The sequence below is a fragment of the Bhargavaea cecembensis DSE10 genome, assembly GCF_000348905.1.
Classification (GTDB): domain Bacteria; phylum Bacillota; class Bacilli; order Bacillales_A; family Planococcaceae; genus Bhargavaea; species Bhargavaea cecembensis.
Map to the genome: position 1 here is coordinate 115,343 of NZ_AOFT01000004.1, position 101,691 is coordinate 217,033.

Consider the following 101,691-nt stretch of genomic DNA (forward strand, 5'->3'; position numbering starts at 1 on the left):
AGCAGCAGGCCCATCGCCTGTGCCGGCGGCGTATTGGACGCGGCGAGGTACTGGGCATAGTCGACCCAGTTGATGGCACGGGCCTCCTCGCCGCGGAACAGCTTCCGCTCCGCGAACCTTTGGAACTTCTCCAATTCCGGTGTGACCTCGTAATGGTCCGCATCGCCATACAGCAAGAGCTCTTCCTTGCCGGGTACGTAGTACGGCTTGCCGTTCGCCTGCTTAGAGTAATAATCGAACTGCTCCGGCTCCAGCAGCTCTTCGTGGATAAACCGGTCACCCTTAACATGGACGAATCCGCGGTCCAGCCACTCCGCAGCGGACGGATCCTTCAGCACCGCGGCAAAATCCGAGTCCGCAAACGACGTCCCGTTGTGCTGATTAAACACTTCCCGCACCTTCGTGACCGGGGCGATTCCCCAAAGATGGGTCAGCGCAAGAATATAGTCGACTTTCTCTTGCACACCCTCATCCAATTCTGGCCGAGGCATTCCGAGAAGGATCTCTTCCCCCATCTCATACGGCGTATGGCCGCGATGCGTCCAGCTGCGGACATGGTTGTACATATGGGCAGAGTAACGCATCAGGTCTTCGAAGTCGTCCGGGTCCATCTGTTCGATATAATCTCCTGCCTGAAGAACGGCGATCAGGTTCTGGAATGCATCGCCCCCTGCCTTATTTGCGGCAGACCGGATCCTTCCCATCAGCTCCAAGACTTCCCCGTCATCAAATAAAAGCCGCTGTGTCACGAATTTCTCGAGCGCCTTTGCCTGAGCCGTCCTCTCTACATAGTGATCATCCCGGTACCGGAGCAGCTCCTCCGCCTCCGGCACATAAAACGCCTTTCCTTTCGTCACCTCGAGATACAGCTCTGCCTCGTTTTCCTGCATAATCGTATCGTGCACCAGGAATTCGGATTCTGCCCGCACTTTTTCTGACTCCCGTGCCAGCTTCCGCACTTCTTCCGCGCCTGCCTGTTCGCCTGTCTGCTCCGTGTAGATCTCCGCCACCTTTTCATAGGGGACCACCCCGTATAAACGTGCCGTCGCTGCGATATAGTCCAGCATTTGCTGCCTGTCCATCCGTCACACCCCTCTCGTTCATTCCATGTCCCCCATTATAACGTGAAGAAGCGGGACGACTTCAATCATTCCCTCTCCGCTGTTTCTATGAGAAAATGGAAAAAACGCCGGACGGAAGGTGAAGCCCCATGGACAAATTCAAGAAATCCAACGCTCGCGGGATATTCCTCGGTTCCCTGCTCGGTATGGTGATCGGCATCGCCATGGACAGCTTCGCCGTCGGTATCGGAGTCGCAATCATCCTTGCCATCGTATTCGGGAGCAATGGAGACGAGCAGGAAGAAGACAATTAACTCATGGCTCCCCCTGACTTCACACCGCCCCCACATTTCCCATCACCCAATCAGTTACAACACAAAGAAAGCCGGCCCTCGTGGCCGGCTTGCTCTATGTTTTCCATACCTCAATCCTCACAACGACCATGCCTCCAGCCCGACTTTCCTGAATGCCTCCTTGGGATGGAGGGTCTTCAGGTCAAATACCATCCGGCGGCCGTCCTTCAGCATCGAGCGGATTTCCGGAACAAAGTCCGTTCCGCGGAATTCGTCATGTCCGACAGCGATGACCACGGCATCCAGATTCCGCAAAGCATCCCTTTCCGCAAGCTCAAGCCCATACTCACTCCTGACTGCCGCCGGATCGGCATGCGGATCATGGATGATGACCTCAAATCCGTAATGCTCCAATTCCAGGACAAGGTCGGCGACTTTCGTGTTGCGGCTGTCCGGACTGTTTTCCTTGAACGTGAAACCGAGTACGCCGACCCGTGTGTCCGGGTCGATCCTGCCGTGGACACGGAGCAGTTCCCGGACAATCTGGTCCGCTACGAACTTCGCCATCCCCTCATTGACCGCCCGGCCGGCAGGAACGATCAGCGGCGCAAGGCCGAGCAGTTCAGCTTTGTAGATCAGGTAGTGCGGGTCGACACCAATGCAATGGCCGCCGACAAGCCCCGGACTGAAGTGGAGAAAATTCCACTTCGTCCCCGCTGCCTTCAGCACCTCGGCAGTGTCAATCCCCATCCGGTTAAAGATCATCGAAAGCTCGTTCATGAACGCGATGTTCACGTCACGCTGTGCGTTTTCAATCACCTTGGCGGCTTCGGCCACCCTGATGGACGGTGCTTCATAAACGCCCGCTTTGACCACCGAACGGTACACATCCCCTACTTTTTTCAGCGCTTCCCCGTCGGATGCGGAAACGATCTTTACAATAGTGGACAGCGTATGGACCTTGTCGCCCGGATTGATCCGCTCCGGGGAATAGCCGACTTTAAAGTCCGCTCCAAGGGCAAGCCCCGAGGTTTCCTCAAGGATCGGGACGCAGATTTCCTCCGTCGTCCCGGGATAGACCGTCGATTCCAGAACAACAATCGTGCCTTTGGTCAGGTATTTCCCGACCGTCCGGAAGGCGGATTTGACCGGTTCCAGGTTGGGGGTGCGGTCCGGGTGCAAGGGCGTCGGGACGGTTACGATAAAGAAATTGCACCCCTTCAGCTGATTTTCATCAGAAGTGAAACGCGCCCGGGTTTTCTTCAGCGCAGGTCCGCCTGCTTCCCCTGTTGCATCGATCCCGTCCCGGTATGCCCGGATTTTTTCCTGATTCAAGTCAAATCCTACAACCTCATGGTGTTTGGCCAACTCGAGCGCAAGCGGAAGGCCGACATAGCCCAGCCCGATGACCGCAATCTTATATTCTTCCATTTATTCCCCCTCCTTTCAAAACCGGTCCATCAGTGAATAAAAGAGATGACCGAACCATTCGCCGACCTTGTCTTTCACCTTGTCAAATCCGGAAGGAACATCCGAATACACTACGCTGTCACTGCTTGTAACATGAAGGTTCGTGAAGAAGGCATCCGTGATCGCGTTTTCCTCGTCCTCTATGGCGTTTCCATCAGACAATCCCGCCAATTGCAGCCGGTAACCTTCTGCGGGATCCAATTGCCCTGCATCAATCGTGAAGTCCTCTCCTTCATTGACCCGGACATGGAGCAGGTGATCACGGACTTCGAGCCGGATTCCTGTTTCGTTCTTTCTTGGAATCTGATGCTTGGAAACGACTTTTCCTGCCTTCCTTACGACAAGTTGCCCTTTTTCCACAGAAAGCAGGACTGCCTTGCCTGTTCCATCCGCGATACCCAGGGCAGCACTTTTACCCAATGTGGCCTGCACAATGGCATCCTCCGGGAGCGGCTCCTTCAGAAGGGCTGTGACTTCCGCTCCGGGTTCAGACGTCAGGATGGCCTGTTCCCCGCGAAATTCCGCAGCACCTCCCCGGATCGTCCACCGGTCCGCCTTCTCCTGATCTCCCGTTTCGAACGAAACCCGCATGCCGGTTTCCTCCCTGATCGTCATCAGCAGATGATTGACCGGCCAGTCCGGTCCGACGCGAAGCCGGGTGAGATCCGTGACACTGTCGTCCGGACCGTTAAACAATCCTCCGCTCCTATTGAAATGGAGCTTGTAGTAGGTCCGGATATTCCGGTCGTTCACCTCTTCGACCGCCGGGTGCATATCCTGGTACAGGACATTAGGGCGCGGAATGGCATACACATCAGGCAAGTCCCCAAGCTCCCGGGTATACAGCTCTTTCATGTCTGCGTATTCACCGCTGATCCGCTCCTTCATCCGATCGGCGTCTTCCTTCGGGATGCCGTTTTCATCCCGAAGGAAATCCATCAGAGGATGGTTGGACCGCACGATGTCCATGTCAGCCGACACTTCATCGGCATTTAGTTCGCCCATGTAGTGCCCTTCCCTGTTGAACGCATTGGTATAGGCGAGCTGGTACCCGTTTGTGGCCATCTCCCAGTAGCCGCTCCTCATCATCGTTTTCAAATGGTTCGCCTTGAGATAGCTCCTGTCATCTGAGACCAGATGGTCGGCATAGGTGAACAGGGTCGCCTTATAATTCAGTTTCTCAAGCGCCGGCTGGGCGTAGATGACGGTGTCCCTCTGCCCGTCCTCGAATGACAGGTACATTGCTTTTTCCGGCAAAGGCGATCCGGACCTGTAAAACTCCAGAACCTGCCTCTGTGAAACCGTCTCGAATCCGGAGCGTTTCAGGGCGGACAGATGGGCGGACAGCTCATCTTTCGAGAGGCTGTGCCCACTTTCATCCCGGGAGGCTCCCGGATAGCTGATCGCGATAAACCCGTCATCATTGGCCATCGGTACATCCGGTGTCTCATAAGTCTTCATGAGGAACACTTCCTGCACGAGGACATAGGAGAGCAGGGCGATGACGGCAGCCTGGATCACCGAACGGATTTTTTTCCTGCGGTTTTTCCGGTCGGGATCGAGCACGGCAAATCTGTGCTTTTTACTCATCTCCATCCCCTGCCTTTACATGCCGTGCCCATCGTTTCCCGCGTTTTTTCTCGGCAGCGACGTCCTGTGGCGTATTTCTCGTCCCCCATGTTGACTTATAGAACGTCACCCAGGCGACCGGCATTTGCCAGAGCAGGATGAACGTGTAGTAGAGGACGAAGACGAACCCGTAGGCCCAGAGCCTGCTTTTCCGGAAAAACAGATACGCAAAGCTCATCAGCATCGCCATCAGCGCAAGGCCCACGATGAAAGTGGACGGGAAAAACCCGTGAAAGATCGGGATGTAAACAAAGTTGTAGAGCACGACAATCGGAGCCGCAATCGGGACGATGAGCCCGACCAGGAAAAACAGGAACATCAGCGGCTCTTTTTTCCACATGAACGTCAGTGCCCGGAGTGACTCCCTGAGCCATGACCGTTTCCACCGCATCTGCTGGCGGAGGAACATCTTTCCGGTCGACGGCACAATGGTCGAGCAGACAGCGCTGTCCTGGTAACCGGTCCGGTGCGTCTTCAGAATATAGTTTGTCATGCTCCTGTCATCGCCGAATGTTGCCGGGTGTCCGAGGAAGCGCTGGTTGAGCCAGGCGTCGGCATACTGGAGGACCAGATCCTTCCGGTAGCACGACAATGGCCCCGACAGGCAAGTCACCGCGTCAAAGTAGGCTTCTGCCGCTTTCATGATCCGGAATGCGATGTAGTAGCGGACCGTCTGCAGCTTTGTCAGGAAATTGGTGAACGGATTGGCCACTTCGGTCCTTCCCGCCACCCCGCCCATGTCGGGATCCTGGAACGGCTGAACAAGATTTCGGATGGCGTTCGGCTTGAGGAAGCTGTCGGAGTCGACGAACACCACGAGGTCATGCTTTGCTCGCTTCACTCCGTGAATCAGCGCTTCACGCTTTCCGGAGTTCTTCTCCAGAGAGAAGAAGGAGACACGCTGCCTCGTTCCGAACCGCCCGCCATACCGGTGGATCTCACGGAGTGTCTTTTCGATTTCCGCTGCGGTCCCGTCTGTCGAGCAGTCATCGACGATGATGAGCTCCAATTTCCCCGCCGGATAAGACTGGTCAAGGCAGCTTGCAATCGTCCGCCCGATCCACTGTTCTTCATTAAATACCGGAATGATGATCGACACACCCGGCTCAAACCTGGGATTCAGCGGAACGTTCCGGTACAGGGTGCCGAACAGATACCGGCTCAAAAGGAATGTTGCCGCGATGAGGCTATACATGTACAGGAACTGGTGGAACCTGAAATAGACTAGGCTTTCGGTGCGCATCAGAACCACGAGTGACACGATCAGCATCATGATGAATCCGGCTGCCGGAACGGAGAACCTCCAGCGATGCCGATGCAAATGATCTTTCAATGACTGTTCAAATCGGACGGCAACATAAAGGTCCTCTCCGCCATCCGCCCTCTTTCTGAAAGTCCTGACAACCTTGACCCTTATGCTGATCTTGGAATCATAGCCTTCCGGCATCACCCCGCCGGGTACTGAAAACCTGAACTTCCCTTCCCTTAGTTTGTCGAGGTCCCCGTCATGATCACGGGGAATTTTCAGGAGCATCCCCGTGTCCGATATTTCCACACATCTTGCATACATGAAGCGGTCCTGATGATCATCTGTGCTGAACCTGGCCCGAACCGGAAAGTCCGCCTCATAGCGCTGCCCGCTGTCCTTCCATTCCTGAACGGCATTCGGATGGAGCTCCGCCGGCATTTCTTCTCCTGCAGGGAATCCCCGCCGGTCAACAGCCATCCGGTTCCCGGGCGTTTCCGGAACATTGGGCAGGTGCCTTCTATCTTCCTTCGGGCGGGCCAGTATTTCTTGGCCGGTAGCCATTTTTATCTCCCCACATTTCTTTTTGGTCCCTTATAGCCCGGTCTCGGAGAGCAGCTCTCCGATTGTCTTGAATTCATAACCCCTTTCCTTCAGCTCATCCAAGATTTTAGGAAGTACCGAAATGGTGTGCGACTCATCCTGGATATGCATCGTAATGATGCTGCCCGGCTTCACATTGTCCACGACCCTATGGTAGACCTCCTGTTCTTCGAGGTTCATATTCCAGTCAAACGACGAGACGTCATACAGGAGGATATAATCCACTCCGGCCGCGGTAATTTTCTTCGCCGCGTCCTGATCAAGCTTTCCTTGTGCCGGCCGCATATAGTTGGACGGCGTCTCCCGGATCGCTTCGGCAATGACTTCATCCGCCCGGATCAGGTCTTTCTGCAAATCTTGAAGCGTCATCTCCGTAACTAATTGGTGCGAATACGTGTGGCTCGCAATCTCATGCCCTTCCTCCAGGATCAGCCTGGCGAGCTGCGGATTCGTCTCGACGCCCCTGCCGATCAGGAAGAACGTCGATTTGATATCGTATTCCTCCAGGATTTCAAGGACCCTGGAGATGGTACGGTCACCCGCCCAGTCATCGAATGTCAGCGCCACGACTTTCTCCTTGACAGGGAAGTTCCGGACCACCCTTGGCTTTGCTTCTTCAAAGTTTTTGTTGACAGTCAGACCGTTCGATTTATAGTAGGCTCCTCCGTATGAGGTCTCGGCCAGTTCCCCCAAGGTTGTCAGGCCGTAGCCCTCCTCCCCGGCCATCCGGGCAATCATCGGAACGGCATCAACAACTGCAGGGTTGGTTGCCGCATTCAGCTGGATGATCGCTCCCCTTACCATGAACCTGTCAATATAGCCGGTGATGTCCTGCGCCGTTTTCATCTCACTGTCCTTCGGGCTGATCGTGTTCATCACCAATTCCAGTCCCGCCTCAGCGGCCGCCTGTTCAAATGCTTCCGAAGTGTCGCCGTTCCGCGTCCGCGCATACTTCGGTGTAACACCAAGCCGATCATTGAAAATCTGATTGGCCAGTTCCACTTCCCGGTAGGCCTCCTCATAGTCCAGCCCCTCCGGCAGGACATTGTTCAGGGTGCCGTTTTCAACCTCGTGGCCCCGTTCAAGGATTTCCTTTGCCAAATCGGGTTCCTCCGCCACCCTCATCGCCGGAATGAAAAATGTCGCCTTCACGCCTTCCAAGTCCAGCGCATCAAGCAGCCGCTCCGTTGTCTCCCGGTCCGCCAGTCCGTTGAAGGTTAGCGCCATCGACTTTTCCGTCGTCAGGATGAGGCGGAGCGGAGGCTTTGTCTGGGCATTCGGCTCGGGGACAACAACTGCCGGCGGCAACTTCTCTCCCTCCGGTTTCTCCACTTCTTCAGGCTGCGCCCGGCATCCGGCGAACAGCAGGACCGCCAGGAGGCCGATGACTGTGCCCACTCTCCATCTCACGATTGCCTCACCTCCCTTGCTTTGATCATTTGTTTGGCGGTTATCTTCCATTGATGCAACTCCTATAAACCCGTCTCCGAAATCAGTTCCCCGACCGTCCCGAACTCATATCCCTCGGCAATCAGCCAATCCAGGATTCCCGGCAAGACCCGGATGGTATGGGCATTGTCCAGAATATGCATGGTGATGATACTGCCCGGCTGAACGCCGTCCATCACCCGTCTGTACACTTCCTGATCCGTCAATGCCGGATTCCAGTCATCTGATGAGACGCCGACCTGAATGATATAATCCACTCCGGCTGCAGTAATTTTCTGTGCCGTTTCATGATCCAGCCTTCCTCTGGGCGGCCTCACATAATTGGCCGGTGCTTGCCCGATTGCATCTGTAATCACTCCATCAGACTTGATGATCTGCTCTTGCATCTCCAATAGAGGGAGACCGGGAAGCTCAGGATGGGAATACGTATGGTTGGCAATCTCATGACCGTCTTCGAGAATGGCCAGCGCCAGCTGCGGATTTCGTTCAACGCCTTCACCAATGAGAAAGAAAGTTGAATGGATCCCATATTCCCTCAGAATCGAAAGCACTTCGTTTACCGTCTGGTCGCTTGCCCAGTCATCAAAGGTAAGCGCGATCTTTTTGCCTTCTGTCGGGAACCGGTCAATAACCTTCGGCTTCGCTTCCTGATAGTCTTCGTTGAATGACAGCTGATTGAATTCAACAGCAATGGGTTCGTCAAGTACGTCCTCAGGTTCTCCCCGTCCGGGACTGACATGGCAGCCTGCAGCCAGCAAGGCCAGTGAGACGGCGGTGATCCAGATGGGTTTACGTATACCATCACAACCTTTCGCTATTTGGATTGCAGAAGCACCGCTGTCCCTATTTATATTCAGGACCATCTTCCCATGCATGGACCAACGCATAGACTGGGACTGGTTCCTTCGCGGAGAGAACCCTCTTTGGAGGACAAGCGCCCATAAAAATAAGGAAGACCAATGACTTTTTGGGACATGTTATTTACCTCCCTTTTAGACAACCGGCCACTCTTACTGCGATCCGGAACAAAAAAAACCGGCCTCCAGAAGCCGGTTTTCTGCATCTCATTTTTTAGTTGGCCAGTGCTGCCGGATCCCCGGTTTCTTCATGTGAAACTTCCCACCCCCTTTTTCCGTATAACTGGAAAAGGAGTGAACGGACATGAGAGAAAAAACGAGAGGCACCTTCAATAGCGCTGGCATTGCCATCGGGATCAGCTACGCCTTCGTCTTTGGCATGCTGTTCGAGAACATCGCCCTCGGCATCTCATTCGGACTCATCTTCTCCATCGTCTTCAGCAACGTCTTTAACGGGGCAAATAGAAAAAAGCGGGAGAGATGTGACTGATGCCGGGCGAAAAGCGGAGCTCCGACGTTAATTGGACTTGGCTGACGATGGGGATGTGTGCAGGCCTCCTCGTCGACATCCTGACCGACAGCATGCCGTTCGGGATCCTGGCCGGCTTTGCCTTTGCGTTAATCTTTGCACCGACTCCACAATAAAAAGAGGAAGCCGGGCATCAATGCCGGCTTCCTCTTTATTAATGGACCGCGTTCAAATAATCCACAGCGAACCCGCTCATGGCGATGATCCCCGTCGGAATCGCCTTTTCATCAAAAACGATGCCCGGGTTGTGCAGAGAGAGATGGGTGCGGCTGTCTTCGGCGTTCCTCGTGCCGAGCCGGAACAGCATGCCCGGAATCTGCTCGAGATAATAGGCGAAGTCTTCGCTGCCCGTCGACGGTTCTTTCAGATAGTCGATGTTTTCCTGACCGAGGTGCTTTTTGAGCGACTGTTCCAATTGGCCGACCAGGTGCGGATCATTGATGACCGGCGGACATCCCGCCCCCTTGAAATCAACCTCTGCCTCTGCATTCGATGCGGCAGCGACGTGGTGGGCGATTTCCTTCATGCGCTTTTTGATGTAATCGCGGGTCGTCTGGCTGAGCGTGCGAACAGTACCCGATACGTTCACATCGGTCGCGATGACATTATTAGCGGTGCCTCCATCGATCTGGCCCGCCGTAATGACAGCCGGGTCGAACGGTGACAGGTTCCGGGAGATGATACGCTGGAACAGGTCCACGACATCACCCGCCACCGGCACGGGATCGACCGCTTTTTCCGGATGGGCGCCGTGGCCGCCCGTACCCTTGACAGTCACATGGAACGTATCGTTCGCCGCGGTCATCGGGCCGGGCCGGATGCCGATTTTCCCTGCATCGGTCGACGGCCATGTATGGAGACACACCGCGTGGTCAGGCTTCGGATTCTCGAGCACGCCCGCCTCAATCAGTTCCGGGGCGCCCCCCGCCTTTTCTTCTGATGGCTGGAAGACGAACTTGATCGTGCCCTTCCAATCATCGCGCGTCCGATCAAGCACCTTTGCTGCACCGATCAGCACGGTCGTATGGATGTCATGGCCGCAGGCGTGCATGACATTCGGCTTCTCAGAAGCGAACTCCACACCGGACTCCTCCATCAGCGGCAGTGCATCCAGGTCCGCCCGCAGCATAAGGACAGGTCCGTCACCGGCCTTCCCGTGCATTAGCCCGACCGCGCCCGTCTCAAGGCCAAGCTCCTGCCACTCGATAGTCGTATCCTTCAGCTGTTCCTTCACGAACTTGGTGGTCTCGTATTCCTCATGGCTCAGCTCCGGATGCATGTGGATATGCCTCCGGATGCGGATCATTTCCTCTTTAATCTCTTCAACGATTGCTTGAATCTCCATCAAATCCTCCGTTCTGTTTGGGTTTGGATTCTATCTCCCGATACCTTTCCATTACCCGCAACTGCCCGGAGGTATGTATGGTTCCCTCCCTCACCTGCCCTTCATTTGATCCGACAACCTGCCTTCCGCCCATTCAAGCACCGCCTCACCCGTCCTCCGCTCCGATGCAGCGGCCCGCAGCACCTCAAACACTTTCCCTTCGCCATAACCGCCGATCAGCTCAATCAGGCAGCCGTAGGCAAACAGGTCGAGCGGAGCGATCCTCGCATCATAGAAAAACAGGATTTCGTTCACCGGGTCCATCCGGTCAAGCCCGCCCGTTCCTTCCCGTTCCATCCCATCCGCTCCTTCCGGTTTCTTTCCATTTAGATAGGCCCCCAGGAAGGGAAGTGGACATCCGAGCGCCAAAATAAGCCCCTGCTCTTCGCTGAGCAGGGGTGGGTTCAATTGTCTTCGAAGTTCCGCTGTCCCTCCCGTTTGACTAGATGGTAGCTTTTTTGGGGCTCCCGGACGAGGAGGATCCGGGTTTTTCGGCGTTCGACAAGCTGGTATTTAAACCGAAGGGCTTTCTGGAACTGATTGTGGAAGCTGAATCGGCTGACAGGCAGCGTGACGGTGTGGCCGTTCGTTAGCGTCACGCAGGTCTTCCCCTTCTCCACCGCCTCATAGCGCTCAATGTGGTGCAGGGCGAACCAGGTGCAGTCTTCGCGCGAAGGCGAAGTGGTCGGAAAGAGGATGATCGTCTCCTCCCCCTCTATGCGGACAGGCGTGTTATGCGTTCTCGACAGGATGTAATTGGCGCCGTCCCGCGCGCCGCGGAAGCTGGTTCCCTGCGTCCGCAGCGTTCGGTCAATCAGTTGTGTCGGGCTTTCCCCGACCGTGACATATTCATCCGGCAGCAGCACTTTTGCGTGCAGGTCCCCAAAAGCGTCATACTCCGGAACAATTCCCAGCGTCTCCTGTCCTATCAGGAACATGGCTGATTCCATTCCCCCATCCCCTTTATCTTTTCTGGCAACGCCCATGAAACGCTTAAGCTCAATCTTGTTCCTTATGTACCGCCATTCACCCGTTTCATCCCCCTCACCTCACACCCCTCGACTAAGAAAAAGGAACCGGACTGACAAGGAAGCAAATGACCCACTAAAATCCAAATCATTGGAATAAATGAGTGATGATTCCCTTTCTGACTTCATTATAGATATACCCGTTGATAAAAGTCTATCTATTTTGACAATTAAAGTTGATTATTGCTAAATATTGTCGCTGAACGTGAAAAAGCCGCCTGGAGAACAGGCGGTTCTGGATGCATTAAATGGATGGTGGCTCCTAGCTCAGCTTTCCCCTTTAAGACGCTCTGGCCTCTTCATCCACGGAACCTGTTCCAGCCTGCCCGGGCGCTCCCCGCCGGCCAGCAGGTTGTTGTACTGGCCGGTGTAGCCCAGCAAGTGGAGAAGTGCGAGCTCGAGGTACTGAATGCCAAGCTGGAGGATGGCTTCCTTGTCCCGGTCTCCGAGAGACTGGAGATTGCGCCGGTTGGCATGGATCGTTTCCTTGTAATAGGCGGCAATCAGCTGCGGGCCGTCCGCATAGCCGCCGGTCCGTATGGTGTGCCGGGGGATGGATACCGGGATGGCGCAAAACTGGAGAAGCCTGCGAATCTGCATATCCACAGGGAATCTTTCGAACTCCTGGGCGGATAGGACCTTTTCTTCCTCGACGAGCACTTTCCATGCCAGCTTCACCAATGCGGCGTGGACAGAGACCAGACGGTTCTCCGTGAAGCCCGACGATTTCGAACTGAGATACCAGTGCAGCAGTCGCGGAAGCGTCTGCTGCCAATGCGGAATCGTGAATTTCTCCATCACGCTTTCCACGAGGCGGCCGAGTTTATCCTCTGGATCATTTTCCACGCCGGGACACCAGTTGGCCTGGTTTCTCCAGCTGTCGATTGCCGGTACCCGGTACTGCTTGAACACGCCGCCTTTTGAATCACTGCCCTGGATGCTGCAGATGCCGACGGACCGGCCCGCATTAAAGGACAGCACCCAATTCAGGGCATCGATCAGTTCATTGATCGTCTGCGGATCGGCCGGCTGCCTGTCGGTCCGTTCGATCAGACCGGCATGCGTCACCCCGTAGCCCCCCAGTTCATCCAGGCTCCGATACGTCTCGTCGTAGTTATGGACCTGATCGAATGTGAGCCGGTATGCACCGTGGCGGACCCGCATTCTCCCCCTGTAGATCAGATTCAGGTGACGGATCGGCTCGCCTGCTGTCCCGTAGAAATTCACGACCGAGAAATGGACCCGATCAGCCGGACGCAACGGCTGGCTGAACGCCCCCCTGACGGAGCCTGCCAATTCGGCTCTTTCCATGTTAAACCGATTGATGAACGCCTCTCCCCGGAATCCGGCCGGTGTCATCATGTTATAGGTGCGGAAAACGGATTCCTGCAGAAGATTCTCGGCCTTCTCCGCCGGTATGCCGAGCCCGGTGATGGTACCCACCCATTCAATCTTCAATTCCGGGTACCATTTAAGCGTAACCTGGCCGTTCAGCCGGAAGATCTCCACACCGTCTTCCAATGTAAACTCGCCCGAATACAGATGCACTGCCTGATTGACAAAGTTCATTTTGAGCGGGGAGACCAATGCATCCTCCACACCCGCCGGATTTTGCCCCTCTTCCCCAAATAACCGCAACGCCTGTTTCCGACGAGCCGATTCCACATTCATTACCGGTTGACTCCTCTCCATTCCCATGATCATCATTTTACGACCGGTGACCTCGTCAGCAAAAACGTTTATGCCCTGTCGAATTGGCCCCATCTCCGATGGCAACTGCCTATCAGCGGTTCCAACTTGCGACCCCTTCCGACCTGTTCACACAATCCCTTGTCCATTTCCTCATCCCTATGAGGAAACTCCTAATGTTTTTCTATCATAGCATCCGGTTACCCCTGAAAATATAGAACCAAAGACCGAACATTTCGTATCATTTCTACACGAACAGCGCTGAATCGACAACATGCCTCCTGTCTCGCAAAAGCGGACCTGTTTCTATGAAAAACTGCACCATCAAACAGGGCTTCGGTTAGCCAATGCCTTGAAGACTTAAAGTTATATTGGACTGCATAAAACCCTCCAAAATGCTGAATGGCCTCCAATGGCGTAAGTTCCAGACCATGCAGGACCGGCAAATCGCTTCTCAGCCGTTTTATATGAATACTAATCAATAGAATTCAAACTGGAATCCGCTAATTTTTATCAGAAATACAATGTTTTAGGAAATCTATTGCCGTAGATTCCTTTTGTTTCCCCCTGTACGATGTGATTAGATTCGTTGCAGCGTTTTTTGTAAGCGCTTCAACCGGGAGGGGATGTTTAATTGAAAACGAAATGGCTTTCGATTGTTGGATGTTTGATGTTGCTGACGCTTTCGGCGTGCGGCCAGGATGAGATTGCAGATGGGGAGGCAAAAGCCTCGGGAGAATCTGCAGAACTCCGTTTTGGCCATGCAGCGCCGGCCACTGATCCTGGAGGCCTGTTTGCAGACAAGATCGCCGCGGATGCGAAAGAACAGACCGATGGTGCGCTGGCCATCAATGTATTCCCCGGCAGCCAGCTTGGAGGCGAAGTAGAAATGGTTGAACAGGTCCGTGCGGGTACAATCGACATTGCACTTGTCACCTCCGGCGCATTGTCCAACTTCGTCAGTGACCTGGCCGTACTGGACCTGCCCTTCCTGTTTGATGACCTCGAGCACGCTCAAACCGTCCTGAGCAGCGAAGTAGGTGATGAGTTCAAGGCGCAGGCAAGCGAACAGGGCCTCAAGATTCTCACATTCTTCGACTACGGCGTCGCGAATATCGCCAACAACAAAGTGGATGTCACCTCGGTCGCCGACATGGATGGCCTGAAGATGCGTACGCTCGAGAACGAGATTTTCATCGACACGTTCAAGGCCCTTGGTTCCGATGCAGTCCCGATCCCTTATCCTGAGCTTTACACGTCCATCCAGCAGGGAGTCGTCAATGGAACAGATGCGCTCAATGTCACAATGACGGGCGGCAAGCTCTATGAAGTCACGAAACACTTTTCCAAAGTCAATCTGAGCTACCGTGCGGGTGTCATTGTCATGAACCAGTCGAAATACGACAGTCTGCCTGAAGACATGAAAGAAAAGCTGGATCAGGCAGTAGCCGACGGGACTGCTCACTATCATGAAACGATTTACCCGGAATATGAAGCTTCTGCCGATCAGCTTATGGAAGACAACGGCGTCAAGATCATCGAGAAAGAAGATATCGATATCGACTCCTTCAAAAAAGCCGTGGAGCCTGTCTACGAAAAGCATGAATCCGAATTCGGCGATATCGTGGAACGGATCCGGAACGCTCAATAAAGCCTGAAAGGCGTTCGGTTAAGGAGGAGATCAAATGTTTTCCAAAGTCATCCGGGTCCTCAATAAAATCACGGAATATCTGACCATGGGGTTTCTATCCCTCATGGTCATCGTTATCTTTATGCAGATCATTTCAAGAGAACTGCTCGGAAATTCCTTCCCCTGGGTGGAGGAAGCCGCCAGATATCTGATGGTCTGGACCGCTTTCCTTGCGGCGGGCTTCACGTATCAGTATGCGGCCCATATGAGTATCGATGTCATTGCAAAGCGGCTGGCCGGTATGGCAGATCGGGTCATCAGGACAGTCGTATTCTTGCTCTGCCTCGCGTTTCTCTGGATCCTCTTCTCTAAAGGGATGGATCTGGTCAACAGCTCCGCGGGAATCAGATCGACTGCACTGGAGCTGCCGATGTCCTTCGTCTATGCGGCACTGCCGATCAGCGCCGTTCTGCAGGCCCTCAATCTGTTTGATCTTTACTTTTTCAAGAAGGAACCGGTTAAGGCTGCGGAGGTGATGGAATGACCGTCCTGCTGCTCATCGTCCTTTCCGTCCTGTTCTTCCTGAACGTTCCGATCGCCATCGCGCTTGGACTGTCCACGACATTGATTGTGCTGATGACGGGCACGCTCGACCTGAGCACACTGCCCCACCGGATGTTCACGACACTCGATTCCTTCCCGCTTTTGGCAGCACCGTTCTTCATTTTGGCGGGTAAGATTATGGAGCACGGCGGCATCTCGGAAAAGATCGTCAGCTTCGCCAACAGCCTGGTCGGCCATTTCCGGGGCGGTCTCGGACATGTTTCGGTCGTCGCCTGCATGTTTTTCGCAGCCCTATCCGGATCGGCGGTCGCAACAACTGCAGCTGTGGGAGGACTGCTTGTCCCCGCGATGGTGAAGGCCGGCTACGACAGGGGATTCTCTGCCTCGGTGCAGGCCGCGGGCGGAACGACAGGCGTCATGATCCCGCCGAGCGTCCCGATGGTCATGTTCGCGGTCAGTGCAGGCGTCTCCGTCGGCGACTTGTTTATTGCGGGAATCGTTCCCGGCATTCTTGTCGGACTTACCCTGATGATCTGGACATATATCTATTCGGTCCGTGCAAAAATTGAGATTAAGCAGCGTGCCAGTATAAAAGAAGTCTTTACAGCGTTCGCCCAGTCAGTACTGGCTATCCTTATGCCGATTATCATTCTGGGCGGCATCTACGGCGGTTACTTCACGCCTACAGAAGCATCAGTCATCGCCGTCGTCTACGGACTGCTCGTCGGCGCACTCGTCTACCGGCAGATCACATGGAACGTGCTGAAAAAAATCCTGCTGGAGACAGTCACTGTTGTTTCCGCACTGTCGTTCATCATCGCCACTGCATCGTTTTTCGGTTTTTATCTGACCATCGAGCAGATTCCGCAGCAGATTGGCGGTCTGATCACGAACGCCGACATCGCACCGATCATAGTGGTGCTGCTGATTGTGGCGCTCCTATTGGTCGTCGGCATGTTCATGGACGAAATATCGGCCATCATTATTCTGACCCCTATCCTGCTGCCCGTTGTCGTGGCAATCGGAATGGACCCAATCCACTTCGGGGTCATCATGGTCATCAACCTGGCCATCGGACTGCTCACCCCGCCTGTCGGCCTCAGCATGTTCGTCGCCGCGAAAGTGGCGAATATCGAGCATGACAAGCTGATCAAGCCGCTGCTGCCGTTTATCTTCATTTTGGTGGTCGACGTGCTGATTTTGTACCTGATTCCGGAGATCTCGCTTGGGCTGCTGGAGTTTCAGAAGAATTAAATGAAGGAGGACGCCCGAGTGGCGTCCTCCTTTACGTTTCAGTCAGTTTGGTTCGGAAGTTTTTCTGAAATTACATATTGGGGCTGTGAGATTACACATTGCCTGTCTGAGATTGCACAATGTCCTCGCGAGACTTCAGATTGTGGTCGCGATTCTACTTTTACAGATTGTACCATTGACTCATTATGTTAAATTCGACGGGACACTTTGCGGTTTTTCAAGAACTGCACCAGCCCCCGGTTCGTCCACTTCATCCAATCGGATATTCTTTGTCTCAGGGAACACCCAGGCCCATAGCGCCAATGCCATAAACAGCACCACACCGCCAAGGATGATCGGCTGGTACCCGTAGACCGGGAACACGGCAGCCGTGATCAGAGGCGGGATGGCTGAGAGGCCCCGCCCGATCTGGAGGGCCCAGGAAATGCCGGTCACCCGTACATCAGTCGGGAATATTTCACTGAACAGCGATCCGAAGACGGAAGCCCCGTTTGATCCGAAATACAGGAAGAAGATCGGAACGAGAATCCAAAGGGAGTGAATCAGGCTGGTCCAAGTGAAGTAAAGGGCAAGTCCTCCGAGGGCTGCAACGACTCCCAAGTAGGATAGGGTGATTCTTCTCCCCCATTTGTCGGTCGTGTAGCCGGCAACCACTGAACCGACCAGCCCGCCAAATGCTGTAAAGAACAGCCACCACCCCGTGGCGCCCATCTCGAACCCTTCATACTGAACCAGATAAGTCGGCAGGAAGTTCGTGATTCCGTAGTAAGCGAAGTATTGCAGGACCGCTGCGATGAGCGCGATGGTGAACGGCTTCCAGAACCGCTTCAGCCCGTATTTTTGGGTCCATTTTACTTTGACGATATCTGCGTTTTCCTTGACCTCTTTTTCCCACACCACGGATTCTTCAACGTCTTTCCGCAGATATAAAGCAAATAAGATCGGCAAAGCAGACAGGATGAATGTCCAGCGCCAGCCGATGATCGGCAGGATGAACCCGCCCACCGTGGCTCCAAGGAAAATACCGATATAAGCGCCGCTGTACAGCATACTGCTCCAAAAGCCCCGTTGTCTGGAAGGCACCGTCTCGCTGACCAATGCCTGTGCGGCCCCGTATTCTCCACCAAGGCCAAAACCTGCAATGGCGGTCCAAAGAATCAGCCATTCATAATTGAAGGTAAAGCCCCGCATCAGCGTTGCGAGTGTAAAGATCACCAGTGTGGCGATCAAGATCTTCTTCCTGCCGACTTTGTCGCCCAAGTAACCGAATACGACTCCGCCGACCGCAAGAAAGGCCAGCTGGACTGAAAACACGGAAGCGACCTGTACGGTGGTGAGGGATAAGGCAGCAGCCATCGGGATGACAAGGAAGCTAAGCAGGAAAATCTCGTAGTAGTCGAAGATCCATCCGATATAGGCCCCGAAAAACGCCTTATATTTCGGTTTATCCATTTTCTCCTCTTGCATCGGCAAACTGTTTGTCGTCATAAATCCACCTCGCTTTTGGGATGAGTTATCTTTGATTCACTCCTGTATAAACAGAGTCAGTCCGGTGGTGTCTGGGAGCATATCTCCCTGTCCACCATCGGACTGACTCCTATTCCTTTCGCCCGTCTCAGACGGGCTGATGGATCTTCATGTCTTTTGCGCCCGCCGGTTTGATCAGGCCCGGGTCGCTACGGTCCTGAACGGGAACCCGGAACCGGCCGGGCCGGATGGTAGCGATCAGTTTTTCTTCCTCTTCGCCATATAAAGTGTGCCAGTTCTCCTCCTGATGGAGAATGAGGCTGCCCTGATACCGGGTCAAACCGATGACTTCTGCGACAAGAGGCAAATCAAGGATTTCAGCCAGCCGGACGGGCAGCTCTTCTCCGAGTGCGGCATGGCCGGCAATGACAAGGTCAGGGTTTTCGCGCATCACCACCGGCAGTACCGCACCGATGAATCTGTCCGGATTTTCCGTCCCGTTATCCAGGGTGACGATTGGATCCACCCCATACAGCATCCAATCTTCCGCCGTACAATGCGCAAATTCACCAATCAGCATTCCGGACACTGCACCACCGCCTGCGATTTGCCCCGCCGCAGCTGTCGCCTCCAGGGTCTCACGCGTGATGGTACCGTCCCGGACCTCTCCGATGATCAATACGTTTCTGGCCATACAGCATCCCTCTTTACCGTTTGGTTCCGGGTCAGGTGATGGCAGCCTTTGCCCCCGCCCGTTGGTTTGCGTGTTCCGCCGCATTGGCTCCGGCAATCTTCCCGAACACCGAGCCCGCCATGAGTCCCGCTCCGCCCGGATAGTTCGAGTAAAACAGGCCGCCGGCCGCTTCTCCTGCGGCGTACAGTCCCGGAATGGATTCGTACATCGTATCCTGGACTTCCGCTTCCTCATTGATCTTCAGCCCGCCGAACGTGAACGTGATGCCGCACGTGACGGCATATGCTTCAAACGGCCCCTCCTCAATCGGAGTCGCCCAGTTCGTTTTCGGGACGTCCAGCCCGATTGTACGGCGGCCGTCTTTGACGTTCGGGTTAAACGGCACCGTGCGGTCGACCGATTCATTAAAGCGTTTGACTTCTGCCAGGAAGCGTTCCCTGTCGACATCCATCTTGTCTGCCAGTTCCTCGAGCGTATCCGCCTTCACCTTCGTGACTTTCCGGCCCTTGTATTCCTCACGGAGCTGGGCGGATGTCTGGGCATCGAACACCTGGTAGCCGTAGCCGTCCGGCTGCTTCAGCAGTTCACGGCCGTATTTGGCGTAGGTGTAGTTCCGGAAATCCGCACCCTCATCGAGGAAACGCTCGCCGTTGGCATTCACGAGGATCCCGAACGGATAGCTGAGCCTCTGGAAGCCCTCTTCGAAGTCCGGGAGATACCGGTCGCCCATGACGGCGTGCGACAATGTCCAGTTGCCTTCCGGCAGTGCCCCGATATCCAGCGCCATCCTGATGCCGTCACCGGTGTTGTACCGGGAACCCCGGACGTGGACGGCATCCCACTGGGTGCCGAGGTACTTGGACCGCATCTCGGTGTTGGCATGGAACCCGCCTGACGCGATGATCACGGAACTCGCTGCAATCCGCTTTGTCTTGCCGTTCTCACGTATCACGACGCCGTACACCCCGTCATCATTCCGGAGCAGGCTGACGGCCATCGTCTTGTAGAGGATCTGAACCCCTTGGGAAGAAGCCTCCTCGTGAAGGGCTTCAACCAGTCCATGGCCCCCGCCGACTGACTCCAGCACCATGCCGCCCCAGAACTTGAACACGCCGTCGACTTTGAAGGCCTGCCGCCCGTAAATCGGGATCCACTTCACGTTATGGCGGGTCATCCATTTCATCGTTTCAAAGCTTTCGTCTGTGAGGATGGAGGCCAGCACCGGGTCGGTCTTGTAGTCCGTCATCCTGCACATGTCGTCATAGAACTGCTCTTCCGTATAGGACCCGAAGTCGGTCATCGCCATCTCGGCGTCATCAAGGTCCGGCACCAGTTCACGGATCTCATCCGCCCCGTTGTAGGCAAAGCGGATCGATCCGTGCGTATAGGTCGTGTTGCCGCCCTTTTCCTTCTCCGGAGACTTCTCGAGCACGATCACGCCGGCCCCCTGCTCACGTGCGGAAATCGCCGCGCACATCGCGGCATTTCCCGCTCCGATGACGACAACGTCCGTCTCATAATCGAAATTCAGCTGTTGTTCCTGCACACTGCCACCCCTTCCGGTTACAGACGGTCCCTGAAGAATTCCTGGATGAGGAAGTTGAACTCGTCTTTCTTCTCGAGTTGCGTCCAGTGGCCGCATTGGCCGAAAATATGGAGCTGCGGATTGCCCAGGTGTTCGGCGAGGTAATAGCTGGACTCGACCGAGCACACTTTGTCGTTCAGGCCGTGGACGAGGAGCACCGGATGCTTGATGCGGTTCAGTGCGACTGTCGGAACCGGAACGGCTGCCGTGGCGAAGATCGAGTTGTTGGAGCGCTTGACTTCAGGGCGCATCGCGTTTTCAAAACGGTCATCCGTCACCGCTTCGATCACCGGCCACATCTTTTCGGCGTCATACACGAACCAGCTCATGATCTGCTGGAGCTTTTTCTTCGATGGGTTGTCGTAGAAGCTTTTCGCACGGGCCAGTTCAAAGCTCATTTTCGTATTCGGCGTTCCGCCGGGCCCCATGAGCACGACTTTGCCGATCCGGTCCGGATGCTCGATGAGAAGCTCGAGCGCAACGGAGCAGCCGAGCGAGTTCCCGACAAGGTTGACCTTGTCGAGCTTGTAATGGTCGATCAGCTCGATCGCCTGTCTGACCCACTCGTCCATCCAGGCCTGCCGGTTTTTCAGAGGCTCTTCCGGGTGGCTGCTGTTGCTGAAGCCGTACAGATCAGGTGCCAGGCAGTGGAAGCTCTTGCCCGCCTCTTCAAGCGCAGGCTTCCAGTTGGCGATGGCCGTAACCCCAGGGCCCGATCCGTGAAGGAACAGGATGGTTTCCTCATTTCCTTCGCCGGAGCGGTTCACGTACGTCTCGAAATTCTCCGTCTTCACCACACTGCTTGTCACTTGCGCTTTTGTTTCCTGAGTCGCTTTTACTGTCATGACTTTGCATCCCCTTTCAGTATTCAGCGTGCTTCGATCGTCGTTTTAACCAATTCTTTTGCGTTGATGCTGTCGCCCCAATAGGTGTTTCCAAAGGCGCGCTCGCTCTCATGCCATCTGACCGGCTCCCAGTCCGGCTCGAAGATCAGGTAGCCGCCGGTGAACAGTTCCACCCGGCAACCGCTGCCGGGGTCTGTGACGTAGATATACATTGCCTGGGAGATCGAGTGCTTTCCAGGCCCCACAAAGTCAAATCCGTGTTCCTTCAGGATGTCCGCCGCACGCAGGATATCCTGCGAGTCATCGGACCAGTAGGAGATGTGATGCACCCGTGCAGGCGTATCCGTCTCCGGCCGCACCACAAAGGCGACGTCATGAACGAGCTGTGTCACGCTCATCCAGCCCGCCAGGATATCCTGGTTGTCGTTCTCAAGCAGCTCCCGCATCTTGAATCCGAGCACATTCTGCAGGAATTCGAACGTTTCCGGCGCCTGTTGGGACGTATGCAGGTTGACATGGTCAAACCGGCGCGGCGAAATCCCTTTGGCCCATGCCTTATAGGTCTGGTTTTTCAGGACCGAGCGACGGTGCTCTTCCACTTCCGGCTTTTCGATGTCGTAGTAAAGCTCGAACGTGTGGCCGGACGGAAGGGAAAAGCGGACCGCTTCCCCGATGCCCGGCGTTTCCCACGCGGGGACCGTACGTACATCGACGCCCTGCTCTTCAAGCAGTGCCCTGAAGCCCTCGACATCTTCCCGCTTTTTCGTGCGCCAGCCGATATGCTTCACATAGCCGGATTCCCCCTGCTCGACCGACAGCGTATGGTGCTGGAAGTCCCCCCATGCGCGCAGGTAGTGGACGCCGTCAATTTCCGCTGTCTCCTCAAGCCCGATCACATCCCTGAAGAATGTCAGGGACTTCTGCAAATCCGAACTGACGAGGGCCACATAGCCCAATTTTGCGATTTCCGGTTTTTCCATTTCTCCCCCACCTTTTTATCTGGTTTCAGTAACGGATCGCATTCGACTCGAGCCCGACAAGGACACGGCCGTAGTTTTCCTTCGTAATGATCGGCGACAGCGAGCGGTGCGAATGGAGCACGAGGAAGTCGCGGATGATCCGCTGCATCGGATGGCCGTTATAGGCGAATCCGGAGCCGCTTCCTGCCATCAGGTCATCGAGTGCTTCCTTCAGCATCTTGTTCGCGTGTCCGATGTCGGCAAGCGCCTTGACCCGCGCTTCACGCTCCATGTACTGTCCGGATTCGGCCCAACGGTCGATGTCGTCCGCGACCTTGAAGAAGAAGTACTCTGCGGATTCGATCTTCATCGCCGCATCCGCGATCAGCGCGTGTGTGCTGGCCGCATCCTTGATGAACTCGACACCCATATGAGCCGCGCGGCGCATCGGCAGGCTCTGCTGGAAGAATTCCAGTGCGTATTTAAGTAGGCCGAGACCCGGAAGCCCGAGCGACAGGATCAGTCCAGGGAACAGCGCAGAATTATAGAGCGGGATATGGCGCAGGTGGGCCGAATTAAAGTCCCCGTCGAGCGCTTTCGAGAACGATACGCATCGGCGGTCCGGCACGAAGACATTGTGCATCTTGACGCTGTTGGAGCCGGTTCCCTTCAGGCCCATGACGTCCCAGTCATCCAGGATTTCCATTTCGCTGAACGGAAGCGTCATGAGGAGCTGGTCCGTGACATTGCCCTCGTCGTCCCGGATGATCGTCCCGAAGTACCCCCATGTCGCATGCTGGGAACCCGAGCAGAACATCCAATGGCCTTCCTCGATCAGGTAGCCGCCGTCCACTTTTTTCGCCGTGCAGGAACGAGGTTCGTAAACGCCCGCGAAGAGAACGCTTTCAGGATCTTCGCCGAAGATTTCATCGTGTGCTTCCTCCGTGAACGATTCCGCCACCATGAGCTCGCGGATCGCGCACAGTGCCACGATCCAGCCGGTGGATGCGCAGCCTTTCGAGATTTCGACGACGGCTTCGCTGTACGTGCGCATATTCGTTTCGAGTCCGCCGTACTGCTTCGGGCGAAGCATCTTGAACAGACCCGCTTCTTTCAATTCCTTCATCGTGCTTTCCGGGATCTTGCGGATTTCCTCCGTCTCTTTCGCGCGTTCACGAAGACGCGGAATCATCGCTTTCGCGGATTCGACGACGTCCTTATATTCAACCGTGGATGTCATAGGGAACACTCCTTTTTAATGTGTGGCGTTATATCAAATGTAAAGAAGATTCAGTCGGAAAATAAGACGAAAAAGCATCTGAATGTAAGCGCTTTTCCGTAATTTTTTATCAGATTCCTCAGTTTGGAACCGATGCGGTCAACTCTTTTTAGATGGTTTCTGCGGATAAGGGTGATTTCTCCCCACACACAAGAACTGTGGCGGGGCCCCGTACCCGCCAAAACAGATGATTACCTGAAATGAATATCATCTCCCGACTCCAACACACACATCAAAACAATAAAAAAAGCACGTGCTTGCACGCGCTTCAAGGTAATTGCCTTATTCAAATTTAATGTCTCCCAGTATCTTCAGCGAATCAAGCATGAGCAGGAGTTCGTAGGCGCTGATCGGGTTGCGGAGGTCTTTGTCCAGCAGTTCTTCCAGTCTGGAGATGCGGTACATGAGCCCGCTCATGGAAAGTGAGAGGTCCGCGGTCGATTGCTGGAGGTTGCCGCCGTTCACCAGGAAAATATAAAGCGTTTTCAAAAGTTCGTCCCGCTTTTGTTCTTTCAGCTCAAAGATCGGCTTCAGCTCTTTTTTGGCCAGCCGGCGGATGGCCGACATGTTTTTCGAGTTGATCAGGGAACCGACGATGCTTGTTTCCTCAAATGCCGCAATCGGCCCGTCCCCGATCCGGAGGGCGATCTGCGATTCTTCCACACTTTCCTCCATTGTGCTGACATCCGTGTTTTCACTGCTCAGGCCGAATCTGAAATCCACGAACTGATGGTGCAGCCGCAGATGCTTGAGGATGTGCTTCAGCTTGTCTTTCATCTCCTCAGTTTTAGGCAGCAACAGCAGGATGTCCCCTTCATGGACCGTCGTCAGGATGCGGTAGTTCTGCATCTCAAGGAACCTCGCGACCGCCTGTGTGACATTGTCGAGGAATTCGATGCCTTCCGTGTCCTGGCTGTCCGACGTACACTTTAGTGTGGCAATATGAAACGGCTCATTCAGATCCACGCCCATGTAATAGCCGCGGTAGATGACATCCGACGGCGAATCGTACTGCTTCAGCAACAATTGCTGGAAAAAGTAGCCCTTCATGTTCTCCAGCGCTTCGAACGAACTTTTCTCATTCAGGAAGCAGAGGGCGATCGCTCCGGCTGCCCGCTGGATAAACATCCGCTCCGTGCTGACGTCCGCCTCCTCGTCCGGGAAGATGAACGAGACATAGCCGATTACCTGGCCCTGGACGATGATTGGTGCGGCAAGCCGCCGGTGGTGCTTCCCCTTGACCGAGAAGGTCTTCGTAAAAGAGGCATACCGCTTTTTCCCGCTTTTTGTCTGCAGGACAGCCTTCCTGAAATCCTCCTGGTAAAGCTGATGCTCGTCCTTGCCTAACCCGACAACCTTCGTTCCGTAAAAGTTGAGGTCTTCGAGGGTGACCGGAACCTCCAGTGCCTCGTAGATTGTCTGCAGAATCACATCGAGCGTTGCCCCGTCGGCCACCTTAATCGTCAGGTTATCGTGGAAGCTGGAGACCCGCTCGATGTAGTTTTTCTGTTCAAGCAGCTGCTCGTACGTATAGTTCAGCTCGTCGATCATCCGGCTTTCCTTGTACATCGCGATCTCTTCGAGCATCTCGTGTTCTTTCCAGTCTTCCTCCATCTTCATTTCAAATGTGCATTCGGCATCCCCCATGCCGCGGCACGTGACTTCTTTCAGGTAAACCGGGCGGCCAAGTATTGTCGACACATAGCCGCTGCTGAATCCGACCAGCGTATGGCAGACAGGCTGCGGCGACCTGCCGTGATGCTTGAGGTGCTCGTCCACTTCGAAGGAGCCCTCCCATTTCCCGACGGCGTAGATTTCCTCGATGTTCCCCTCGGGATCCAATTTGACCGACCGCTCCGAAACCAACTTCCGGATCTGGCCCGACTGGAGATGCAGATCCCCCGCTTTCTCCAGCATCTCCTTGATCGGACCGGGATTCTTCAGTACTTCCCTCGCATTTTCCGCTCCAGTGTTCCAACCGTACCGGAGCAGAAAGGCCTTTGCGCGCTTCACGCCCAGGTTTTCGATCAGCTCTTTGCGGAGCATTCCAAACGTGGCAGATGTGGTGGACAACTTTTTCTCAGCATGCGGTTGTACTGTACCGGTTTCTATCATATCCGTACCCCCTATATCCCCCCGTGCGTTATTAACAGTATAATCATTTTCGGAAATTTGTATATATTAAATTTATTTGTCGATTCATGTCGGACAAAAATCTACCAAAATAAGGGGTGAATCAGCGAAAGAAGACCAATTCTTTCCTGCCACCCCTTGTCCATTATGAACGGACAGCGTCTTCCGCCGTCACTGAAATTCCGTAATCCATGTCCGCGTCTAGCTCGCTTTCATGGTTATAAAACGCCCGCAGTTTCTTTACTGCATCTTCAGGCGGCTTCGCATTGTAGAAGCCTTTCCGTGTCACGGTCACGCCGGAATGCTCTTTCAGGTCGACAAGTGACTCAGCCATCTTCAGGCCGGCCGCGAATGAGTCAACGACCGGCACATCGCCGATCCGGGATACGCCGTGCGTGGCAAGGAAGACATTCAGCGGGCCTTCTCCCGGAACGATGACGTCCGCCCCCTGCCCGATCGCTTTTTCCGCGGATGCGACAAAGCGGTCGATGACCGGCTGGGGATCCTTGAAGCCTTCAAGTACATCGTAGAATCCGATGTCCGCCTGGATGATCGGTCCGAGCTTGCCGCCGAGCCCGTAACGCTCCGCATTTGACCGGAGCTGGTCCTGGAGCGGCCCGAGGAAATTCACGATGCCGATGCGGTCCCCGAGCATCGAGGCGATGTGGAACGAAGCCTGTCCGTAGCCGATTACCGGAATATCCACAAGCGTACGCGCCTCAAGCAGTCCGACGTCGGGGATCGTTCCGATGAAGACGGCGTCATATCCCGCCTTTTCAGCGATGATCGCATTCCGGATAAACTGCTCGCGATGCAGATTCTGCAGATAGGAATAGGTGATGAAGTGCCCCGGATACTGCTCGGGATAGGTTTTATTGGACATGCCGTGCAGCACGACTTCCACACCCGGCCGCGCGACTTTCCGGATATGCGCGGTCACGGCATCGCGGTACGCCGGCACTTGCTCGATCGATGTCAGGCTCTGATGCCAGATTTTCATGATTTCTCCCCCCTCATGAGACGACGGCAGACTTGATTGCCGTCCTGACGGCAATCCGGCCGAATATGGCCGCCTTGCCGAGCGAGCTTCCCGTCATATAGCCCGCACCGTGGAATCCGCCGACCATCTCGCCTGCGGAAAACAGACCGTCGATCGGTTCGCCGAACGGATTCAGAACCTGCGCCTGCTCATTGACGGCGACGCCCGCATAAGTGGCGAGCATCGCCACTGTCGTGCGCATCGCGTAGAACGGTGCCCTGTCGAGGACAACCGGTTTACCAAAGTGGTGAGTCAGCGTCCTGCGGCCGAACACGTCGTTGTCATTCCGGACAGCGGCATTGTAATCGGCCACCGTCTTTTTCAGTTCACCCGCCGGCAAATTCATGCGCGCGGCGAGGGCGTCAAGTGACGGTGCGGACTCGATCAGCCCGAGATCCAGCAGCTTCCGGAAGTCATAGAGTGCATCCCCTTCGACGCCTGCGTCCATCACGTCCTGGTCCCAGATCTGATACGTCTCGCCGTTTTCCTGGCGCAGGGCTTCCGTGCCGATCAGCTTGTAAGAGATCGACTCATTGACGAACCGTCGGGCCTCTTTGTTGACGATGATGGCGCCCTTATAAAAGGCGAGGGCCTGGGATTTACGAGGCCCGTCCGCTGTCGGATGAAAGCCGTAGGTCCCTTTCAGGTAGGCGTAGTCCCGTGTCCAGGCCCCCTGTTCGACGGCCATCCGGATTCCGTCGCCGACATTGCCTTTTCCTCCGATCCGGATGGCGCCGTCCAGCTGGGGTGCGACGTCCGAAAGCAATTGTTTGCTCCGGGAAAAGCCTCCCGCCGTCAGCAAAATTCCATGCGTAGCTTCAGCTTCGAATTCTGTGCCGTCCTGTTCATAAACGACCGTGGTCACACGGCCGTCCGAATTCTTTTTCAGCCGCCTGACTGGTGCCTCCGTCAGAACCCTGACCTTACCCGATGCTTCCGCCGATAGCTTCAATGTCTCGATGGCCTGTGCGGGCGTGATCTGGTGTCCGCGGGGGATGCTGTGCCCGCTGACCGCCTGCACGGCATGGAACTGGACTCCTTTGGTCTTCAGCCAACTGTAAGTCTCCAGCTGATGCCTGCCGTAGGCTTCGACCAGGGCGGTTTCGTTTTTCCCCTCGCCGACCGCGAGCATGTCCGCGACCAGGCTTTCCGGGGTGTCATCGAAACCGGCTGCCTCCTGAAGATCGGTCCCGGCAAACGCCATGTACCGCCCGCTCAGCAAAGAACTGCCGCCGCATTCGGCTTCTTTTTCAAGCACGAGAACGGAAGCGCCGTGATCCGCCGCTTCCGCTGCCGCACTCAGTCCGGCCATGCCGGCGCCAACGATGATGAGATCCACCCGTTGGGCCATACCGGTCAGGCCTCCGTGACTTTAAGTTCTTCCAGGACGGCAAGGCCCGCTTCGCACACTTTCATGTCGTGCGTGTAGTGCCCGCCGCTCACGCCGATTCCGCCGATGCACTCGCCGTCCAGATGGATCGGGTATCCGCCGCCGAAGATGACGAGGCGCTCTGTGTGGACGATGCCGTGAAGAAGCGGCGGGTCATCCTTGAGTCGGTCGTACCACTCGTGTGTCGCGCGGTTGTAAGCCGCTGCCGAGAACGCCTTGTTCTGTGCAATGTCGATGCTCAGGATCGGTGCCCCGTCCTGTGCCGTGAAGGCCTTCAGGTTGCCCGCCTTGTCGACGATGGCAATGCTGAACGGCATGCCGAGTTCCTTCCCTTTCGCTTCTGCCGCTTCCAGCATCTTTTTCGCCAATGTGATGCTCACGCTCTTGGATTCAACTGCCGTTACAAATTCAGACATGTCTATTCCTCCTGTAATTGAATGTAGTTGTAGTGGAAATGGGTTCCGTCTTACAAACCGACCGGGCTTCCCGCACCGAATGCATGGACCGAGGATGCCGTGACCGCCCTGGACTTCGGAAGGCAAAGGTCCGTGATCACGTGGGCGATGTCGATCGGCTGGAGCCAGCCTTCCTTGTTCAGGTCAGGTCCCAGCTCGCTTGTCATCTTCGTGTCAACCGGACCCGGGCAAACCGCGTTCACACGGATGCCGTGGCCTTTGAGTTCCTCTCCGAGCGCCTTGGAAAATCCGATGACGGCGTGCTTGGACGAGATATAGGCACTGCGGTCCGGCCCGCCTTTTGTGCCCCAGATGGAGGATACGTTGATGATGACGCCATCTTTTCTGGAGATCATGTCGTCCACGAATGCTTTCGTCACATAAAACGGGGCATCCGTATTGACCGCGTGGACCCACCGCCATTCCTCCGAGGTCGTCTCCGACAGCGGCTTCTTGAGCATCACGCCGGCATTGTTGATGACGATGTCGATCTTGCCGAGCTCCTGTTTCGCCTTGGCCGCGGCCGCTTCCACATCCGTCTCATTGCTGACGTCGCACGGCACGGCAATGGCTTTCACTCCGTACAGGCGCGCCGCTTCTTCCGCCACTTCCTGGCATTCGGCCACATTGCGCGCGCTGACCGCGATGTCCGCTCCGTGAGATGCCAGCAGCAGGCAGGTTTCCCGGCCGATTCCCCGGCCGCCCCCGGTTACAAATGCCGCTTTTCCTTTCAGCATATCCCCACTCCTCATGTCAGCATTTTGGTCGCCTGCGCGACATATTCGACCGCGTTCTCACCGGCACGCTTACCGTATACGAGGCCTCGCAGGACCGAGGTGCCTCCCGGATACTTGCCGTAGTAGAGCCCGGTCATTTCACCTGCCGCATACAGGCCCGGGATCGGCTGGTTGTCATTCGAGACGACTCGGCCTTCCGTATCGGTCGCGATGCCGCCGTTCGTGAACACGTTGCAGCAGATGACCGGATAGGCGATAAACGGCCCCTGGTCGATTGTGATCGCCCAGTTCGACTTTGGCGGATTGATGCCGACCGCTTTCTTGCCGTCTTTTTTGTTGTGGATGAATTCGCCCGGCTGGACAGCCGCATTAAATTCCGCAACGGTCTTCGCCAGCGCTTCCGGCGGGATCGACAGCTTCTCTGCAAGCTCTTCGATCGATTCGCCCGTGATCGGCGGCTGTTCCGTCTGAAGGGCTTCCTCGTAATCCGGAATATCGTACAGCTTCTGGTCGGTGATCATATAGGCGATATGATTCGGGCACTCGTAAAAGATCTTGCGCGCGACCGCTTCATACTGCTCATCGATCGTCGTTTCCCCTTCATCGGTGAAGCGCTCGCCGTTCTGGTTGACGAGGATGGCATACGGATACGTCATCACGCCCGCTTCCTCGCGGTTGCTTCGCGGATCGACCGGCTCCGCATGGAAGGAATCCCACTGTCCGCCGCCCTTCGCGCCGACACGGAGCATCATGCTGATCGCCTCGCCCTTGTTGTACAGGCCGCCTTCCGCAACCGTCGGGATCTTATGGGCATCGCGCCCGATGTACTTGGCCATCATCTCGTGGCTGCCCTGGAAACCGCCGGATGCGCAGATGACAGAATTGACGTTGAGCCGGATCGATTCACCGCCCTCGATGCGGACACGGAGATGGTCGACCGCGCCGTCATCGTTCAGGCCGAGATCCCAGACCGTCGCTTCATAGATGATCTCTACGCCGAGTGCGCGTGCCCGGAGCGACAGCGTATCGATCAGTGCGCGGCCGCCGCCGACCGGAAGCAGCCGGGGCTTTGATGCGGTCAGGAACATCGTCGGCAGGTAGTCGAACTCCACGCCTTTCGACTCCACCCAGCGAAGTGTCGGGCCCGCATTTTCATGCAAGGTCTCGATATACGCACGGTCGGAATAGTTGTCCGAGAACGCCAGCATGTCCTCCACGAAGTTGGGCGCCGGCGTATCGATGTCCTCCATCCGCATATAGGATGCGGTCCAGCGGGAGTTGCCGCCCCGGTTGTCGAAATCGGCACGCTCCAGAATGACGATTTTCAGGTCCTCGTTTTCTTCTTTCGCTTTCTCGGCTGCTGCGAGCGCTGCTGCCGTCCCGGCAGAACCGCAGCCGACGATGGCGATGTCAAAATCCACTTCACGGCTCATGATTGACCAACCTCCTCGAACGTTTCTTCCTGCAGGTATTTGTCTTCCAATGCCTTGATTTCCTTCAGCTTCACCAGCTCCTGGCGTTCCTGCCACGTGCAGATCAGGGAGTTGATGTTTTCCTGCGACTCGTCACGCCGCAGCACTTCCAGGCTGTCGCGGACTCCCTTGATGGCGGACCGCAGCACCGTATTGGCGCACAGCATGATGTGGAAGCCCATCGCTTCCGCGTCCTTCAGGGAAACGAGCGGCGTTTTCCCGCCTTCCACCATGTTGATCAGATGCGGAACGCCCGGGACCGCCTTCGGAATTTCCTTCAGGGCGTCAAGGGATGTCGGTGCTTCGACGAAGATCACGTCCGCTCCCGCTTCCTTGTACGCATTCGCCCGGTCAAGCGCATCTTCCAGGCCATTCATCGCTGCCGCATCGGTCCTTGCAATGATTGCGAGATTTTCATCCGAACGTGTGTCGACGGCTGCTTTGATCTTGTTCACCATCTCTCCTTTGGAGATGACCGCCTTGCCGCTGAAGTGGCCGCATTTTTTCGGTGATACCTGGTCCTCGAACTGGATCGCCGATGCCCCTGCCCGCTCGAACTGGCGGACCGTCCGCATGAGATTCAGTGCGTTGCCGAATCCGGTATCCCCGTCGACGACGATCGGAATCGTTGTGACATCCGCCATCCGGCTGACGACGTCGGCGATTTCCGTCGACGTTGTCAGACCGACATCCGCCCAGCCCAGCTGGGCATTCGAGATGCCTGCGCCTGTCGCATATACCGCCGGGAAGCCGAACTCTTCCACAAGGCGTGCCGTCATCGCGTCATAGGCGCCTGGCAGCAGAAACGCATTCGGTTGCTGCAATAGTTTTCGGAACTGCTCATTCCGGGTCATTCCATCTCCTCCTATTTAAATGGCCGAATAGGCCGGTTCCTTCAGTTCATGGTGCCAGGTGATGATTGTCCTGGCGTCTTCCGGCAGGGTCATTCGGCGGAAGTCGATCTTCTCCCTGCAAAGCACGTTGATCATGCCGGTTTTCTCCTCGCCGCCGGATGTGACGGTCACCCGGTAAGCACCGGGCGCCGGAAGCGTGTAATACGGCAGCAAACCGTTCCTCGGGCACCATTCAACACGGTATGGTTCGCCGAGCAGCCGGTTTGCCATGCCGATGTCCCCTTCGGAAAGCGCCTCGCGGATTCGCGTCGAGCTGATCTTCTCCCCGTACAGGTCGACTTTCTCGACGACCGTCACGCTGTACGCCCCGTTACCGTCGGCTTCCAAAGTCGAAATGTTGCCGGCGCCCATCTTGCCGTACGTGTAATCAAATCCGCATACGACATGGACCGCATTGAGTCCGGCCAGGTAGTCGGCGGCGAACCGCTCCGGAGAAAGCACGGCAAAGTCGAGGCTGAACTCAACGATCAGGAAGTAGTCGACACCCAGTTCTTTCAGCTTCTCTTTCTTCGTTTCAATCGGCATCAGGTAGTCCACCTGCTTTTGGCCGCGGGACAGCACACTCTTCGGATGAGGGAAGAAGCTCATCACGGACAGCGGCAACCCTCTGCGGTCTGCTTCCCGCTTCGCTGTCCGGATCACTTCCTGATGGCCGGAATGCAGTCCGTCGAAGAAACCGAGTGCAATCACATGATCGGGAAGACTCAGCTGCCAGTGGCTCAGGTTGTCATGGTTGATCTCGATGGTTTTCATTCCGCATCACCTCTTCAGTGTGGTCAGTCTGTGGCTCAGGCCATGATCGTCACGTTGTTGTCTTCTTTGTCGGACACCGTGTCGCCCCAGTAGGTGTTGCCGAGGTCACGTTCCGCGAGCGTCCATTCGACCGGCTCCCAGTCCGGCTCGAAGATCAGGTAGCCGCCTGTGAACAGTTCCACCCTGCAGCCGCTCCCCGGGTCCATGACATATAGGTAAAGTGCCTGTGAAATTCCGTGCTTGCCCGGCCCGATGAACCGCAGGCCGTTTTCCTTCAGGATGTCCGCCGCCCGCAGGATGTCCTGCGAATCGTCCGACCAGTAGGAGATATGGTGAAGGCGGGCCGGTGACGGAAGCGACGGTTTCTGGATAAAGGCGAGGTCGTGAACAAGTGAGGTAACACTCATCCAGCCTGCCAGGACGTTTCCGTCGTCGTCCCGTACATACTCCCGCATCTTGAAGCCGAGCTGCTCGCGGAGGAAGTCGTACGTCAGTGCAGCGTCCGTATCGGTATGGATATTGACGTGGTCGAACCGGCGGGGAGAGACTCCCTTGGCCCAGGCCTTGTATGTCTGGTTTTTCAGCACCGAGCGGCGGTGCTCATCCGCTTTCGGTTTTTCCACATCGTAGTAAAGCTCGAACTGGTGGCCGCTCGGAAGCGGGAAGCGGATCGCTTCCCCGATCCCCGGCGTCGTGCCGGCCTTAACGGTTTCCACTTCGACCCCGTCCTGTTCCAGAAGCTCCCGGAACGCCTGCACATCTTCCGGACGCTTTGTCCGCCAGCCGATATGGCGGACCTGTCCGCCGTCCCCCGCTTCAAGCGAGAGCGTATGGTGCTGGAAATCCCCCCACGCCCTGAGGTAATGGACGCCGTCTCTTGCTTCCGTCTCCTCCAGGCCGATGACTTCCTTAAAGAACCAAAGCGACTTCTCCAGATCTGATGAGACCAGTGCAACATGGCCCAGCTTCGCAATTTCCGGACGTGCCATTTTCCATCCCCCCGACGCATTTTGTATGCGGTTTCATTTCTGTTGTGTTTATTGTATCTAAGGAAGTTTTACAGTTGTACAACAGAAAACAACGAGATTCCGATGCTTTTCCGGTAGTTTTTATTAGTTTTTTCGGAATATTGGTGAGATGGCGTTTTCAGCGGTCATTTTCCGTCCGGCATCCGTAATTTTTCGTCATTCGGTCCGGTAGTCTCGTCATTCGGCTTGGCAATCTCTCCATTTACCTTCTCCAACAAAAAAAGGACCGGCCGGATGCCGATCCTCTCCCCTTAATTCATCACTTCTTCTGTTGCAAATGATACCGAGACGTCGCCGAGATTGCCAAAGTCGGCCCTGAACTCGTCGCCCGGTTCGAACGGGACGGCTGCCGCCAGCGCGCCGGACAAGATGAATTGTCCCGCTTTCAGCTCAATGCCGTATTCGGCGACAGCATTTGCTAGCCAGGCCACCGCATTTGCCGGGTTGCCCATGACGGCCGCACCGGTTGCTTCATCGAGAAGCTCGCCATTCTTATACGCCTTCATCCCGATTCCGGCCAGGTCGATGCCATCCAGTCCTGTCCTTTTGTCACCGAGAACCGCTCCGGCGGACGATCCGTTGTCGGCAACGGTGTCTTCGAATTTGAACTTCCAGTCCCGGATCCGGCTGTCGATGATTTCGACCGCCGGGACAACATAATCCGTTGCGGCAAGGACATCCTCCGCCATCACGTCCGGTCCTTTCAGGTCCTGTTTCAGGAAGAACGCAATTTCGAACTCGACTTTCGGCTGGATAAACGCTCCTGCCTTAACGGGTTCGTCACTTCCGTAGACCATGTCATCCAGGATATGTCCATAGTCCGGCGTGTTGACGCCGAACATGTCCTGCATCGGCTTGCTCGTCAGGCCGATTTTCAGGCCCTTCACTTCCGCTCCCTGTGCAATCCGCTCACGGATATTCAGCAACTGGATCTGGTAGGCATCTTCGACTGTGATCTTCTCTTCGCCTGACGTGAACGGCGGAATCGGTTTTCCGGTCCGTTCCGCTTCCCTCAATCGCTGTGCGGCTTTCACTCTGTCCATCATTTCTCTCCCCCATCCTTTAAACATACAGGAGGCGGCCGTACTCCCTGAGGGGCCGCCGCCTTCTTCTATAGGTCCAATCTTCGCTTATACGACGCTGAGTTCCTGCTCTTCAAGGGCGCGGTACTTGCCTGAGTAGAAGATGAGCGGGTCTTTTTCTTCCAGCTTGATATCCGTCACTTCTCCGATAAAGAGCGTGTGGTCGCCTTCGACATGCTCGTTCACGACATTGCAGCTGATCTGAGCGACGGCGTCCGGGACGACCGGCAGGCCATCCAGATCTTCGAATTCGCACTTTTCCCCGTCTTTCAGCTGGCCGGCGAACATCATCGAAAAGTGCTGCTGATCATCGGCGAGAATGTTGACGGCAAAACGGCCGGATTCTCTGACACGCTCCAGGAACTTTGCCCGCTCCCCGATCGAAATGACCACCAGTTTCGGGGAAAGGGACACGGACATGAACGCGTTGGCAGTCATGCCGAACGGCTCGTCGCCCACCTTTGTCGTCAGGACGTTGACACCTGTTGCAAACTTGCCCATCGCATTGCGGAACAAACGGTCATCCATAGCGGATTCCTCCTTCTAATAGTCATCAGGCCTTGATGGTCGGGTTGTTTTCCGGCTTGTTGTCCATCTGGTCTCCCCAGTAGGTAAAGCCGATATCCATCTCATCGACTGTCCAGACAATCGGTTCCCAGTCCGGCTCGAAGATGAGGTAGCCGTTCGTAAAGATCTCGATGCGTACACCGCTGCCCGGGTCGATGGCGTAGATGTACATCGCCTGGGAGATGCCGTGCTTGCCCGGCCCCTTGAAGAAGATGCCGTTTTCCTTCAGGATGTCAGCCGCGCGGAGAAGATCCTGCGCGTTGTCCAGCCAGTACGAGATGTGGTGGACGCGGTTCGGTGTCTCGGCATTCGGGTCGAAGCTGAGCGCAATGTCATGCACGAGCGGCGTGACGCTCATCCACGAACCGGCCAGTTCCCCGTCCGGCATCTCGACGCATTCGCGCATCTTGAAGCCGAATTTATCCGCCATGAACTGGGACAGGTCCTTGACCGAGTAGTTCGTCAGCAGGTTCACGTGGTCGATCCGGCGCGGCGATACCCCGCGGGACCAGGAGCGGTGCGTTTGGTTTTTCAGGACGGAGCGGGTTTCAGGAGAAGCGAGCGTCTTTTCCATCTCGAAGTAGATTTCGAATGTGTGCTCACTCGGCGTCTTGAAGCGGAACGCCTTGCCCTGTCCGGCTTCCGTTCCCTCTTCCACCCACTCCACTTCGATGCCGTCATTCTCAAGCACTTCAGCGAATGCATCGACGTCTTCCGGTCGCTTTGTGCGCCAGGCAACATGGTCGAGGCGGGATTCTTCGCCCGCGCGGATCGAGAGCGTATGGTGCTCGAAGTCGCCCCATGCGCGGAGGTAGTGGACACCGTCTTTTTCTTCGGTTTCCTCAAGCCCGATGACTTCCTTGAAGAACCAGAGAGACTTTTCGAGGTCGGTCGACACGAGGCCGAAGTGGCCGAGCTTGGCAATTTCCGGCTGGACCTTGATGCGCTGCTGTTCCTGGACAGTTTCGAGTTTCGTCATGTTGAATGGCCCCCTTATATCATGTTTGATTGGTATCAGGCAAAGTACGTATTCGGTTCCAGACCGCAGATGGTGCGGCCGTACGTTTCGATCAGGCTGGACGGTGTGATGAATCCATGCAGGTGCATCGAGAGGAAGTCCCGGTACACCAGCTGGAACGTGTTGCGGTTATAGGCAAAGACGGAGCCTGCGCCTGCCACCATCAGGTCGATGGCTTCCTTGCACAGCTGGTTCGCGTAACCGAAATCAGCCTTGATCTTGATGCTTTCCGCCTGTGTGAGTTCCTTGCCGTTCCTTGAGTACTCATCGAGCATGTCGACGGCACGGTACATATGCATTTCGGCGGAGTCGATCTTCAATTGTGCGGTCGCGACTTGCTGGTGCGTGATCGGCGCTTCGCTCATCTTGTCATAGAACGTGTTTCCGATGCCCGCCTTCATGACGCGCTCCATATGGAGGTCCATCGCAGCTTTCGTGATGCCGAGAGCGGATGCGACGATTGACAGCGTCAGGGACGGAACAAACGGCGTCTGGTAAAGCGGGATGTCACGGAGCGGCTCGATCATGTAGTGGCCCTTGGTTGCCAGCCGGTCTAGCGACACCCGGTGTTCCGGCAGGAAGACATCTTTCACTTCCACGCTATTGGAGCCGGAGCCGCGGAGGCCGACAACATTCCAGTCGTCGAGGACCGTGACGTCTTTTCTTGGCAGGACCATGATCGCCATTTCCATGCCGCCGTTCCCGTCATCGACCGGGAAGCCGAAGTAGAACCAGTCCGCGTGCGGGCTTCCGGAGACAAACGGCCATTTCGCTTCATGGATCCGGTAGCCGCCCTCCACTTTGTCGATCTTGCAGGTGATCGGCTTGAAGTTGCCTGCGAGCACGACATCTTCGCCGGTTCCGAAGATATCGTCGAGGCACTGCTGGCCGAATGCGTAGGAAATCATATAATCCCGGATGTTCGACAGGGCGACGAACCATCCCGCCGACCCGTTGCCGCGCGCGATTCCGGTGACGACATCGAGGTAGGTCCTCATGTCGGTCTGGTAGCCGCCGAAGATTTCCGGGCGGAGCACTTTCAGAAGGCCTGCGTCCTGCAGCTTTTTGACGACCTCATCCGGCAGTGCGCTTTCCTGGTCGATTTTCAGGTTCAATCCCCGCAGTTCCGGGATGAAGCTTTCCGCCCGCTCTTTGAGTTCCGTGCGGATATCCGTTGCTACTTGTGTCATCTATAATCGCTCCTTATCGTGGTTTAGACAGGCTCGGCAACTTTACCGCGGCTGAAGAATTCCTTTGTGAGGCCGAGGAAACGGTCTTTCTGCTCAACCTGCGCCCAGTGGCCGCAGCGCTTGAACACATGCAGCTCCGCGTTTTCCAGGTAATCCATGACATACAGGCTGCTTTGGAGCGGAACGAACCGGTCCTGATGGCCGTGGATCAGCAGGAATTCCTGCTTCATGCGCTTCAGTGCGGACGGCGGCACCAGCATGTCGGACAGGTGGGAGTTCGTAAAGTTCTCCCTGTACGAACGGCGGACTTCCTCGCGGCTGAAAATCTCGAAGCGCTCGTCGACAATCGCCTGCAGCTTGTCTTCCATGCCCTCCAGGTCATACAGGAACCAGCTGAGCAGGTTGTACATCGATTTCTTGGACGGATCCTTATGGAAGTTGGCAAGCTTTGCGAGTTCCGGCGTCGGTTCGGTGAGGCCGCCGCCCGCGCCCATCAGAACGATCCGGTCAAAGCGGTCCGGCGCTTCCATCGCGAGGAACAGGGAAATCACGCCGCCGAGAGAGTTCCCGACAAGGTGCGCTTTATCGATGTTCAATGTATCCATCAGATCCAGCACCTGCTTGAGTCGCAGGTTCATCCACTGTGCCCCGTTTTCCGGGTACTCCGTCGGGTGGTCTGTGTCTCCGAAGCCGACAAGGTCAGGTGCCACGACATGGAACCGGTCTTCGTACTCAGGAAGGATCGCTTTCCAGTTGGCAGATGCACTCGCTCCCGGTCCGCTTCCGTGGAGAAGGATGACCGTTTCGGAATTGCCGACGCCGCCTTCGTGGATATACGTTTCGTAATCGCCTGTTTTGACTTTGCGCTGTTTGATTGCCATTTGTATCAAGTCCTTTCTTTGTTTGGATGGTTCTGCTTAACGGGATTCAGCGTACTTCGACAAGACTGCGGACAACATTCCGCTGCGTCCCGAGATCGATCGCCCCGTCGTCCGTCGCGATGGTCGCCTCGATGACGTCACCGTCGTTCAGGTAACGGTCCTGCCTGAGCTGTCCGTCGATCACCTGCTGTTTTTCTTCCGCCGAAGCGGTGAGGCTCGTCATCGTGGCCAATTCACCCGGCTTCAGGTTCATCGCCACACCGCCCGGGGTGCCGGTCATGAGAAGCGCGCCCGGCTTGAGGTCCATGACCTGCGCCAGTTCCTGCAGGGTCTCGAGCGGCTTGTAGAGCATCTGGCTGACAAGCGCCTGCTGCCGGACCCCGCCGTTCACCTTGAGGGTGAGCCGAAGGTCGTCAAGCCGCCCGAACTCTTCTCTGGTGAGGACCGTGAAGTACGGTCCGGCCGGGCAGAACGTACGGTAGCTCTTGCCCTTGTGCCACTGAAGCTGGGTCAGCTGCACATCCCTTGCCGACACGTCGTTTGTGACGACCAGGCCCGCGATGTATTCATGGAGATTCTCCTCCGTAATGACGGTTTCTGCGGTCACTTCTCTGGCAAGGACAAGCCCGAGCTCAATTTCGTAGTCGAGCAGCCGGACATGTCCCGGACGGAGGATGGCATCCTCCGGGCCGCAGATCGAGCTTTCCGCCTTCGTGAAGATCATGTTGAAGGCCGGCCGCTTCGGCGCCATCCCTGTCTCGGCACGGTGCTCACCGTAGTTCACCCCCTGGCAGATGATCTGCTGCGGTGCGACGACCGGGCTGAGCAGTTTCACTTCTTTTACCGCGACCTGCGCGCCATCTTCACGGAGCCCTTCCTCCAGCAACTGGACTGCGTTGGACGCTTCCGTCTTCAGCGGAGTGATCGCCTCTTCCCGAAGCACACCCCAACGGACTTTCTCCCCCTGTTCATAACGGACAATCTGGACTGACAATGACCTGGCCCCCTTATTTCAAAAACCCGACAAACTTTTTTGATAACGCTTACATGCTTCTTGATGAAATATTACGACAACGGACGAATAACAATCAATGACTATCGGAAACTCCGTGAGCGCTTCATAGTTTCCTCTGTATTTACTGATAAAAACTTACGGAAAACAAAACGAGATCAACCGAAAAGTGAGCTATGTACTTTAAAAGATCCACGCCCTCAAACGAGAGTGTGGATCTTTTGTGATTGCCTGTCAGGCTCAGTCAGTTCGGTTCTTTTACGACCAAGTCTTCAAGCGGCCCGGCAAACATGGTCGATTGGTCGCTGTTCGGCCGGTTGGCCTGATCACCCCAATAAGTGAAGGCAAAGTCCATCTCGTCCATCGTCCATTCAACCGGCTCCCAGTCCGGGTCAAAGATGAGGTAACTGTTTGAGAACAGCTCGACACGCACTCCGCTCCCCGGGTCGATCACATACAGATAAAGAGCCTGTGAGATGCCATGTTTCCCCGGACCCACGAATTTGATATCCACTTCACACAGGATATCGGCCGCGCGCAAGATATCTTGGGCGTTATCGGACCAGTAGGCAAGGTGGTGGAGTTCCTGGGTAGACGCCAATGTCGGATCACCCATGACGGCAATATCATGGACAAGCGGCGTGACACTCATCCATGCCGCTACTACCGCATCGTCTGGCGCTTTAATATATTCCCTGATCTTAAAGCCCAACTTCTCAGCCAGGAAGTTGATGATGGCTGAAGGATCACCATTCGTCCCGATATTGACATGATCAATCCGACGCGGCGATACACCCTTTGCCCACGATTTATAGACTTGGTTTTTCAGCTTCGCACGGCGTTTTTCACCGGCAAGCGGCTTTTCTATCTTGTAATAGATTTCAAACGGATGCCCCGAAGGCAGCTGGAATCTGATGGCTTCGCCTTGCCCGGCTTCTTCGCCCGCGGCAACTCTCGTAACTTCGACACCTGCGTCCTCCAGGAGGACCGCGAAGCTTTCCACATCTTCTTCCCGCTTTGTCCGCCATGCGATATGGTCAATCCGGGATTCCTCCCCGGCTGCAATGGACAGCGTATGATGCTCAAAGTCGCCCCATGCCCTTAGGTAATGGACGCCATCGACTACTTCTGTCTCTTCAAGGCCGATGACCTCTTTGAAGAACACCAATGATTTATCCAAGTCCTTAGACACCAGCGCCACATGTCCCAGCTTCGCAATTTCAGGCAGTTGTTCGAATTTCTTCATAGTGATTCCCCCTTAGCCTCTTGAGAGTGTGTCAAAGCCAAACAGATGCTTGCCGTAGTGCTCCAGTCCATCTTCATACAGGGATGTGATATGAGTAGCGATAGCGGTCAGGTCGCGCAGCATCACTTCAAGCGGATTCCCCTTCGCGAGCGACCCTGCTCCAAACGCCAGCGTTGCCCGGACCGCGATATCCATGCAGTTCTGGATGATCTGCACACGGATTCCGTTGTAGACTGCATGCGGATATTGCCCCTCATCACTGTTCAGCATGTCGATGTATTCCCTCATCATGCCGGATGCCGCCTGGTATTTCAGCGTCATTTCAGCGAGAACGCGCTGTGCAGTCGGTGATTCGCTCGCAGTCTGTCCGCCGATCCGGACTCTTTTCTTTGTCCGTTCCCGGTACTCGTCAATGACCCGCTCCGCCGCGCCCAGCGCCATTGCAGGGAATCCGACAAAGAATGCCGGGAAGAACGATACATTGTAGTAAAGATAGTCCTCGTCCACTTCGAGCGGGTGCGGTTTTCGTCTTTGAATGATCTCATTGAAGTTGAGGACCATATCGTCCGGGACGAATAGGTCTTCGATGATGATCGTATTGCTGCCGGACCCCCTCAGTCCGAGCGAATCCCATTCCTTGATCAGCTTGAAGTCATTCCTGTGGACACAAAATGCGATGTGTGCCGGTGGTTCCCCTTCGTTGGAGAAGTACAACGCACCGACGCCTACCCATTCCGAATAATTGATCCCGCTGACAAACTTCCAGTGGCCGGAGATTCTGAAGCCCCCCTCCACCTTCGTTGCCTTTCCGATCGGCGGGAAGATGTCGGCAATCAGGCCGCCCGTGCCGTAGACCTCGTCCATCCGGTGTTTCGGCAAATAGGCAACCCAGGAATTATGCAGAGAATAAAAGTAGGTGAGCCAGGCGGCGGATAAGTTGTAGTACCCGACTTTTCTGATCATGTCCGTGTATGTGTTAAACGAAATCTGAGGATGGCCGTACTCCTTCGGCTTGATCAGATGGTGAATGCCTTCCGATTTGATCAGGTCCACCACTGCCTGGGAAATCGTCGAATTCTCCTCCGCCGACTGGTTTTCCGCCTCGGCCAGCTTCCCGATCCGCTCCGCACTTTCCATGAGCTGCGTGTAGAGATCAACTTCCTGGATCGTCGTTTTCATAGAATCCCTCCTCCGATTCGTCAGACGTTCACTTTTTCACGGGCGCCGATAAACTGGTCGACGTACTCGACAAACCGATCTTCCTTTTCAATCTGGAACCAGTGTCCGCATTCCTTGATCATGACAAGCTCCGCTTTCGGGATATGCTCCATCAGGAAAAGCGATGCCTCTTTCGGAACGAACTGGTCCTCGTATCCATGCAGGATCAGCACATCCTGTTTGATCCGCCTCAGTGCACTGACCGGGATGGCGATCTCAAGAGGCGACTGCGGGAACAGCTTCGGATAAAGCTCCCGGACCTCAGGCTTCATGATGTTCTGATAGCGGAGCCGGACGATTTCTTCAAGGCTATCCCCGATGACTTTTTCGTCATAAAGGAACCAGGTCACGAGATTCCTGAATGCCTCGATTGTGGGATCCTTAAAGAAGTTCGTCATCCTCACGATTTCGATCGGCGGGGTCGTGCTGACCGGCCCTGCACCGCCGCTGCCCATCAGCGTGATCTTGTCGAACCGGTCACCGGAGTGCATGAGTGCACTGAGGGCGATGAATCCCCCCATTGAATTCCCTACAAGATGGGCCTTCCGGATTCCGTGATGATCCATCAGTTGGAGAATCTGCTTGACCCGCAATGTCGTCCATTGCCAGAATGTCAGATTGGTATCTTCAGGCAACCCTGTCTTGCCGAAGCCGACGAGGTCCGGTGCAATCACCTGATACTTTCCGGAGAAACGGGGGAGGATGTACTTCCAGTTTGATTCCCCGTTGGCTCCCGGTCCCGATCCGTGAAGGAAGATGATGGTCTCATCGTGCTCCTCACCGGCGTGGCAATAGGATGTTGTGAACCCTTCTGTTTTCAGTTCCTTGATTTTGTAGGACATTTCCCTCTCCCCTTTCAGTTACCTGCTGTGCAATTACAGATTACTTGTAAACGTTTTCACTATCTATCGGTGTTTTTATTTATATCTTCTGTATTTTCAATAAACAATATTGTATAGTGAGTTACAACTCTTATTGGTTAACCGAATCTATTACCACAGTACGGCATAGGGGGAAACAGGATGAGAAGGTCGTCCACTGTGCAGGCTTCCGATTTGGTGGTCACTTCGGAGGCTTTCGGTCTTCTGAGGAAAGCACTGATTGAAAACCTGGGAACTGAGAAGTCGGGAAAGCTCCTTCTTCAATTCGGGAAAAGGCTGGGGGAAAACAAAGCACTGGAATTGAAAAATCACCATTCGGACCTGGCTGCACTGATCAAAGAAGCCACAAATGCCCATATCGAGCTCGGTCATATTTCCGCAGTGCTTTACCCGGAGATCAAACCTGGAATTGATGGGCGGATTGAATTCACACAGGGAGTCGGCATATGGAAGGATTCGTTTGAGGTCACCCTTCATCTCAACCATTTTGGCCAATCGGAGGAGTGCTCCTGCTACACACTCAGCGGGTTTGCCAGCGGAATGATGAGCACCATTTTCAGCGAGGAAATCTTCGTAAAAGAAATGACATGCCGCAGCAAGGGGGACCCGGACTGTTCGTTTGATGCCCGCACCCGCGATGATTGGGAAAGTCTGGGCGAGGATCTGGAGATTTACGATTCCACCACGTTCATTGATGAACTAGAGGCAACATACGATGAACTTTTCGAACACCGGAAACTGCTCAATAAAGTCACCGCTTATCATCATCAGCTGACAACCGCACTGACAGACGGCAAGGGTATTCAGGAGATTGTAAATATCGCACAGGGAATTCTGCGGCAGACCGTCATCCTCTATCACCCTTCCGGCAGTGTGGCCCATCATTCCGAATCCGCTGATCAATCCGGCCCGGATTTGCCCGGACACCTGCTTTCCGCTGTCAAGAAGGCACAAATCATCCGGTACAATTCTTTCTATTACCTCGTCAGCCCCATCTACCTTCAGAACAAACTGCATGCCTTTATCGCTTTTCAGTACGAAACAAGGGATATCAATGAAGAGGATCACCTTTTCATCGAGCGGCTTGTCAGCGTACTGAGCCTTTGCATGCTGAACAGCCAAGTGGCATTTGAAGCTGCGGAACGGCTTAAAATCTCGTTGCTCGACCAGCTCATCCATGAACAATGGGAACAGGACGAGCATTTCATCTCCCGTCTCAAGTACAGCCAGCCCGGTATTGAAAGCCATTACACAACTGTAGCCATTCAATACAAAAGAAACCCGGATGAACAGATTGACCGGATTGAGCTTCTGATGCACTTCGCAATGCTGATTGATAAGTACCGATTAAAGGCACTGATCACCGCCAAACAGGATTACTTGATTGTTGTGGGCTATAGCATAGATGATCCTGACACCTTCAGAAAGTCAGTAGCTGCGGTCATGGATCAATATCAGAACAGCTATCCGGGATTCACTCTGACTGCAGGATTCAGTACCCCGTTTGATGACTTGACCCGCATCAAACCATCACTTGCCCAGGCAGTGCAGGCGATGAATTTTCCAAACGGCGAACGCTTCACCCATTTCAATGATCTTGGGTTTCTCGGGATCCTTCTGGAAGACAGCGACCCGGAAAAGCTTCTTCATCTCGCCCGCAAACAGTTCAACGACCTGCTTGATACACGGGATGACAAAAACAAAGAGCTGCTTCAGACCCTTTATGCTTACCTGAAACATGGCGGGAGATTCGAAAAAATCGCCAGGGAACTGTCCCTTTCCGTCGGCGGCGTCCAGTACCGGATGAGGAAAATCGAGGAGACATTGGATATCAACTTAAAGGATCCTTCTGTTACGTCCTATTGTCTGATCCTGCTGGAATCGCTGATCCTGATGAATCAATTATCGCTGTCTTGACAGAATAAGAGAGTTTCGGGTCGAACCCGGAACTCTCTTTTTATCTCCACACAACAAAACACCCCCCTGCCAAAAGCAGGAGGGTGAAAAGAAGATTCAGGTGACCATTACTCAACAGACACCTGAGGCGCACCGGTCTTGGCCCTCGGCATTTTCACCGCAACATACCAGACCAGCGCCAGTGCAAACAGGCCGACGGTGCTGATGAGGAGCGGGAAACGCCCGATGTCCTGGTTGAACAGCTGCATGATCGCTCCGAAGACGAATGGTCCAAGGATACCGCCAAGCCCCTGTGCCACAACGACGAGACCGACATAGGAAGTCCCGGAATTCGGCGGCGTCGCCTCGGTGACACGCGCGAACACACCCGGAAGCCCGATGCCCATCCCTGCCCCTCCGATGATGCTTCCGATAAAGATCATCGTCAGGCTATGGGAGAAGTAGCAGACCAGCATCCCCACACCCGTCATCAGGACGGCGACCGGCAGATAAGAGACCGGGAGCAGGTGCTTGACCTTCCCGAAGACAAAACCGGCGAGGAGTGTTCCGAACGTAAAGACGGAAATTGCCATGCCCGCCTGTGTCGCAGTGCCGAGCTGGTCGTTCTGGATGACAACCGAAATGTTGGTCACATAGCCGAAGATCAGAGCGGAGTAAACCATCTGTCCGAGTGTGACCGAATAAACCACTCTCGGTGTTTTGACTTTGACCTTTCCGGCTTCCGCCTGACCTTCCTTCTTTTTTGGTTCCGGCAGGTAAAGGAACGTCAGCGCCAGGATGAAGATCGGAAGCAGGTATGTGAGGAACCCGTACTGCCAGCCGAACGCATCCGCAAGCATGCCGCCAGCGAGCTGGTAGAAGATCGCCCCGATGCAGGCGACGGTGGACGTGCCGAAGCCGATCAGGAAGTCCTTCTCGCGCCCTTCGAAGAAATCGGTGATGATATCGATCGACAGCGGCATCGTGATCCCTACACCGAGACCGAGCATCCCGCGGAAGGCGATGATGAGCGGCAGGTTATCCGCAAGGAAGAACGGCATCGTTCCGCCGATGACAAACAGCGTCAGACCGGTGAACAGGAGATGCCGCTTGTTGAAACGTGCAGACAGCTTGCCGTAGAAAAGTGCGGGAAGAATCTGCAGCAGGCCCGGGAACGTCGCCACCATCATGACGATGGTCGGGTTGTAATCCGGGAACGCCTTGATGATGTCGGCCATGATCGACCCGGCGACGCCCGCCGCCACGTCCTGGAACGCGATGAGCACAATGAGGAACTTCAGGAAATTGCGGTTGATGTTTCGCTTCATAGGATCCCCCTTAATGAATTGAACCTCACAACAATCCGACAGGAGCCGTGTTTACCTTTTTTATAACGGACCAGCAGATCGTCCCCCTTTCTCTCCCTCCGGAGAAGCAATAATTGAATTGAGAAAGCGCAAGGCAGAAAATAAAGCGCTTACATCACTTCGCTCACTAATTGTATTTTAAATTTTCTGAGACTTAAATACATGGCGATGAAGTCCATAGCTGGTTGCCGAATTACCTAGGGATTGGTGGTAAATAGTTGCGGAAAGCGGGACGCATATGAAAAAAGTCCCGTCCGGCAAGACCGGACGGGATTTCACTGAGTGTAGGATTTACTTTGAGCCGTAAAGCGGCAGGCCCTCTTTTTTCACCTTGATGCGCCAGACTTCGTTCTTGGAGGATTCGGTGACATACAGGTACCCGTCCCTGAACGCAAGGTTGGTGGTAAAGGTTCCGGCACCTTCCGGCAAGCGGATCGTTCCGTATTTAAAGCCGCTTGCATCAACGACGGCAATCTCGCCGGCCTGGAAGTGGGCGAAGTACAGATTCCCTTCTTCGTCCACAGCCACTCCGTCCGGTCCGATGCCGCCTTCAAACTGGGCAAAGACGAACGGAGTTTCAGGGGAAGCCGCCGCAGCCTTGGACGGTGCGGAAACAATCCGGTTCTTGCCGAACTCAGAGATGTACACACGATTGCCGTCCGCAGAAATGGCGACACCATTCGGATAGGCAATGCCATCCGCAAACACTTCGACTTCTTCCGTCTCAGGATTCAGGTAATAAACTGTGCCCGTCGGATTCAGGGCATCGGACCCGATCGGATCGGTGAAGTAAAGCCCGCCCTTCTCATCGAATACCAGGTCGTTCAGCCCTTTGTATCCGCTGAGGACGGTTTCCGTTGTTCTCTTCTCTGGATCATAGGCAAACAGATTGCCCGTAATACTTGTGATGAACAGGCGTCCGTCCTTGTGGAACTTCGCTCCAACGGCACCCGGGATCTCGTCCACGGTTTTCACCTTGTTCCGCTCAACCTTCAGAAGCTCGTTGGACATCGGACTGACCATCCACATCGAACCGCTGCGGTCGAAGTTAATCCCTTCCATAAAGCGGCTCTCCGCCGCGCCGTCGACGACTTTTTCCCATTTCGCGCTCGGATGGATGATCTCGGAGATGCTGTGCCGCTCCCCCTTCGGCACCTTCTTGGTTTCATACAGCGACTTGGCCCCGACAAAGGTCACCGTGACCAGACAAAGCGCAATCAATACGGCAATCGTTACACCCAACTTCTTCTTCAAATGAACATGCCCCCTCACTCCGAATTGCGGCTTCCCCTAAAGCTCTTGACCAGCCCATGAAACCGCTATCATTAACTATAGAAGCAGAAAGAGAGGGCGGACAATATGAAGAATTATCGGAGATTGGGAGATTATTCGTAGGAATTTGTTGTATTGCGGGAAGCTTTTACTTCAGAGTTGATCAGAGATGGAGGTGTCTTCCCGCTCAAGCCCTCGATTAGGTTCTGAATCGCCAGCCTCGCCATTTCCAATCGGGTCTCCGACGTTGCGGAGCCGATATGGGGCAGTGCGACCGCATTCGGAAGGCTGAGCAGCGGATGACTGATGCCGATCGGCTCCTTTTCGAACACGTCCAGTCCCGCAGCGAGAATTCGGCCGGACGTCAGCGCTTCAACCAGGGCATTCTCGTCAACAAGTGCCCCTCTTGAACCATTAATGAAGATGGCGCTCTCTTTCATCAATCCGAACTCTCTTTCCCCGATCATTCTGATGGTTTCTGGTGTCTGCGGAGCCATCAGGCAGACAAAGTCCGACTGTCTCAATAAATCCTCCAGATCCCTATAGACGGCATCTAACTTCGCCTCTGCTTCAGGCTTTCTCGTCCGATTATGGTAAAGGATCTCCATCCGGAATCCGAACCGCGCCCGCTCGGCAACCGCCTGTCCGATTTTCCCCATTCCGATCATTCCCAGGGTTTTCCCGTGGACATCCACTCCGAACAGTGAATTGTCGATTTTTCCGGTCCAGCTGCCTTCCTTTACATAGCGGTCCAGTTCAGGAATCCTTCTAGCCGTTGAAATGAGCAGTCCGAAAATGGCATCAGCCGTCGTCTCGGTCAGGACATCGGGTGTGTTCGTTGCAAGGATTCCACGATTCGTCAGTTCATCGATGTCGAGATTGTCATACCCGGCTGAAATGTTGCTGACGATCCTCAATGAAGGGGCCCGGTCAAGCAGTGCAGAATCAACCACCAATCCAGAACCTATCAGCCCTAAAGAAGACGGAAGAGCCTGCTCAAATTCCGGGCTGCCCGGTGCGGCCGTGACAACTTCAAACTGCTTTTCCAGTTCCGCCACACACCCATCCGGCATTGCACTATAAATCATCACTTGTTTCTTCATCCGATCTCCTCCGCATTTGCACAATGAGCCAAAAAGAAAGCAAGGCGGAAAATCCGCCCTGCCTCATGATTCCGTCCTTAGCTCACTGTTCAGGATCTTGTCTCTCACATACTTCAGGTGATCATACATCTTCTGGAACGCCTCTACAGGATCCCGTTTTTTAAGCGCTTCCAAGATGGCTTCATGGTACTGAATGGTGAGGTCCGGCTCACGGAATGGGATGAGCGAATCGGTCTTTTCGTGGGCGATCAGAAGCGATTCAATCATGCCTTCAACAACCGGATTTTTCGCGCTGAATGCAATGATCCGGTGGAATTGCTTGTCGTATACACCGTAGTTATCACGGTTGCGACGGATGTTTTCAATCGTTTCCGCGAGTTCTTCCAGTTCCTCATCAGTGATTTTCTCGGCTGCAATGGTAACGAGTCCGAGCTCAAGGGTCATCCGGGCCTCGATGACAGCCGGCAAATTGTTGATGGAGATGGCGAGCATCGCCCGGAATGGGCTGCTCCCGACCTTATGGTTGACGAACGTGCCGCCGCGCGGCTTTCTCGTGATCACTTCAAGCGTTTCAAGCGAGCTGAGCGCTTCCCGGACGACCGGCCGGCTCACATCCAGCTGCTCCATCAGTTCCATCTCCGGCGGAAGCCGGTCGCCGGGCTTCAACTGTCCGCTCAGCAATAGGGTGACAATCTGTTCCATGACCTGCTGGGCCAGCGTATTCCGCTTTACGGTATCCACCTGATAGGGTTTCTGCATCGCTGTCCCTCCTCTCCTTTTGACTGACAAAACGACAATTTTCATTTCATTCATTATACAATTTCCTATGCGCCGAGGCAAAAAACGGAAGGCCGGCACTTACCGGTCTTCCGTTTCATGTATCCGTTCATCAACGGACCAGGCAAGGTTTTTTCGGGTCAAACGTCCACCCCGGGATCAGGTACTGCATCCCTACGGCGTCATCCCGGCGGCCGAGTTTCATGTCCACATAAAGCTTATGGGCCTTTTGAATTTCATCCATATCAATGTCTATACCGAGACCCGGGGCTTCCGGTACGGCCACTTCACCGCCTTTAATCTTCAACGGATTTCTCGTCAGGCGCTGGCCGTCCTGCCAGATCCAGTGTGTATCGATCGCCGTGATTTCCCCAGGCGCCGCCGCTGCCACATGCGTGAACATGGCAAGAGAAATGTCAAAGTGGTTATTGGAGTGCGACCCCCAGGTAAGGCCCCAGTCGTGGCACATCTGCGCGACCCGGACCGACCCCTGCATCGTCCAGAAGTGCGGATCCGCAAGCGGGATGTCGACTGAGTGCAGCTGGATGGCATGGCCCATCTGGCGCCAGTCCGTCGCAATCATATTGGTCGCGGTCGGCAGTCCTGTCGCCCGGCGGAATTCGGCCATCGTTTCCCTTCCCGAATATCCGTCTTCAGGACCACACGGATCTTCCGCGTACGCTAGTACGTCACCCATTCCCTTGCAAAGACGGATTGCATCCTCCAATAGCCAGCCGCCGTTCGGGTCAAGTGTGATGCGTGCCTCGGGGAAGCGCTTGGCCAGTGCGGTCACCGCCTCGATTTCCTCCTCACCCGGCAGGACACCGCCCTTCAGCTTAAAGTCCTCAAACCCATATTTGTCATAAGCCGCTTCGGCAAGGCGGACAACCGCTTCCGGCGTCAGGGCCTCCTCGTGACGGATCCGGTCCCAGCCGTCCTGCTCGCCCGACCCGTCACTGTATGGGAGGTCTGTCTTGTTCCGGTCCCCGACATAAAACAGGTAGCCGAGCATCTTGACCTTATCGCGCTGCTGTCCTTCACCAAGAAGTTCAGCTACCGGTACGCCGAGATGCTTGCCGAGCAGATCCAGGAAGGCCGCTTCCAGCGCGGTCACCGCGTGGATGGTGGTCCGAAGGTCAAACGTCTGATTGCCCCTGCCCCCGGCATCCTTATGGGCAAATGCCTTCCTGATCCGGTTCAGTACACTGTTGTACCGTCCGATCGGCTGCCCTTCAACAAGGGATGCCGCCTCTTCCAGAGTCTGCCTGATTGCCTCGCCGCCCGGCACTTCACCCGCTCCGATGTTCCCGCCGCTGTCTTCCAGCAAGACGATGTTCCGGGTAAAGAACGGTGCATGAGCGCCGCTCAGGTTCAGCAGCATGCTGTCCCTTCCCGCCACCGGGATAACCGTGACCTTCCGGACCACCGGTGTTTCTGTCTTTTTCGCTTCCTCAACTGCCGTTTTCATGTAATCGCCCCCTGATCCATTGGAATTTGTTTGATCTCTCCCACGAAAAACACATAACAGAGAATGGCCAATGCAGCGTGGATGCCCACATAAAGGAGGGCCAACTCGAACGAGCCCGTCCATTGTACGAGAATTCCGATGACCACCGGTGTGATGATGCCTGCTGTATTGCCGAACATATTAAAGAGACCGCCGTTCAGGCCTGCAATTTTCGGATTGGATGTTTCCGCGACGATCGCCCAGCCCATCCCGCCGAACCCCCTGCCGAAGAAGGCAAAGGACATGATGGCGACCAAAAGGACAGTCGACTCTGCCAGATTGGCGAAGATGATGGTCATCGAGCAAAGCATCCCGATGATGATCGGGATTTTCCTCGCCTTCGATACCGATATTCCCTTTTCCACCAGACTGTCCGAAAAGCGGCCACCGCCGAGCTGGCCGAAAAACGCGGCAAGTGCCGGGATGGTCGATACCAGGCCGACCTCCAGGACCGACAGTCCTTTTTCGCTGACCAGATAAACCGGAAACCAGGTCATGAAAAAGTAGGTGATCCCCGTAACACAGTACTGCCCGATGTAGATGCCGAGCGTCATCCGGGTCGTCAGCAGCCGGATGATCGGCCGATCCTTCCATCGCATCTTCGCCTGCCGCATTTCCGATTTAATCGCCTGATGATCAGATTCGTTTTTCCTCTCCGATCTTCCTTCCGGCTCACGGTACAGATTCACCCACAGTGCCGCACAAACCGCCCCGATGATCCCGAACACGAAAAATACAGTGGTCCAGCCGAGGTCCTGTGCAATCCAGCCGATGACCGGACCGAACAGGACGACGGCAAAATACTGGGCGGAACTGAAGATTGAGGAGGCTCTGCCCCGCTCTTCAGGAGGAAACCATTCCCCTACAATCCGTGCATTTGCCGGAAAAACAGGCGCCGTGATGAGCCCGCAAAGTACTCTCAGCACAAACAGGCTCATCAGTGCGGCGACCGGTGCCAGGAATCCGGCCAGCGCGTGGAGGCCGATGATTGCCGTCCACAGAAAGATCACCGTACCGTACACTTTTCCCGAGCCGAACCGGTCTAGTATCAGCCCCCCAGGCACCTGGCCGATCACATAGGCCCAGCTGAACGCCGAGAACAGGAAGCCCATCGTTACTTCATCGATCCGCAAGTCGGACGCGATGGGCGCCCCCGCGATGGAGAGGATCGATCGCTCGGAAAAGCTGACTGCGGAAAAGAAAAACAGCATCAGGAGGATTCCGTGCCTCGCCTGCATGTTCCGCTGCTTGCGTATCGCAGTAAATGCGCCCACGCCCTTCCCCCTTTCCGTTGAACATGCGGCGCGCGGCGAAAGAAAAGGCCGGGCAGGCGCCCGGCTCATTCTCTCCTTACTTCACGAATACGGTCTTGATCGACGTGAAGAATTCGATCGCTGCGCGCCCCTGCTCACGGGAGTGGGAGCTTGACTGCTTCATGCCGCCGAACGGCGCCTGGAGTTCGACGCCGGCGCTTTCCGCGTTGATCCGGACGAGGCCTGCATCCATGTCATTGATGAAGGCGAGCGCCTTGGAGATATTCGTCGTGAATACCGAAGCGCTCAGGCCATATTCGGAGTCATTGGCCAGTTCCAGCGCCTCTTCAAAGGAAGAGACTTTCATGAGGGCGAGGACGGGTCCGAAAATCTCCTCGCGGGCAATGGTCATTTCCGGGGTAACTTCATCGAACACCGCCGGCTCGACAAAGTAGCCTTTCGCGTTTGCGCCGTCCACCGAACGGCTGCCGCCGCACAGAAGCTTCGCGCCTTCTTCCTTGCCCTTTTCCACATAGGAAAGGACTGTGTTCAGCTGGCCTTCACTGACGGAAGGGCCCATCCAGCTATCGCTTTCAAGTCCGTCACCGACTTTGATCTCCTTCACTTTCTCCACGAGCTTGTCACGGAATGCTTCATAGACGGCCTCATGGACGATCACGCGGCTTGTCGCCGTACATTTCTGGCCGGTCGATTTAAGCCCGCCGCTGATCGTCGCCTCCACAGCAAGGTCCAGGTCCGCATCTTCCGCGACGATGACCGGGTTCTTACCGCCCATCTCCAGCTGGTACTTGATGCCTCTGGCAAGTGCAGCCTGGCCAAGCTGCTTGCCGACCGCGTTTGATCCGGTAAACGTGATGCCGTTTACTTTCGGATGTTCTGCCAGGCCCTGGCCGATAACCGAACCGGAGCCGGTCACGAGGTTGATGACGCCTGCCGGAATTCCTGCCTCATGGAGGCAGTCGACCACTTTTGCGGCAGTTACGGCCGCTTCGCTTGCGGGTTTAAGGATCACTGCGTTGCCGTAGATCAGAGCCGGAGCCGCCTTCCAGATCGGGATGGCGACAGGAAAGTTCCATGGCGTGATGACGCCGACCACACCGAGCGGGGTGCGCGTCGTGAACATGAGCGCATCCGCGTCGGACGACGGGATGACATCCCCGACCGGGCGCATGCCTTCACCCGCGTAGTAGCGGAGGATCGCGATGCCGCGGGCCGTCTCGCCTTTGGCTTCAGGGAAGGTCTTGCCCATCTCGCGCGTCATCGTGCGTGCGATGTCGTCGATGCGCTCTTCCATGATGGCCGCCGCCTTGTAGAGCAGGTCGCCGCGCGTGCTGCCGGCCAGCTTCTTCCAGCCTTTCTGTGCCTCCGCAGCCGCTTCGACGGCACGGTCCAGGTCTTTATTGGACGAAAGCTGGAAGCGGCCGACGATATCATCGCGATCAGCCGGGTTTCGGCTTTCCGCTGTCTTGCCCGTATCGGATTCCACCCACTGTCCGTTGATGTAGTTCAGGACGGTCTGGACCGCTGTTTCCGTATTTGTCGTCATTCAGGACACCTCCACTGTTTTTTCTGGTACCGGATAGTTCTCAAGCGCCTTTTCCAGAATTCCTTTGAGCTCCTCGTAGTGCTCCGGCTCAACCGGTGCAATCGGCGGGCGGACGGTCGTGCCGACCGGCAGGCCGACGATGTTCATCCCCGCCTTGATCAGAGACACCGCATAGCCTTCTTTCCGCTTTCGGATGGAGTGGATCGGCAGGATGACTTCCTCATGCAGCTCACGGACCGTCTTGCCGTCCCCCTGCTGGAGTGCTTCGAAGTACTTGGCCGAGATATGCGGGATGTAGTTCGAGATGGCCGAGGAATACGTGCGGTAGCCGAGATTGTAGTAGGCGGCCATCGTCACTTCTGCAAGCGGCATGCCGTTGATCCATTCAAGGCGGTCGCCGATCAGCTGAACGGCTTCTGTATTGAATTCCATGTTGCCGACCCCGTCCTTGAACCCGACCAGCTGCGGCAATTCGCAGAGTGCGAGCAGCGTTTCCTTCGTCAGGATGCACTTATCACGCTGATAGACGATTGCGCTCAGATCAGTACTCTCGATGATCGCCTTCAGATAGTTGTACAGCCCGTCCTGGGACGGGTCGATCAGATATGGAGGAAGGATCAGGTATCCGTCCGCTCCCGCTTCCTCGGAAATTTCCGCCTGTTCCAGTGCATGGCTGATGTTTCCGCCGACGCCGGTGTAGACCGGTACGCGACCGTCCACCTGCTTGACGACTGCCTCCACCATCACCTTGTATTCTTCCTGTGTGAGCGCATGCAGTTCCCCCGCTCCGCATGCAACAAAGACAGATTGAAGTCCGCTTTCGAGCAGGAAGTCGATGTTCGCTTCCAGGCCTTTCAGATCCAGTTCCCCATTTTCTTTGAGTGGCGCGACCGGGAAGCCGAGAATGCCGGTCGGGCTCTGACGTTTGATACCCATTTATCCTTCCACCCTTCGGTAATTTTGTTTTATTGTAAGACAATAAAATGATTCTGTCAAATCAGTTTTTAAGTAATCGGTGCCGGATTAAAGAGCACCATGTCATTGCGGATGCCCCATGTGTCAGCCCAGGTCTTTCTGTTTCCGCTGGCGACATCAATAATGGTCCGGAAAATCTCTTCCCCGACTTCTTCGATCGTCGCCTTGCCATCGGCAATCTTGCCGGCATCCACGTCGATCAGGTCATGCCACTGCTCGGCAAGGCCGGTCCGTGTCGAAACCTTGATGACCGGTGCCATCGACAGGTTGTATGGCGTGCCGCGGCCGGTCGTGAAAACCTCCAGGTGCATCCCGGAAGCAAGCTGGAGCGTGCCGCACACAAAGTCGCCTGCCGGAGTGGCTGCGAAGCTCAGTCCGGTTTTGCGGACTTTCTCCCCCGGGCCGAGCACGTCGACAATCGGAGCAGTGCCGGATTTGACGATGGAGCCGAGTGACTTTTCCACGATATTGGACAGGCCGCCGCGCTTGTTGCCGGGCGTCGTATTGGCACTGCGGTCAGCGTGGCCCCTTGCAAGGTAGTCGTCATACCACTTCATCTCCCGGATCAGCGCCTGGCCGACTTCTTCGGAAGCGGCGCGTGTCGCCAGAAGATGGACGCCGTCGCGGACTTCCGTCACTTCCGAGAACATGACCGACGCTCCGGCCCTGACAAGCAGATCCGCAGCATGACCGACCGCCGGATTGGCGGTTACGCCGGACAGCGCATCGCTGCCGCCGCACTGGAGACCTACCGTCAGCTTGGACAGCGGCGCCTCCACCCTCTTTCTCCGGTTGAGCCGCTCCAGGCGCTCACTGGCCATGTCCATGATCGAGCCGATCATTTCGGAAAAGCCCGCCCGGTCCTGGAGAAACAATACGTCCGACTCGCTCTCTCCCGCATCCAGCCGGTCCAGCGTCAGCTTTTCACATCCGAGGCCGACAATCAGCAGCTCCCCGCCGAAATTCGGATGGCTCGACAGGTTCCGGATTGTCCGGATGGGAATTTCCGAACCAAGCCCATCGATTGCGACACCGCATCCGTACGCATGATCGATGGCGACCACGTCGTCAACATTCGGATACTGCGGAAGCAGCTCTTTTCTAATCTTCTCGACCGCATAGCCGAGCACGCCGGTGACACACTGGACGCTTGTCGTGATGCCGAGCAGGTTTTTCGTGCCGAACGAACCTTCCGGGTTCGGAAACCCCATGAAAGTCAGGTCTTCGTCAAGAGGAGGGAGCGGCTTTTCATTCCCGCCGATCTGAAGCTCATCCAATGCCGGCGGTTCTGGCATGCGGACGAGCGCTTCCCGTACCCAGCTTCCCTTCGGAATCGTCTGATCGGCATAACCGATCACTTCTCCGTAGCGGATGATTTCATCCCCTGCTTCAAAATCCTTCAGCGCAACTTTGTGTCCCTGAGGAATTCTTTGCAGAAGTTTCAGGCCATCCTGGAGGATCGTCCCCTCCGCCAGGCTTCCGTCATTGGCAATGATGGCAACATTGTCCCGGTCATTCATCTTGATGGATAGCGGCGTCGTTCCCGATGCAATCTCTGTCATGATTCTCCTCCTTACCGGCCTTCAAATTCATTCAGCGCGTTTAGAAGAGCCTTGATATAGCCAACCGAATAAGCAAATCCGAGGCTTGAAGCTTTCCAGCCGATATTTGAGAATTTCCAGCTGTCGTGCAGATCCGCCACATCCCCGGCGAATGTCGGCACATGGTCCGGGTTCAGGCAGCCGTCATAGCCGACTTTCCTGAGTTCAAGAAGGATCTTGAACATGTTCATGTCCCCGTCGTCCAGAAGCGCTTCTTCAAATGCGCCTGCGGTCGGCAGGCTGCCGCGGACATTCCGGAAATGGACCAGGAAGATCCTTCCCTTCCGGCCGAAATGATTGATCTCATCCATGACGAGTGAGGAACCGCCCGCTTCGGCGCGCGTTCCGATGCAATAGACAAAGCCCACGTTTTTATTCGGAAAGTCATCGATGATCCGGTTCAATCCGATTCCACCGAACGGGGAATCCGGGTGCGGCGTGTCGGACGGATGCATCGCCACCTTGACATCGTAGTCCTGTGCAAGCGGGACGATTTCCCGGTATGCACGCTGGAAGGAACTCCACCAGTTCTGCAATTCTTCCTGGCCCGGCGTCTCAGCTTTCTCCTTCAGAAGACCGATGCTCTCCCCACGGGCAATCGCGCCACCGCGCTGGATGGCCTCATAGCTCAGGCCGCGGCCTTTAAAGACATCTCCCTCGAAGCGCTGGCGGACAATTTTAATCCCGGCCTCTCCAAACACTCTGACTGCATTTAAGGAGTTTTCGAGTTCCTGTTCGCTCCCTTCCTCTCCTTCCATAAACCGCCTGGAGATGTTCGGCAGCGTCACACGATTCATGTCCAGCCCGAATGAGCGGACCCGTTTCTTCAGTTTCAGAAGTTCATCAAGGTCAGGGAATCCCTGCTCTTTCACTCCCTTGAATGACTGGCCGTTGCCAAAGTCCACATAGTCAATGCCCAGCTGGGCCATCTGCCTGAGATCCAAATCAGACAGGTCGGCTGTGTTCACCGTGACCGAAACATGCATCATCGTATTTCCCCCCAGATTCATAAGATCAGGCCCGGGGGTCGGTCTGAGACCGGCCGTGCCCGGGCCTGGCGTTCTGTTCCCTTTGCCTCGGACAATTACTGTCCTTCAGTCAGCTCGTGGAGCTCCTGGTATTCCGCTTCAACTTCCGAGAGCTTCTTGCTCGCTTCCTCAGGATTCAGGTAAGTCGGGTTCAGCCAGGATTTCTTGATTTCCTCCTGGTATTCTTTACTCTCAACGGCTTTGCTCATTGCTTCTGTGAAAGTGGCGACAATTTCATCAGGTGTATCCGCCGGGAATGCCCAGAGGAAGACTTTGTCGACGACGAGATCAACGCCTTGTTCCTGGAAGGTCGGAATATCAGGGGCATCTTCCAAACGTTCTTCCGCCATGACACCGAGGGCGACAAAATCACCCGATTCCAGGTACCCCTGTACGAGGCCGAGCGACGTCGGGACAATATCCACACGTCCTCCCAGCAGTGCAGTGATCTTGTCAGATGCACCGCCGACATCCACAATATTAAATTCAACGCCTGTTTCTTCCTGGATCTGAAGGATCTGCATATAGGTCATCGATCCGACTTCCGTCGCGACAGTCACCTTTTTCGGGTTCTCCTTCGCATAATCAATCATCTCTTCGACATTCTTGAACTTCGAGTCTTTGGACACGACGAATGTGTTCGACTGGTCCAGCACACCGACACCGGCAACCTTCAGGTCGGAATAGGTGTAATCGGCCAGTCCATAGATTTTGTTCAGGAGCATCGAGTTATGGAATGCCAGTACCGTATATCCGTCAGGCTTGGCGTCCTTTACCTTTTGGGTCCCTGTTGTTCCTCCAGCTCCCGTCACATTCGTAACGACTAGCGGCTTGCCAAGTTCGTCTTCCATCGCCTTGGCCATGATCCTTGTGTTCAGGTCAGTGTCCCCGCCGGCCCCCGCAGGGACGATGACTTCAATCGGCTTTTCCGGATACCCGGATGACGAATTGGATTCCCCTTCCGCCTGGTCTGATTCCGCACAAGCCCCGAGACCTGCAGCGAGTGCAATCGCTGCTGCGCCGAACGTGATTTTCTTCCAGATTCCCTTCATGTGTAGTCCCCCTGTTTAATTGATATTGGATGGATCATTGTTCCCCTTCGAGGAGTTCAAACTGCTGTGTTCTTGCGTTTCGCTTCTTCTTCCAGTTGCTGTAGATTTTCAGTCCGATCGATCCCACAGTGAAGATCAGGAACGCAGCTGCAATCGGTGACGTAAGGAACGGCATGAAGTCCCCCTGAGAAAGCATGAGACCGCGCCGCAGGTTCGTCTCAAGCAGAGGTCCGAGGATAAAGCCGAGAACAAGCGGCGTCAGCGGGAAGCCGTACTTGACCATCAGGTAGCCCAAGAGACCGAAGAAGAAGAGCGCGCCCACATCAAACACTCGTCCGTTTTCCCCGTAGGCCCCGACTACACACAGTCCCAAAATGACCGGCATTAGGATATTCTGAGGAATGCTCAGCATCTTCACGAAACCGCGCATACCAAGGAACAGGAACAGAATCATAAAGACGTTTGCAACGAGCAGGGCTGCAAAGATGGCATAGACGATATCGCCATTGTTCTGGATCAGCAGCGGACCTGGTTGAAGTCCGTGCAGCACAAGCCCGCCGAGGAGAAGCGCTGTTACCGTATCTCCCGGGATCCCGAGTGAAATCAGCGGAACGAGTGCACCCCCGATCGCTGCATTGTTGGAGGATTCGGATGCTACAACACCATCCGGTACCCCTTTCCCGAACTTTTCAGGATTTTTCGATGAGTTTTTAGCAGCTACATACGCTAGGATATTGGAGGTTCCCCCGCCGATTCCGGGCAAGATTCCGATACCAAGTCCGATCAGACTGGATCGAAGCCAATTCCAGCCTTGTCCGAGATACTCTTTCAGGCTTACCTTGTAGCTAATTTTCTTCATATTGACTTTCAGATTGTCTTTCACTGTTTTCTCTGCATTGATGAGAATTTCTGAGATAGCGAACAGACCGATCAGCACAGGCAGAAGCGAAAACCCTGCGTCCATCGCTGAATTTCCGAACGTAAAACGCGGAAACGCATCGATCGGAGCAGCACCCACCATGGCAAACGAGATTCCAAGCAGTCCGGCCATCATACCCTTCGCAAGTGACTTGCCCGAAAGGCTTGAGATTAGCGAAAGCGCAAAAATGATGATGGCAAAGTACTCAAACGGGCCAAATCGCAAGGCCACCTTGCCAAGCGGCGGTGCAATCATGATCAGCACCAGGATGCTCAGCAGACCGCCAAGGAAGGAAGCAACAATTGCAAAGCTGAACGCTTTACCCGCCTCTCCGTTGCGAGCCATTGGATAACCGTCGAATGTCGTTGCGATTGACGATGGCGTCCCGGGAAGCTTAAGCAGGATAGCAGGGATTAATCCTCCGGAAACCCCTCCAATATACAGCCCCATCAGCAATGCCATCCCATCGATCGGATCCATTCCGAATGTAATCGGAAGGCAGATGGCAATCGCCATCGTTGCAGTCAAACCTGGGATCGACCCGAATATCAGACCGAGAATGACACCCCCCATGATGAGCAAAATCCCTTTTAATGTGAGAATGGAAGCGAATCCGCTTATCAGCATTTCAACCATTTTCCCACCCCCTTATAGAAGTCCTGACGGAAGCATGATGTAGAAGACATTCCGAAAAACATAATAGATGACACTGGATGCGACAACAGAGACGATGGCAAAAAGCATCCACCTACGGTCCGGCTTGGAAGATAGGATCATCATCTGCAGGAACATATACAGCATGGTGGTGATCAGAAAACCGACAACAGGCATCACGGCCACATAGATTGCCATCAGGACAAATGACAGGATCACCGGGCGGTACGAGACCTCTTTTGCAGTGTCCTGATCCTCTTCCCCCTCTTCTTCCGGGTCCCCCTCTGTCCCGTATTTCACCTTTCGGTATCCCTCGATGATGATCGCGATGCTCATCAGGCCGATGAGAACCGAAATAATCTGGGGCATAAATGCCGGTCCGACCTGTGAGGTTGTGAGTTGCTTAAAGCTCAACGTGGCGGCGAACATGACAACGCTTACAACAAGCAGAAAAATGCCCGACTGGATGTTCTTATTCTTTAAAACCACAGCGATAACTTCACCCCTTTTATAGATCCTTCGTGTGATTATTGGTTATTGTAAGACAATAAAATTGTAGTGTCAATATAAAATTTGAAGTAAATTTAGATAATTCTATTTTGCTTTTTTCATCCCGTTACGCTCCAAGTTCACTTTACTTCCTCTCCCCCTTCCTCTACACTGGAGGCATCGGGAGTACCCGAGACACACTAAACTGCATACCGTCATTGCACTGGGGGTGCCCGTTCCGGGCTGAGATGAGAGCGTTGCTCCGATCCCTTTGAACTCGATCAGGTTAGGACCTGCGTGAGGAAGTGCGGCGAGTTTCATGGCGCCCTTCTGTTAATGGGCATGTTCTGAAATTACGGCTGCATCTTCACGGGTGCAGCTTTTTTTGTGTTTATTTTCAGAAGGGGGTTATTAGAAATGGAAGAATTGCAGTGTGGAGTCAGTCCGATTGTGGGATTCCGGTTTACGCTGAGCCCGATGACCAATGAGTTCATCGACGTCATCAAAGGGGCACTTGAAGAGGTTGATACGTCCGCGGTGTGGATGCACACAGATGATGTATCAACGGTCATTCGCGGAAAGCAGGTGCATGTGTTCAATGTGGCGAAGGCGCTGGCGCTGCACGCGGCGAAGACCGGCGTGCATGTGGCGCTGAATGGGACGTTTTCCGCAGGCTGCCCGGGGGACACCGCGGGGGATGCCTACCTGGACAAGCCGGATGAGCCGCTGAACAACGACACGACCGAGCAGTATGTATCATCGCAGTTTGCACTGTATCCGATGAACAATCCGGATTATATGTCGGTCATCTACCGTGAAGTGGAGCGCGCGAAAGAACGTGGCGTCTTCAATGAGTCGATGCATTACGCGAGCGGGATTCACGGGGATATCCATGACGTGTTCGAATTTTATGAGGAGACGTTCACCAACGCCCGCTCCGAGGAGCACCGCCACCTCGTCATGACTGTTTCAATGAGCATCAACAGCCCGTCCCACGGAGGGAAATGACATGTTGAAGTCATGGAAGCTGAAAGAGATCGTGCTCATGTCCCTGTTTGGGGTTGTATTCGGTATCGTGTATCTCGTTGCCATCCACTTCGGCAACATCTGGGCCGGCCTGATCGGGCCGATCGCCTATGAGTGGATGTTCGGCATCTGGTTTATCGTCTCCATCCTGTCGATGGCAATCATCCGGAAGCCCGGTGCCGCAGTGTTGCCGGAGACGATTGCCGCCATCATTGAAGTCATGCTCGGCAATGCCGTCGGGCCCCGCCTGATTTTGTCCGGGGTCATCCAGGGGCTCGGCGCGGAAGCGGCATTTGCCGCCACCCGCTATCGCCACTTTAATCTGGCGGTCATGATGCTAGCAGGCGCCGGTGCTGCGGTGTTCAGCTTCGTTTACGGCTACTTTGTCTCGGGCTATGCCGCGCTCGACCCGTCGTTCGTGCTCCTCATGTTCACGCTGCGTTTGCTGAGCGGGGCAATCATTGCCGGAATCGGCGGCAAATATCTCGCTGATGGACTGTTGGCCACAGGTGCACTCCGCGGGTATGCCATCTCGCGGACGAAACAGGGTGGGGCCGGTGCATGAACCGGTAGTCTCACTTGCTGACGTTTCATTCCGCTTTCCGGATGACCAGGTAAACACGCTGAACGGTCTGACGTTCACTATCCGACGAGGCGAGCGGGTCGTCATCAGCGGGCCGAGCGGCTGCGGCAAAAGCACCTTGCTCTACCTGCTGAACCGGTTGTATCCGCTCAACTGTGACGGCATTGTCGAAGGGGACATCCGTCTGTTCGGGAAACGTGCGGATGACTACCGCCCCGGTGAAATCAACCGGCTGATCGCGACCGTTTTCCAGGATCCCGACTCCCAGTTCTGCATGACGACCGTCGAGGAGGAGCTTGCCTTCACGCTGGAAAACTTGCGGGTCTCCCGCGCTGACATGGAGCGGCGGATTGTGGATGTGCTCGCTCAGACCGGACTCACGGATTTCCGCAATTTGGTCATCCAGTCCCTGTCCGGCGGTCAGAAACAGCGTGTCGCCACCGCCTGCGCACTCGTTGCGGAGCCCGAAGTCCTCCTTCTGGACGAACCGCTCGCCCACCTCGACCCGTTGACCGCCCGGAATTTTGTCCGCTGGCTGGACGGGATTCAAAAGCAGACCGGCCTGACGGTAATCGCGGTGGAACACCGGCTTGATCTGTGGGAAGGATTTTTCGAACGAGAGATTGTCCTCGGGTCAGACGGACAGATGATTGGGGATCATACCGCCGATTCAAAAGCTCCGGTTGTTTTCCCAAAACGCGCCTCCGGCATGACCGGCAAACCTGCCCTCTCCGTTTCGGACCTGTCGGTTGAAATCAGCGGGAAACAGCTGCTCGAACTTCTTTCATTCGATATTGGTGAAGGAGAAATTGCCGTCATCGCAGGACCGAACGGGAGCGGGAAATCGACGCTCGCCAAGGCGCTCTGCGGCATCTACAAACATACCGGCACGGTCAAGTCGCCGGGCACCGGCTATGTCCCCCAATCACCGGAATTCCTGTTTCTGACGAATTCAGTACAGGACGAACTTTCCTTCTCGGGTTTGGCCACAACGAAAATGCTGGACGATCTCGCCGATCGGCTGAAGCTCAAGGCCATTTGGGATGCCCATCCGTTCGCGGTCAGCCACGGCCAGAAACGGCGCGTTGCAATCGGTGCCATGCTCGCCGACAACCGCCCGGTCATCATCATGGACGAGCCGACCTCCGGCCAGGACGTAGCGGGCCTGCAGGAATTGTTCTCACTCATTGATGAACGCTCGCGCGAAGGCATCACGTTCCTGATTATCACCCATGACATGGAGTTTGCGTCTGCCGTTGCCGACTCGGTGATTCTGATCAAAGATGGCAGGCTGACCGGGAAATTCATGGCCGAGGAAGTATGGGAGAATCCGGCGCTGCTGAATGCACACCATCTTCTCCCGCCGAAAGGAGCGGACCGCCGTGAGCCGGCTTTTGCATGACATGAACCCGTCGGTGAAGTTCATCATCGTGACCGTCTCGATGCTCACGATGGCCTTCTTCTTCAACCCATGGACACCGCTCCTATTCTGGATCGGGATCCTCATCCTCCAGATGACAATGAGCCGGATCAACTGGAAGCTATGGGCGCTCATGATGCTGCCCTTCACGCTCGGTGCCGTCGGATACCTATGGACGACACTCGTCTTCGGAGCGGACACCGGCGGTGAAGTCATCGGCTCATTTGCCGGCATCGAAGTCACCGACCAGCAGTGGGCCCATGCCTGGTCACTGACTTTCCGGGTCTTGGCCTTCTCGACCCTGTCGCTGCTGTTTGCCTTCACCACGAATCCGGTCACCTTCGTCATGAGCCTTATGCAGCAGTTGAAAGTCCCGCCGAAGATCGCCTACGGCACGATGGTCGGCTACCAGTTCCTGCCTGTCCTGAAAGACGAACTCACCCAGATCAGGCAGGCCCAGCGCCTCCGCGGCGTCGGCCAGGACCGGCATTGGTGGCACCGAATCACCGGCACCAGACGCCTCCTGATCCCGATGCTTGCCGGAGCCGTACGGAAAGCCGAACGTGCCGCCTTCGCGATGGAAGCGAGAGGTTTCACCGGGGAACGCAGAATGGAATTCTACCGGCCGATTAAAGTCAGTGGGCGGGATTATGTATTGGCAGGCGTGTTTCTGGTGGTGCTTGCACTGAGTTGTGCGGGCGGCATCGTTTTAGGGAAATAAATGAAACATCTGGCCTGTGGCGGTCAGATGTTTCATTTCAGTGTGATATCTCTCGATAGTGAGCGCTCATAGATTTCTATGAGCGCTTATTGCAGTTCTATGAGCGCTCGCGTTGATTCTATGAGCGCTTCTCGTATTCCTATGCGCGGTCACTGCTTTTTTTATCTACCACCGATAAACACCTTCACTTTCCCGCTCCGCTCCAGCGTCGCAAGCAGGACATTCTGCAACTGCACATAGTGCTCCTCTTTCAGGACGGACAACAACCAAGATTCATCCTTTCCCTTCTCCAGGAGCGCTTCCCGATCAATCTTCCCTTCCCGCACGACCACCGCCGGCAAATCGAACGGCTCGGGCGACATATTGAAATCACTCCGGGTCGGCCCCTGATATTGCGGACTTTCGAAAAAGGAGATCGTCCCGTCCGGTTCCCATAGCGCCAGCGACAGTTTCTGGAGGTCTTCAATCTTCGCCTTACGCGCTTCGGAAAGCAGATAATCGATGGTGATTCGGGCTTTTTTCAGGTTGGGATAAACGAGCTGTCCCTTATCCACGAGCGGAAGCGGTTTGGGCAGAACGAAGTTTCGGACGCGCCCTGATTTCAGAACGGCAAATACGCTCGCCGAGTAAAGGACAGCGAGAGCGATCATCGTAATCATGGATCCCTTCAGGCCAAGCCCTTCATCTGACAGGGGGTGCGCGATGATATTCCCGATTGTGATCGCGACTGCAAAATCCAGCAGACTCAACTGTGAGATCGATCGCTGCCCCATGGCCTTGACCACAATCAGCAGAAAGACATAGGAAACAACCGCCCTCAAAATCCACTGCATGGCGGTCAGCGTTTCCTGTGCATGAAAGAACTCCACTGGCTCCGCCCCTCTCGGCTGTTTTCAGCCAGTGTGCCCAACCGAGGCGGCGGTTTACACCTTCATACTGGGCGCGCATAGGTTCCTATGCGCGGTTTCAGCGATTCTATGCGCGCTTCTAGCCTTTCTATGCGCGCTCCCAACAAAAAAGAGAAGGCGCCAATCCGCCTTCTCCTCTTCCATCAATTATTAATATACTTCTCAAATACCGCTCCAAAGTCTTTTTCATGGTACTTGGCGCGCGCCTGCTGCATCCAGTCAAAGCCGAACTCGGTGAGTTGCTTGTACTGGTCAGCCAACTGAACGTCGGACGGGCGTGCGTTGTGCAGCACCTGGACGGCACGGTCGAGGCTTTGTGTGGCCATGTCCATCTGGATGCTGTTTTCGTGAGTCACTTCAGCGATGTAGCCGAGCGCCTTGTACAGGTCTTTCAGCTGGTCCAGCTGTTTTTTGTCAACGTCGATGCTGAAGGCCTGGTTGCCGAGCGTGAACTTGATCTCAACGTCAAGGTCGACTTTCCCGGCAGTCTCAAGCGCGACATCCGCGAACTTGTATTGCGAGTATGCATAGCGCTTCAGTGTCCGCTTGGAAGACACTGCGGTGTCCCCGTCCACATGGATGAACGCAAGATTCGTAAAGCAGTACTCGTCCGCCTTCGTCTTAATCAGGAAATAGATTTTCTCGTTGTCTTCGTGGCGGATGTAATCATCGGCATCCGTCTTGTCATAGTCCGCCGGCCCGATGATCTTCCCGATATCCGACAGTCCGAGCGCGTCGGAAGCAAGTTTTTTCAGCATGGTGCAGCCCCTCTTCCTCTATATCAATTCACTTTCAGTATATCATTTCATGTGTTGCATTCCGGACAAAAAATAGGAGCAGCCGTCTAAAACCCGCTCGCTCCCAAACTCATCACCCATTCACCGCCGCACCCCGCAACGGATGATAGGTACTCAAATCCATTTCCGCCGCCTCGCCAACTGCAAGGCAGGCAGCAAGGTAGCCGACGTAAGGTCCCATTGTCAGACCGGAAGGCCCCAACCCGGTTGCCACAGTGACCTGCCCGAGTTCCTCGAGCTTCCCCAGCAGCGGCAGGGAATATTCGCCCATCGGCCGGAAGCCGATCCGGACTTCCTTTAGTGTACCCTGTGAGAGTCCAGGAGCGATCCGCAAAGCCTCCCCCGCGACTTCATGCAACCCGCCGACGGTCTGCCGATAGTCGAATCCGGAACCGGTCTCCCTTGTCGCACCTGCCACCACGCGTGAATCGTCAAACGCCAGCATGTAGTGGCTGCTCTGCGGCAAAACGACAGGCCAGTCAGACGTGTCTTCACCCGGCATATTAATATGAAGAATCTGCCCCCGCTGCGGCTGCACGTTCACCTGCACACCGAGCGGTTCCAGAAGTTCCGGCACCCAGGCGCCCGCAGTGACGATCACTTGGTCAGCATCAATGATCTCATCACCCACCGCAACGCCTGTCACCTTGTCCCCATCTGATACAAGACTCGCTTCCCCATCCACAATGCGCGCCCCGTTTTTCCGGGCAGCCCGCACCATCGCCTCGCGCAGCAGCCGGCCGTCAATCCTGGCCGCGCCCGATACAAAGACGGATTCCAGTTCTTCATCTAATGGAGGAAACCTGCGCCGGGTCTCCTCGGCATCCAGCCGCAGGACCTCGCCGAGTTCAGGCGCATCCGCCTGCCTAGCCTTCACCGCCTCTTCAATACGGTCCAGTTCCTCCGGCCGGTCGCTCACGCAAAGCGCGCCGACTCTCTTGTAGCTGGTACGGTGCTCCCCCTCCTCTTCAAGACATCGGATCAGTTCCGGATAGAACTTTGCTCCCTCTTTGGCCAGTCGGTACCAATCCGGATTCTCGGCATGGGACACCCACGGACAGATGATCCCCGCTCCCGCCAGCGTCGCTTTCCCCTGCTGCTCCTTGTCGACCAGAATCACTTCTGTATCCGCCTGCCTGCTCAGATGATAGGCGGCGCTTGCGCCGACGATGCCCGCTCCGATCACCACAACGTTCACTCGCTCACTCTCCCTTTACATCCCTGATATATCCAGTATATAAATTACTGAATATTAGGTAAAGTGTTTCTTCGGGTGTCATTCGGATCTTCTCCATGTGCCTTCCCCTTTTGCTACTCCCCGCAGGGCACTCAGTAATGATTTAGGGGTACTCGGCGCAATTTTGGGGGCACTCGCCCTCTATTAAAAGGCACTCAGATCAAATTTCAGCGCACTCGCTTTGACGCTCACAACAAAAAACACCAGGTGAGAAAACAATATGTCTTCTCACCTGGTCTATTCATTAAGCCTTCAGATTCTCTACAATCGTCGCGATGCCCATGCCGCCTGCGATGCAAAGCGTGACGAGGCCGTAGCGGCCGCCGGTGCGCTCAAGTTCATGCAGCACCTTCGTCATGAGGATCGCGCCGGTCGCGCCGATCGGGTGGCCGAGTGCAATGGCGCCGCCGTTCGGGTTGACCTTGTCGATATCCAGGCCGAGTTCATTGATGCAGGCGACCGCCTGGGCGGCGAATGCTTCGTTCAGCTCGATGACATCGAGGTCTGCGACCGAGAGGCCTGCCTGGCGCAAGGCTTTCTGCGTCGCGCCGACCGGTCCCATGCCCATGAGGTCAGGCGAGCATCCGGAAGATGCCTGCGCGACGATTCGGGCTTTCGGTGTGAGCCCGTAACGCTCGGCGGCTTCCTCGCTCGTGACAAGCAGTGCTGCAGCGCCGTCGTTCCGGCCGCTTGCGTTGCCCGCGGTGACCGTGCCGCCTTCCTTGAAGACCGGCTTCAGTTTGGCGAGTTTCTCAATGCTCGTTTCCCTCGGATGCTCGTCTGTCTTGAAGTCGATCGTCTGCCTGCGTTCCTGGACAGCGTATGGGATGATCTGCTCCTCAAAGCGGCCTTCACGGATCGCAGCAGCGGTGCGTTCCTGGCTGAGCAGGGCGAATTCATCCTGCTGTTCGCGTGTGATGCCGTATTTCTCGGCCACGTTTTCAGCGGTCGTGCCCATATTCAGGTTCCCAAATTCCTCGAAAGGCTGGGAGCCCGGCTGGCTTTCCGTGTTCGGGTCTTTCAGGACCGTATTTCCGGCCTTCACGCCAAATCTCACGCCGCTCACATAATACGGCGCGGTGCTCATCGACTCTGCTCCGCCCGCGATGATGACGTCGCTCAGGCCCATGCCGATCTGCTGTGCGGCGGAGTTCACCGCCTGGACGCCCGATCCACACTGCCGGTGCACGGTGTAGCCCGGCACGCTTGCCGGGATTCCCGCGCGGAGCAGCGCCAGGCGCGCAAGGTTCGACTCGTCCGCGCTCTGCTTGGCCTGCCCGAGGATGACTTCTTCCACGATCTCTTTATCGATGCCTGTCCGCTCGATCAGCGCCTCCATGACGTGAGCCGCCAGGTAGTTCGCCGGCACGTTGCCGAGCGAGCCGCCGAGTTTGCCGATCGCCGTGCGGACGGAATCGATGATGACTGCGTTTTTCATGCAAGCACTCCTTTTTCACGAGAGTAATGTTCGACTTTTTCATGGTCAACTTCGACGCCGAATCCGGGACCGTCCGGAACGATCACGTTAAAGTCCCTGAACTCGACCCGGTTTGTCGTGATGGAGTCCTTGAACAAAAGCGGCCCGAACAGTTCGGTGCCGAACTTCATCGGCGGCATCGTCGAATACAGTTGGACTGTCATCGCCGTGCCGAGGTCCGACTCGATCATCGTGCCGCCATACAGGCCGAGGCCCGCCGCTTCCGCGATACCGGCTGCCTGCTTGACGGCTGTCAGTCCGCCTGTCTTGCCGATCTTGAGTGCGATCGAGTTGCCGGCGCGGTGCTTTGCGATATGGAAGATTTCCTGGATCGACGTCGCGCCTTCATCAGCCAGGATCGGAACCCGGTAACGGTCTGCCAGACGCGCCATCCCTTCGTGGTTCCAACCAGGGAGCGGCTGCTCGATCATTGAGATGCCGCCGTCCTGGAGAATCGGGATGCACTGGTTGGCCGTGTCTTCATCCCACGCCTGGTTCACATCGACCGTGAGCCTTGCCCGGTCGCCGACCGCCTTCTGGATCTCAAGCACATGCTCGACGTTTTTCATCGGGTCGCCCTTGCCGATCTTCAGCTTGAAGATGTTATGCCGTTTCTGATGCAGGTACTCCTTGGCTTCCTCGATGTCCTTGCCGGTGTCGCCGCTTGCCAGTGTCCAGGCGACCGGCAGGCCGTCGTGGATCTTGCCGCCGAACAGCTCGTACGCCGGGATGTTCCGCTGGCGCGCGGCCAGGTCGACGATTGCACTTTCGACCAGTGCTTTCGCGTGCAGGTTGCCGCGGACATGGATGGAAATGTCGTGCATGATCTTGCCGAAGCGGATCGGGTCCTGCCCGATCACATGCGGCGTGATGTACGTATCGATGTTCGCCTTGATCGCTTCCGGAGTGGACTCGCCGTACGAAGCGCCGCCGATGGTCGCGATCTCCGACCAGCCTTCACGGCCCTCCGTGTCCCTTACCCGCGCCACAACAACCGCCTGTTCGGTGATCGTATGCATCGCGAGCTGGTGGGGACGGATTGTCGGAAGGTCCAGAATCGCCACCTGAACCGATTGGATGATCATCTCAACTGCCCCCTTTTCACTCGATAAATGCCGCTTCCGTCTTTTCGCGTACTTCTTCGATTGTCGCACCCGGCATCAGTTCGACCAGGCGGAGCTGCTTGTCTTCCGTCACTTCGAATACCGCAAGTTCCGTGAAGATCATGTCCACACTGCGTGTCGAGGTGATCGGATATGTGCATTCCTTCAGCAGTTTCGGTGAGCCATCCTTGGACGTGTGGGTCATCGTGACGTAGACTTTCTTCGCCCCTACAAGCAGGTCCATCGCACCGCCGACGCCCATGATGTTCTTTCCTGGAACCGCCCAGTTTGCAATCACGCCGTGCTCGTCCACCTGCAGCGCGCCGAGGATCGCCGCGTCGACATGGCCGCCGCGGATCATCGCGAATGATTCGGAGCTGTTGAAGTAAGCAGCGCCTACCGCCTCGCCGACCGGGAGTTTCCCGGCATTCACTAGGTTCGGGTCGATGTCTTCCTCCTCTACATCCGTGACGCCGAGCAGGCCGTTTTCCGTGTGCAGGTAAATATCATCGTCTTCCATGTATTCCGCGACGAGCGTCGGGATGCCGATTCCGAGGTTGACACTCATCGGCCCTTTGAGTTCCTTGGCAACGCGCTGGGCGATCATATGCTGCATTTCCTGTTTCGTCATCGTTGTCATACGCTCACCACTCCTTCCTTCGTCAGCACTTGCTTCGCCTCGATGATGACATCGACGAACAGATGGGGTGTGACGACTTCTTCCGGATTCAGTTCACCCGGTTCGACGATTTCATCCACTTCCACGATGACCGTCTTTGCGGCCGTCGCCATGAGCGGGTTGAAGTTCCGTGCCGTCTTGTAATAAACGAGGTTGCCGAGCGTATCCGCCTTGTGCGCGCGGATCAGCGCGACATCGCCGCGGATCGCTTTTTCAAAGATATACGGCACGCCGTCAATTTCGCGCTCTTCCTTGCCCTTTGCCAAATCCGTTCCGACGCCGGTCGTCGTATAATAGCCGCCGAGGCCCGCACCGCCGGCACGGATCGATTCGGCAAGCGTTCCCTGCGGCAGCAGCTCCAGCTCGATCTCACCCGCCTGGTACTTGTCGCCGACATCCCGGTTACTCGTGAAATACGAGCCGATGCCTTTTTTGATTTTGCCCTGATTCAGCAAGATCCCAAGACCCTTGCCGGATTCGCCAAGGTTGTTGGAGACAATCGTCAGACCGGCGACATCCTTTTTCGTCAGTTCATCAATCAGTGTCAGCGGCGCGCCGATCAGGCCGAATCCGCCGACGAGGATGGTATCCCCGGACTTTACCAGTTCAAGCGCTTCTGCCGAGCTCTGTTTTCGTTTCGTCATCGTTTATCCCTCCGACTTCATTTCTGCGGCTGCCTTCAGCGAGTCACTCAGCTCAAACCATGCCGGGATTCCGGCGGTCAAAATGCAGATATAACCGACGTCCGCCAGCTCGGCCTCGGATGCGCCCGCCTGCCGAGCGCGCTCCATCCAAGGCACCGCTCCTTTACCGTCCAGTTCGACAATATAATTTCCAACCATATTAAGGAGCTTCAGCCGTGCCGGGACCAAACCGTCTTCAAGGATTTTCCGCTCAACCGCATCCTGATCACCCGACTCCACCAGGGCGAGTACGTCTTCCAAATAGGCCGTATCTTCCCCGTCCAGCCATCCGATGATTTCGCGGAGAAGACCGAGAGCATCCTTGCCCTCCGTTGCCGGTGCAGTTTTTCCGTTCAGCTCCAGCGCATAGCGGACCGCTTCCATCGCCGTCTGAAGCGCGGGAACGCCTTTATATAGGTATGCCGTCAGGAAATACTCCACGATTTCCGGGACCGTGCTGCCGAAATCGACAGCCCCCTTCGTGTGATACACCATGCTCCGGGCATACAGCCGCGCCGCGTTCATGCCTGCGATCAGGACGTCCTTCTCTTTGCGGGACAGCGCGCCGTCCTGCATGATTTCCCCGCGGATGCCGGTGTATGTATCGAGCACCTCCGGACTGTAGTCGTGCATCTTCTGCACCCAGCCCGGAACGATGTCATAAACTTTTCTGAAATACTCCAGTGCTTCGCTCATTTTTTAACCCTCCATTTTAAACCACAGAAAGAGATACGCTTATGCGCCTCCCAATTTTCCCAAAAACGTTTCGATCGCCTGATTCACTTCCGGACGGTCTTCGAACACAAGCGTGTAATGGTTCGCATCGGTCTCGGTCACGTCCAGATCCCGGATGGCTGCTTTGGTCTTGTCGTAATGCGCTTCCAGGAATAGCGGCGGCATCTGTCCGATGGCGCCGGATGCGTAGACGAGCAGCACCGGGCAGCTGATCGTCGAACCGATTTCCTCAGGATCGAAGGTATAGAAGCTGCCGAAATCAGCACGGATGCCGGCCTCGTCAGTCTTGTTTTCCCAGTGGCCGCCCTTCTCGCCAACCTCATAGGCAGCCGTCTTGGCAATCTCGTCGGACCAGGTAATCCCGAGATTCCCGTAGATTCTCTGGATTTCCGCCACGTATGCTTCCTGCGAATCATATGCCTTGCTGATTCGGCCAAGGGAAGGTTCAACGATGCCCCGCTGGTGCTCGGACATTTCAGCGGCACCGTCAAGCAGAATGACGCCTTTCACAGAGTCCAGGCGGCTCGCGACAATCGCCGAAATAAACGCTCCCATCGAATAGCCCATCAGAATCGGGTTCTCGATCTCCAGTTCTTTGATCAGCCCGATGATGTCGTCCGCATGCTTGAAGATCGATGGCTCCTGATCAAGAGCTGCGGAGTTACCGCGCCCCCTTAGGTCGACCGCGATAATCCGATAGTCACCTTTGAACCGTTCTATATAGTAATGAAGGTTCCGATGATTGCCCGTGAGGCCGTGGATTGCGATGATCGTCCCTTTTTCGCCCGGGTGGTCCGCCACCTGGATAGCATTCCCGTTCACATTCACCTGATAAAATTGCATTCCTTCACCCCTTCTCCATTGTACGTATATTGTACACTAAATCGCATAGCGTACCAATGAGGCTAAAAGAAAGAGGGCATCCGGCTGAATGTCCCCTTTCCTGTTCTGATTAGTTTTCGAAGCGGAGCACGAAGCCCAGTTCTGCTTCTTTGTAATCCCCTTTATCAACGAGCTTCGTCATGAGGGATTGGCGGACGCCTTTTGCAACGTCTGTTTCAAGCCACTCGTCGCCTTCGAAGAAGACTTGCGTGATGAGCGTTTCATAGCCTTCTTGCTCAAACTTCATGTGGATGTGAGCCGGGCGGAAGGAATGGTAGCCTGCTGCACGCGTGAACTCACCTGTCGGGCCGTCAGTCGGGATCGAATAAGGAATCGGCAGGATCGACTCAACTTCGAAGTCGCCGTTTTCGTCAGTGTAGAAATGGCTGCGGAGGTTGAAGTCCGGTGCGTCCGAGTCAAAGTTGGAATAGTAACCGCTTGCATCATCCTGCCACCACTCAACCTTCGTGTTGGCCAATTTCTTGCCGTTTACATCGGAGACATTGCCCTTGAAGCGCAGCTTTTCGCCCGGCTCATCATCCCGCATGTTGATTTTCGCCGGCTTGCCTTCGACGAGCGGCGAACCTTCTGTCCAGTAAGGCCCGAGGAGGGAAGGCTCCGTGCCCGGAAGATCTTTGTACTTCGCCTGAAGGACATAGGTCTCAACAAACACATCCAGGTAGAGCGGGATCTCGCCGGAGCGTCCGAGGCGGTCCGCCCAGTTGACGAAGTTCGTATACTCTTCGTGGTTCAGGTTGGCTTCCGCCAGAAACTCTTGCATGTGTTTAACAAATAGATCGTATACCTCGACGACACGGTTGTTGATTGCAGTTTCAGTTGTATTTGCCATTTCAATCTCTCCTTTGATGATTACTAGTAGGATGCTTAAGGACCACAGCAGACTTACACTAAATTACCGGATTTACATTAAAAGCGCTTGCAATAGCGAGCCGACGGATTGCCGGCAAGCGCTTGCAATAGCAAGCACTTCGTTGTACGATATACGTACAAGAAAACGTTTACCGTACAACTTTGTTCTAAGTATAGAAAGGAGTCACTAGGTTTGTCAACAAATAATTTGAATTTTAGAGAAAGCAAAGATTTTATCCAGTCCCTTGAGCGTGGGCTGATGGTCATACAAGCCTTTTCCGCAGAGACTCCTCAGCTTACGGTGAGCCAGGCTGCGGCCGCGACAAATCTGTCGCGCCCGGCCGTGAGGAGGATCCTTCTGACACTGGAGGCGCTCGGCTTCGCAGAGTCTGTGAATGGCATTTACTCGCTGACCGCACGTACACTCACTCTCGGATATGCCTATCTGTCCTCGAAAAACGTCTGGTCCCTCGCCCAGCCGTTCATGCGGGAATTCACGGACAAAACCGGCGAATCCTGTTCCATCTCCGTCCTGGACGGAAACGAAATTGTTTACGTAGCCCGTGTCCAGGCCAAGCGGATCATGCGGATCAACCTGGACGTCGGTTCCCGGCTTCCGGCCTATGCAACCTCTATGGGTCATATCCTCCTGGCCCATCAGCCGGAGGAAAAACTCGAGCCACTTCTGAATGACATTCCGCTCGAAGGCTTCACTTCAAACACTATTACCGACCGGGAATCCCTGAAGGCCGAACTGCAGGAAGTCAGGAAACGCGGATGGGCCGGAGTGGACCAGCAGCTGGAAGAAGGACTGCGCTCCATCGCCGTCCCGATCCGGGTGGACGGCAAAGTCATCGCCGCCATCAACTGTTCGGCGCATGCTGGACGCGTCGGCAGAGAAGAACTGAGAGGGTCCTATCTGGAATTGCTGAGGGAAACAGCCAAGGACATCAGCAAATCAATCGCCGCTTCCGGACAGTCGATATAAGAGTAAAAAAGAAAAGGGGCTGTCCGAAAACTCATATTCAGCACATGATATAGCAAACGGCACGGACGCCGGGAGACACCTGCGGGAAAAGCCGGGCTGTCGAGACCCGCTTTACGCGGGGCTCGGCGCCGGCCCGCGGTAAGCGACCAGAGTCCGTGCCGTTTGCTGTTTTTATCGCGTTAATGACTTATTGGACAGCCTCTTTTCCATATTTCCGATACTTATTTGCAAATACTTATCATGACCCATGTGATGGAAAATAGTTTAAAAAAGCACGGCATGCCTTGGCACACCGTGGATTCTCACGATAATGATTGGACATCTTCTGATGATGACACTTTTTTCTGCATCGCATTTTGATGAGTCACTTCTTCTTTCAGAACGGCATTTTCCGCCTGGATGGCGATCGTGTCTTTCTGCAGTTCCGGATGATTCCGGTATACCCACTTCAGCAACGGTTCCCGGAAGTGCCGGATCAGCACGCCAAGAATCTTGCCGATAAAATAAGCCGCAATGACCGTGCCGATACCGATGGCTCCAAGTGAGCCGATCGAAATGAGGCAAACCAGTCCGGCTGCCACGACGTTCAGCAGGTCACTGGTGATCTTGGCCTGTCCGACAGGCCATTTTATTTTCTCGGCAATCACGGCCGTCAGTTCATCATAGGGCATAAGCGGGAATTTCACGCTCGTGTACCCGAGCAGGCCGACAGCAACCACAAACAAACTGATAATCAGGAACAGAACGCGCATCGCCATGGTTTCCGGAGCGGGGAAAACTTGGAGGAGATAAAGGGTGAAGTCCATAAAGAAGCCGAATAAAAAGGCGATGATCAGCTGAACGATGGCTTCCCTGACAATCAATCGTTTGCTGAGCACAACCTGAAGAACAATAAACAGCATATTCGCTGCGATGGTCATCATGCCGACCGAAAAACCGGCCGAAAGTGAAAATGCGTAGGCGAGCGACGAGACCGGCGAAACACCCAGATTGGCCTGAATGGAAAAACTGACGCCGAGTGAAAGGAAAAACAGCCCGACTACGTACAAAAGCAGTCGTTTCATGGTTACATTAATGTGTTGCATGACATCCCTCTCTGTTTTAGAACTGTATTGACTATGCTACCAGAAGTATTGTCATATGAAAAATATATATTTATGATTAATATGATATGTAATAATATATGATGGAGTGATTGAAATGGATATCCGCCAACTGCAGTACTATAGGGAAATCGTCAGGCAAGGGAATATCACAAAAGCTGCAGAAGCCTTGAACATCGCCCAGCCCCCGCTGAGCCAACTGCTGAAACAGCTCGAGTCTGAGCTTGGGACCGTCCTGATTCACCGCTATCGCCAGAAATGGGAAGTGACGGAATCCGGCCGGCTGCTCTATGAGTACGCGGAACAGATGCTGAGTGAAATGGACGACGTGAAACGGCAAATCACCGAAATCGAAGCCGGCTCTGCTGGAACCGTGCGGATCGGTGTCTCCTCCGCCTGCTCCAATCTGCTGATCAGGTACATTGCACAATTCAGGGAAGCCTTCCCGAAAATCAGACTCGACATCGTCACCGGGGACTCCGAAGGATTGCTGATCCAGCTAATGCAGCGCAAAATCGATCTGGCTCTGCTCCTCATGCCTGCCGATACTGAAAACTTTGAAACGAAAGCTTTGAAAACCGAGCCGGCCATCCTTATTACACCGAACCAATGGGCAGGGGCACTTTCGGAAAAACCGACTTTCCACGAAATCGCCCGGCTACCGTTCATCATGCTCGGCCCGATGGAAGGCTACTCCTTCCACAGCAAGGTTATCAACACATTCGACGTCCTCGGCCTGGAGCCGAATATCATCGCGGAATGCAAAGACATCCCGCTGATCGTCTCCCTCGTCAACCGCGGAATCGGCATCTCAATCATTCCGAGGATGCACTACTCCTCCCCATTCTTTGATAACCTGAACATTTATGAACTCCCTCAAATCGAATTCCAGGTAAAACCGGTCCTGATGAAATTAAAAGCCGCCCCGACATCCAGGGCGGCGGAGCAGTTTTGGGAGATGGTGGAATAGGTTAAATTAAACAGGAGGAGAAAACGGCCAGCGTTTTCTCCTCCTGTTTTCGTTTGGATGCTCTTACTCCACGTCCTCCTCATAATCCTTCGGCTCCAGATCATCGGGATTCGGATCGTACGGATCGGGCGGCTGGGTGTCATGCGGATCTTCGACATAGGTGCTTGGTCCGCCTGTCGGATTGGTTTCTTCGTCCGGTGTGATGCAGTCGGCACAGCGGTCGGGTTCAGAAGACTGGCCGGGGTCAAATTCTTTTCCGCATTCAACGCAGACCGGTTGCGGAGTGGTCATAGGCTGCTCGCCTCCAATTTGTCATTTTGGCTTTATTATGCGGATTCGGTAAGAATTTTAACCGGCAATATAGAAGCATTCAAAAAGCGGCACTCCGAGGAGCGCCGCCTGATCAGTTTACTAATTTATACGAAATGGTCTGCTTTCCTCCGGTGTTTGTCCGCATACATACAGCAATCCGCCAATCCGAGGAGTTCTTCATAGGTCCGCCCGTCTTCCGGAAACTTTGCGGAGCCGATCGAAACGCCAATACGAAGGTCGCCGATTTTCAGTTTATCCTCTTGTTCGAATCCAAGAAGGATACGTTCATGAACCGTTTCGATATCCTGTCCAGTGTCGGCGATCAATGCGAACTCGTCGCCTCCGAGCCGGTACACTTGGGCATCCAGCCCGGCCGCTATTTCAAGGACTGAAGCAACCTCCCTGAGCAGCCGGTCACCGGCAAGATGGCCAAATTGGTCATTTACTTGCTTGAACCGGTCCAAATCAAGATAGAGAAGTCCAAATGCTTTACCCGTGTCGAGCCGCTTCTGCATCTCTTCCTTGAATGCCCGGTAGTTCAGCAAGCCCGTCAGTGCATCCATGTAAACGAGTTCCCGGAGTCTCTGAAGCTCTTTTTCCAGCATGATCAACTTTTGTCCGCAAGGTCCTTGTAGTGCCTGATACGCCATGTCCATACCCGCCGTCCCCTTTTTCGATTTTCTCTTTGTCTGAACACATTCGGGCAGAAAAAAAGACCGTCTTAAAACGATCATTGCAATGCGCTGATGGCGTGCTCAAGTAATTCAATGTCCTCGACGATCTTCAGTTGCAGTTCAGCATCCTGGCACTGTTCCAAATCTATATATAATCGCAAAAGTTCATAGGAAAACATCTGGTATTCGGCGGAATGTTCCAATCTCGGCGTTACCTCCATGGTGGTACTTTCTAACCATTCTATTCCCATATAACAAGGGAGCAAAACCATTTTTTTCATCATCAGACAAGCCCCCCTGGAACTCATGGTCATTCAGTAAAGCAGAACGTCCGCCGAAAAGTTGGCTTGCCTGAATCCGCCATGACCGCCTCGGCCTTCACTGGCTTTTTGCATCGCCTTCTCTCCGCTAGGATACGGGCAAATTCATGGGCGCTCTCGCTTTCCAGCAGCGCCCTTGTTTCTCCGCCCAGGATCACAATGAAAAGTCCATCGTCCCGCCAACCTGTTTCGATGATACTGAACCGCCCCGTCATCCTGTCATACCCCCTGTGCAAAGAAGAACACCCGACTACACATATTCAATATAATGTAAATTTAATAAGTATATTCTACTCCTGCTTGCAAAACCTTACAATGGTTTCTTTTAGACAAATAACGACAAAACTCCCATGAACGAAGCGATAATGCATACCATTCCCTCAAAACAGGACTTCCCCCGCCCTTTATCGAAAGTGTTCGGTAACCGGCAAGGCGGACCAACAGCATGACCACCTCTGCAACCGGGCCGCTCCTACCGGTCATTTTTTATCAAACAGGAGGCGCACGCACATGACAGCATATCCGATTGATGAGATACGAAAGCAGTTTCCGGCCCTCGGGCGGACGTATAATGGCAAGCCCGTCGTGTTCCTGGACGGCCCCGGAGGTTCCCAGGTCGTAAAGGGCGCGATGGATGCGATGATCGCGTATATGACAAACGGCAATGCCAATCTGCACGGCCAGTTCCCGACGAGCCGGGAGACGGAGGCGATGATCCGGGAAAGCCGGGAAGCCGTGGCGGACCTGGTGAATGCACAGCCGGACGAAGTCGCGTTCGGGCAAAATGCCACCTCGCTTGCCTTTTCGATCGCCCGGGCATTAAGCAGGGATTGGAAGCCGGGCGATGAGATTGTCCTGACCGAGATAGATCATCCGGCGAACATCGACCCATGGCTGTCAGCGGCTGAGGACAAAGGCGTGAAGGTGAACTGGATTCCTGTGGACAGCGAAACGCTCACGCTGGATCTGTCCGATCTGGACAAGCTCATCAGCAGCCGCACACGGCTCTTGGCCGTGACGCTTGCATCCAATGCCGTCGGAACGATTCCGGATATCCGGCCGATCATCAAGAAGGCAAGAGAAGCCGGCGCGCTCATTGCGGTCGATGCCGTCCACGCGGTGCCCCACTTCGCCATCGACCGAGAGGAACTCGACGCGGACTTCCTGCTATTCTCCGCCTACAAGTTCTTCGGGCCGCATATCGGGATGGCCGTCATCCGCTCATCCGTCTTCAAGGAACTGAAGCCCTATAAGGTCGCGCCGTCCGATGCCCATTATCCGGATAACCTTCAGACCGGCACCCAGAACTTTGCCGGCATCTCTGGGGTCCAAGCATCTATCGGGTTTATTGAAAGTCTGGGGACAGGCAACACCCGGCGCGAACGGATCCTCGACGGCTACCGCAGAATCGAGGAACACGAAAATGCCCTTGCCGATAAAATTCGGAAAGAGCTCGCTGCCATTGATGGCATCTGCCTCTACCAGGCACCCGACACGGTCGCCAAAACGCCCACTTTCGCGTTTACCGCAGACGGTCTGTCCCCTGCCGAGTTCAGCCGGCGGATGGCTGATGAGTATTCCATCTTCGTGGCGGACGGGCACTTTTATGCCACCCGCCTTGCCGAGCGGGCCGGCGTGCACGATTCGGGTTGCTGGATCCGTGCGGGACTCGCGCCATATAATACCGAGTTTGAAATCGACCGGTTCCTCGAGGCGACCCGGGCAATCGTCCGCACCCCTGCCCTGCAGGCAGGAGGCCGAGCGTAATGGTCACACGGGACACGATCGATCATGCCGCAGACCGGATCCGTCAGAAAGTGATCGGCTGGCGCAGGCACCTGCACCAGTACCCCGAGCTGTCATTCGAAGAGCACGAGACTGCCCGCTTTGTCGAGGAGACGCTCAAGACGTTTTCCGGCCTGGAGGTAACCCGCCCCACTCCGACAAGCGTGCTGGCCCGGCTGATCGGCAGCAAACCCGGAAAGACGCTTGCCATCCGTGCCGACATGGACGCCCTGCCGATCCAGGAGGAAAACGAGGTCAAATACAAATCGATCCATCCCGGCAACATGCACGCCTGCGGACACGACGGGCACACCGCCATGCTGCTCGGCACGGCCAACATCTTGGCCGGCATGAAGGACGATTTGAATGGAGAAATCCGGTTCATCTTCCAGCACGGTGAGGAACAGCTGCCGGGCGGAGCCGATGAACTGGTCCAAGTCGGCGTCATGGAGAACGTGGACGCCGTCATCGGTGCCCACCTGTGGGCACCGATTGAGACAGGAAAGGTGTTCACGAAAAGCGGTCCGCTTATGGCGGCCGCCGATATTTTCCGCATCCGGATCAACGGGCGCGGCGGCCATTCCGCTGTTCCCCATGAGACGGTCGATGCGCTTGCCATCGGCACCCAGGTAGTCGGCAACCTGCAGCACATTCTGTCGCGGCAGACTGACCCGTTTGAAACACTCGTCGTCTCCGTCACCAAATTCACAGCCGGCACGTCCCACAGCATCATTCCTGACACCGCCGAAATCACCGGCTCCGTCCGCTCCTTTAATGAAGACGTGCGGAAGCAGGTTCCCAAGCAGATGGAACGGATCATCAAGGGCGTCACGGACGCGCATGGCGCGATGTATGAACTCGATTATGAATACGGCTACCGCCCTGTCATGAACGAGGAGAACATCACCGGGCTGATGGAAACGACCATCACGGACACACTTGGGGCAGATGCCCTTCTTCGGCTGAACCCGATGATGATCAGCGAAGACTTCTCCCGCTACCAGCAGGAAGCTCCCGGCTGCTTTATCCTGATCGGGGCAGGCAATGCGGAAAAAGGCATCACCTACCCCCATCACCATCCGAAGTTTGAGATGGATGAGGAAGCGCTGGATATCGGCGTGAGGCTGTTTGTCGGAGCGGCACTGGCGTTTTTGGAAGGAATACAAACATGAGGCGAAAAGAGGCATTGGCGGAGTGAGATAAAGGGCACTCGCAGATTGGAAAGGGGCACTGGTCTGGCGAAAAGAGGCACTCGCGCCGCGAATAGAAGCACTCGGCACTCGGCCCCCGCTGCCATACCCACCGTCCCCCCTAGAAGCCGGGACAGCCTTTCATTCATGCGACCAAGAAAAAGGGATTGGAGCCGGCGCTCCAATCCCTTTTTCACTGTAAACACAACCTACAAGTGCTTCCTAGACAATTAAATGATATAATAATCATAACAACTCAACGGGGTGTTCAATGTGCTGCCATTTCATATATTATGGGAAGCAATTGTAACCTCTTATAAAACTAACCAAACCACTATTAACTTTGCAAAAAAGCATAAGGTTATAGAAGATGATTTGGTCTCTTCAATCATTCAAGCAAAGGATGACGTCATCTTCGAGTTCCTAGACTTATTTACTTCTCTTGAGGAAGAATTTAATAGTATTTATACAGACACAGACTTCTTATTCCGGTTCAAACAGGACGACTCCCTGACCACTAAATTGAAAGCCCAGTCCGAAACACGTCAGCTCTATAAAATATGTAATGATGTGATTGGATTTCGTTTCATTATCAAAACTAAATCAGATGATTTGCTTTCGATTGCCGAAGAATTTATAAAGAATTGTCCTAATGACCTTTCATGCAGAATACATGATCAAAGTGGCGGAAAAGCACAAAATGATGGATATAAAGGGTTTCACGTCTATGTAAGAAATCATCAGAACAATGCCTTCCCAATCGAAATTCAATTTTGGACACGAACGGATGCATTGTTGAATGATTATCTACATGGAAATGTGTATAAAGCCGAAGAACGCGACAAACTAATTGCATATGCTGTAGAGTTGCGTGACTGGCTGAAGAAACTTCCAGTTCCGCCCGAAGACAGTGAAATTAAGTCTTATGAAGACTATCTATACGAAAAAGCTTATTCAATGACTTTCGGTTATGAACGGGAGGAGTGAATCTTAATATGGGTAAAATCTTTATTTGTTCAAATAAGGCAGATACTAAATCATCGGTGGTTGTTCTCGAATTGCCCACCAGCCAAGCCGCAAAGGATGCATTTAGAGAAATCCGGGGACGCAACCCCAAATTAAGCTTGGGTGTTTATGGTTCCAGGGACTTAGAAACATTTAAACGGACCCAACGTACACTTGGTGTACCAAAGGTTGTTAGGACAGTTAATGACTTTGTGGCTTCAATGGAATAACTTTAAGTATGTACCGAAACAAGCTATATAGTGATTTGAATCCATTAAGCAGGCGGAGGACATCCCGCCTGCTCGATTTCTGATCGGTGCGTGTCTTCCCCATTCGGAGCGGCGCTGGTGATCACGGAAGAAAAAGAGCATGAGAAGAGGCACCCGCGGAGAAAAAAAGCACTGGCCCGGCGAAAAGAGGCACTCGCGCCGGGATTAGTAGCACTCGGCCCCCGCCGCCATTCCCACCATGCCTCTTCATTTTAAGAGGAAAGCAGCCGGCCCGGCTGCTTTTTTCTTTGTGTGGGAGGTCTTTTTAACGCCGCGGGAGAGCACTCGCGGAGGAAAAGAGGCACCAGCGGAGGAATCAGGAGCACTCGCCAAGTAGAAAGGGGCACTGGCCCGGCGAAAAGGGGCACTCGCGCCGGAAATAAGAGCACTCGGCCCCACCAGCCCTCTCGACGCCGGGACAACCTTCCATTCATGAAACCAAAAAGAAGGGATTGGAGCCGGCGCTCCATTCCCTTTCTATTAGGTAGTTATTCAGCCGGCATTGGTGATGATTCAGGACCCTGTTGGTGGGAATTCGCTATCCGGTTGGTAGCGATTCCGGACAGCATGGTAGGGATTCACTACCAATAGCGGAAGTTGAAGATCTCCGATCCTTCAGCGCCCCGTCCGCTGAAGCTCCGCAATATCATGAAGCGACCCTTTAAGGTTCTGGTACAGGTTCAGGTACTGCCGGTAGTACTCGTTGTAGACCGTATGGTTGGCTGAATCCGGCTCGATGACCGGCCCGAATTCAAGCCAATCACTGACGGCGTTGGCACCGGTGAGAGTCCGGGTGGCGATTCCGGCGAGCAGGGCGTCCGCCAGGGGAGCTTCCACATCATCCTTGATCACCCTGACCGGACGTCCTGTCACATCCGCAATAATCTGCGGCCAGACGAGGGATTTGGACACACCGCCAACAATCGTGAGCTCCCTGTCCAGAAGGACTCCTGTGCCGTGCACTTCCTCCATATTATGGCGGAGGGCGTAGGCGACGCTTTCCATAAAGGCCTTGTAGAGATCCGCTTTCGTATGCAGCAACGTCAGGCCGATGACCGCTCCCCTTGCGTCGCTGTCCCAGATGGGGCTCCGCTCTCCCATGAAATAAGGGAGGACGAGCAGACCGTTTGATCCCGCCGGAACGTTTATCGCTTCTGTGTCCAATAATGTATACGGATTGATGCCGGTCAGTTCGGCAGCCATCATTTCGCTCTGTCCCAATGTGTTTTTAAACCAGCTGGCAATCGCGCCTGCCGTGGAGGCGCCGCCGAACGTGTAGATTTTTTCTTCCGGATTCAGTACATGGGGCATGCTCACCAGATCGGGTGACAAATTGGCCCGGTCGGTGACAAAGCCCCAGCACATCGACGTTCCGAGCATCGCGACATGGTTGCCTTCTTCCAATGCTCCGGCACCGAGCGTGGCAACCGGGGCGTCGACTCCCCCGATGACCACAGGCGTCCCGGCAGCAAGCCCTGTGCGTTTTGCCGCCTCTTCCGTTACATGCCCGGCAACTTCAGTGGACGCCACCAGCAGCTCCGGCATGAAGGATGGCGGGATGCCCATCTTCTCCATCAGATCCACAGACCAATTCTTTTTCCGGATATCAAAGACGCCTCCGATATTACCCGCCGACGAATAATCCACCGCGAGTGTATTCGTCAGTTTATGGACGACATAGGAACATGGTGGAACAAAGTGGCTGATTTTGTTCCAGATGTCGGGCCGGTTGTTTTTGTACCAGAGGATTTTGGTGAATCCGAAATACGAGTTGACGGAATTGCCGGTGACCGCAAACAGTTCGTCCTGATCAATATTTTCCCGGACCCATTCCGTCTCGGCCTCAGCCCGGCGGTCCATCCAGATGATGCAGGGCCCGACAGGTTCCATCCGGTCATTGACCGGTATGCCTGAGCCGCCATACAGACTGCTGACGGCGATTCCTTTTATATTCTTCGGATCGGTGCCGGACTCTGCCACGACCCGGGAAATTGTCTCATAGGCTGCTTGTTCCCACACATCCGGCCATTGTTCGGCCCAGGAGTGGTGCGGGGTTTCCACTTCGTAACCTTTGTAGCTGTGTGCGAGTACCGTTCCTTTTTCATCGACCAGCACGGCCTTAGTGCCCTGCGTCCCGATATCGACGCCAATCAGATAGCTCATCCGCCTTCATTCCTTTCCTTTGTTTTTCACTGCCCGACTCACCGGACTGCTGCAGAGTTCAAAGGATAGAGTTGTCCAAAAACTCAAGATCTGCCCATCATATGACAAACGGCACGGACGCCGGGAGACACCTGCAGGAAAAGCCGGGCTGCCGAGATCCGCTTTATGCGGAGCTCGGCGCCGGCCGCAGGCAAGACCAGAGTCCGTGCCGTTTGCTATTTTCACTTTAATACTCGGACAGCCCTATGCCCCTTCAATGATACCTTGGATCCGGTACAACTCTTATAAGACAACAGGATCCAATGCATGGATGCTTCTCATGTAACGGACTTCGCAGTCAACACCCGTTACAACCATCGAATTCACGGCATATTTTCCATTCATCTTCTCAATGCCGTTCACCAGCAGGTTGTCGGTGATCCCGGTTGCGATAAACAGGCATTCATCGGTGGAGACCAGTTCATCGTGCTGCAGGACCCGGTCCGTGTCGACGCCCATGGTGCTGCATCGCTTTTTCTCGTCCTCGTTTCGGGGCATGAGCTTTGCCTGCATCTCTCCGCCAAGCGAACGGATGGCGGTCGCGGCGAGTACGCCTTCGGGAGCCCCTCCGATGCCATAGAACATGTCTACATTCAGATAACTGATGCAGGTGGCGACAGCCGAAATCACATCGCCGTCCTGGAACAGGTTCACACGGGCGCCGGTGCTGCGGATCTGTTCAATCGCTTCCCGGTGCCTCGGCCGGTCCTGAATCATGACCGTCAGCTCGTTGACCCGCTTGCCGCGGGCTTTGGCCACGGCTTCAAGCGTTTCTTCAAGCGGGGCATCCAGGTCGATCTTCCCTTTCGCTTCAGGACCCACTGCAATTTTCTTCATATACATATCTGGTGCATGCAGGAGGGTTCCCTTCGGCGCCGCGGCGATTACCGCAAGGGAGTTGTTCTGCCCGTTCACGGCAGGCGTTGTCCCTTCGATCGGATCGACGGCGATGTCGATTTCCGGGGAACTTGCCTTCCCCAGCGTTTCTCCGATATAAAGCATCGGGGCTTCGTCAATCTCCCCTTCGCCGATGACGATGGTCCCTTTCATCTCCAGCCGGTTCAGCTGTTTGCGCATTTCATTCGTAGCAGCCGCATCTGCGGCGATTTTGTCGCCGCTTCCCACCCATGGCAGCGCTTCGATGGCCGCTTTTTCTGTTACCCGAAGAAAGTCCAGCACGAGTGCCTGCATGGAATCCGCCCTTTTCTCCGCTATCATTCAGTTGGCTCCGCAGCTGCCGCTGCTGACGGCTTCTTTGTAGTTGTCATTCAGGAATTCCTGTTCTTTTTCGATGATTTTGTCCACTTTGCGCTTCGAGCCTTCCGCCCAGCTGACACTCAGGTAGGCATTCACCACTTTTTTCGCAGCTTCCGGCCCGATAATCTGCGAGCCCAGCGTGATGATCTGGGCATTGTTGCTGAGCTGTGCCCGTTCTGCGGAGTAGACGTCATGCGCAAGCGCCGCGCGGATGCCCGGATATTTATTTGCCGCGATGCACACCCCGATGCCGGTGCCGCAAAGCAGAATGCCGCGCTCAACCTCACCCCGGCTGATCGACTGGGACAACTCAAACGCCACATCCGGATAGTCGACCGCAGAAGTGGAATGGCAACCAAAGTCGACGACTTCATGCTCAGTGTCTGCGAGGAATTCCTTGATGATCTCTTTTAGTTGAAATGCATTGTGGTCTGAACCGATGCCGATTTTCATGTTGTATGTCCTCCAGTTTAATTACCTTTTGTTTGTTTTCGTTTTAGATTTCTTTTTTCTTTCGTTTTCTGCGCTTATGGTTAAAAGAAAAAGGAGCCTGATGATCCGGCTCCATTATTTTCATTTTGCCTGAGCGAGTTCGCCCTGGAGATACTCCTGGAATTTCGAGACGATCAGGTAAGCGGAAGTCGCACCCGGGTCCTGCGCGCCGATGGAACGGTCACCCAGCCGGCTCGAGCGCCCGCGCTTTGAGAGAAGGTCCTTGGTCGATTCCATGCCCGCTTTTGCCGCGTCCACCGCCCGGCTGAACGATTCGCTGAAGTCACGGGAAGATGCATATTCCTCTTCAAGGGTACGGAAAAACGGTTCGAGCGTGTCGACCATCGTCTTGTCGCCGACTTCCGCCTGCCCTCTTTCTTTAATGCCCTTGCCGAATGCGACCCAATAGTTCACGAGGTCCTCTTCGTTCACTTCGGTCTGGCCTTTGATCTCTTTTGCTCCGCGCATAAAACCGGTTGCGTAAAGCGGGCCCACGGAAGAGCCGACCGCGCTCAGGAATGTCTTGCCTGCGACGATGCTGACCTTCGAGCAGTCTTCCTCCTGGCTCAGTTCATTGTCGAGCTTTTCGTTGACCGCCTGCCAGCCGATCGACATCGTGACGCCGTGGTCGCCGTCGCCGAGTTTCCGGTCCAGTTCACACAGGTAATCTTTCTCTTCCTCGATCATTTCAACGATCTGCTTAAAATAGTTTCTGAAGTCTTGAGCTGTCAAAACCATGGTGTATTCCTCCTATTTCTGAACAAACATCGGGCAGTCAACAGGGTGGTCGATCGTTTTCGCCAATTCGTCATCCAGCTTCATGAGCGTGACCGACAAGCCGCCCATTTCCAGGGACGTGATATAGTTGCCCACGTAGGAGCGGTAGATTTCGATGCCTTTTTCACTCAGGATCTGTTCCACACGCCGGAAAACGATGTACTGTTCCATGAGCGGTGTGGAGCCGAGACCGTTCACCAGCACGGCAACACGGTCGCCGCGGGAAATCGTGATGTCTTCCAGGATGTCATTCACGAGTCGGTCGGCCACCCGGTCCGCCGTTTCCAGCGGGCCTTTTTCGATGCCGGGCTCCCCGTGGTGGCCCAGCCCGATTTCCATCTCGCCTTCACCGATTTCAAAGCTCGGCTCGCCCGTCTGCGGCAATGCGCATGGGCTCAGGCCAACCCCCATGGAGCGGGTGTTGTCATTCGCTTTTTTGGCCACACGGACGACTTCATCCAGGTCGTACCCGAAGTCTGCCGCCGCACCGGCCGCTTTGTAGATGAAGAACTCACCGGCGATTCCGCGGCGCTTTTCTTTTTCATCTTTAGGAGCGGAGGCGACGTCATCGCTTGCAATCGCCGTCTCTACACGGATATCCTCTTCCAGGTCGGCCATTTCTGCAGCCATGCCGAAGTTCATGATATCTCCCGCGTAGTTTCCGTAAAGATACACGACACCGGCGCCTTTGTCGATCGCTTTTGTCACTTCCAAGATCGGGTCCGGGGAAGGCGAGGCGAAGATATTGCCGACCGCAACCCCGTCGGCCATCCCCTGCCCGACGTAGCCCAGGAAACCGGGTTCATGGCCGGAACCGCCGCCGATCAGGACGCCGACCTTGCCTTCCCGCGTTTCCTTCGCCGTAACAAGCGCGCGGTCATTTTCCGGCAGCTGCCGGATGTAATCCGGATGGGCTTTTACATATCCCTCGATCATTTCTTCCACTACATATCTAGGATCGTTCATCAGCTTCTTCATCTGCTTTACACTCCATTCAAAACGCTGCTTTAAATCTTGGTTGCTGCACTCTCGGCCAGCTCGGCTTTTTGCTTGTTCGCCACCTCATCCGGCAGCTTCAGAAGCATGGTGAGCACGAACGCGATAAAGTAAAGTCCCGCAAGAATCCACATGAGGCCGGCCGTGCCGACAATGTTGTAGAACAAGGCGACAATTCCCGGTCCGACGAATACGCACAGTCCGGCGCCCAAGTTCAGGATCGACATCGCCGCTCCCTTGTCTCCGTCTCCTACAAGGGACGGGGTCAGTGCGGAAAGCGGAACAAAACCGGCGATGCAGGCTCCCCAGAGCATGCCCACGATTGCGACGAGGACCACATTGCCCTCGAAGAACTGCGGTGTGTAGAACAGCATCAGCGTGAAGATCCCGCAGCCGAACGCACCGAACCAGGCGACGGTGTTTCTCCAGCCGAATTTGTCCCCGAGGAATCCGAAAATCAGGTTAAAGACGATATTGGAGATGAAAATCGTTCCCCAGATGTTCAGCCAAAGCGTGGTGCTGATCCCCTTGTCTCCGAGATAAAGCGGGAGGAACAGCGGGAACGCATATTGCGAGGACTGGTTGATGACCCGGACGATTCCGGCAATTCCGACCTTCGGCTCCCGCTTGAGGATCGTCAGGCCATTGATCAGCTCCTTGAATTTCGAGCCGTTTTCTTCTGTTTTCTCCACGCCGTCAAACTGGTCGCGGTTGACGACAATGGCCAGGAATGCACCGATCAGCACCCAGATAATGGCGCTCCAAAGCGTCGGGACATGGCCGAACGCCTGAATCGACCAGCTTGAGTAAAAGGCGCCGAGCACGCTCAGCCCGCCGGTAAAGACAAACCAGAACCAGCCGACCGCCTTGCCCAGCTGGTTGGCCGGTGTCCGGTAAGTGATCCATACAAGGAACGCATACGCAAACAGCGGATAGCCGAAGCCCCGGACCGCGTAAGTCGGGATCATCAGTGAGTAGTTGAGCGCGGGAAGCGCAAGTCCCACGAACAGCACGTGTCCGATGACATACGAAGCGACACCCAGCATCATCGTCTTTCTCGGTCCGATTGCTTCAACCAGGACACCGGAAAACCATGCTGCAATGGCGATGGCAATGCCGTAAGCGGTCGTGAGGAAGGCCGCCTGCTGGACCGTCAGCCCCTGGTCCACCAGGTATGGGCTGATCCAGGCCAGCTCCATCCCGTCACCCATCATGAAAATCAGCACCCCGACATAGCCCCATATCAGGTGTGAAGGAATTCCAATCCGGTCAAGAAACGATTGATTTCCGATTAAATTTCCCATCCCGTTCTCCCCTTTTATCCCATCAAGGTTTTAGAATGACTTTCAGCGACTTTTCGCCTTTTTTCATCAGATCGAATCCTTCTTCGAACTTTTCGAGATCCAGCTGATGGGTGACGACGCCTTCTGTCGGGAAGTCCCCGTTTGCAATCCCTTCAATGACGAGCGGGTAGCAATACGGCCCGAGGTGAGAACCGAGAACGTCGAGCTCTTTGCGGTCACTGATGATGCTCCAGTCGACTGCAACCGGCTCCGAGAAGACGCTGAATTCCACGAATGTGCCGAGCTTCCGAATGGCATGCAGACCCTGCTCGACAGAAGCCGGGTGACCGGTCGCTTCTATGTAGACGTCACAGCCGTATCCTTCGGTCATGTCCTTGATTTCCTGTACCACATCGGTCTTGGCTGGGTTCAGGACGATGTCCGCTCCGAATTCCTTCGCCAGCTCCAGCCGGTCTTCTTTCATATCAAGGACGACCAGCTTGCCTGCACCGGATTTCTTGATGGCGCCGATCATGCCGAGGCCCAGTGTTCCCGCGCCCGACAGGACGACGACATCCCCGAGCTGGATATTGGCCCGTTGCACGGCATGCAGGCTGCAGGCGTACGGTTCGATGAGAATCGCTTTTTCAATCGGAAGATCAGCCGGCACTTTGTAGTTGATGCCTTCCTTGGTGAATTTCATATACTCTGCCATGGCTCCGTTGACATTGTTCTGGAAGCCGTAGAGATCATGCTTTTCGCACATCCAGTATTGGCCGCGTTTGCAGAAGCGGCACGTTTCGCATGGGACGATCTGTTCGGAGATGACACGGTCACCGATTTCAAAATCAGTCACTGCGTCGCCTTTCTGGACGACATGGCCGATGAATTCGTGGCCCGGAATCATCGGTGCTTTAATATAGGCGGGCTGTTTCTCATCCCCCCAGAAGCTTGGCGCTCCATCGTAGGCTTTGATGTCGCCGGCGCAGATTCCGCACGCCTCGACTTTGATGATGATTTCGTGTTCATTCGCAAGCTTTGGCGTTTCGACTTCTTCATATCGGTAATCTCCCGGTGCGTAGGCCACAACGGCCTTCATTGTTGCGGGAATTTCGAGGTTTTCGGATTGCTGCTGATTCAGGGTATTGACCATGTTCATCCTCCTCCAAATCTGAAATCGTTTTCAAATATTTTGTTTTAATTCTACTATTTCAGCGTTTCCTGTCAAGTTAATTTTTGAATTCTATTGATAAGTTTTTGTTTTCGTTGAAAACAGCAGTTTTCGAAAATATATAAAACCATCATTGATTCAATTTAAAAATTGGAATAAGATTAAGACAATATGGAATTAAAGGTGAGTATCATGAAAATGTTCGTGAGTGAAAGAAGAGACAGGATCATGGAAGTCCTGCACGAAAAAAAGAGAGTCACTGTAAAAGAGCTTGCTTCCGAAATGGGCGTGTCGGAGGCCACTTTACGCACGGACTTCAACACGATGGAAAAAATGGGCCTGCTCAAGAGAACCCACGGCGGGGCCATTCTCGATGACGAGAAGCCGGGCCTGGAACCGGAAAACAGTTTCGATGTCCGGCAAAAGAAAAATATCGAGGAAAAAGTAAAAATTTCTTTGAAAGCGCTTGAACTGATCCAGCCCAAGCAGTGCCTCATGCTTGATGCCAGCTCGACCGCCCTGGAACTTGCCAAACAGCTCAAGCAGCTGTCGATGCGGCTCACTGTCGTGACAACAGGCCTCCACACCGCCCTGGAACTGAAAGAAAATCCGAATTTAATTGTCATCATGGTAGGCGGTGTCGTGACGAGCCGTTCTTCATCGATCGAGGGGACGCTCGGCATCGAGCTGCTCGATTCCATCAACATCGACATGATGTTTACGTCCGCCAACGGATTTACGGTTGAAAACGGACTGGAGGACTTTAACCTTTATGAAGTCGCCCTAAAAAAAGAAATCGCGAAGAGGGCTGCCAATATCATCGCTCTCGTCGACTCTTCCAAGCTCGGCAAGTCGTCCAGTGCATCCTTCGCAAAACTGGAAGATGTGGACAAACTGATCACCGATGCCCCGCTTGACCATGAGATCATCCAGAAAGCACTGTCGGCAAATGTCGACGTGCGATCCACCGAAGAATCTGCGTCCGCCGCGGTCAGGGGCTGAACGGTACCGCAGATTACAACCCGGCTGGCTGCCCAGCCCGAAAGAGAGGCTCCCATGGAATTTCAAGGCTTTGACAAAAACTTTAACCTTACAGACAAAGTAGCCGTCATCACCGGCGGCGCCAGCGGAATCGGCGAAGCCACCGCACAGCTTTTTCTCGAAAAAGGAGCGAAAGTCGCCCTTCTCGATTTGAATGAGAATGTCATGGAACACGCAAAGCAGATGCACCCCGAAAACGCCATCGGACTGATTTGCAACGTCACGGACGACCAGAGCATCAACGACGCCGTCCGGGCAGCCAAGGCGCACTTCGGCAAAATTGATCTCCTCGTCAACTCGGCCGGCATTGCACTGCTTGACGATGCAGAAAACCTGTCGGATGACTACTGGCAGAAAACCATCGATATTAATCTGACCGGCTCCTTCAAGATGTGCCAGGCTGTCGGAAACGTCATGATCGAGCAAGGCACCGGAGGCAAAATCGTCAACATCGCTTCCCAGGCCGCCCTCATCGCCCTCGATAACCATGTCGCCTACGGGGCAAGCAAGGCCGGCGTGCTCGGCATGACCAAGGTGCTCGCCTACGAATGGGCCCAGTACAAGATCAATGTCAATGCCATTTCTCCGACGGTCATTTTGACCAAGCTCGGCCGGGAAGCATGGGCCGGAGAAAAAGGTGAACAAGCGATGAAAGACATCCCGCTCGGCCGTTTCGGCTATCCTGAAGAAGTCGCGGCTGTGGCCCTGTTCCTGTCATGTGATGCCACGAATCTGATTACCGGTGAGAACATCGTGATTGACGGCGGGAATACGATTAAATAACCCGAACACAACATAAAGCAGGCAGGGAAAACGTTTCGTATCCCCTGCCTGCTTTTTAATTGCTTAATACAGCAAGTATGTTTCCCTGACTTCCTTGAACGCTTCAAGTTCCTCTTCCCACTGCGCTTTCATCTCTTCGACGGTCATGCCGTTTTCGATGCCTTCGCGGATCCAGCCGTTCCCGATCAGGTTGTCGAAGAAGCTGGTGAGCGTGACGTCTTCCGGATAAAGGTCGTGGATCGTCTTGACGATGTGAAGTCCGGTTTCGACCGGCTTGTAGTCGTCACGGTCTGTGATGTGGACCTGGATGCCGTGGGACAGTTTGCCGGAGTGCTTGGAGAACATCGGCGTGAAGGACGCTGCGCGGAAGCTGACGCCCGGGAGTTCCAGTGCGTTCAGTTCGGCCGCGAGTTCGGTGCTGTTGATGAACGGTGCGCCGATCAGTTCGAACGGCTTGGTCGTGCCCCTTCCCTCGGAGACGTTTGTCCCTTCAATCAGTGCCGTGCCCGGATAGGCGATGGCCGTTTCCAGTGTCGGCATGTTCGGTGACGGCAGGACGAACGGTAGTCCCGTTTCGTCAAAGTAGGATTTGCGCTTCCACTTCTTCATCTCCACGACGGTCAGGTCCGCGCCGATGCCGAATTCTGCATTAAACAGTTTGGCAAGCTCCCCGACGGTCATGCCGTGGCGGAGCGGGATGGCGTACTGTCCGACAAAGGAGGCGTATTCCGGATCAAGCACAGGCCCTTCGACCTTCTCCCCGCCAAGCGGGTTCGGGCGGTCAAGAACGATGAACGGAATGCCCTTTTCTTCCGCTGCTTCCATCGCGAGTGCCATCGTGTAGATGTACGTGTAGAAGCGGGTTCCGACGTCCTGGATGTCAAACACGAGCACGTCCACATTCTCGAGCATTTCCGGTGTCGGCTTGCGTGTCTTGCCGTACAGGCTGTAGACCGGGAGGCCGGTCACTTCGTCGATGTAGTAATCTACATACTGGCCCGCCTGCGCGTCACCGCGCACGCCATGTTCAGGCCCATACAGCGCCGTCAGCTCGACTTCCGGATCATTGTGGAGCAGGTCGACAATGCTGTTCAGGTCCTTGTCGACACCGGTCGGGTTCGTGATGAGCCCGACGCGCTTTCCTTCAATCAGCTGCTTTTGTTCGTCCAGCAGCACATCCACCCCAAGGGCGATTTCATGCCCTTTGCGATGCTTGTTGTGGTCCTGTGACTTGCCGTTGCCCTTGTCATGGTCGGCGAATGCGACCGTCAGTGTGGACAAAACGAGCAGTGCCGTCAGCAGGACGATCAGTCGTTTTTTCATTGAACTCTCCCCCTCAGTAAGTCAGTCCGTGGCCGAATCCGTACAGGACACCGCCGTCAGCCCCCGGGATTGTGATCGGCAGCGTACCGCTTGGTGCCACTTCTCCGAACAGGATTGCTGCGGTCGCGTTAAAGCTCGCATTCCGGAAGCTGTATTGCGCAAGGTAGGCATCCGCATTCGGATAAGCCATGATGTCGTACGGATTCCGGATGCCGACACCGATTACCGGTGTGTCGGTTTCCGTGATCAGCTGGTTGACCATCCGCATCTGCGCGCTGGTCGCGGAGCGCTGGGAAACGGTCGATGTGACCGTTCCCGCGATCAATGCCTTTGCTCCCCTCACCTGTGCAAGTTGCTCTTCCGTCAGTGGCGCGCTTGCCTTGATCAGAATGGTGTTGTCATGCTTCGCCTTTACCGCGTTGTACAGATCATCGATATACGTGTTGCCGACGACGACAATCCGGTCATCCGCATTTGGTGTGAGCGGCAGGACATTTTCGTTTTTCACGAGCGTCACCGACCGCTCCGCCACTTCACGTTCCACAGCCTTGTGCTCATCAGATCCGACCACTTGGAGAGCGTTCGCGATCTTATCTTCAACCGGCTGCGGATTTTCTTCCTTGATGATGCCGCGCTTCAGCTTCAGCGTCAGGATCCGTTCGACGGACGCTTCGATGCGCTCCTCGGAAATGTCTCCGGAACGGACCGCGCCGTACACGCCGTTCGCTACGGTTTCCAGGCCGACCGGCATGAGCACGATGTCGGTGCCCGCCTGGATCGCTTTGATCACCGCGTCGACCGGGCCGAAGTGGTCGGCAATCGCCTGCATGTTCAGGGCGTCCGTGATGATGAGCCCGTCATAGCCCATTTCTTCTCTCATAAGTCCCGTCAGCACTTTATGAGAAAGCGTGGCCGGAAGATGGATCTCAGTGCCGTCTTTCCGGGAAATGACTTTCGTGTCATCAATTTTCGGGAAAGTGACGTGAGCCGTCATGATGGCATCGATCCCGTGGTTCATTGCCTGCTGGAACGGATACAGTTCGACTTCCATCAGGCGCTCCTTGTCATGCGGCACTTCAGGAAGGCCGAGATGGGAGTCGACCGCCGTGTCCCCGTGTCCCGGGAAGTGCTTGGCCGTCGCCGCCGTGCCCGTGTCCTGGAGTCCCTTTACATACGCCGTTCCGAGGCCCGCGACCAGCTCCGGGTCTTCCCCGAACGAGCGGACGCCGATCACCGGGTTGTCCGGGTTGTTGTTGATGTCGAGAACCGGTGCCAGGTCGAAGTTGATGCCGAGGGAAGCCAGTTCCTCGCCGATCACCCGCCCGGTGTCATAGGCCAGTTCCTCGGAACGGGTTGCACCGAGTGCCATGTTGCCCGGCATGTCAGTCCCCGACTGCAGGCGCGTCACGATGCCGCCTTCCTGGTCAATCGTCAGGAACATCCCGTACTTTTCGGAGGCTGCCTGGTAGGCGTCCGCCAGGCGGGTCGTCTGCTCGGTCGTCACGACGTTCTCACGGAAGAGGATCACGCCGCCAAGGTGGTAGTCCTTCACGAGACGCTCGATCTCCGGAAGCATTTCCGTCACGTTTTCCCCGTTCCAGTTGCGGAAGTCCGGCATGAGCATCTGCCCGACTTTTTCCTCCATCGTCATCAGGCGGATCGCGTTGTCCACGATGTGGTAGCGCTCACCGCTTTCTTTCACAACCGTCACCTTTACAGGCGGCTTGCCCTTGCCGGCTCTTGCTTCCGGGTCCGGCTTGGCCTGGATCGCAATCCGGTCGGAATACGTTCCGTCCGTCACGCTGATCCATGTTTTCCCCGGCTTTCCGGTGACCGTCACCTTTCCCGTCGCATCCACGGACGCGACCGTTTGATTGGAAGAAGACCAAACTTGGCCGTCCGTTTTCTTGAAATGTCCGTCCTGGTACACATGGAGTGCCGTCAGCTGCAGCTCCCCGTTTTCCGTTTCATGGCCGATCTCCGGCACATTCTGGAGAATCACCAGGTCTTTGACGTCCGATGCTTCCGCAGCACTTGCAGCACCCGCGCCTGTCATGACCGGCGTTGCAATCAAAACCGCGATCAAAAGCGGCAGCAGCCACACTTTCCGCATTCTCGGCATGTTCATTCCTCCCTATTAATAGTCTCTCAATGCCCAGCCCTCTGTATCCCCGGAAGGCTCAACCGTTTTCCCATCCGCCAGCACGTTTCCGACATACCAGCCGCGTCCGTTCACAGATGCGTCGGTGTCATAGCGGAAACGGACCAACTCGGTGCCTTCAGGCAGTTCTGCCGTCACCCGCTCCATATCGCCGCCGTTTCCGGTCAGGGCCGCGAGCTCCGTCCAGTCCACCCCGTCGGCAGAGACTTCCACACGGCCAAAGTCCGATCCGTCCTCCAGGCGGTGCCAGGAATCAAACGAAAGCTCGGTTGCCTCACCACTCAGCCGGAACTCAAGCGTCCGGTCCAGCCGGTCCCCGTAACCCGAGAACCACATCTCGTCATGCTTCGGGAGCGGCGCCGGAATGGCATCCGCCACATGGCGCGCAACCGTCCGCCGGATCGTGTTCAGGGAAATCGTATTGCGCGACGGATGCACCCGGTTCGTGAGCAGGATGGCAATCGTCTGGTTTTTCTTGCTGACGGCGATGCTCGTCCCGGTGTAGCCTGTATGGCCTGCCGTACCCGAATCAGCCAGCGCATCCATATACCAGCCCTGGTTCAGCTCCCATCCGAGCCCGTGGTCATTGCCCGGGAACCCCGGGATCTGGTTTTCCTCGAGAAGCCGGACCGTTTCCGGCTTCAGGATCCGCTTGCCGCCGTAACGGCCGTCATTCAGGAACATATGCGCGAACTTGGCGAGATCCGACGCCGTTGAGAATACACCGGCGTGTCCCGCCACGCCGTCCAGCGACCAGGCGTTTTCGTCATGGACACTGCCCCAGACAATTCCGCGGCCAAGTGCCGGCTGATATTCGGTCGCGGCGATCCGGTGTTTCAGCTCTGCCGGCGGATTGTACATCGTATCCTTCATTCCGAGCGGCCCTGTGATTTCATCTTTGATGAACTCGTCCAGTCGCTTCCCGGAAAGCCGCTCCACCAGGGAACCGAGCGTGATCATGTTCAGGTCGCTGTACGTATACTTCGTTCCCGGAGGATTGGCGAGCGGATAGCGGTGGGCGATGTCGAGACGGTCTTCCCGGCTTTCCCCCTGGCTGTACAGCGGGACCCACGCCGTAAATCCGGAAGTATGCGTCATCAGCTGGCGGATCGTCACGTCCTCCTTGCCGTTGTCGGCAAACTCCGGGATGTACGCGGCGACCGGATCATCCAGCGAGAAAAGCCCCTGTTCGTACAGCTTCATCGCAGCGGTCGTCGTGAAGATCTTGCTGATGGAAGCCAGGTCGAAAATCGTCTCTTCCGTCATGGCGACGGGCTCGTCCATCTCCGTGAACCGGTCATCCGTGTAAAGCGCCGAATGCCCATAAGCCTCATGCTTCACAACATGGCCGTTCCTCGCCACGAAAACAACCGCTCCCGGGAAGGTCCTGTCCGCGATGCTCTGCTCGATCGCCCCATCAATCGAGTCCAGCGGCGCCTGGACCATTCCGGCCCCCTTTACGGAACCCGGGTGCAGAACCGGCGACATTGGCCCCGGCCGGTCCCACTGCTTGTTCACCGCTCCCCCTCCTGCCGTCACCGGCATTGCAAAAACGGTACCGATTGCCATTGTGCCCGCCAGCACGGCAGCAACCCTGGCTTTCTTCGTTACTTTCAGCATGCTTTCCCCTTCTCCCCTTCTAAATTGACAGTACTTTCAAACAAGTTTATCGGAGTTGCCAAAACGTGCCTATCATACGGAAGTACTTGAATGGGAAAGCGCTTTCCTTAAATCGGGGCAATGGCACCATTTCTTTTTATTCATTTTGGTAAATGATGAATATGCCGTGGTAACCACTCGTCTGCATGAGGTAATCACTCGGACAAAAAAAGATGGACAGCCGTTTGGCTATCCATCCTAGACTGCAGACAAAATGGGGCTGTCCCAAAGTTAGTCTAAGAATAAAAACAGCAAACGGCACGGACTCTGGTCGCTTACCGCAGGCCGGCGCCGAGCCCCGCATGAAGCGGGTCTCGACAGCCCGGCTTTTCCTGCAGGTGTCTCCCGACGTCCGTGCCGTTTGCCATATAATGTGTAGAAGTTGAGTTCTCTTGCAGCCCCGTTTTGTCCGTTTAGCGGATATAATGAGTGTTTTGCCCCTTAAAATTCCTTTAGAGGATGGGTCGCCGAGCAGGGTCGGTGACTCCCAAGTAAACATCGCATCGTAAACGGACAGCCACTTCCTGAATATGGATTCTACACAAGATAATTAGTGAATGAAAAGTTCTAACGCAAGTTTAATAACTGAAACGTTATCCGTAACGATTTCATCAAATGAAACAACATTATTGGTTCATTCACCCGTTTTGTAGTCTGTTAACTTACTCATATAAACAGATACCGTTTGCCTCAATAAGCGATATGGCGGATTGAAGCGGAGGGCCCGAGACACCTGCGGGAAAAGCGTTAGCCGAAGACCCCGCAGAGCGCAGCTCGAGGAGGCTAAGGCAACGCCCGCGGTAAGCGAGGGCCCGCAGCGGAAATCCGAAGGATTTTCAGGAATAGAAAAAACTGCAGACAAAGGAGTAATCCACTCACTTTGTCTGCAGTCTGGGACAGCCGTTTGGCTGCCCATCACTATTTCAAGAACCAATTCAAAATACCAACGCAATCATTTCAATCTTTTCGTCATACGGGTTTTCGATTCCGTGTCCCTGCCCCTGCCGGATTACACAGAAATCACCGGCTTGGACATTCACCCGTTCTCCGTTGTCGTTAAAGATTCCTTTTCCCTCCAATAGATAGTACACTTCGGAATCGTCTTCATGGATATGGTAGCCGATCGCCGAATGCGGGTGGACGGTGACCCTGGCGAACAGGTCGATCCCTTCTATCTTGTCTTCCTTGGTGACAATCCGGGAGATTTCCATGCTTCCGTCACCGCGGCGGGGCTTTTCGATGAACTCTTTCTCACTCACCTGTTTGATCATGCGGATCCCTCCTTATTCCCCGAACAGACCCGGCAGCACCGTCGATATCTGCGGCACGAAGATGATCAGCAGGACCATCACCGCCACAATCGCAATGACATGCAGGATATACGGGAAGGTGTGCTCGATCCCCATTTTCCGGTCCGTGACGTTAACGCCCGCAATCGTGGACAGCCCGACCGGCGGCGTGATGTTCGCCAGCGCGAAGTTCATGATCAGGACCATGCCGAAGTGAATCGGGTCGATGCCGTACTGCATCGCGATTGGCATGAAGATCGGGCCGAGCAGGATGATCAGTGACGTCACTTCCGTCAGCATGCCGAGAATCAGCAGGATCACCGAGACGACCAGCAGGAACTGGAGCGGTGTCGAAGCGAATCCGAGGAAGAAGTCCGAGATCACTTCAGGCAGCCGGTTCACCGTCAGCACATAAGTGAACACACTTGCGAACGAAATGATGATCAGAATAATCGCCGACGTCACAGCGGAGTTTGCCATGATGTCCTTGAACTTTTTGAAGTTCAGTTCCCCGTAGAACATCGACAGAATGAATCCGTAGACGACCGCAATGATCGCCGCTTCCGTCGCCGTGACCAGCCCGCTGAAAATCCCGCCGAGGATAAAGACCGGGGACAACAGCGGAAGCAGGGCAGACTTGAGGATCGACCCAAATTCCTTCCCGCTCACATGCGCGTTTTCCACGACGCCAAAGCCTTGTTTCTTGGACATCCAGGACACATAGATGCAGAGCATAATGGTCAGGAGGATCCCCGGGATAAAGCCGGCAATAAACAGCTTGCCGATCGAGATATTCGTGGTCACGCCGAGAATAACCATTGTGATACTCGGCGGAATAATCAATCCAAGCACCCCGGCCGGCCCGATGATGCTTGCGATAAATGAATGGCTGTATTTCTGTTCTTTCATCCGCGGGACAATGACCGATCCCACGGCGTATGTAGTGGCGACAGTCGATCCGGACACGGTGCCGAAGAAGGCACTCGTGACGACCGCGGTCATTCCGAGGCCGCCGGAAAACCTGCCGACAATCGCGTCAGCCAACGCCATCAGCCGCTTGGTCAGGCCGCCCTCGCCCATGATGTTCCCGGCAAGGATGAACAGCGGAATCGCCAAATAAGAGAAGTTGTTCACCCCTGCGAACAGCCGCTGGACGACGACTTCCAGGGGTGTGCCGCTGACCAGCAAAACCCCGATCGACACGAAGCCGATCGTGAATGCAATCGGCATTCCGAGAAACAGAAGCGCGAAGAAGGCAAGCAGGATCGAGACAATCATAAGCTCGCCTCCCTTTGTTCAGCGTGGTTCGGTTTTACGATATGCATGATGGTGAAGTAAAGCGAGAACAGGGAACTGACCGGAATGGCCAAGTAGAAGATCCCCATCGGCATCCTCATCGTTGCCGATGCGCTCGTCATCGCCGTCATCGACAAACTGAAGCCGTAGAAGACCAGAATGGCCAGCAGAACGGCAACCAGCACATAAATGAATGTATCGATGATTCGCTGGTACCGCTCACTTGCCAGGCTGACAAAGTACCTGACGCCCAGATGCATTTTTTCATGAATGGCCAGGGCAGTCCCCAAAAATGTGAGCCACACGATCAGCAGCCTCGCCAATTCTTCCGTGGCAGGAAGTGAGACATCAAAGAATCTTGAAATGACCTGAATCAATACAATGGCCGACAGCGAGGCCAATGCGATGATGCATAAATAAGATAAGAGTTTCGCCAAAATCGTAGCAAGCTTTTCCAAAGAGTGCTCCTCCTAATGCTCTGGATGCATAAAGACATCGATGTTTTCAAAAACAGCGCTTCACCATCCGGAAGCGGCACGGTAAACGTCCATGAGTTCGCTTCCGAAATGTTCTTCTTCCCACTTGTCGTATACTGGCAGCATCGCTTCACGGAACGCTTCTTTATCGACATTGTCGTTAATCTCCATGCCCCGTTCCTCGAGCGTATCGAGGTATTCCTGTTCCATCCCGTCATTCCGCTCGCGGATTTCCATCGAAATCCGGTCCGCTTCGTTCATAATGACCTCCTGATCTTCCGGGGAGATGGATGCCCACGTCTCGTCGTTCATGAACAGCATCACTGTGTTATAAAAATGGCCGGTCAGGGACAGGTAATCCTGGACCTCGTCGAATTTCGGGGCGACGATGTTTGCCAGCGGGTTTTCCTGCGCATCGAGAACTCCCTGCTGAAGCGCCCCATACACTTCGCTGAATGCCATTGCCGTCGGCAGTGCGCCGACCTGCTCGAAAGCATCGATCCGGAGGCTCGACTGCGCCACCCGGATCTTCATCCCCTTCAGGTCTTCCGGGTTCACGACAGGCCCGTCATTGTTCGTGAGATGGCGCTCCCCCCACTCCAGGTAGCCGATCTTCTTAAGGTTATACCCCGAGACAATCTCACCAAGATAGTCCCCGAACTCCCCGTCGTAGGCAGCACGGGCATGGTCGACATCTTTCCACATATAAGGAAGGTCCTCGATGGCCATCCGGATGTCCATCGACTGCATCGTGCCGACCATGATGGCCGCTGCATCCATGGAACCGATCTGCACCTGCTCGATCATCTCGGTTTCCGAGCCGAGCTGGCTGTTCGGATACAGATCAAATGCCACGCGTCCCTCGGTCTGTTCCTCGACATTCGCCGCCATTTCCTCAATCAGTTCCGCGGCGGGCGTATCCAGTGAAATGGCATGTCCGAACTGGAGCCGCACCTGTTCGCTATCAGCTTCCGCGTGATCCGACTGCCCGCACCCTGCCGCCAGCATCGTCAATGAAAGGACGGCTGTGATCCAAGCAAATCTGAACTGTTTTGTTTTCATCCTGACTCCCTCATTACTTTTATGGATTTATTGACTTACCCTTTATTCTTGAGTGAATGTATATTAGTATTTATGTATAGTTATAAAGGTTACTTCACTCCAAATTGTTTGTCAATTCGTTTTTAATAAAAATTCACGGTTAGCCGAAGGATGGGACAGCTATGAACAAACTGCAAGGAATCAACAAGAAAGCACTGGAGATCAGCACACCCGGCGTACGGGTATTCGCAAACAGGGTCGCCCGCATTCCGGACGGCATCAACCTGACGATCGGAGAACCCGACTTCCCGACCCCGGAACGGGTCAAGGGGGCTGCCATCAGGGCGATTAACGAAAACCGGACCGGCTACTCACACAATGCAGGACTTCAAGAACTCCGGGAAAGCGTCTCGGCATCCTTCAATGAGAAATACGGATTCCACTATGATCCCGAGAACGAAATCGTGATCACCAACGGGGCCAGCGAAGGCATCGATTCCACTCTCCGCACCTTATTAAAAGAGGGCAATGAAGTGATCCTTCCCGCCCCCATCTACTCGGGCTATGAGCCGGTGATCCACCTGGCCGGGGCAACCCCAGTTTACCTGGATACATCCGAGAACGGCTTTCTGCCGGATGCCGGTGCACTGGAAGCGCTGATCACTCCCCGCACAAAAGCGGTGATCTTCAACTACCCGTCCAACCCGACGGGCGTC

The 101,691-nt window shown here is 55.1% G+C and carries 94 protein-coding genes, 1 pseudogene and 1 riboswitch (1 of these 96 running past the window's edge); of the genes and pseudogenes, 19 read left to right on the forward strand and 76 right to left on the reverse strand.

Features of this window, described 5'->3' with window-relative positions; all coding sequences use genetic code 11:
* Nucleotides 1-1,082: the 5' portion of an SEC-C metal-binding domain-containing protein gene (locus C772_RS05340; protein ID WP_008298030.1), read on the reverse strand. It extends 268 nt beyond the left edge of the window; 1,082 of the gene's 1,350 nt are visible here — the first part of the coding sequence; its start codon is at nucleotides 1,080-1,082; its stop codon lies beyond the left edge, outside the window.
* A gap of 128 nt (nucleotides 1,083-1,210) precedes the next feature.
* Between C772_RS05340 and C772_RS16645 the strand changes: the two genes are divergently transcribed.
* Nucleotides 1,211-1,375, forward strand: coding sequence for a hypothetical protein (locus C772_RS16645; protein WP_008298031.1), 165 nt, complete (start codon nucleotides 1,211-1,213; stop codon nucleotides 1,373-1,375).
* 117 nt (nucleotides 1,376-1,492) lie between these two features.
* On the opposite strand, the gene C772_RS05345 is transcribed toward C772_RS16645, so the two are convergent.
* The 5 genes from C772_RS05345 to C772_RS05365 form a co-directional block, all read right to left on the reverse strand.
* Complete coding sequence (locus C772_RS05345; RefSeq protein ID WP_008298033.1) at nucleotides 1,493-2,785, reverse strand: nucleotide sugar dehydrogenase; 1,293 nt, start codon at nucleotides 2,783-2,785, stop codon at nucleotides 1,493-1,495.
* A gap of 15 nt (nucleotides 2,786-2,800) precedes the next feature.
* Nucleotides 2,801-4,414, reverse strand: a complete 1,614-nt coding sequence (locus tag C772_RS05350) for a polysaccharide deacetylase family protein (protein ID WP_160162837.1) — start codon at nucleotides 4,412-4,414, stop codon at nucleotides 2,801-2,803.
* Nucleotides 4,407-6,263, reverse strand: coding sequence for a glycosyltransferase family 2 protein (locus tag C772_RS05355; RefSeq protein WP_008298037.1), 1,857 nt, complete (start codon nucleotides 6,261-6,263; stop codon nucleotides 4,407-4,409). Before C772_RS05355 ends, C772_RS05350 begins: the two co-directional genes overlap by 8 nt.
* Before the next feature lie 30 nt (nucleotides 6,264-6,293).
* Nucleotides 6,294-7,712: a polysaccharide deacetylase family protein gene (locus C772_RS05360; protein ID WP_160162838.1), complete on the reverse strand. Its 1,419-nt coding sequence runs from the start codon at nucleotides 7,710-7,712 to the stop codon at nucleotides 6,294-6,296.
* 62 nt (nucleotides 7,713-7,774) lie between these two features.
* Nucleotides 7,775-8,614 (reverse strand): polysaccharide deacetylase family protein, encoded by an 840-nt coding sequence (locus C772_RS05365; protein WP_160162839.1) that lies wholly within the window; start codon nucleotides 8,612-8,614, stop codon nucleotides 7,775-7,777.
* 298 nt (nucleotides 8,615-8,912) lie between these two features.
* Here C772_RS05365 and C772_RS05370 point away from each other — a divergent pair, with 298 nt between their 5' ends.
* Nucleotides 8,913-9,098: a hypothetical protein gene (locus C772_RS05370; protein ID WP_008298042.1), complete on the forward strand. Its 186-nt coding sequence runs from the start codon at nucleotides 8,913-8,915 to the stop codon at nucleotides 9,096-9,098.
* Nucleotides 9,099-9,291: 193 nt separating this feature from the next.
* On the opposite strand, the gene C772_RS05375 is transcribed toward C772_RS05370, so the two are convergent.
* The 4 genes from C772_RS05375 to C772_RS05390 all read right to left on the reverse strand — a co-directional run bounded on the left by C772_RS05375 (nucleotide 9,292) and on the right by C772_RS05390 (nucleotide 13,220).
* Entirely contained in the window at nucleotides 9,292-10,482 is a 1,191-nt protein-coding gene (locus C772_RS05375; RefSeq protein WP_008298046.1) for a M20 metallopeptidase family protein, read from the reverse strand.
* A 90-nt stretch (nucleotides 10,483-10,572) separates the two neighbouring features.
* Nucleotides 10,573-10,818: a hypothetical protein gene (locus tag C772_RS05380; RefSeq protein WP_008298047.1), complete on the reverse strand. Its 246-nt coding sequence runs from the start codon at nucleotides 10,816-10,818 to the stop codon at nucleotides 10,573-10,575.
* A gap of 107 nt (nucleotides 10,819-10,925) precedes the next feature.
* Complete coding sequence (locus C772_RS05385; RefSeq protein WP_035001542.1) at nucleotides 10,926-11,471, reverse strand: competence protein ComK; 546 nt, start codon at nucleotides 11,469-11,471, stop codon at nucleotides 10,926-10,928.
* A 345-nt stretch (nucleotides 11,472-11,816) separates the two neighbouring features.
* Nucleotides 11,817-13,220 carry a hypothetical protein gene (locus C772_RS05390; RefSeq protein ID WP_008298049.1) on the reverse strand — a complete coding sequence of 468 codons (1,404 nt, stop codon included), beginning with the start codon at nucleotides 13,218-13,220 and terminating at the stop codon, nucleotides 11,817-11,819.
* A gap of 652 nt (nucleotides 13,221-13,872) precedes the next feature.
* On the opposite strand from C772_RS05390, the gene C772_RS05395 reads away from it, so the two are divergent.
* From C772_RS05395 to C772_RS05405, 3 genes are read left to right on the forward strand one after another with little or no spacing between them, the layout of a single operon-like run.
* Entirely contained in the window at nucleotides 13,873-14,889 is a 1,017-nt protein-coding gene (locus tag C772_RS05395) for a TRAP transporter substrate-binding protein (RefSeq protein ID WP_008298050.1), read from the forward strand.
* 34 nt (nucleotides 14,890-14,923) lie between these two features.
* Complete coding sequence (locus C772_RS05400) at nucleotides 14,924-15,412, forward strand: TRAP transporter small permease (protein ID WP_008298051.1); 489 nt, start codon at nucleotides 14,924-14,926, stop codon at nucleotides 15,410-15,412.
* Complete coding sequence (locus tag C772_RS05405; protein ID WP_008298052.1) at nucleotides 15,409-16,686, forward strand: TRAP transporter large permease; 1,278 nt, start codon at nucleotides 15,409-15,411, stop codon at nucleotides 16,684-16,686. The genes C772_RS05400 and C772_RS05405 overlap by 4 nt, the downstream gene beginning before the upstream one ends.
* Nucleotides 16,687-16,869: 183 nt before the next feature.
* On the opposite strand, the gene C772_RS05410 is transcribed toward C772_RS05405, so the two are convergent.
* The 24 genes from C772_RS05410 to C772_RS05525 all read right to left on the reverse strand — a co-directional run bounded on the left by C772_RS05410 (nucleotide 16,870) and on the right by C772_RS05525 (nucleotide 42,492).
* On the reverse strand, nucleotides 16,870-18,138 hold the full coding sequence (locus C772_RS05410) for an MFS transporter (protein WP_035001544.1): 1,269 nt from the start codon (nucleotides 18,136-18,138) through the stop codon (nucleotides 16,870-16,872).
* A gap of 163 nt (nucleotides 18,139-18,301) precedes the next feature.
* Nucleotides 18,302-18,847 (reverse strand): adenine nucleotide alpha hydrolase family protein, encoded by a 546-nt coding sequence (locus tag C772_RS05415; RefSeq protein ID WP_008298054.1) that lies wholly within the window; start codon nucleotides 18,845-18,847, stop codon nucleotides 18,302-18,304.
* 31 nt (nucleotides 18,848-18,878) lie between these two features.
* Nucleotides 18,879-20,393, reverse strand: coding sequence for an FAD-dependent tricarballylate dehydrogenase TcuA (tcuA, locus tag C772_RS05420; protein ID WP_008298055.1), 1,515 nt, complete (start codon nucleotides 20,391-20,393; stop codon nucleotides 18,879-18,881).
* Between the two features lie 17 nt (nucleotides 20,394-20,410).
* Complete coding sequence (locus tag C772_RS05425) at nucleotides 20,411-21,277, reverse strand: alpha/beta fold hydrolase (protein WP_008298056.1); 867 nt, start codon at nucleotides 21,275-21,277, stop codon at nucleotides 20,411-20,413.
* Nucleotides 21,278-21,300: 23 nt separating this feature from the next.
* Nucleotides 21,301-22,257: a VOC family protein gene (locus tag C772_RS05430; protein ID WP_008298058.1), complete on the reverse strand. Its 957-nt coding sequence runs from the start codon at nucleotides 22,255-22,257 to the stop codon at nucleotides 21,301-21,303.
* A gap of 25 nt (nucleotides 22,258-22,282) precedes the next feature.
* Nucleotides 22,283-23,476 carry an acyl-CoA dehydrogenase family protein gene (locus C772_RS05435; protein ID WP_008298059.1) on the reverse strand — a complete coding sequence of 398 codons (1,194 nt, stop codon included), beginning with the start codon at nucleotides 23,474-23,476 and terminating at the stop codon, nucleotides 22,283-22,285.
* A gap of 321 nt (nucleotides 23,477-23,797) precedes the next feature.
* Nucleotides 23,798-25,630 carry a V4R domain-containing protein gene (locus C772_RS05440; RefSeq protein ID WP_008298061.1) on the reverse strand — a complete coding sequence of 611 codons (1,833 nt, stop codon included), beginning with the start codon at nucleotides 25,628-25,630 and terminating at the stop codon, nucleotides 23,798-23,800.
* A gap of 163 nt (nucleotides 25,631-25,793) precedes the next feature.
* Nucleotides 25,794-26,648 carry an aspartate/glutamate racemase family protein gene (locus tag C772_RS05445; protein ID WP_008298063.1) on the reverse strand — a complete coding sequence of 285 codons (855 nt, stop codon included), beginning with the start codon at nucleotides 26,646-26,648 and terminating at the stop codon, nucleotides 25,794-25,796.
* A 13-nt stretch (nucleotides 26,649-26,661) separates the two neighbouring features.
* Nucleotides 26,662-28,038 carry an FAD-dependent oxidoreductase gene (locus C772_RS05450; protein ID WP_008298064.1) on the reverse strand — a complete coding sequence of 459 codons (1,377 nt, stop codon included), beginning with the start codon at nucleotides 28,036-28,038 and terminating at the stop codon, nucleotides 26,662-26,664.
* 5 nt (nucleotides 28,039-28,043) lie between these two features.
* Nucleotides 28,044-28,493, reverse strand: coding sequence for a GlcG/HbpS family heme-binding protein (locus C772_RS05455; RefSeq protein ID WP_008298065.1), 450 nt, complete (start codon nucleotides 28,491-28,493; stop codon nucleotides 28,044-28,046).
* 50 nt (nucleotides 28,494-28,543) lie between these two features.
* The gene (locus C772_RS05460; protein ID WP_008298066.1) at nucleotides 28,544-29,269 is read right to left on the reverse strand and encodes an SDR family NAD(P)-dependent oxidoreductase; all 726 of its coding nucleotides are present in this window, start codon (nucleotides 29,267-29,269) and stop codon (nucleotides 28,544-28,546) included.
* 11 nt (nucleotides 29,270-29,280) lie between these two features.
* Nucleotides 29,281-30,702 (reverse strand): FAD-binding protein, encoded by a 1,422-nt coding sequence (locus C772_RS05465; protein WP_008298067.1) that lies wholly within the window; start codon nucleotides 30,700-30,702, stop codon nucleotides 29,281-29,283.
* A complete protein-coding gene (locus tag C772_RS05470; RefSeq protein WP_008298068.1) occupies nucleotides 30,699-31,595 on the reverse strand; it encodes an isocitrate lyase/PEP mutase family protein in 897 nt (298 codons plus the stop codon). The genes C772_RS05465 and C772_RS05470 overlap by 4 nt, the downstream gene beginning before the upstream one ends.
* A gap of 15 nt (nucleotides 31,596-31,610) precedes the next feature.
* Nucleotides 31,611-32,408 (reverse strand): FAD synthetase family protein, encoded by a 798-nt coding sequence (locus tag C772_RS05475; protein WP_008298069.1) that lies wholly within the window; start codon nucleotides 32,406-32,408, stop codon nucleotides 31,611-31,613.
* Between the two features lie 35 nt (nucleotides 32,409-32,443).
* A complete protein-coding gene (locus C772_RS05480) occupies nucleotides 32,444-33,397 on the reverse strand; it encodes a VOC family protein (RefSeq protein ID WP_008298070.1) in 954 nt (317 codons plus the stop codon).
* A 290-nt stretch (nucleotides 33,398-33,687) separates the two neighbouring features.
* Entirely contained in the window at nucleotides 33,688-34,479 is a 792-nt protein-coding gene (locus C772_RS05485) for a 2-keto-4-pentenoate hydratase (RefSeq protein ID WP_008298071.1), read from the reverse strand.
* Between the two features lie 87 nt (nucleotides 34,480-34,566).
* Complete coding sequence (locus C772_RS05490) at nucleotides 34,567-35,046, reverse strand: flavin reductase family protein (protein ID WP_008298072.1); 480 nt, start codon at nucleotides 35,044-35,046, stop codon at nucleotides 34,567-34,569.
* 25 nt (nucleotides 35,047-35,071) lie between these two features.
* A complete protein-coding gene (locus tag C772_RS05495; protein ID WP_008298074.1) occupies nucleotides 35,072-36,064 on the reverse strand; it encodes a VOC family protein in 993 nt (330 codons plus the stop codon).
* 35 nt (nucleotides 36,065-36,099) lie between these two features.
* Nucleotides 36,100-37,293: an acyl-CoA dehydrogenase family protein gene (locus C772_RS05500; protein ID WP_008298076.1), complete on the reverse strand. Its 1,194-nt coding sequence runs from the start codon at nucleotides 37,291-37,293 to the stop codon at nucleotides 36,100-36,102.
* A gap of 23 nt (nucleotides 37,294-37,316) precedes the next feature.
* Nucleotides 37,317-38,174, reverse strand: coding sequence for an alpha/beta fold hydrolase (locus tag C772_RS05505; RefSeq protein ID WP_008298077.1), 858 nt, complete (start codon nucleotides 38,172-38,174; stop codon nucleotides 37,317-37,319).
* A gap of 46 nt (nucleotides 38,175-38,220) precedes the next feature.
* Complete coding sequence (locus C772_RS05510; protein ID WP_008298078.1) at nucleotides 38,221-39,168, reverse strand: fumarylacetoacetate hydrolase family protein; 948 nt, start codon at nucleotides 39,166-39,168, stop codon at nucleotides 38,221-38,223.
* A 262-nt stretch (nucleotides 39,169-39,430) separates the two neighbouring features.
* Nucleotides 39,431-40,432 (reverse strand): VOC family protein, encoded by a 1,002-nt coding sequence (locus C772_RS05515; protein WP_008298079.1) that lies wholly within the window; start codon nucleotides 40,430-40,432, stop codon nucleotides 39,431-39,433.
* Nucleotides 40,433-40,444: 12 nt separating this feature from the next.
* Nucleotides 40,445-41,611, reverse strand: coding sequence for an acyl-CoA dehydrogenase family protein (locus C772_RS05520; protein WP_008298080.1), 1,167 nt, complete (start codon nucleotides 41,609-41,611; stop codon nucleotides 40,445-40,447).
* Nucleotides 41,612-41,631: 20 nt separating this feature from the next.
* Nucleotides 41,632-42,492: an alpha/beta fold hydrolase gene (locus C772_RS05525; protein WP_008298081.1), complete on the reverse strand. Its 861-nt coding sequence runs from the start codon at nucleotides 42,490-42,492 to the stop codon at nucleotides 41,632-41,634.
* Nucleotides 42,493-42,672: 180 nt separating this feature from the next.
* Here C772_RS05525 and C772_RS05530 point away from each other — a divergent pair, with 180 nt between their 5' ends.
* The gene (locus tag C772_RS05530) at nucleotides 42,673-44,448 is read left to right on the forward strand and encodes a helix-turn-helix domain-containing protein (RefSeq protein WP_008298082.1); all 1,776 of its coding nucleotides are present in this window, start codon (nucleotides 42,673-42,675) and stop codon (nucleotides 44,446-44,448) included.
* Nucleotides 44,449-44,555: 107 nt separating this feature from the next.
* Here C772_RS05530 and C772_RS05535 read toward each other — a convergent pair whose 3' ends face one another.
* The 13 genes from C772_RS05535 to C772_RS05595 form a co-directional block, all read right to left on the reverse strand.
* Nucleotides 44,556-45,755, reverse strand: a complete 1,200-nt coding sequence (locus tag C772_RS05535; RefSeq protein ID WP_008298083.1) for an MFS transporter — start codon at nucleotides 45,753-45,755, stop codon at nucleotides 44,556-44,558.
* A gap of 330 nt (nucleotides 45,756-46,085) precedes the next feature.
* Entirely contained in the window at nucleotides 46,086-47,048 is a 963-nt protein-coding gene (locus tag C772_RS05540; RefSeq protein WP_008298084.1) for an SMP-30/gluconolactonase/LRE family protein, read from the reverse strand.
* 131 nt (nucleotides 47,049-47,179) lie between these two features.
* Complete coding sequence (locus C772_RS05545; RefSeq protein ID WP_008298085.1) at nucleotides 47,180-48,169, reverse strand: 2-hydroxyacid dehydrogenase; 990 nt, start codon at nucleotides 48,167-48,169, stop codon at nucleotides 47,180-47,182.
* 63 nt (nucleotides 48,170-48,232) lie between these two features.
* Nucleotides 48,233-48,928: a FadR/GntR family transcriptional regulator gene (locus C772_RS05550; protein ID WP_008298086.1), complete on the reverse strand. Its 696-nt coding sequence runs from the start codon at nucleotides 48,926-48,928 to the stop codon at nucleotides 48,233-48,235.
* Nucleotides 48,929-49,058: 130 nt separating this feature from the next.
* Nucleotides 49,059-50,414 (reverse strand): glucarate dehydratase, encoded by a 1,356-nt coding sequence (gene gudD / locus C772_RS05555; protein ID WP_008298088.1) that lies wholly within the window; start codon nucleotides 50,412-50,414, stop codon nucleotides 49,059-49,061.
* Nucleotides 50,411-51,727 (reverse strand): MFS transporter, encoded by a 1,317-nt coding sequence (locus C772_RS05560; protein WP_008298090.1) that lies wholly within the window; start codon nucleotides 51,725-51,727, stop codon nucleotides 50,411-50,413. Before C772_RS05560 ends, gudD begins: the two co-directional genes overlap by 4 nt.
* A 76-nt stretch (nucleotides 51,728-51,803) precedes the next feature.
* The gene (gucD, locus tag C772_RS05565; protein ID WP_008298091.1) at nucleotides 51,804-53,273 is read right to left on the reverse strand and encodes an alpha-ketoglutaric semialdehyde dehydrogenase GucD; all 1,470 of its coding nucleotides are present in this window, start codon (nucleotides 53,271-53,273) and stop codon (nucleotides 51,804-51,806) included.
* On the reverse strand, nucleotides 53,274-54,209 hold the full coding sequence (kdgD, locus tag C772_RS05570) for a 5-dehydro-4-deoxyglucarate dehydratase (protein WP_008298092.1): 936 nt from the start codon (nucleotides 54,207-54,209) through the stop codon (nucleotides 53,274-53,276). It abuts the gene before it with no gap.
* 68 nt (nucleotides 54,210-54,277) lie between these two features.
* Nucleotides 54,278-55,813 carry a galactarate dehydratase gene (gene garD / locus C772_RS05575; protein WP_407637186.1) on the reverse strand — a complete coding sequence of 512 codons (1,536 nt, stop codon included), beginning with the start codon at nucleotides 55,811-55,813 and terminating at the stop codon, nucleotides 54,278-54,280.
* Between the two features lie 8 nt (nucleotides 55,814-55,821).
* Entirely contained in the window at nucleotides 55,822-56,838 is a 1,017-nt protein-coding gene (locus C772_RS05580; RefSeq protein WP_008298094.1) for a mannonate dehydratase, read from the reverse strand.
* 95 nt (nucleotides 56,839-56,933) lie between these two features.
* Nucleotides 56,934-57,929 carry a tripartite tricarboxylate transporter substrate binding protein gene (locus C772_RS05585; protein ID WP_008298095.1) on the reverse strand — a complete coding sequence of 332 codons (996 nt, stop codon included), beginning with the start codon at nucleotides 57,927-57,929 and terminating at the stop codon, nucleotides 56,934-56,936.
* A gap of 34 nt (nucleotides 57,930-57,963) precedes the next feature.
* Nucleotides 57,964-59,484 (reverse strand): tripartite tricarboxylate transporter permease, encoded by a 1,521-nt coding sequence (locus C772_RS05590; RefSeq protein ID WP_008298096.1) that lies wholly within the window; start codon nucleotides 59,482-59,484, stop codon nucleotides 57,964-57,966.
* A gap of 12 nt (nucleotides 59,485-59,496) precedes the next feature.
* Nucleotides 59,497-59,991 (reverse strand): tripartite tricarboxylate transporter TctB family protein, encoded by a 495-nt coding sequence (locus tag C772_RS05595; protein WP_008298097.1) that lies wholly within the window; start codon nucleotides 59,989-59,991, stop codon nucleotides 59,497-59,499.
* A 215-nt stretch (nucleotides 59,992-60,206) separates the two neighbouring features.
* Nucleotides 60,207-60,312: riboswitch (TPP riboswitch) on the forward strand.
* A 96-nt stretch (nucleotides 60,313-60,408) separates the two neighbouring features.
* Here C772_RS05595 and C772_RS05600 point away from each other — a divergent pair.
* From C772_RS05600 to C772_RS05615, 4 genes are read left to right on the forward strand one after another with little or no spacing between them, the layout of a single operon-like run.
* The gene (locus C772_RS05600) at nucleotides 60,409-60,999 is read left to right on the forward strand and encodes a YkoF family thiamine/hydroxymethylpyrimidine-binding protein (protein WP_008298099.1); all 591 of its coding nucleotides are present in this window, start codon (nucleotides 60,409-60,411) and stop codon (nucleotides 60,997-60,999) included.
* 1 nt (nucleotide 61,000) lies between these two features.
* Entirely contained in the window at nucleotides 61,001-61,582 is a 582-nt protein-coding gene (locus tag C772_RS05605) for an ECF transporter S component (protein ID WP_008298100.1), read from the forward strand.
* Nucleotides 61,575-63,002 (forward strand): ABC transporter ATP-binding protein, encoded by a 1,428-nt coding sequence (locus tag C772_RS05610; RefSeq protein ID WP_008298101.1) that lies wholly within the window; start codon nucleotides 61,575-61,577, stop codon nucleotides 63,000-63,002. The genes C772_RS05605 and C772_RS05610 overlap by 8 nt, the downstream gene beginning before the upstream one ends.
* Complete coding sequence (locus C772_RS05615) at nucleotides 62,983-63,741, forward strand: energy-coupling factor transporter transmembrane component T family protein (protein ID WP_008298102.1); 759 nt, start codon at nucleotides 62,983-62,985, stop codon at nucleotides 63,739-63,741. Before C772_RS05610 ends, C772_RS05615 begins: the two co-directional genes overlap by 20 nt.
* A gap of 161 nt (nucleotides 63,742-63,902) precedes the next feature.
* On the opposite strand, the gene C772_RS05620 is transcribed toward C772_RS05615, so the two are convergent.
* The 10 genes from C772_RS05620 to C772_RS05665 form a co-directional block, all read right to left on the reverse strand.
* On the reverse strand, nucleotides 63,903-64,610 hold the full coding sequence (locus C772_RS05620; protein ID WP_008298104.1) for a DUF421 domain-containing protein: 708 nt from the start codon (nucleotides 64,608-64,610) through the stop codon (nucleotides 63,903-63,905).
* Nucleotides 64,611-64,792: 182 nt separating this feature from the next.
* Nucleotides 64,793-65,407, reverse strand: coding sequence for a PH domain-containing protein (locus C772_RS05625; RefSeq protein WP_008298106.1), 615 nt, complete (start codon nucleotides 65,405-65,407; stop codon nucleotides 64,793-64,795).
* Nucleotides 65,408-65,519: 112 nt separating this feature from the next.
* Nucleotides 65,520-66,644, reverse strand: a complete 1,125-nt coding sequence (locus C772_RS05630; protein ID WP_008298108.1) for an NAD(P)/FAD-dependent oxidoreductase — start codon at nucleotides 66,642-66,644, stop codon at nucleotides 65,520-65,522.
* Nucleotides 66,645-66,927: 283 nt separating this feature from the next.
* Nucleotides 66,928-68,121, reverse strand: a complete 1,194-nt coding sequence (locus tag C772_RS05635) for a thiolase family protein (protein WP_008298110.1) — start codon at nucleotides 68,119-68,121, stop codon at nucleotides 66,928-66,930.
* On the reverse strand, nucleotides 68,118-69,245 hold the full coding sequence (locus C772_RS05640) for a muconate cycloisomerase family protein (RefSeq protein ID WP_008298112.1): 1,128 nt from the start codon (nucleotides 69,243-69,245) through the stop codon (nucleotides 68,118-68,120). Before C772_RS05640 ends, C772_RS05635 begins: the two co-directional genes overlap by 4 nt.
* 16 nt (nucleotides 69,246-69,261) lie before the next feature.
* Nucleotides 69,262-69,903, reverse strand: a complete 642-nt coding sequence (locus C772_RS05645) for a 3-oxoacid CoA-transferase subunit B (RefSeq protein WP_008298113.1) — start codon at nucleotides 69,901-69,903, stop codon at nucleotides 69,262-69,264.
* Complete coding sequence (locus tag C772_RS05650) at nucleotides 69,900-70,586, reverse strand: CoA transferase subunit A (RefSeq protein WP_008298115.1); 687 nt, start codon at nucleotides 70,584-70,586, stop codon at nucleotides 69,900-69,902. The genes C772_RS05645 and C772_RS05650 overlap by 4 nt, the downstream gene beginning before the upstream one ends.
* 3 nt (nucleotides 70,587-70,589) lie before the next feature.
* On the reverse strand, nucleotides 70,590-71,321 hold the full coding sequence (locus C772_RS05655; protein ID WP_008298117.1) for a carboxymuconolactone decarboxylase family protein: 732 nt from the start codon (nucleotides 71,319-71,321) through the stop codon (nucleotides 70,590-70,592).
* Nucleotides 71,322-71,360: 39 nt separating this feature from the next.
* A complete protein-coding gene (locus C772_RS05660) occupies nucleotides 71,361-72,203 on the reverse strand; it encodes an alpha/beta fold hydrolase (protein WP_008298120.1) in 843 nt (280 codons plus the stop codon).
* Between the two features lie 109 nt (nucleotides 72,204-72,312).
* The gene (locus C772_RS05665) at nucleotides 72,313-73,092 is read right to left on the reverse strand and encodes a dioxygenase family protein (protein WP_008298122.1); all 780 of its coding nucleotides are present in this window, start codon (nucleotides 73,090-73,092) and stop codon (nucleotides 72,313-72,315) included.
* A 213-nt stretch (nucleotides 73,093-73,305) separates the two neighbouring features.
* Here C772_RS05665 and C772_RS05670 point away from each other — a divergent pair, with 213 nt between their 5' ends.
* The gene (locus tag C772_RS05670) at nucleotides 73,306-74,100 is read left to right on the forward strand and encodes an IclR family transcriptional regulator domain-containing protein (protein WP_008298124.1); all 795 of its coding nucleotides are present in this window, start codon (nucleotides 73,306-73,308) and stop codon (nucleotides 74,098-74,100) included.
* Nucleotides 74,101-74,534: 434 nt separating this feature from the next.
* On the opposite strand, the pseudogene C772_RS05675 reads toward C772_RS05670, so the two are convergent.
* Nucleotides 74,535-75,185 (reverse strand): annotated as a pseudogene (locus C772_RS05675) (YczE/YyaS/YitT family protein); the annotation flags it as partial.
* Between the two features lie 115 nt (nucleotides 75,186-75,300).
* Between C772_RS05675 and C772_RS05680 the strand changes: the two are divergent.
* Complete coding sequence (locus tag C772_RS05680; protein ID WP_008298127.1) at nucleotides 75,301-76,173, forward strand: LysR family transcriptional regulator; 873 nt, start codon at nucleotides 75,301-75,303, stop codon at nucleotides 76,171-76,173.
* Between the two features lie 63 nt (nucleotides 76,174-76,236).
* Here C772_RS05680 and C772_RS05685 read toward each other — a convergent pair whose 3' ends face one another.
* From C772_RS05685 to C772_RS05700, 4 genes are all read right to left on the reverse strand, one after another.
* Nucleotides 76,237-76,464 (reverse strand): hypothetical protein, encoded by a 228-nt coding sequence (locus C772_RS05685; RefSeq protein ID WP_008298129.1) that lies wholly within the window; start codon nucleotides 76,462-76,464, stop codon nucleotides 76,237-76,239.
* Between the two features lie 125 nt (nucleotides 76,465-76,589).
* Nucleotides 76,590-77,141: a GGDEF domain-containing protein gene (locus tag C772_RS05690; protein WP_051059404.1), complete on the reverse strand. Its 552-nt coding sequence runs from the start codon at nucleotides 77,139-77,141 to the stop codon at nucleotides 76,590-76,592.
* A 74-nt stretch (nucleotides 77,142-77,215) separates the two neighbouring features.
* A complete protein-coding gene (locus C772_RS05695) occupies nucleotides 77,216-77,443 on the reverse strand; it encodes a hypothetical protein (RefSeq protein ID WP_008298133.1) in 228 nt (75 codons plus the stop codon).
* Between the two features lie 26 nt (nucleotides 77,444-77,469).
* Nucleotides 77,470-77,694, reverse strand: coding sequence for a hypothetical protein (locus C772_RS05700; protein WP_008298135.1), 225 nt, complete (start codon nucleotides 77,692-77,694; stop codon nucleotides 77,470-77,472).
* A gap of 295 nt (nucleotides 77,695-77,989) precedes the next feature.
* Between C772_RS05700 and C772_RS05705 the strand changes: the two genes are divergently transcribed.
* The 4 genes from C772_RS05705 to C772_RS16325 all read left to right on the forward strand — a co-directional run bounded on the left by C772_RS05705 (nucleotide 77,990) and on the right by C772_RS16325 (nucleotide 81,689).
* The gene (locus C772_RS05705) at nucleotides 77,990-79,246 is read left to right on the forward strand and encodes a cysteine desulfurase-like protein (protein WP_008298137.1); all 1,257 of its coding nucleotides are present in this window, start codon (nucleotides 77,990-77,992) and stop codon (nucleotides 79,244-79,246) included.
* Entirely contained in the window at nucleotides 79,246-80,436 is a 1,191-nt protein-coding gene (locus C772_RS05710; protein WP_008298138.1) for an amidohydrolase, read from the forward strand. Before C772_RS05705 ends, C772_RS05710 begins: the two co-directional genes overlap by 1 nt.
* A 291-nt stretch (nucleotides 80,437-80,727) precedes the next feature.
* Entirely contained in the window at nucleotides 80,728-81,441 is a 714-nt protein-coding gene (locus tag C772_RS16060; RefSeq protein WP_051059405.1) for a nucleotidyltransferase family protein, read from the forward strand.
* 8 nt (nucleotides 81,442-81,449) lie between these two features.
* Complete coding sequence (locus tag C772_RS16325; RefSeq protein WP_008298142.1) at nucleotides 81,450-81,689, forward strand: hypothetical protein; 240 nt, start codon at nucleotides 81,450-81,452, stop codon at nucleotides 81,687-81,689.
* 654 nt (nucleotides 81,690-82,343) lie between these two features.
* Here the strand turns inward: C772_RS16325 and C772_RS05720 are convergent.
* The 7 genes from C772_RS05720 to C772_RS05750 form a co-directional block, all read right to left on the reverse strand.
* Nucleotides 82,344-83,891, reverse strand: a complete 1,548-nt coding sequence (locus C772_RS05720) for an FGGY-family carbohydrate kinase (protein WP_008298143.1) — start codon at nucleotides 83,889-83,891, stop codon at nucleotides 82,344-82,346.
* Between the two features lie 282 nt (nucleotides 83,892-84,173).
* Nucleotides 84,174-85,148: a class II fructose-bisphosphatase gene (gene glpX / locus C772_RS05725; protein WP_008298144.1), complete on the reverse strand. Its 975-nt coding sequence runs from the start codon at nucleotides 85,146-85,148 to the stop codon at nucleotides 84,174-84,176.
* Nucleotides 85,149-85,640: a ribose 5-phosphate isomerase B gene (gene rpiB, locus C772_RS05730; protein ID WP_008298145.1), complete on the reverse strand. Its 492-nt coding sequence runs from the start codon at nucleotides 85,638-85,640 to the stop codon at nucleotides 85,149-85,151.
* Between the two features lie 120 nt (nucleotides 85,641-85,760).
* A complete protein-coding gene (dhaL, locus tag C772_RS05735; RefSeq protein ID WP_008298146.1) occupies nucleotides 85,761-86,417 on the reverse strand; it encodes a dihydroxyacetone kinase subunit DhaL in 657 nt (218 codons plus the stop codon).
* Nucleotides 86,418-86,429: 12 nt separating this feature from the next.
* On the reverse strand, nucleotides 86,430-87,434 hold the full coding sequence (locus tag C772_RS05740) for a dihydroxyacetone kinase subunit DhaK (protein WP_008298147.1): 1,005 nt from the start codon (nucleotides 87,432-87,434) through the stop codon (nucleotides 86,430-86,432).
* 29 nt (nucleotides 87,435-87,463) lie between these two features.
* Nucleotides 87,464-88,756 (reverse strand): MFS transporter, encoded by a 1,293-nt coding sequence (locus C772_RS05745; RefSeq protein WP_008298148.1) that lies wholly within the window; start codon nucleotides 88,754-88,756, stop codon nucleotides 87,464-87,466.
* A gap of 22 nt (nucleotides 88,757-88,778) precedes the next feature.
* Nucleotides 88,779-89,888 carry an MDR/zinc-dependent alcohol dehydrogenase-like family protein gene (locus tag C772_RS05750; protein WP_008298149.1) on the reverse strand — a complete coding sequence of 370 codons (1,110 nt, stop codon included), beginning with the start codon at nucleotides 89,886-89,888 and terminating at the stop codon, nucleotides 88,779-88,781.
* A 210-nt stretch (nucleotides 89,889-90,098) separates the two neighbouring features.
* On the opposite strand from C772_RS05750, the gene C772_RS05755 reads away from it, so the two are divergent.
* Both C772_RS05755 and C772_RS05760 read left to right on the forward strand, forming a co-directional pair.
* The gene (locus tag C772_RS05755; protein ID WP_008298150.1) at nucleotides 90,099-90,908 is read left to right on the forward strand and encodes a DeoR/GlpR family DNA-binding transcription regulator; all 810 of its coding nucleotides are present in this window, start codon (nucleotides 90,099-90,101) and stop codon (nucleotides 90,906-90,908) included.
* 54 nt (nucleotides 90,909-90,962) lie between these two features.
* On the forward strand, nucleotides 90,963-91,730 hold the full coding sequence (locus C772_RS05760; protein WP_008298151.1) for an SDR family oxidoreductase: 768 nt from the start codon (nucleotides 90,963-90,965) through the stop codon (nucleotides 91,728-91,730).
* A gap of 63 nt (nucleotides 91,731-91,793) precedes the next feature.
* Here the strand turns inward: C772_RS05760 and C772_RS05765 are convergent, their stop codons facing one another.
* The 7 genes from C772_RS05765 to C772_RS05795 all read right to left on the reverse strand — a co-directional run bounded on the left by C772_RS05765 (nucleotide 91,794) and on the right by C772_RS05795 (nucleotide 100,996).
* Complete coding sequence (locus C772_RS05765) at nucleotides 91,794-93,053, reverse strand: exo-beta-N-acetylmuramidase NamZ family protein (protein ID WP_008298152.1); 1,260 nt, start codon at nucleotides 93,051-93,053, stop codon at nucleotides 91,794-91,796.
* Between the two features lie 13 nt (nucleotides 93,054-93,066).
* On the reverse strand, nucleotides 93,067-95,175 hold the full coding sequence (locus C772_RS05770) for a glycoside hydrolase family 3 N-terminal domain-containing protein (protein ID WP_008298153.1): 2,109 nt from the start codon (nucleotides 95,173-95,175) through the stop codon (nucleotides 93,067-93,069).
* 15 nt (nucleotides 95,176-95,190) lie between these two features.
* The gene (locus C772_RS05775; RefSeq protein WP_008298154.1) at nucleotides 95,191-96,834 is read right to left on the reverse strand and encodes a serine hydrolase; all 1,644 of its coding nucleotides are present in this window, start codon (nucleotides 96,832-96,834) and stop codon (nucleotides 95,191-95,193) included.
* A 974-nt stretch (nucleotides 96,835-97,808) separates the two neighbouring features.
* The gene (locus C772_RS05780) at nucleotides 97,809-98,144 is read right to left on the reverse strand and encodes a cupin domain-containing protein (protein ID WP_008298155.1); all 336 of its coding nucleotides are present in this window, start codon (nucleotides 98,142-98,144) and stop codon (nucleotides 97,809-97,811) included.
* Nucleotides 98,145-98,156: 12 nt separating this feature from the next.
* Entirely contained in the window at nucleotides 98,157-99,440 is a 1,284-nt protein-coding gene (locus C772_RS05785; RefSeq protein ID WP_008298156.1) for a TRAP transporter large permease, read from the reverse strand.
* The gene (locus C772_RS05790) at nucleotides 99,437-99,916 is read right to left on the reverse strand and encodes a TRAP transporter small permease (protein ID WP_008298157.1); all 480 of its coding nucleotides are present in this window, start codon (nucleotides 99,914-99,916) and stop codon (nucleotides 99,437-99,439) included. The genes C772_RS05785 and C772_RS05790 overlap by 4 nt, the downstream gene beginning before the upstream one ends.
* A 60-nt stretch (nucleotides 99,917-99,976) precedes the next feature.
* A complete protein-coding gene (locus C772_RS05795) occupies nucleotides 99,977-100,996 on the reverse strand; it encodes a DctP family TRAP transporter solute-binding subunit (protein ID WP_008298164.1) in 1,020 nt (339 codons plus the stop codon).
* A 161-nt stretch (nucleotides 100,997-101,157) separates the two neighbouring features.
* Here C772_RS05795 and C772_RS05800 point away from each other — a divergent pair.
* Nucleotides 101,158-101,691: aminotransferase class I/II-fold pyridoxal phosphate-dependent enzyme (locus C772_RS05800; protein ID WP_035001554.1), on the forward strand; the 534-nt coding region annotated here is incomplete at its 3' end.

What these genes read in the sequence shown, in the direction of transcription:
- C772_RS05795 (WP_008298164.1), bottom strand. Translation starts at nt 100,996, where the DNA reads ATGAAAACAAAACAGTTCAGATTTGCTTGGATCACAGCCGTCCTTTCA.
- C772_RS05355 (WP_008298037.1), bottom strand. Translation starts at nt 6,263, where the DNA reads ATGGCTACCGGCCAAGAAATACTGGCCCGCCCGAAGGAAGATAGAAGG.
- C772_RS05640 (WP_008298112.1), bottom strand. Translation starts at nt 69,245, where the DNA reads ATGATCATCCAATCGGTTCAGGTGGCGATTCTGGACCTTCCGACAATC.
- C772_RS05365 (WP_160162839.1), bottom strand. Translation starts at nt 8,614, where the DNA reads ATGGTCCTGAATATAAATAGGGACAGCGGTGCTTCTGCAATCCAAATA.
- C772_RS05445 (WP_008298063.1), bottom strand. Translation starts at nt 26,648, where the DNA reads ATGAAAATCTGGCATCAGAGCCTGACATCGATCGAGCAAGTGCCGGCG.
- C772_RS05490 (WP_008298072.1), bottom strand. Translation starts at nt 35,046, where the DNA reads ATGGATGACCGTTTGTTCCGCAATGCGATGGGCAAGTTTGCAACAGGT.
- C772_RS05645 (WP_008298113.1), bottom strand. Translation starts at nt 69,903, where the DNA reads ATGACAACGATGACGAAACAGGAAATGCAGCATATGATCGCCCAGCGC.
- C772_RS05775 (WP_008298154.1), bottom strand. Translation starts at nt 96,834, where the DNA reads ATGCTGAAAGTAACGAAGAAAGCCAGGGTTGCTGCCGTGCTGGCGGGC.
- C772_RS05695 (WP_008298133.1), bottom strand. Translation starts at nt 77,443, where the DNA reads ATGATGAAAAAAATGGTTTTGCTCCCTTGTTATATGGGAATAGAATGG.
- C772_RS05485 (WP_008298071.1), bottom strand. Translation starts at nt 34,479, where the DNA reads ATGGACAGAGTGAAAGCCGCACAGCGATTGAGGGAAGCGGAACGGACC.
- C772_RS05660 (WP_008298120.1), bottom strand. Translation starts at nt 72,203, where the DNA reads ATGCAATTTTATCAGGTGAATGTGAACGGGAATGCTATCCAGGTGGCG.
- C772_RS05690 (WP_051059404.1), bottom strand. Translation starts at nt 77,141, where the DNA reads ATGGACATGGCGTATCAGGCACTACAAGGACCTTGCGGACAAAAGTTG.
- C772_RS05425 (WP_008298056.1), bottom strand. Translation starts at nt 21,277, where the DNA reads ATGACAGTAAAAGCGACTCAGGAAACAAAAGCGCAAGTGACAAGCAGT.
- C772_RS05525 (WP_008298081.1), bottom strand. Translation starts at nt 42,492, where the DNA reads ATGTCCTACAAAATCAAGGAACTGAAAACAGAAGGGTTCACAACATCC.
- C772_RS05680 (WP_008298127.1), top strand. Translation starts at nt 75,301, where the DNA reads ATGGATATCCGCCAACTGCAGTACTATAGGGAAATCGTCAGGCAAGGG.
- C772_RS05605 (WP_008298100.1), top strand. Translation starts at nt 61,001, where the DNA reads ATGTTGAAGTCATGGAAGCTGAAAGAGATCGTGCTCATGTCCCTGTTT.
- C772_RS05685 (WP_008298129.1), bottom strand. Translation starts at nt 76,464, where the DNA reads ATGACCACTCCGCAACCGGTCTGCGTTGAATGCGGAAAAGAATTTGAC.
- C772_RS05380 (WP_008298047.1), bottom strand. Translation starts at nt 10,818, where the DNA reads ATGGAACGGGAAGGAACGGGCGGGCTTGACCGGATGGACCCGGTGAAC.
- C772_RS05400 (WP_008298051.1), top strand. Translation starts at nt 14,924, where the DNA reads ATGTTTTCCAAAGTCATCCGGGTCCTCAATAAAATCACGGAATATCTG.
- C772_RS05545 (WP_008298085.1), bottom strand. Translation starts at nt 48,169, where the DNA reads ATGAAGAAACAAGTGATGATTTATAGTGCAATGCCGGATGGGTGTGTG.
- C772_RS05465 (WP_008298067.1), bottom strand. Translation starts at nt 30,702, where the DNA reads ATGAGCCGTGAAGTGGATTTTGACATCGCCATCGTCGGCTGCGGTTCT.
- glpX (WP_008298144.1), bottom strand. Translation starts at nt 85,148, where the DNA reads ATGATAGCGGAGAAAAGGGCGGATTCCATGCAGGCACTCGTGCTGGAC.
- C772_RS05535 (WP_008298083.1), bottom strand. Translation starts at nt 45,755, where the DNA reads ATGAAGCGAAACATCAACCGCAATTTCCTGAAGTTCCTCATTGTGCTC.
- C772_RS05765 (WP_008298152.1), bottom strand. Translation starts at nt 93,053, where the DNA reads ATGAAAAAACGACTGATCGTCCTGCTGACGGCACTGCTCGTTTTGTCC.
- C772_RS05710 (WP_008298138.1), top strand. Translation starts at nt 79,246, where the DNA reads ATGGTCACACGGGACACGATCGATCATGCCGCAGACCGGATCCGTCAG.
- C772_RS05700 (WP_008298135.1), bottom strand. Translation starts at nt 77,694, where the DNA reads ATGACGGGGCGGTTCAGTATCATCGAAACAGGTTGGCGGGACGATGGA.
- C772_RS05785 (WP_008298156.1), bottom strand. Translation starts at nt 99,440, where the DNA reads ATGATTGTCTCGATCCTGCTTGCCTTCTTCGCGCTTCTGTTTCTCGGA.
- C772_RS05495 (WP_008298074.1), bottom strand. Translation starts at nt 36,064, where the DNA reads ATGACGAAACTCGAAACTGTCCAGGAACAGCAGCGCATCAAGGTCCAG.
- C772_RS05580 (WP_008298094.1), bottom strand. Translation starts at nt 56,838, where the DNA reads ATGATGCATGTTTCGGTCACGGTGAACACAGCCGACCTGTCTGATTTG.
- gudD (WP_008298088.1), bottom strand. Translation starts at nt 50,414, where the DNA reads ATGAAAACGGCAGTTGAGGAAGCGAAAAAGACAGAAACACCGGTGGTC.
- C772_RS05505 (WP_008298077.1), bottom strand. Translation starts at nt 38,174, where the DNA reads ATGGCAATCAAACAGCGCAAAGTCAAAACAGGCGATTACGAAACGTAT.
- C772_RS05470 (WP_008298068.1), bottom strand. Translation starts at nt 31,595, where the DNA reads ATGACCCGGAATGAGCAGTTCCGAAAACTATTGCAGCAACCGAATGCG.
- C772_RS05705 (WP_008298137.1), top strand. Translation starts at nt 77,990, where the DNA reads ATGACAGCATATCCGATTGATGAGATACGAAAGCAGTTTCCGGCCCTC.
- C772_RS05745 (WP_008298148.1), bottom strand. Translation starts at nt 88,756, where the DNA reads ATGGGAAATTTAATCGGAAATCAATCGTTTCTTGACCGGATTGGAATT.
- C772_RS05760 (WP_008298151.1), top strand. Translation starts at nt 90,963, where the DNA reads ATGGAATTTCAAGGCTTTGACAAAAACTTTAACCTTACAGACAAAGTA.
- C772_RS05430 (WP_008298058.1), bottom strand. Translation starts at nt 22,257, where the DNA reads ATGGAAAAACCGGAAATCGCAAAATTGGGCTATGTGGCCCTCGTCAGT.
- C772_RS05450 (WP_008298064.1), bottom strand. Translation starts at nt 28,038, where the DNA reads ATGGCCCAACGGGTGGATCTCATCATCGTTGGCGCCGGCATGGCCGGA.
- C772_RS05550 (WP_008298086.1), bottom strand. Translation starts at nt 48,928, where the DNA reads ATGCAGAAACCCTATCAGGTGGATACCGTAAAGCGGAATACGCTGGCC.
- rpiB (WP_008298145.1), bottom strand. Translation starts at nt 85,640, where the DNA reads ATGAAAATCGGCATCGGTTCAGACCACAATGCATTTCAACTAAAAGAG.
- C772_RS05375 (WP_008298046.1), bottom strand. Translation starts at nt 10,482, where the DNA reads ATGGAGATTCAAGCAATCGTTGAAGAGATTAAAGAGGAAATGATCCGC.
- C772_RS05600 (WP_008298099.1), top strand. Translation starts at nt 60,409, where the DNA reads ATGGAAGAATTGCAGTGTGGAGTCAGTCCGATTGTGGGATTCCGGTTT.
- C772_RS05590 (WP_008298096.1), bottom strand. Translation starts at nt 59,484, where the DNA reads ATGGTTGAAATGCTGATAAGCGGATTCGCTTCCATTCTCACATTAAAA.
- C772_RS05410 (WP_035001544.1), bottom strand. Translation starts at nt 18,138, where the DNA reads ATGGATAAACCGAAATATAAGGCGTTTTTCGGGGCCTATATCGGATGG.
- C772_RS05720 (WP_008298143.1), bottom strand. Translation starts at nt 83,891, where the DNA reads ATGAGCTATCTGATTGGCGTCGATATCGGGACGCAGGGCACTAAGGCC.
- C772_RS05455 (WP_008298065.1), bottom strand. Translation starts at nt 28,493, where the DNA reads ATGTCTGAATTTGTAACGGCAGTTGAATCCAAGAGCGTGAGCATCACA.
- C772_RS05415 (WP_008298054.1), bottom strand. Translation starts at nt 18,847, where the DNA reads ATGGCCAGAAACGTATTGATCATCGGAGAGGTCCGGGACGGTACCATC.
- C772_RS05370 (WP_008298042.1), top strand. Translation starts at nt 8,913, where the DNA reads ATGAGAGAAAAAACGAGAGGCACCTTCAATAGCGCTGGCATTGCCATC.
- C772_RS05625 (WP_008298106.1), bottom strand. Translation starts at nt 65,407, where the DNA reads ATGCTGAAAAAACTTGCTTCCGACGCGCTCGGACTGTCGGATATCGGG.
- C772_RS05345 (WP_008298033.1), bottom strand. Translation starts at nt 2,785, where the DNA reads ATGGAAGAATATAAGATTGCGGTCATCGGGCTGGGCTATGTCGGCCTT.
- C772_RS16645 (WP_008298031.1), top strand. Translation starts at nt 1,211, where the DNA reads ATGGACAAATTCAAGAAATCCAACGCTCGCGGGATATTCCTCGGTTCC.
- C772_RS05435 (WP_008298059.1), bottom strand. Translation starts at nt 23,476, where the DNA reads ATGACATCCACGGTTGAATATAAGGACGTCGTCGAATCCGCGAAAGCG.
- C772_RS05480 (WP_008298070.1), bottom strand. Translation starts at nt 33,397, where the DNA reads ATGGCACGTCCGGAAATTGCGAAGCTGGGCCATGTTGCACTGGTCTCA.
- C772_RS05635 (WP_008298110.1), bottom strand. Translation starts at nt 68,121, where the DNA reads ATGAAAAACGCAGTCATCATCGATTCCGTCCGCACGGCGATCGGCAAA.
- C772_RS05460 (WP_008298066.1), bottom strand. Translation starts at nt 29,269, where the DNA reads ATGCTGAAAGGAAAAGCGGCATTTGTAACCGGGGGCGGCCGGGGAATC.
- C772_RS05500 (WP_008298076.1), bottom strand. Translation starts at nt 37,293, where the DNA reads ATGACACAAGTAGCAACGGATATCCGCACGGAACTCAAAGAGCGGGCG.
- C772_RS05665 (WP_008298122.1), bottom strand. Translation starts at nt 73,092, where the DNA reads ATGGCAAATACAACTGAAACTGCAATCAACAACCGTGTCGTCGAGGTA.
- C772_RS05350 (WP_160162837.1), bottom strand. Translation starts at nt 4,414, where the DNA reads ATGAGTAAAAAGCACAGATTTGCCGTGCTCGATCCCGACCGGAAAAAC.
- C772_RS05650 (WP_008298115.1), bottom strand. Translation starts at nt 70,586, where the DNA reads ATGACGAAACGAAAACAGAGCTCGGCAGAAGCGCTTGAACTGGTAAAG.
- C772_RS16325 (WP_008298142.1), top strand. Translation starts at nt 81,450, where the DNA reads ATGGGTAAAATCTTTATTTGTTCAAATAAGGCAGATACTAAATCATCG.
- C772_RS05770 (WP_008298153.1), bottom strand. Translation starts at nt 95,175, where the DNA reads ATGCCGAGAATGCGGAAAGTGTGGCTGCTGCCGCTTTTGATCGCGGTT.
- C772_RS05440 (WP_008298061.1), bottom strand. Translation starts at nt 25,630, where the DNA reads ATGATAGAAACCGGTACAGTACAACCGCATGCTGAGAAAAAGTTGTCC.
- C772_RS05390 (WP_008298049.1), bottom strand. Translation starts at nt 13,220, where the DNA reads ATGAATGTGGAATCGGCTCGTCGGAAACAGGCGTTGCGGTTATTTGGG.
- kdgD (WP_008298092.1), bottom strand. Translation starts at nt 54,209, where the DNA reads ATGGGTATCAAACGTCAGAGCCCGACCGGCATTCTCGGCTTCCCGGTC.
- C772_RS05475 (WP_008298069.1), bottom strand. Translation starts at nt 32,408, where the DNA reads ATGAAAACCATCGAGATCAACCATGACAACCTGAGCCACTGGCAGCTG.
- C772_RS05530 (WP_008298082.1), top strand. Translation starts at nt 42,673, where the DNA reads ATGAGAAGGTCGTCCACTGTGCAGGCTTCCGATTTGGTGGTCACTTCG.
- C772_RS05655 (WP_008298117.1), bottom strand. Translation starts at nt 71,321, where the DNA reads ATGAGCGAAGCACTGGAGTATTTCAGAAAAGTTTATGACATCGTTCCG.
- C772_RS05755 (WP_008298150.1), top strand. Translation starts at nt 90,099, where the DNA reads ATGAAAATGTTCGTGAGTGAAAGAAGAGACAGGATCATGGAAGTCCTG.
- C772_RS05750 (WP_008298149.1), bottom strand. Translation starts at nt 89,888, where the DNA reads ATGGTCAATACCCTGAATCAGCAGCAATCCGAAAACCTCGAAATTCCC.
- C772_RS05515 (WP_008298079.1), bottom strand. Translation starts at nt 40,432, where the DNA reads ATGAAGAAATTCGAACAACTGCCTGAAATTGCGAAGCTGGGACATGTG.
- C772_RS05780 (WP_008298155.1), bottom strand. Translation starts at nt 98,144, where the DNA reads ATGATCAAACAGGTGAGTGAGAAAGAGTTCATCGAAAAGCCCCGCCGC.
- C772_RS05585 (WP_008298095.1), bottom strand. Translation starts at nt 57,929, where the DNA reads ATGAAGGGAATCTGGAAGAAAATCACGTTCGGCGCAGCAGCGATTGCA.
- C772_RS05520 (WP_008298080.1), bottom strand. Translation starts at nt 41,611, where the DNA reads ATGAAAACGACGATCCAGGAAGTTGATCTCTACACGCAGCTCATGGAA.
- dhaL (WP_008298146.1), bottom strand. Translation starts at nt 86,417, where the DNA reads ATGGTTTTGACAGCTCAAGACTTCAGAAACTATTTTAAGCAGATCGTT.
- gucD (WP_008298091.1), bottom strand. Translation starts at nt 53,273, where the DNA reads ATGACGACAAATACGGAAACAGCGGTCCAGACCGTCCTGAACTACATC.
- C772_RS05740 (WP_008298147.1), bottom strand. Translation starts at nt 87,434, where the DNA reads ATGAAGAAGCTGATGAACGATCCTAGATATGTAGTGGAAGAAATGATC.
- C772_RS05405 (WP_008298052.1), top strand. Translation starts at nt 15,409, where the DNA reads ATGACCGTCCTGCTGCTCATCGTCCTTTCCGTCCTGTTCTTCCTGAAC.
- C772_RS05385 (WP_035001542.1), bottom strand. Translation starts at nt 11,471, where the DNA reads ATGGAATCAGCCATGTTCCTGATAGGACAGGAGACGCTGGGAATTGTT.